88 protein-coding genes, 1 tRNA gene, 3 pseudogenes and 1 riboswitch (1 of these 93 running past the window's edge) are annotated in these 115343 nt (G+C 63.1%); of the genes and pseudogenes, 40 read left to right on the top strand and 52 right to left on the bottom strand.

Going from position 1 to position 115343, the window contains the following annotated elements; genetic code table 11:
• The 8 genes and pseudogenes from HV711_RS03290 to HV711_RS03255 form a co-directional block, all read right to left on the bottom strand.
• Nucleotides 1-361 (bottom strand): annotated as a pseudogene (locus HV711_RS03290) (SDR family oxidoreductase) (its annotated part extends 149 nt beyond the left edge of the window); the annotation flags it as partial.
• A gap of 135 nt (nucleotides 362-496) precedes the next feature.
• The gene (locus HV711_RS03285; RefSeq protein ID WP_013591097.1) at nucleotides 497-652 is read right to left on the bottom strand and encodes a DUF3309 family protein; all 156 of its coding nucleotides are present in this window, start codon (nucleotides 650-652) and stop codon (nucleotides 497-499) included.
• Between the two features lie 135 nt (nucleotides 653-787).
• The gene (locus HV711_RS03280) at nucleotides 788-2017 is read right to left on the bottom strand and encodes a YbfB/YjiJ family MFS transporter (RefSeq protein WP_028361180.1); all 1230 of its coding nucleotides are present in this window, start codon (nucleotides 2015-2017) and stop codon (nucleotides 788-790) included.
• Nucleotides 2018-2103: 86 nt separating this feature from the next.
• On the bottom strand, nucleotides 2104-2718 hold the full coding sequence (locus HV711_RS03275) for a TetR/AcrR family transcriptional regulator (protein WP_035480000.1): 615 nt from the start codon (nucleotides 2716-2718) through the stop codon (nucleotides 2104-2106).
• A 176-nt stretch (nucleotides 2719-2894) separates the two neighbouring features.
• Nucleotides 2895-3101, bottom strand: a complete 207-nt coding sequence (locus HV711_RS03270) for a hypothetical protein (protein ID WP_035479998.1) — start codon at nucleotides 3099-3101, stop codon at nucleotides 2895-2897.
• 391 nt (nucleotides 3102-3492) lie between these two features.
• Nucleotides 3493-3711, bottom strand: coding sequence for a hypothetical protein (locus tag HV711_RS03265; RefSeq protein WP_028361178.1), 219 nt, complete (start codon nucleotides 3709-3711; stop codon nucleotides 3493-3495).
• Nucleotides 3712-3894: 183 nt separating this feature from the next.
• Nucleotides 3895-4179, bottom strand: a complete 285-nt coding sequence (locus tag HV711_RS03260; protein WP_013591092.1) for a hypothetical protein — start codon at nucleotides 4177-4179, stop codon at nucleotides 3895-3897.
• 88 nt (nucleotides 4180-4267) lie between these two features.
• Nucleotides 4268-4540, bottom strand: coding sequence for a hypothetical protein (locus HV711_RS03255; RefSeq protein ID WP_013591091.1), 273 nt, complete (start codon nucleotides 4538-4540; stop codon nucleotides 4268-4270).
• 425 nt (nucleotides 4541-4965) lie between these two features.
• On the opposite strand from HV711_RS03255, the gene HV711_RS03250 reads away from it, so the two are divergent.
• The gene (locus tag HV711_RS03250; RefSeq protein WP_035479996.1) at nucleotides 4966-7161 is read left to right on the top strand and encodes a serine/threonine protein kinase; all 2196 of its coding nucleotides are present in this window, start codon (nucleotides 4966-4968) and stop codon (nucleotides 7159-7161) included.
• Nucleotides 7162-7198: 37 nt separating this feature from the next.
• Here HV711_RS03250 and HV711_RS34070 read toward each other — a convergent pair whose 3' ends face one another.
• Nucleotides 7199-8473 (bottom strand): formylglycine-generating enzyme family protein, encoded by a 1275-nt coding sequence (locus HV711_RS34070; protein ID WP_425195017.1) that lies wholly within the window; start codon nucleotides 8471-8473, stop codon nucleotides 7199-7201.
• Nucleotides 8459-9193 (bottom strand): annotated as a pseudogene (locus HV711_RS34065) (caspase family protein); the annotation flags it as partial. The gene HV711_RS34070 and the pseudogene HV711_RS34065, both read right to left, overlap by 15 nt.
• Before the next feature lie 376 nt (nucleotides 9194-9569).
• Between HV711_RS34065 and HV711_RS03240 the strand changes: the two are divergent.
• The 9 genes from HV711_RS03240 (at nucleotide 9570) to HV711_RS03200 (ending at nucleotide 22289) form a co-directional block, all read left to right on the top strand.
• Nucleotides 9570-10073: a DUF4399 domain-containing protein gene (locus HV711_RS03240; RefSeq protein ID WP_035479993.1), complete on the top strand. Its 504-nt coding sequence runs from the start codon at nucleotides 9570-9572 to the stop codon at nucleotides 10071-10073.
• A 47-nt stretch (nucleotides 10074-10120) separates the two neighbouring features.
• Nucleotides 10121-10555, top strand: a complete 435-nt coding sequence (locus tag HV711_RS03235; protein WP_035479992.1) for a DUF4399 domain-containing protein — start codon at nucleotides 10121-10123, stop codon at nucleotides 10553-10555.
• Nucleotides 10556-10840: 285 nt separating this feature from the next.
• A complete protein-coding gene (locus tag HV711_RS03230) occupies nucleotides 10841-11125 on the top strand; it encodes a hypothetical protein (RefSeq protein ID WP_013591086.1) in 285 nt (94 codons plus the stop codon).
• 220 nt (nucleotides 11126-11345) lie between these two features.
• The gene (locus HV711_RS03225) at nucleotides 11346-12809 is read left to right on the top strand and encodes an efflux transporter outer membrane subunit (RefSeq protein WP_028361173.1); all 1464 of its coding nucleotides are present in this window, start codon (nucleotides 11346-11348) and stop codon (nucleotides 12807-12809) included.
• A gap of 272 nt (nucleotides 12810-13081) precedes the next feature.
• A complete protein-coding gene (locus HV711_RS03220; RefSeq protein WP_175144996.1) occupies nucleotides 13082-15691 on the top strand; it encodes an FHA domain-containing protein in 2610 nt (869 codons plus the stop codon).
• On the top strand, nucleotides 15669-17042 hold the full coding sequence (locus tag HV711_RS03215; RefSeq protein ID WP_035481545.1) for a beta-barrel domain-containing protein: 1374 nt from the start codon (nucleotides 15669-15671) through the stop codon (nucleotides 17040-17042). The genes HV711_RS03220 and HV711_RS03215 overlap by 23 nt, the downstream gene beginning before the upstream one ends.
• A gap of 37 nt (nucleotides 17043-17079) precedes the next feature.
• Nucleotides 17080-17832 carry a peptidylprolyl isomerase gene (locus HV711_RS03210; protein WP_013591082.1) on the top strand — a complete coding sequence of 251 codons (753 nt, stop codon included), beginning with the start codon at nucleotides 17080-17082 and terminating at the stop codon, nucleotides 17830-17832.
• A 42-nt stretch (nucleotides 17833-17874) separates the two neighbouring features.
• Entirely contained in the window at nucleotides 17875-20931 is a 3057-nt protein-coding gene (locus tag HV711_RS03205; protein ID WP_013591081.1) for a peptidase domain-containing ABC transporter, read from the top strand.
• The gene (locus HV711_RS03200; RefSeq protein WP_035481543.1) at nucleotides 20931-22289 is read left to right on the top strand and encodes a sigma-54 interaction domain-containing protein; all 1359 of its coding nucleotides are present in this window, start codon (nucleotides 20931-20933) and stop codon (nucleotides 22287-22289) included. The genes HV711_RS03205 and HV711_RS03200 overlap by 1 nt, the downstream gene beginning before the upstream one ends.
• 65 nt (nucleotides 22290-22354) lie before the next feature.
• Here HV711_RS03200 and HV711_RS03195 read toward each other — a convergent pair whose 3' ends face one another.
• Together HV711_RS03195 and HV711_RS03190 are read right to left on the bottom strand one after the other, a co-directional pair.
• Nucleotides 22355-23125, bottom strand: coding sequence for a PP2C family protein-serine/threonine phosphatase (locus tag HV711_RS03195; RefSeq protein WP_035481541.1), 771 nt, complete (start codon nucleotides 23123-23125; stop codon nucleotides 22355-22357).
• Nucleotides 23126-23130: 5 nt separating this feature from the next.
• Nucleotides 23131-23418, bottom strand: a complete 288-nt coding sequence (locus HV711_RS03190; protein WP_013342362.1) for a hypothetical protein — start codon at nucleotides 23416-23418, stop codon at nucleotides 23131-23133.
• Between the two features lie 463 nt (nucleotides 23419-23881).
• Between HV711_RS03190 and HV711_RS03185 the strand changes: the two genes are divergently transcribed.
• Together HV711_RS03185 and HV711_RS03180 are read left to right on the top strand one after the other, a co-directional pair.
• Nucleotides 23882-24373, top strand: coding sequence for a lecithin retinol acyltransferase family protein (locus HV711_RS03185; protein WP_035481540.1), 492 nt, complete (start codon nucleotides 23882-23884; stop codon nucleotides 24371-24373).
• A 40-nt stretch (nucleotides 24374-24413) separates the two neighbouring features.
• A complete protein-coding gene (locus tag HV711_RS03180) occupies nucleotides 24414-24668 on the top strand; it encodes a hypothetical protein (RefSeq protein ID WP_013591077.1) in 255 nt (84 codons plus the stop codon).
• On the opposite strand, the gene HV711_RS03175 is transcribed toward HV711_RS03180, so the two are convergent.
• A complete protein-coding gene (locus HV711_RS03175) occupies nucleotides 24644-25543 on the bottom strand; it encodes a LysR family transcriptional regulator (RefSeq protein WP_035481539.1) in 900 nt (299 codons plus the stop codon). The two genes, HV711_RS03180 and HV711_RS03175, sit on opposite strands and share 25 nt — an antisense overlap.
• A 109-nt stretch (nucleotides 25544-25652) precedes the next feature.
• Here HV711_RS03175 and bla point away from each other — a divergent pair, with 109 nt between their 5' ends.
• The gene (gene bla / locus HV711_RS03170) at nucleotides 25653-26600 is read left to right on the top strand and encodes a class A beta-lactamase (RefSeq protein ID WP_035481538.1); all 948 of its coding nucleotides are present in this window, start codon (nucleotides 25653-25655) and stop codon (nucleotides 26598-26600) included.
• Nucleotides 26601-26639: 39 nt separating this feature from the next.
• Here bla and HV711_RS03165 read toward each other — a convergent pair whose 3' ends face one another.
• From HV711_RS03165 to HV711_RS03155, 3 genes are all read right to left on the bottom strand, one after another.
• The gene (locus HV711_RS03165; RefSeq protein ID WP_013591074.1) at nucleotides 26640-26990 is read right to left on the bottom strand and encodes a response regulator; all 351 of its coding nucleotides are present in this window, start codon (nucleotides 26988-26990) and stop codon (nucleotides 26640-26642) included.
• 5 nt (nucleotides 26991-26995) lie between these two features.
• Nucleotides 26996-28468, bottom strand: coding sequence for an ATPase domain-containing protein (locus HV711_RS03160; protein ID WP_028361163.1), 1473 nt, complete (start codon nucleotides 28466-28468; stop codon nucleotides 26996-26998).
• Nucleotides 28469-28945: 477 nt separating this feature from the next.
• On the bottom strand, nucleotides 28946-29446 hold the full coding sequence (locus tag HV711_RS03155) for a MarR family winged helix-turn-helix transcriptional regulator (protein WP_013591072.1): 501 nt from the start codon (nucleotides 29444-29446) through the stop codon (nucleotides 28946-28948).
• Nucleotides 29447-29511: 65 nt separating this feature from the next.
• Between HV711_RS03155 and HV711_RS03150 the strand changes: the two genes are divergently transcribed.
• From HV711_RS03150 to HV711_RS03140, 3 genes are all read left to right on the top strand, one after another.
• On the top strand, nucleotides 29512-30558 hold the full coding sequence (locus tag HV711_RS03150) for a phytoene/squalene synthase family protein (protein WP_013591071.1): 1047 nt from the start codon (nucleotides 29512-29514) through the stop codon (nucleotides 30556-30558).
• Between the two features lie 87 nt (nucleotides 30559-30645).
• A complete protein-coding gene (locus HV711_RS03145) occupies nucleotides 30646-31818 on the top strand; it encodes an acyltransferase family protein (protein WP_035481537.1) in 1173 nt (390 codons plus the stop codon).
• A 103-nt stretch (nucleotides 31819-31921) separates the two neighbouring features.
• On the top strand, nucleotides 31922-32170 hold the full coding sequence (locus tag HV711_RS03140) for a hypothetical protein (protein WP_035481536.1): 249 nt from the start codon (nucleotides 31922-31924) through the stop codon (nucleotides 32168-32170).
• A gap of 203 nt (nucleotides 32171-32373) precedes the next feature.
• Here HV711_RS03140 and HV711_RS03135 read toward each other — a convergent pair whose 3' ends face one another.
• The 8 genes from HV711_RS03135 to HV711_RS03100 all read right to left on the bottom strand — a co-directional run bounded on the left by HV711_RS03135 (nucleotide 32374) and on the right by HV711_RS03100 (nucleotide 40302).
• On the bottom strand, nucleotides 32374-32691 hold the full coding sequence (locus tag HV711_RS03135) for a DUF4148 domain-containing protein (RefSeq protein ID WP_013591068.1): 318 nt from the start codon (nucleotides 32689-32691) through the stop codon (nucleotides 32374-32376).
• A gap of 203 nt (nucleotides 32692-32894) precedes the next feature.
• Complete coding sequence (locus HV711_RS03130; protein WP_035481535.1) at nucleotides 32895-34415, bottom strand: alkaline phosphatase family protein; 1521 nt, start codon at nucleotides 34413-34415, stop codon at nucleotides 32895-32897.
• Between the two features lie 181 nt (nucleotides 34416-34596).
• Nucleotides 34597-35289, bottom strand: a complete 693-nt coding sequence (locus HV711_RS03125; RefSeq protein WP_035481533.1) for a hypothetical protein — start codon at nucleotides 35287-35289, stop codon at nucleotides 34597-34599.
• On the bottom strand, nucleotides 35289-35771 hold the full coding sequence (locus HV711_RS03120) for a glycoside hydrolase family 108 protein (protein ID WP_013591065.1): 483 nt from the start codon (nucleotides 35769-35771) through the stop codon (nucleotides 35289-35291). The genes HV711_RS03125 and HV711_RS03120 overlap by 1 nt, the downstream gene beginning before the upstream one ends.
• A 47-nt stretch (nucleotides 35772-35818) precedes the next feature.
• Complete coding sequence (locus tag HV711_RS03115) at nucleotides 35819-37288, bottom strand: tetratricopeptide repeat protein (protein WP_035481531.1); 1470 nt, start codon at nucleotides 37286-37288, stop codon at nucleotides 35819-35821.
• Between the two features lie 281 nt (nucleotides 37289-37569).
• A complete protein-coding gene (locus HV711_RS03110; protein WP_013591063.1) occupies nucleotides 37570-38433 on the bottom strand; it encodes an ABC transporter permease in 864 nt (287 codons plus the stop codon).
• A gap of 16 nt (nucleotides 38434-38449) precedes the next feature.
• Nucleotides 38450-39244 carry an ABC transporter ATP-binding protein gene (locus tag HV711_RS03105; RefSeq protein ID WP_013591062.1) on the bottom strand — a complete coding sequence of 265 codons (795 nt, stop codon included), beginning with the start codon at nucleotides 39242-39244 and terminating at the stop codon, nucleotides 38450-38452.
• A 38-nt stretch (nucleotides 39245-39282) separates the two neighbouring features.
• Nucleotides 39283-40302 (bottom strand): ABC transporter substrate-binding protein, encoded by a 1020-nt coding sequence (locus HV711_RS03100; protein WP_013591061.1) that lies wholly within the window; start codon nucleotides 40300-40302, stop codon nucleotides 39283-39285.
• A gap of 229 nt (nucleotides 40303-40531) precedes the next feature.
• Here HV711_RS03100 and HV711_RS03095 point away from each other — a divergent pair, with 229 nt between their 5' ends.
• Complete coding sequence (locus HV711_RS03095) at nucleotides 40532-41209, top strand: response regulator (RefSeq protein WP_028361151.1); 678 nt, start codon at nucleotides 40532-40534, stop codon at nucleotides 41207-41209.
• Nucleotides 41199-42596 carry a sensor histidine kinase gene (locus HV711_RS03090; protein WP_035481529.1) on the top strand — a complete coding sequence of 466 codons (1398 nt, stop codon included), beginning with the start codon at nucleotides 41199-41201 and terminating at the stop codon, nucleotides 42594-42596. Before HV711_RS03095 ends, HV711_RS03090 begins: the two co-directional genes overlap by 11 nt.
• A gap of 4 nt (nucleotides 42597-42600) precedes the next feature.
• On the opposite strand, the gene HV711_RS03085 is transcribed toward HV711_RS03090, so the two are convergent.
• The 3 genes from HV711_RS03085 to HV711_RS03075 all read right to left on the bottom strand — a co-directional run bounded on the left by HV711_RS03085 (nucleotide 42601) and on the right by HV711_RS03075 (nucleotide 45578).
• Complete coding sequence (locus tag HV711_RS03085; RefSeq protein ID WP_156946590.1) at nucleotides 42601-42888, bottom strand: transposase; 288 nt, start codon at nucleotides 42886-42888, stop codon at nucleotides 42601-42603.
• Nucleotides 42889-43046: 158 nt separating this feature from the next.
• Nucleotides 43047-44315 carry an isoprenylcysteine carboxylmethyltransferase family protein gene (locus HV711_RS03080; protein WP_035481526.1) on the bottom strand — a complete coding sequence of 423 codons (1269 nt, stop codon included), beginning with the start codon at nucleotides 44313-44315 and terminating at the stop codon, nucleotides 43047-43049.
• Nucleotides 44316-44387: 72 nt separating this feature from the next.
• Nucleotides 44388-45578 carry a collagen-like triple helix repeat-containing protein gene (locus HV711_RS03075; protein WP_035481525.1) on the bottom strand — a complete coding sequence of 397 codons (1191 nt, stop codon included), beginning with the start codon at nucleotides 45576-45578 and terminating at the stop codon, nucleotides 44388-44390.
• Between the two features lie 22 nt (nucleotides 45579-45600).
• Here HV711_RS03075 and HV711_RS33905 point away from each other — a divergent pair, with 22 nt between their 5' ends.
• Entirely contained in the window at nucleotides 45601-45960 is a 360-nt protein-coding gene (locus HV711_RS33905) for a hypothetical protein (RefSeq protein ID WP_217468969.1), read from the top strand.
• A 280-nt stretch (nucleotides 45961-46240) separates the two neighbouring features.
• Here HV711_RS33905 and HV711_RS03070 read toward each other — a convergent pair whose 3' ends face one another.
• The gene (locus HV711_RS03070) at nucleotides 46241-47401 is read right to left on the bottom strand and encodes an iron-containing alcohol dehydrogenase (RefSeq protein WP_035481518.1); all 1161 of its coding nucleotides are present in this window, start codon (nucleotides 47399-47401) and stop codon (nucleotides 46241-46243) included.
• Nucleotides 47398-47706 carry a putative quinol monooxygenase gene (locus HV711_RS03065; RefSeq protein WP_014972482.1) on the bottom strand — a complete coding sequence of 103 codons (309 nt, stop codon included), beginning with the start codon at nucleotides 47704-47706 and terminating at the stop codon, nucleotides 47398-47400. The genes HV711_RS03070 and HV711_RS03065 overlap by 4 nt, the downstream gene beginning before the upstream one ends.
• Nucleotides 47707-47999: 293 nt before the next feature.
• On the opposite strand from HV711_RS03065, the gene HV711_RS03060 reads away from it, so the two are divergent.
• A complete protein-coding gene (locus tag HV711_RS03060) occupies nucleotides 48000-49010 on the top strand; it encodes a TauD/TfdA family dioxygenase (RefSeq protein ID WP_035481516.1) in 1011 nt (336 codons plus the stop codon).
• 357 nt (nucleotides 49011-49367) lie between these two features.
• On the top strand, nucleotides 49368-51596 hold the full coding sequence (locus tag HV711_RS03055; RefSeq protein WP_035481512.1) for an NADP-dependent isocitrate dehydrogenase: 2229 nt from the start codon (nucleotides 49368-49370) through the stop codon (nucleotides 51594-51596).
• 176 nt (nucleotides 51597-51772) lie between these two features.
• Here the strand turns inward: HV711_RS03055 and HV711_RS03050 are convergent, their stop codons facing one another.
• The 3 genes from HV711_RS03050 to HV711_RS03040 all read right to left on the bottom strand — a co-directional run bounded on the left by HV711_RS03050 (nucleotide 51773) and on the right by HV711_RS03040 (nucleotide 54233).
• Nucleotides 51773-52000, bottom strand: coding sequence for a hypothetical protein (locus HV711_RS03050; protein WP_013591050.1), 228 nt, complete (start codon nucleotides 51998-52000; stop codon nucleotides 51773-51775).
• Nucleotides 52001-52369: 369 nt separating this feature from the next.
• Entirely contained in the window at nucleotides 52370-53200 is an 831-nt protein-coding gene (locus HV711_RS03045) for an alpha/beta fold hydrolase (protein ID WP_051224275.1), read from the bottom strand.
• A 139-nt stretch (nucleotides 53201-53339) separates the two neighbouring features.
• Nucleotides 53340-54233, bottom strand: a complete 894-nt coding sequence (locus tag HV711_RS03040) for a LysR family transcriptional regulator (RefSeq protein WP_028362760.1) — start codon at nucleotides 54231-54233, stop codon at nucleotides 53340-53342.
• Nucleotides 54234-54332: 99 nt separating this feature from the next.
• Between HV711_RS03040 and HV711_RS03035 the strand changes: the two genes are divergently transcribed.
• The 3 genes from HV711_RS03035 to HV711_RS03025 are packed head-to-tail and all read left to right on the top strand — an operon-like array spanning nucleotide 54333 to nucleotide 57341.
• The gene (locus tag HV711_RS03035; RefSeq protein WP_028362759.1) at nucleotides 54333-55637 is read left to right on the top strand and encodes a CitMHS family transporter; all 1305 of its coding nucleotides are present in this window, start codon (nucleotides 54333-54335) and stop codon (nucleotides 55635-55637) included.
• 26 nt (nucleotides 55638-55663) lie between these two features.
• Nucleotides 55664-57022: an acyclic terpene utilization AtuA family protein gene (locus HV711_RS03030; RefSeq protein WP_035481510.1), complete on the top strand. Its 1359-nt coding sequence runs from the start codon at nucleotides 55664-55666 to the stop codon at nucleotides 57020-57022.
• 1 nt (nucleotide 57023) lies between these two features.
• Complete coding sequence (locus tag HV711_RS03025) at nucleotides 57024-57341, top strand: AtuA-related protein (RefSeq protein WP_014972474.1); 318 nt, start codon at nucleotides 57024-57026, stop codon at nucleotides 57339-57341.
• A gap of 90 nt (nucleotides 57342-57431) precedes the next feature.
• Here HV711_RS03025 and HV711_RS03020 read toward each other — a convergent pair.
• Both HV711_RS03020 and HV711_RS03015 read right to left on the bottom strand, forming a co-directional pair.
• Nucleotides 57432-58280, bottom strand: a pseudogene (locus HV711_RS03020) (PDDEXK nuclease domain-containing protein).
• A 150-nt stretch (nucleotides 58281-58430) separates the two neighbouring features.
• Nucleotides 58431-59141: a FadR/GntR family transcriptional regulator gene (locus HV711_RS03015; RefSeq protein WP_013591043.1), complete on the bottom strand. Its 711-nt coding sequence runs from the start codon at nucleotides 59139-59141 to the stop codon at nucleotides 58431-58433.
• Between the two features lie 389 nt (nucleotides 59142-59530).
• On the opposite strand from HV711_RS03015, the gene HV711_RS03010 reads away from it, so the two are divergent.
• From HV711_RS03010 to kdgD, 3 genes are read left to right on the top strand one after another with little or no spacing between them, the layout of a single operon-like run.
• Nucleotides 59531-60862 carry an MFS transporter gene (locus HV711_RS03010; RefSeq protein WP_013591042.1) on the top strand — a complete coding sequence of 444 codons (1332 nt, stop codon included), beginning with the start codon at nucleotides 59531-59533 and terminating at the stop codon, nucleotides 60860-60862.
• Between the two features lie 46 nt (nucleotides 60863-60908).
• Nucleotides 60909-62258 carry a glucarate dehydratase gene (gene gudD, locus HV711_RS03005; RefSeq protein ID WP_013591041.1) on the top strand — a complete coding sequence of 450 codons (1350 nt, stop codon included), beginning with the start codon at nucleotides 60909-60911 and terminating at the stop codon, nucleotides 62256-62258.
• 54 nt (nucleotides 62259-62312) lie between these two features.
• A complete protein-coding gene (gene kdgD, locus HV711_RS03000) occupies nucleotides 62313-63230 on the top strand; it encodes a 5-dehydro-4-deoxyglucarate dehydratase (protein ID WP_013591040.1) in 918 nt (305 codons plus the stop codon).
• Between the two features lie 58 nt (nucleotides 63231-63288).
• Here the strand turns inward: kdgD and HV711_RS02995 are convergent, their stop codons facing one another.
• Together HV711_RS02995 and HV711_RS02990 are read right to left on the bottom strand one after the other, a co-directional pair.
• The gene (locus HV711_RS02995; RefSeq protein WP_035481506.1) at nucleotides 63289-64797 is read right to left on the bottom strand and encodes an MFS transporter; all 1509 of its coding nucleotides are present in this window, start codon (nucleotides 64795-64797) and stop codon (nucleotides 63289-63291) included.
• Between the two features lie 259 nt (nucleotides 64798-65056).
• Nucleotides 65057-65734: a hypothetical protein gene (locus HV711_RS02990; protein ID WP_035481505.1), complete on the bottom strand. Its 678-nt coding sequence runs from the start codon at nucleotides 65732-65734 to the stop codon at nucleotides 65057-65059.
• Between the two features lie 371 nt (nucleotides 65735-66105).
• Between HV711_RS02990 and HV711_RS02985 the strand changes: the two genes are divergently transcribed.
• Both HV711_RS02985 and HV711_RS02980 read left to right on the top strand, forming a co-directional pair.
• On the top strand, nucleotides 66106-67734 hold the full coding sequence (locus HV711_RS02985; protein WP_035481503.1) for a methyl-accepting chemotaxis protein: 1629 nt from the start codon (nucleotides 66106-66108) through the stop codon (nucleotides 67732-67734).
• An 81-nt stretch (nucleotides 67735-67815) separates the two neighbouring features.
• Nucleotides 67816-69432 carry an alpha/beta hydrolase family protein gene (locus tag HV711_RS02980; protein ID WP_035481502.1) on the top strand — a complete coding sequence of 539 codons (1617 nt, stop codon included), beginning with the start codon at nucleotides 67816-67818 and terminating at the stop codon, nucleotides 69430-69432.
• 9 nt (nucleotides 69433-69441) lie between these two features.
• Here HV711_RS02980 and HV711_RS33900 read toward each other — a convergent pair whose 3' ends face one another.
• Nucleotides 69442-70170, bottom strand: coding sequence for a methylated-DNA--[protein]-cysteine S-methyltransferase (locus HV711_RS33900; protein WP_425195016.1), 729 nt, complete (start codon nucleotides 70168-70170; stop codon nucleotides 69442-69444).
• 209 nt (nucleotides 70171-70379) lie between these two features.
• Between HV711_RS33900 and HV711_RS02970 the strand changes: the two genes are divergently transcribed.
• Both HV711_RS02970 and HV711_RS02965 read left to right on the top strand, forming a co-directional pair.
• Nucleotides 70380-71720 (top strand): leucine-rich repeat-containing protein kinase family protein, encoded by a 1341-nt coding sequence (locus HV711_RS02970; protein WP_035481500.1) that lies wholly within the window; start codon nucleotides 70380-70382, stop codon nucleotides 71718-71720.
• 94 nt (nucleotides 71721-71814) lie between these two features.
• Nucleotides 71815-72777: a substrate-binding domain-containing protein gene (locus tag HV711_RS02965; RefSeq protein ID WP_035481499.1), complete on the top strand. Its 963-nt coding sequence runs from the start codon at nucleotides 71815-71817 to the stop codon at nucleotides 72775-72777.
• A 38-nt stretch (nucleotides 72778-72815) separates the two neighbouring features.
• Here HV711_RS02965 and HV711_RS02960 read toward each other — a convergent pair whose 3' ends face one another.
• The gene (locus tag HV711_RS02960) at nucleotides 72816-74570 is read right to left on the bottom strand and encodes a methyl-accepting chemotaxis protein (protein ID WP_035481497.1); all 1755 of its coding nucleotides are present in this window, start codon (nucleotides 74568-74570) and stop codon (nucleotides 72816-72818) included.
• A gap of 359 nt (nucleotides 74571-74929) precedes the next feature.
• Here HV711_RS02960 and HV711_RS02955 point away from each other — a divergent pair, with 359 nt between their 5' ends.
• The gene (locus HV711_RS02955; RefSeq protein ID WP_014972464.1) at nucleotides 74930-75964 is read left to right on the top strand and encodes a transporter; all 1035 of its coding nucleotides are present in this window, start codon (nucleotides 74930-74932) and stop codon (nucleotides 75962-75964) included.
• Nucleotides 75965-76090: 126 nt separating this feature from the next.
• Nucleotides 76091-77284: a GGDEF domain-containing protein gene (locus HV711_RS02950; protein WP_028362751.1), complete on the top strand. Its 1194-nt coding sequence runs from the start codon at nucleotides 76091-76093 to the stop codon at nucleotides 77282-77284.
• A 75-nt stretch (nucleotides 77285-77359) separates the two neighbouring features.
• On the opposite strand, the gene HV711_RS02945 is transcribed toward HV711_RS02950, so the two are convergent.
• Nucleotides 77360-77620, bottom strand: a complete 261-nt coding sequence (locus HV711_RS02945) for a hypothetical protein (RefSeq protein ID WP_013591030.1) — start codon at nucleotides 77618-77620, stop codon at nucleotides 77360-77362.
• A gap of 355 nt (nucleotides 77621-77975) precedes the next feature.
• On the opposite strand from HV711_RS02945, the gene HV711_RS02940 reads away from it, so the two are divergent.
• From HV711_RS02940 to HV711_RS02930, 3 genes are all read left to right on the top strand, one after another.
• Entirely contained in the window at nucleotides 77976-78539 is a 564-nt protein-coding gene (locus HV711_RS02940) for an Hsp20/alpha crystallin family protein (RefSeq protein WP_035481495.1), read from the top strand.
• Nucleotides 78540-78616: 77 nt separating this feature from the next.
• Nucleotides 78617-78692: transfer RNA gene (locus tag HV711_RS02935), tRNA-Lys, on the top strand.
• 81 nt (nucleotides 78693-78773) lie between these two features.
• The gene (locus HV711_RS02930; RefSeq protein ID WP_035481494.1) at nucleotides 78774-79532 is read left to right on the top strand and encodes an ABC transporter substrate-binding protein; all 759 of its coding nucleotides are present in this window, start codon (nucleotides 78774-78776) and stop codon (nucleotides 79530-79532) included.
• A gap of 34 nt (nucleotides 79533-79566) precedes the next feature.
• Here the strand turns inward: HV711_RS02930 and HV711_RS02925 are convergent, their stop codons facing one another.
• Complete coding sequence (locus HV711_RS02925) at nucleotides 79567-80967, bottom strand: GGDEF domain-containing protein (RefSeq protein WP_035481552.1); 1401 nt, start codon at nucleotides 80965-80967, stop codon at nucleotides 79567-79569.
• A gap of 445 nt (nucleotides 80968-81412) precedes the next feature.
• Between HV711_RS02925 and HV711_RS02920 the strand changes: the two genes are divergently transcribed.
• The gene (locus HV711_RS02920; protein WP_035481492.1) at nucleotides 81413-84865 is read left to right on the top strand and encodes a bifunctional diguanylate cyclase/phosphodiesterase; all 3453 of its coding nucleotides are present in this window, start codon (nucleotides 81413-81415) and stop codon (nucleotides 84863-84865) included.
• A 75-nt stretch (nucleotides 84866-84940) separates the two neighbouring features.
• On the opposite strand, the gene HV711_RS02915 is transcribed toward HV711_RS02920, so the two are convergent.
• The 3 genes from HV711_RS02915 to HV711_RS02905 all read right to left on the bottom strand — a co-directional run bounded on the left by HV711_RS02915 (nucleotide 84941) and on the right by HV711_RS02905 (nucleotide 90345).
• On the bottom strand, nucleotides 84941-87142 hold the full coding sequence (locus HV711_RS02915) for a TonB-dependent siderophore receptor (RefSeq protein ID WP_254604740.1): 2202 nt from the start codon (nucleotides 87140-87142) through the stop codon (nucleotides 84941-84943).
• Nucleotides 87143-87221: 79 nt separating this feature from the next.
• On the bottom strand, nucleotides 87222-89546 hold the full coding sequence (locus tag HV711_RS02910; protein WP_035481489.1) for a sensor histidine kinase: 2325 nt from the start codon (nucleotides 89544-89546) through the stop codon (nucleotides 87222-87224).
• Nucleotides 89536-90345, bottom strand: a complete 810-nt coding sequence (locus HV711_RS02905; RefSeq protein ID WP_035481486.1) for a response regulator transcription factor — start codon at nucleotides 90343-90345, stop codon at nucleotides 89536-89538. Before HV711_RS02905 ends, HV711_RS02910 begins: the two co-directional genes overlap by 11 nt.
• 505 nt (nucleotides 90346-90850) lie before the next feature.
• On the opposite strand from HV711_RS02905, the gene HV711_RS02900 reads away from it, so the two are divergent.
• The 3 genes from HV711_RS02900 to HV711_RS02890 all read left to right on the top strand — a co-directional run bounded on the left by HV711_RS02900 (nucleotide 90851) and on the right by HV711_RS02890 (nucleotide 101041).
• Complete coding sequence (locus tag HV711_RS02900) at nucleotides 90851-92962, top strand: YadA family autotransporter adhesin (RefSeq protein WP_035481485.1); 2112 nt, start codon at nucleotides 90851-90853, stop codon at nucleotides 92960-92962.
• Nucleotides 92963-94032: 1070 nt separating this feature from the next.
• Nucleotides 94033-100245, top strand: a complete 6213-nt coding sequence (locus tag HV711_RS02895; protein ID WP_175144991.1) for an ESPR-type extended signal peptide-containing protein — start codon at nucleotides 94033-94035, stop codon at nucleotides 100243-100245.
• A 67-nt stretch (nucleotides 100246-100312) separates the two neighbouring features.
• Nucleotides 100313-101041: an OmpA family protein gene (locus HV711_RS02890; protein ID WP_035481479.1), complete on the top strand. Its 729-nt coding sequence runs from the start codon at nucleotides 100313-100315 to the stop codon at nucleotides 101039-101041.
• A gap of 66 nt (nucleotides 101042-101107) precedes the next feature.
• On the opposite strand, the gene atzF is transcribed toward HV711_RS02890, so the two are convergent.
• From atzF to HV711_RS02845, 9 genes are all read right to left on the bottom strand, one after another.
• Nucleotides 101108-102910 (bottom strand): allophanate hydrolase, encoded by a 1803-nt coding sequence (atzF, locus tag HV711_RS02885; RefSeq protein WP_035481477.1) that lies wholly within the window; start codon nucleotides 102908-102910, stop codon nucleotides 101108-101110.
• Between the two features lie 61 nt (nucleotides 102911-102971).
• Nucleotides 102972-106595, bottom strand: a complete 3624-nt coding sequence (uca, locus tag HV711_RS02880) for an urea carboxylase (RefSeq protein ID WP_035481549.1) — start codon at nucleotides 106593-106595, stop codon at nucleotides 102972-102974.
• Between the two features lie 196 nt (nucleotides 106596-106791).
• Nucleotides 106792-107436, bottom strand: coding sequence for an urea amidolyase associated protein UAAP2 (locus HV711_RS02875; protein WP_035481475.1), 645 nt, complete (start codon nucleotides 107434-107436; stop codon nucleotides 106792-106794).
• An 11-nt stretch (nucleotides 107437-107447) separates the two neighbouring features.
• Complete coding sequence (locus HV711_RS02870) at nucleotides 107448-108152, bottom strand: urea amidolyase associated protein UAAP1 (protein ID WP_035481473.1); 705 nt, start codon at nucleotides 108150-108152, stop codon at nucleotides 107448-107450.
• A gap of 10 nt (nucleotides 108153-108162) precedes the next feature.
• Complete coding sequence (locus HV711_RS02865) at nucleotides 108163-108954, bottom strand: ABC transporter ATP-binding protein (protein ID WP_013591014.1); 792 nt, start codon at nucleotides 108952-108954, stop codon at nucleotides 108163-108165.
• Nucleotides 108951-109766, bottom strand: coding sequence for an ABC transporter permease (locus tag HV711_RS02860; RefSeq protein WP_035481471.1), 816 nt, complete (start codon nucleotides 109764-109766; stop codon nucleotides 108951-108953). Before HV711_RS02860 ends, HV711_RS02865 begins: the two co-directional genes overlap by 4 nt.
• A 30-nt stretch (nucleotides 109767-109796) precedes the next feature.
• Nucleotides 109797-110864 (bottom strand): putative urea ABC transporter substrate-binding protein, encoded by a 1068-nt coding sequence (locus HV711_RS02855; protein WP_035481469.1) that lies wholly within the window; start codon nucleotides 110862-110864, stop codon nucleotides 109797-109799.
• A gap of 58 nt (nucleotides 110865-110922) precedes the next feature.
• A riboswitch (guanidine-I (ykkC/yxkD leader) is annotated at nucleotides 110923-111035 on the bottom strand.
• 288 nt (nucleotides 111036-111323) lie between these two features.
• Nucleotides 111324-112358, bottom strand: coding sequence for a dicarboxylate transporter/tellurite-resistance protein TehA (gene tehA / locus HV711_RS02850; RefSeq protein WP_035481467.1), 1035 nt, complete (start codon nucleotides 112356-112358; stop codon nucleotides 111324-111326).
• 203 nt (nucleotides 112359-112561) lie between these two features.
• Nucleotides 112562-115210, bottom strand: coding sequence for a PAS domain-containing hybrid sensor histidine kinase/response regulator (locus tag HV711_RS02845; RefSeq protein ID WP_035481465.1), 2649 nt, complete (start codon nucleotides 115208-115210; stop codon nucleotides 112562-112564).
• Nucleotides 115211-115343 lie beyond the last annotated feature (133 nt).

Raw genomic sequence — 115343 nt, 5'->3', positions numbered from 1 at the left:
ATTGCAGTAACTTTTCGCGTGCGGCGCTCGTGTCCCACGCGTCGTGATTGATCTTGGTGCGAATCGCGCCAGGCGCAATCGAGTTGACGCGAATCCGCTCCGGCGCTACTTCCTGCGCGAGCGACTTCATGAACATCTGAATGCCGCCCTTCGACGCGGTGTAGTTGACATGCCCGGCCCACGGAATGACTTCGTGCACCGAGCTCATACAGATAATTTTGCCGAGCGCTTTCGACACGGACGTTGCCCCGCGCCGGCGGAATTCTTTCACTGCGGCTTGTGCCGTGAGGAACTGTCCCGTGAGATTGGTGCCAAGCACGGTCTGCCAATCGTCCATCGACATATCGGCAATTTTTCCATCGCAATTCCTCGGCGCTTATGCGCGCCTCTGTACCTTCAGATGTGACGAGGCCGCCGGAAGGCGAGCAGTTCCCTGCATCGCGATCCGGCGGCCAGGCTCGTGTTGATCGACTGATTTATTGCGTCGCGCGACTCGCTAGATGACGCCCGCGACAAGCAGCACGATCACGATGATCAGCACGAGGCCAAGACCACCCGTAGGCGCATAGCCCCACGAGCGGCTATGCGGCCAGGTCGGCAACGCGCCAATGAGGAGAAGAATCAGCACAACCAGAAGAATAGTTCCCAACATATATGACCTCCGCTTGGTGATGGAGCCGCCTCGCAAGCAACGGTGCACATGGTGCGATGTGCCCCGCGCGTGCATCGGACAGCGTCGTCACCTAGCCGGAGCAAGCATCGTGCCCAAGGCGGGGCGAGTCGGCGCTCACACCGCCGGCGTGCGCGTGGTTGCGGCCCGCGAAGCAATGAGATCCGCAACGAATGCCAGCGCCAGCGCGACTGCGCCGCAGGCAAAGATGAGCGCGTAATCGTTATGCGAATGCGAGAACAGGTATGAATAGCCGTAGCCGGCAAGCGCCTGGAAGAGTGCGAACGCTGTTGTCGCGCGGCTCCACGAGGCGCGCTGTTCGGTGTGATCGTGCGGCACGAGTTCATGAATGCGGCCAAGCGCGAGCGGCACCACGCCCGGCGTGAAGATGCCGAGAATCACCGTCGACACGGCCAGCACCCACGGGTTGCCTGACGCCGCGAGCATGGCGACAGCCGCTGCCTGCAGCAGCAGTGCCACGCGATAAGCCTTGCCGTAACCGATACGATCCGCGATGTTGCCCGCGATCACAGGCCCTGCTATCGCCGCAAGCCCATACAGCACCCAGTAGTTCGCGCCGATTGCCGCGCCTTTGCCGAGACCACGGGCCACGTAATCGACGAGCAGGATCATGGCCGGCACAAGACCGAGCGCGTTGGCCGCGTACTGCGCATACAGCACGCGCAGCGCGAGCGTATTGCTTTGCGGAGCAAGATGACGAGTCGCCGAGGCAATGGGCGCGGGCGGATTGCTCGACGGCCAGCCGAACCAGCTCACCGCTGTCAGTACGAGCGCGACAGCGCCAAGACCGAGCCAGGCCGTGCGCAGACCGAAATGCAGCAGTTCGGGAATCAGCGTGCCGGACGCGGCAATGCCGAGGCCGAGTCCCAGAAAGATCATGCCGCTGACAAAGCCGCGGCGCGGCACCGGAATGTGCGGAAGAATCGATGTAGCCACCAGCACCATGATGGCGCCGCCGGAGATGCCCGACAGCAAACGCCACAAGAAAAACCAGCTTATCGAGAGCGGATACGCGCACGCGAAGAACGCGGCGGTCACCACGGCCATCAACATGCGCAACGCGGTGCGGTTGGATAACGCGGACGCAAGCGGCCGGCCGATCAGCGCGCCGATCAGATAGCCGGCGAAGTTCGCGGCGCCGAGCGTGACGGCTTGCGACGACGTGAACCAGTGCGCCTGAATCAGCGAGGGAATCAGCGGCGTGTACGCAAAGCGTGCGAGCCCGATTGCGACGAGACTGCCGCTCAGTCCGGCGAACGTGGCAAAGAGCGCGCGGGCATCGAGCGATGTCGAGCCCGAAGAGGTCAATGAGGGCGCTGTAGACATGACGACTCCTTTACCGGGGAACGTGCATGACGTCGCGCCGGATGTCGGTGAAAGTGCGAAAGGGGCGCCGCGTGAGGCGCGTGGCTTTAGACGTCGCCGTGCCTTGCCGGCAGCGCCGGCAGCCCGAGCAACGCGAGCGCGCTGGCTACAGCGCTCGTGAGCACGGCACGCTGCGGATCGATGCGCGCCAGCACGCGCATGCCCAGCACGGTGGCGAGCAGATGCGCGGCGGCGTGATCGGCGGAAACGGTTTTGGCTATTGCGCCGCTCTTTTGAGCCGCAACGAGGCAGCGATAAAAGAACGCGCGAATCTCGGCGATCTCAGTCGCGACAAGCTGGCGGAATGCTTCGTCCTCCGATGAAATTTCGAGCGCAGAATTCACGAGCATGCAGCCGCGCTTGTGCGGATCGGCGACCGACCTTTCGATGGTTTCGTCGAAAAAGCCGGTAATGGCTTCGGCGGGCGGCATGCTGGTCTCGAAGCGCCTGATGCGCTCGCGCAACGAGTGGTCCAGGTAGTGCTCCAGCGCGCGCAGATACAGCCCACGTTTGTCTCCGAAGGCGTTGTACAGGCTCGGCTGGGTGAGGCCGGTGCACTTGACCAGGTCGCGCGTGGAGGTGGCTTCATAGCCCTTCTGCCAGAAGGTTGCGCTTGCTGCTTCCAGCACCTCGTTCTCATCGAATCCGCGGGGGCGCGCCATGATGAATGTCCTTTACCACCGGACCCGGTGGGTTCTGTATCAGTCGATATAGAACTGCATTATATATCGATTGATACAGAAAGCAAGGGCGAGGTGGCCGGCGCGCTGGGGGACCGCCGCGTCTCGCGCAGCAGCGCGGCGCGCGGCGGTTTCCAATTGCGGGCATCTCGAGCGTCCTACAGATAGGTGCCTTTGATGCGGCCTTCGAAGATGGCGGTGTTGATGCCGAAGTCGTCGACGTGGCCGGCGCCGCCGCCGTCGACTGTAACGACGACAGAACGGCCGCCGCGGACGAGCTTGCGCTGCTCGGCCGAGAGCGTGACTTCTTCGTCGGCCGCGTCGACGCCGCGGGGTAGGTCCTTGATGATGACGGTGGATTTCATGGCAATACTCCTTGAAGTGGTTGAACGAGCACGACGGAGTGCTCGTTGCGATTTCTGCAAGGCGTATGCCAATTTGCGCGAGATTGAGCGCCGGTCGGCCCAGTGTCCGCGGACGCGAGGCCAGGCAGGCAAGCGCGCCGCGCCTCCGCCCAGAACCGATTGCGATGGAGAAAAATTAGCGGCCAGGTGTGCGGGCGGAACCCACAGAAAGCGCGCGAAGTGTTGGCTCGCGGGGGCGCTCAGGAGCTCACGGCACGAGGGCGTCGCTCAACGTCGCACGGAAAAGACAGAGGCGGCACGTGCTCATGACACGTGCCGCCGCCGAGTTGAATTAAGCGGGAACGTAAGGGCGAATCAAAGCGCGAATCCAGGCGCGAATCCAGGCGTAGATTTAACCGCGCCGCGTGTTGCGCGTCGCGGCCACCTTCACGATGGTCTGATGCGCGGCGGGAAAGCCGGGCGGGTATTCGACGACGCGCGCGGAGGTGGGCACGAGCGGCGCGGCGCTTGTCAGTCGCGCGCCAATGCGTGCGCCGCCGACGATGGCGGCCATGGCCGCACGGTCGAGTTCGACGCTGTCTGCGAGGTCTTTGATGAGAAGCTTGGCCATGATGTGTTCGCCGGGAAAGCCGAGCGATCGACCGTCGCGATGGTCCGGTTGGCGCTCGTAGGTGCCGTGCAATGTGCTGAGGTCTCGTCGCACTATGAGTATAGGAAATCTGTTTTTAACCTGCCTGCCGGATGTGGCAAGACGGCAGTAGGGAAGCCCCCGGTCCTTCGCTACTGCACGCCGTCACACAACAGCGGTGTTGGCTGCCCACAGCGATGGGCTGACATTCAGGTGCAGCGGAACGAAGCCAGCGCCGATCACGCCGACGTTGTTGAGCGCCGCAACATTCACGTACTGCAGCTGGTTCAGGTTCTGGTTCACCGAGACGTTGACGTTGGCGATGCCGCTCAGGCCGCCGACCGTGGGCACGCCCGGCACGCTGCTGCCGGTGCCGCCGGACACTGCGGACATGGCGCGGCGGTCGAGTTCGCGGGTGCGGGAAAGATCGCGAATCATGAGGGATGACATGGTGTTTCTCCAAAGGTGCGAGGAAGAAGGCGGTGCGCAGCGCGAGGCGAAACGGCCCGAACAGGCGGCCGCTTCGCCTCGTCGCGTGTTACACGTGGATGTTGTTGCTCGACGTGACGGACGGGTTGATCGTCGAGCTGAGACCGGCAGCGAACGCGACGTTGTTGCCGTTGGCGTTCTGGATGTTGAGTTCGTTGCTGATCAGTTGCGTCGCGTTGACCTTCTTGCTGTAGTCGGGCGCGTAGACCGGGCTGAAGTTGAAGTACGACGTGGAGGGGCCGAAGCCGCCGCGCACGGCGCTCATCGCCTTGCTGTCGAGTTGTTCGGTGATGGACAGGTCTTTGATCATCAGCGTGTTCATGGTGAGTCTCCTGAAAGGGAAGGTTGCGGTTCTGCGGTTGGGTTCGAGCAACTTGTCTGCTCGAGCGTCACTAATGCACGGCCTGTGCCAGATTTATTCAAGGTTCCTAATAAAGTTCGTGATGCCTTGACCCGCAAGGCTTTCGGCGCAGCGCACCGGTTGTTTATCAGTTCGCTGAAGGCGTGCCGCGGGTTGCGAGTGGTGGCGTGCGCCCGACAACGCACCGCATTCTGTTGGATCGCGCGCGACAAGCGCGATACGCGAGACGCGCGCCGCGCGCGGGGCAATCCTGGTTTGCGAAAGCACAGGGCGGGAGCTAGTATCGAAGCGGCACATGTAACTGGTTACGACAGCTTTCCTATCGGCCGGAGCGCCCCTGTTCGCATGCGATCGGGGCGGACGGCAGCGGCGGCATTTCGCACAACATGGCAAGCCTTGCGCGTGTAATTCACGACTTCCAGAACGGCGAGCTGTCCCGCGAGGAGTTCGTCGCTCAACTCGACAGCACGCTGGTGACCGAAGGCCTCGGCCCCACGCAGCTGCTGGAGATGCTCGGCACCGCGCATCGCAAGGCGCCGCTGCCTGAGGACCTGTATATCGAAGTGAGGCGTCGTATCGAGCTGCTGCGCGTATCGAATGTCGCAGCCGGCGGCGAGGAGACCGGTATCCAGACCACAGTGGAGATTCCCTCGGTGGTTCCGGCTGGCGCGGGACGTACAGGCGCATCGGCAAGTACAGCTAACGGAATCCACGCGGCGGGACACGATCAGATCAAGGGCATCGGCGATACGCTGAATAACCGCTTCGTTCTCGAAGAGTGCCTCGGTGTCGGCGGAATGGGGACGGTGTACAAGGCGCTGGATTTGCGCAAGCTCGAGGCATCGGACAGAAAACCCTATCTTGCGATCAAGGTCCTGAACGTCCAGTTCCGCGGCAATCCGAATTCGCTCGTGGCGTTGCAGCGCGAGGCGCGCAAGGCGCAGGTGCTCGCGCATCGCAACATCATCACGGTGTATGACTTCGATCGCGATGGTCCTATCGTCTATCTGACGATGGAATACCTGTCCGGCAAGCCGCTCAGCCAATTGTTGCGCACGCCGGGCTATCAGGGCATGCCGGTTCGTGCGGCGCTGCCCATCGTGCGCGGCATGTGCAGCGCGCTTGCGTACGCGCACGAACGCGGCTTCGTGCATTGCGACTTCAAACCCGCCAATGTCTTTCTCACGACGAATGCCGAGGTCAAGGTGATCGACTTCGGCATCGCCCGCGTGTTTCAGCGGCCGGAAGAAGAGAGCGATGCCACCGTGTTCGATCCCGGCAGCCTTGGCGCGCTGACGCCCGCCTACGCGAGCCCGGAGATGATCGAGCATCGCGAGCCCGACCCGCGCGACGATATCTATGCGCTTGGCTGCATCACGTATGAATTGCTCACCGGACATCACCCGTTTGATCGCCTGTCGGCTACGCAGGCGCGCAACGCCGAATTCAAGCCGCAGCGTCCGCCCAATCTCGATGCAAGGCAGTGGCGCGCGTTGCGCGCCGCGCTTTCCTTCGACCGGGCCACGCGCATGCCGAGCGTGACACGCTTCATCGCCGAGTTCGACAACGAGGCTCGCGCGGAGAAGTCGGGGACGTTGGCGAAGGCAGGGCTCGCCGGCGCTGCAGTGATTTGCGCGGCGGCTGTCGCGGTGTTTGCGTGGCGCTCGGGGCCGAGCCGTCACAGCGAAGCACAGGTGGCCGCCGGCGCGTCGCAAGGCGCGAGCGGCGAAGCCGCTTCATTGCCGGCGCAGACGAGCGGAACAGTGGCTGCGGCGACGAGCGGGACAGAGGGCCCCGCGAGCGGGGCAGCGGACGCCGCGAGCGCGAATCTGCCTTCGGCAAGCGCTTCGGCGGCCAATGCTTCCGCGGCGTTCGTCGCGCCGCCGCCTCCTGTGCCGAAGCCCGCGCTGACACTCTCCGCGGTCACGCCGGTGCTCGCGCAGGTGCCATGCTCGGCGCTATCGGCCGCGACGCAGGATCACACGTTGAGCGTTCGCGGCTACCTGTCGCAACGCTATAGCGTTGCGCGGCTGAAGGATGGTTTGATGGCGCTGCCTGGCGTGGATGCGCTGAAGCTCGACGTCGCCCCGCTTGCCGACGACAAATGCGACACCGTGAAGGCGCTCGCGCCGTACTGGACGCAGAACTGGCAAGCGGGACACGTTGCGGGCTTGCAGGTGCGTCCGCCGAGCGGTCAACTGAGCGAGGGGGATGCACTGGTTGTCGATGTCAGCACGCCCGGCTACGACTCGTATGTGAACCTCGACTATTACCAGCTCGACGGCAATGTCGTTCATATGGTGCCGAGCCCGCGTGCGAAGGACAACCAGGCACCGCCGCACTACGCGGCGACGGTCGGCAGCGCGGGCGACTGGGTGATTGCCAAACCGTTCGGCTCGGAGATGGTCGTGCTGCTGATCACGCCCGCGCCGCTATTCGACAAGCCGCGTCCCGAAGCGGAACCGCGCGCCGATTATCTGCGTGCACTCGACACGCGGCTCGCGCAAATTGCCGCGAAATACGGCCGCGACCGAATCCTGGCCGATTTTGCGCCGATTACCACAAAGCCTCACGCGCCGTGACGTGCATACGGCGCGTTGTCGAGCTTCGTTCAGCAGATCACTTCAGGTCTTTGACGACGCGGAAACCGTCTTGCGACTGGCGCACGCCCGCGCTGTATTTGAAGCGCGTCGCGCTCAGCATGTAGCCGCCGCCTTCGCGCCACGAGCCGCCGCGAATCACGCGCATGTCGCAACCCGGGCTGTCCCACGCGCGGCCGTCGGCGGGGGCGGACTGGTATGAGTTGTGCCAGCAGTCGGCGGTCCATTCCCAGACGCTGCCGTTCATGTCGTAGAGGCCGTACGGGTTCGGTGCGAAAGAACCCACGGCTTCGGGGCCCTCCTTGTGCCACGGCTCGCCGCAGTCCTTGCAGTTCGCGTTGCCCTTGCGCATCTGGTCGCCCCACCAATAAGCGGTGCTCGTGCCGCCGCGCACCGCGTATTCCCATTCGGCTTCGGTGGGCAGACGGTACGGTTTTCCCGTGGTTTTGGTGAGCCATTTGACGTACTGCTGCGCGTCGTCCCAACTGAGATCACGCGCGGGAGCAGCCTTGTTCGTGTTCGTTTCGGGTGTGAGCTTCGGGCATGCATTCGCAGCGACGCAGGCATTCCACTGCTCGACGGTCACTTCGTACTTGCCGATAGCGAACGGCGCGCCGATCGTCACGTGATGGACGGGCTTCTCCGACGGGTCGTCGCTGTTGCTACCCATCGAAAACGACCCAGCGGGCAGCGCGATCATGACAGGACACGTCGCGCAGTCGCGGCTTTCTCCGGCTGATGGCGCATGGGCGGCCGGTTTTTGCGCCGCTGACGACACCGGCGGCGCGGCAGGCGCAGCCGTGCTCGCGGCGGGCGGCGTCGCGGCGGTGCGCGCGCGCTCTTGCGTGGCGGAGGCTGCGGGCGCGGCAGGCGCAGCGGGTGTCGCGGGCCGCGCGCTCTGCTGCGCAGGCTGAACCGGGGGCGCGGGGTGCTGCGCCGGCGCGGTCGGCGTGGGCGTATTGGATGCCGCCGCCCGCAGCCGATCGATTCGCGCATGCGCGAGCGTGGCGAAGCGCCCATTCGGATAGGCCTTCAAATACGCTTCGTAATCCGCGGGGTAGTTGCTGTCCTTGATCGAATCCCAGAAGGTGATTTCGTATTGCTCGCTGCTGTCCTTCGGCAAAATGCCTCGGCTGTGCGGTGCGACGACCGTGTCGTCATTGGGGAGCGGCCCGGCGGCCGCGCTGCCGGCAGCCTGCGCGGCCGCCTCGTAACCAGGCAACGATGACGCGATCCACGGTCTCTGTTCGCCTCCGGTCGCTTGCTCGACTTCCGCGGCAACGCTGGCCAGCATGGTCGCGAGGGGCTGCGAGGGTGTCTCGTCGAGGGCGCGCAGCAACGCATGGGTGTAGATGCCATGACCCCTGCCGTCCGCTGCGAAGCTGCCCGGCGCGGTTGCGTACGCAACGAGCGTGTTGGGCGGAAGCGCCGACGCGCCCGCGACTTCGCCGGTGAAGGGATTGTCGAGACACGCGTCGATAATTGCGATATTCAGCGCGCCGTTACCCGACGCGTGCATGGTCTGCAAGACGTCGCTCAGATCGACGCCCTCGCGGACCAGCGAGGCGGGCGAGCGGAGGTCGAGACCGGCGGGAATCAGCAGGGTTTGTGCGCCGACGCGCATGCCATGGCCGGCGAAATAGAACAGGCCGACATCGCCGGCACGCAGACGCTTGCCGAATCGGGCAACCGCACGCCGCATTTGCAGCGGTGTTGGATTCACCAGCACGTCGACGTTGTAGCCGCGCGCACGCAAGCGGTCGCCCATGGCCTGTGCGTCACGCGGTGCGTTGCGCTCGATAGCGTCCGCGGAATCTGCACCGTTCGCGGAATGCAGACCATAGGCGCCATTGCCTATGACAAGCGCAATGGGCGACGCGCCGGCGTGCCGCAGGGCAAAGGGTGGGAGCGCTAAAAGCGCCGGCTCCGCCGCTGCCGCATTCGCCGCGCTTGTGCTCTCACGCGGCGCTGAGGCAAAAGCACTGCCGCAATCCAACAGAATGGCCCCGGCCATCCACACCAGCAGGAATATTCGCCACATCTTCGCATCCTGTTTGTTCCGGACAGAACATAGGCATTCGAGCACCGCGTCATCGCCGCTATGGGTTGCATCCACGCGCTTTCCAAGAGCCGCGTTGCAGCGTATCAACAACCATAGCACGCGCGTGGCGGGCCACAACCAACACTTTTACCGAGTGCGCTATACGGTTAACGAGCATGGCGTATCTTTTTGGCAAGTTACGTCCTAAGCTAATTCACAAAGCAACGCGGCACGGTCGTTTTAACTACGCGGCGGCCGCATCGCGCGCGCGCCCGCGACCGCAGCACCAACGCCTTTGCTGCCTTTACGCAGTCGAGGTGGTCACGACCGCTCTTCGGGAGAGTGCGCCATGCGAAGAACCAACGTCCCCGCTGTTCCCAACCCGAGTTCGATAGCCATGATGCGGCTGTGCGTCACACGTGCAGTTTCGCGTGCGGTGCTCGCCGTGGCCATTGCCGGCGCCGCTCTGCCGCTCGCGGCTTTCGCGGAATCGACTGCGTCGCCGCCCGGTGCGGAGGAGTACATCATCTGGCCACCCGACGGCGCCGTGATTCACGGCGGCAAGCTGTGGGTGCGGATGGGTTTGCGCAACATGGGTGTGTGCCCGAAAGGCATCGTGTTTCCCAACACCGGGCACCATCACCTTCTGATCGATACAGATCTGCCCGCGCTCGACCAGGAAATTCCGTCGGACCGCAATCACCTGCATTTCGGCGCAGGCGAAACGGATGCGCGTATCGAGCTGCCGCCAGGCAAGCACACGCTGCAACTGATTCTGGGTGACCACAATCACGTGCCGCATACGCCGCCCGTGTACTCGAAAAAAATCACCATCACCGTGCAGAAAGACTAGCGCGTTCCGCGCGTTCATTGCGGCCTGCTCAGGACGGAGAGACCTTCATGTACAAGCTCATCGCAGTGGCGGCACTGGTCGTGTCGGCCACATGGGGCGCGGCGGATTTCGCCGCGGCGGCCGGAGCGCCTTCCCCTCACGGCGCATATGCCTATATCGGCTATCCGAACGACGGCCAGGTGGTGCCCGCCAACAAGCCGTTTCGCGTGTGGTTCGGACTGCGTTATATGGGCGTCGCGCCGAAGGGCGTCAAGTATCCGAACACGGGGCATCATCATCTGCTGATCGATACCGACTTGCCGCCGCTGGACCAGGAGATACCCTCGGACCGCAATCACCTGCACTGCGGCGCAGGCGAAACCGAAACCACGATCCAGCTGCCGCCGGGCAAGCATACGTTGCAGCTGCTGATGGGCGACGACATGCATGTCCCGCACAGCCCGCCCGTGTATTCGAAGAAGATCACGGTCATCGCGCGTTGACTGCGGCAATCGCGGCGCGCGTTACGATTCAATGCATGTCACCCCGCAGCCAACCGTTTCGCGCCGGTTGTTGGCTGCGATCCATCACATTGAGTACGACGGGGCGCCGTCACATGCGCGGTCAGCGGCGCCCCATTTCTCTCAAAGCCTTGATTCAAGGCCCTTTCGCAGATTTCTTAGGACCGGGAAATAAAACTGGCACAGCCCATGCGTTAGTGATGCTCGAGCAGACAAGTTGCTCGAACCCAACCGAAACGCTGTGACCTTCCCTTCAGGAGATTTGCCATGAACACGCTGATGATCAAAGACCTGTCCATCACCGAACAACTCGACAGCAAGGCGATGAGCGCTGTGCGCGGCGGCACGGGCTTCCTGTATCCGTCGTCGTCGTATCTGAACTTCGCGCCGGTCTATGCGCCGAACAACAGCAAGAAGGTAGATGCGACGCAACTGATCAGCACGACGATGAACATCCAGAACGCGAACGGCAACAACGCCGCCTTCGTTGCCGGTGTCTCGACCACCATCGATCCGCATGTGACGTCGAGCAACAACATCTACGTGTCGTAAGCGGCATGGGCGGACGCAAAGGCCAGCCGGCCCGCGCGTCCGCCAGCCGATCCTCAAAAAGTCCGCAGGTCCAATCGTTCTTTTCACGCGACATCTCTTCACCGCACATCTCCCCGGTCCATGTTCATGCACTGCTTCGATGGTGAAGCGGCGCGGGAGATGCTTTACTGAAAGCGTGCGACTCGTGTCGCGCAGTGAAGTGGCGTCACCGGAGACAATCGTGTCAGCGTTGCCTGATTCACAGATCGTTCAGCGCTTCTTCAAGCACCCCACAACGGCGGCGTTGCGCGGGCTATGCGCTGCAACGCTATGCGCCGCCGCGCTGTGTGCCTGTGTCGATGTGAGCATGCCGGACTACAAGCGGCCCGACACACCGGCGAAAACGTCATGGACCGGCCAGAAGGGCGCCCCTGTCTCGGCGGCGGCCACGATCGAGCCGGAGTGGTGGAAGGGCTTTAACGATCCGACGCTCGACTCGCTGATTGCGAAGGCCATAGGCGGCAACTTCGACATCAAGGTGCTGGCCGCGCGTATCGACGTGGCGCGCACACAGATCGGCGAGGCCAAAGCGGGCGCCCTGCCGACGATGGATCTCGGCGGCGGCGCCGATTTCCAGAAAACCACGGGCCAGACGTTCTCCAAGCAATATAACGTGGCGACCCAGGTGAACTGGGACATCGACATATGGGGCAAAGTCGAAAAAGGCGTGCAGGCGCAGAAGGCGGAATTCCATGCCAGTGAAGCCGACTGGCGTGCCGGTTATCTGGAACTGGTGTCGAACGTATCGAGCACCTATTTTCAGATCCTTCAATTCGACGACCAGATCGACCAGCAGCAAAAAACCCTCGCCGCGAACCGGCAGATTCTATCCATCTACGAAGGGCAGCGCCGCAGCGGCCTGATCCCGCAGACGCAGGTGCTGCGGCAACAGGCGGAAATCAATCGCCTGACGAATCAGTTGCTCGAATTGGGGCGCTCGCGCGATCTGGCCAATAACGCGCTGTGTACTCTGACGGGCGTACCCGCGGGCGAATTCCGCTTGCCTAAAGGTCATTTGCAGCAACGCGTCCAGCTGCCTGGCGTGCCCGACGGCTTGCCCGCCCAACTGCTTGCGCGGCGCCCGGACATCGTGGCCGCGGAGTTCCGTGTACTCGAGGCGTATGACCTCGTCGGTCAGGCGAAGCTCGCGCAATTGCCTTCTATCAGTTTGACCGGGCACGGCGGCACCGCCAGCTTCGCGCTGACCGACTTGCTGAAGTCGTTCACCTTCGGCTTCATGCCGAGCATCAACATTCCACTACTCGACCCCGGTGTGCGTGCGCACGTGAAAGTGACGCAGGCGCAATCGACAGTCGCGGAGCAGCAATACCGCGCCACGGTAATGGGCGCATTCGAGGAAGTGGAAAACGCGCTGGTCAATCTGAATGCGCACAAGGCGCAGAGAGTTGAATTGCAGCAACAGGTGGATCGTCTGCAGATCGTGGCCGATCAGATTCAGTCGCAACTGCGGCTCGGTGTCGTGTCGCAACTCGAGGTATTCGAAACCGAACGCACGCTGCTCGATGCACAGCAGTCGCTGTTGGCCAATCATCAATTGATTTTGTCCGACACGGTGCTGCTATATAAGGCACTCGGCGGCGGCTGGCCGACTGTGGACGTGCAGGCGCAGGTCAAAGAGAAGTAGTGCAGAAGGCGTGCACAAGTAAAGGAACATTGAGCTAATCCGCCATGCTGTGCACACGACGTCGCTTGTGGATTTCGGGCCGCACGCCGGGCGGCTCTCAAACCGGCGACTGGCCGACGACTGGCAATTGACACTCGCGATGCGTGACTTACAATCTTTGAGGGGCCGCGTTTACGACGGCTCCTTAAAACAAGGTCTTTTCGCCGTCGTCCTTCGTGCTGAGTCCGTTGCGCTCCCGCCGCAGCGGGTAAACGATTAGTGATCCGGATAAAATGGCCGACGGCGAAACATCGATTGCTGAGACGCGTGCGACAGTCGAAACCGCTTTCGACGTGCTGCTTGCTCCCGTTGCGTCAGGGCAGCCCCCCGCGCTGGACGCGATCCGCATTGTCGACAGTCTGTTCGCCATTGGCCGCAGCGAAGCGCCGTTCAACGATTACCCCGCCGAGCGCATTGCGCGTCTGTCGCGCCGTCATGCCCGCGTCTTTATCGAGCATGGCGCAGTTTATGTCGCGGACCTCGGCAGCAAGAACGGCACCACCGTCAACGGCATCGCGGTACGGCAGACCCCGGCCCGCGTGCGTGCCGGCGACGAACTGTGCTTTGGCGGCGACCTGTGTTATCGCGTGAGCATCGAGCCGCGCGCACGCATTGTCGCGGGCAGCAGCGCAAGCTGCACGCCGCGCCTGGTGCTCGTGCCGCAGCGAGACGATCTCGGGCTTCAGCCTGTTGAAGTACAGGCCTTTCCATTTCTGGTCAGCAAGGCCGACGAAGTCTTCGCGCGTTACAAGGACCGCTACCCGCATCAGGTCAACTACATTTCGCGCCGGCACGCGCACATCTATCTGAAGGGCGAGCAGCTTTACGTGGAAGACCTTGGCAGCACGAACGGCACATTCGTCGGGGGAAAGCGGCTTGACGAATCCGCGCTGCCGCTTGCAGATGGCGACGTCGTTGCATTTGGCGGAGACCACTTCGTCTACAGGGTGACGCTGCAAACACCGCCTGAGGTCGAACCGACCGTGACGCAACTGCTCCTCGATCCCGCCGCCGACCAGGCCGCCGACGCCGACAAGACGACGTTCGTCGGCGCGGCGAATTCGTTCCTCGACATTTTCTGCGTCGATCCGGCGCGGCAGCGCGAGGACGAAATCAACGAGGCCGCGAACGCCGCGAGCCTACAGGCAAAACGCGGGCCGTCGGGCGGTGCAGCGGCGGCGGGCGCGGCCAAAGTCGCAAATGGCGGCCATGCCGCGACGAGCGCCGCTAACGGCTCGGGCGCTGGCCGCGTCGCCGGTGCAACGAGACGCAAGCCGCAACGCTGGCGGCTCGTGGCGAGCGAACTAGGAAAGGCATTTGCCGGCGACGACCGCGCGAGCCTGCGGCGCATCGCGGCATGGGGCAGCGCCGGGGTCGTGCTCATCGCCGCCGTCGCGTTGACGCTTTACATGCGTGGCTCGTCCGAGCGCGAGCTGAAGAGCCTGCTGGCGAGCGGCGACTATACGAGTGCGGTGCAGTCCGCGAAGAGCTATCTCGCGAGTCATCCCACGGACACGAGAGTCAGCGCGCTCGCGAGCGAAGCGCTGCTCAAGGCGAAGCTGCCCGGCTGGCTCAATGCGCTGCAGAAGGCCCAGTTCCAGGAGGCGGATGCGCTGCTTGCGGACATGAAGTCGTCGACCGCGAACAATGCTGATGCGGCGTCCCTGCTTGGAGAACTGCAGTGGGTGGGCGATCTGGAGCGCTTCGTCACCGGGCGCGGCGGCGTGGAGGCGCCGATTCGCATCTATCACGACGAACCCGCGATCGACGGTTTGCTGCAGCGCTGGGAGGACGACCCGAAAAGCCACCAGCGTGCGCTCGACAGAATCGCGTCATATGTGCCCGTATTTACGGAGCCTTACGCGCAAGCGATGAGTCATCTGCGCAAGCTGGAAAGCGACGATTCGGTTTACCTTGCCGCGATCGAGCGCCTGGATGGCACGATTCGCACCGAGCTCGCGCGTGACAAGCCCGCAGCGCTGCCATCCGTACTCGACGATTACGCGCAGCGCTATCCGCGGCTCGCCGGCCTTGACCGCGTGCGCGACGATCTGCGCCAATACAGTGCTGTGCTGGAGGCGGCGCTCGGCCGTCAGTTGAGCACGTTGCTCGCGCTCATGAAGACTGCGCGTTTCAGCACGCCGCCGTTTCAGGCGCAGTATGCGCAACTGGCGGCGACGCGTCTGCCTTCCGCCGAGGTGGTCCAGCAGCACGACGCCGTAACGGCGGCATGGCAACGCGGTGACACCCAGCAGGCGCTGGCCGGATTGCAGTCGATGCCTGCCGGCCCGTGGTCCGATGTCCTCGCTGCCGAAGCGGCCCACAAGAAAGCGCTTCTCGATCAATACAACGACTTGCAGAAAACGCGCGGCGGCAAGGATTACGACCAGCGTCTGCTGTCCTTTTACGCGAGCCTCGATCCTGCAACGGACGTGTGGTTTGCACAATCCATCCAGAAAGACGTCGCCGCGCTGCACGATAAAGCGCTGGCGCGCGCGCAAGACCTGATGCTGCGCGCGCAAAGCCTGTGGAAGCAGTATCGCGCGAGCGGGCCGATTGGCGGCACGCAGCGTCTGGAGGCGGGCATTTCACCGGGTTTTCGCAATGAGGCGCGGCTCCTGTCCGACGCACAGGCGGCGGCACAGCAGGGTGTGCGCATCTATTCGCAACTGAAAGCGGACCATCCCGCGGATTTCGACCGCCTGCTCGCGGATATCGACGCGGAGACGACGTTGCAGCGCCGCTCGCTGACCGAGCTGCGGATGGTACTGGATCCCTCGCTTCTGAAGGCGAAGCTGGCGTTGATTGGAGGCGAGCAGAGTGAAACGCGACAGTTACCCTAGGCCGCTGGCGGAAGCGCTGGAGGACCACAGCGTGGAAGGCATCGCGATACTCACCGCCGAGCCGGTGCGGATCGCGCGTGCGCTGATCTGGACCATGGTCGCGCTCGTCGTGGCGGGCTTGCTGTGGTCGTTCGTCGGGCGCGCCGATGTGATCGTCACCGCGCAGGGCACGCTGTCGCCCGAATCGGAAGTGCGCCGCATCTACGCGCCTATCGACGGCGAGCTGGCTGATCTCTATATCGCGGAAGGACAGCCCGTGTCGAAAGGCGACATACTCGCGCGATTGAATGCGCGCGGCGCGATAGAGGCCGCGAGCAATGCGTTGCAAGCGCAACTGAAACTCGAGGATGCCGAGCGCGACTGGAAGCAGTTCCCGCAGAAGAAAGCGCTGATGGAGCGAAAAGCCGCTGCATTGAAGGCGCAAATGGAAGTGGAAGCCCGTCTGCACGAAAACCGTGTTTCGGAAGGCACGACCAAGCTTGCCGAAGGGCAGAAGGCCGAACTCGACGAAGCACGCAGTGTGCTCGACAACGCGCGGCGTGTGCGCGAGGCCGCCCATCAGGAACTGGACCGCTATTCGCAGCTATTTGCGCAGCCCGGTGGAGGCGGCATTGCGCAATTGCAGGTGGAGCAGAAACGAACGGCGGCGCTGGAAGCGGACAACGCTTACCGCGTCGCGCAGTCGAAGCTCGCGGAACTGGACTTCCGTTTGAGCCACGAGTATGCGAAAGCGAATGCGGAGCTGGAAACGAGCGGCCAGCAAACCACCGATCTGCAACTGCAATACGACGCCGCGGTGCGCGACATCACCGACGCGGAAGACAAAGTGCGGCTGCAACTGCAAAGCGCACGGCTCGTATCCGAAGCCGCCGCGCGAATCCGTTTCGAGAACATCGACAAGGACAATTTTCTGCTGATTCTCGCACCGGTTTCCGGTGTGATTACCGATGTCACGTCCACCCAGCGAGGCGACAAGATCCAGGCGAATTCACCATTGGGCGGCATTGCGCCTAAAGACGCCAAGCCGATACTGAAGATCGAAATCGCCGAGCATGATCGCGCATTTCTGCACGAGGGACTGCCCGTCAAGCTCAAGTTCAACGCATTTCCGTATCAGCGCTACGGCTTGATCAGCGGCACGCTCGCCTACATTTCTCCGGCCACCAAGCCCTCGCTGCCGGACAAGCAGCCCGTCTACGAGGGCCGCGTCACGCTGGAGAAGAACTACTACGAGATCGCCGGTACTCGCTATCCGTTGCGTTACGGCATGACTGCCAGCGCGGAAATCGTGGTGCGGGAGCGGCGGCTGATCGACCTGGGCCTCGATCCGTTCAGACAGGTGGCAGGTTGACTGTGCGGATTACCCATTAATCAAAGGAGCGGACAACATGACCGCGATAGTGCGAATTGACGATGAAGTCGTGGATGTGGGCGAGTTCATTCGTCTTCTGAAACTGACAGGGCAGTTCGAAAGCCTGATAGAGCAGATCGTGCGCGACAAGCTGACCGTGCATGCGGCGAAAAAGCAGGGCATTGTCGTCACCGCCGACGAAATCCAGGAGCGCGCCGATCAATTTCGCCGCGTGCGCGGACTGCATCGCGCGACCGACATGAACCAGTACCTCGACGTTCTCAACGTAAGCCTCGATGAATTCGAGGCCTTCATTACAGACGGCCTCTATCAGGAGAAGATGCTCGACGAGGTCGGCAACGACGCGGCGGTCAGAGACTACTTCGCGCTGAATTCACCGAAGTTCGATGCCATCGAGGTGAGTCACATCGTGCTGGACAGCGAGGGCAAGGCGAAGGAAATGATCTCGTATCTGCACGACGATCCGGACAGTTTCGCCGACATGGCACGCGAACATTCCATTGCGGATACGCGCGAAGCGGGCGGTGTGATCGGCAAGGTGCTGCGCGGTTCGTTGAAGCCCGACATCGAGGCGAAGATCTTCAATGCCGCCGTGGGCGATCTGCTCGGGCCGTTCCCCTCGGCGGATCGCTCATGTTTCGAGATCTTTGCGGTGACCGCCAAATATCCTGCCACGCTCGACGCGGACGTGGCCGCCGAAGTCCGGCGGCTGCTGCGCGAAAGTTGGTTGATCGCGCGGGCTCAGGAGCACGTGATCGAAGCGCGCTGACCGGGCGCCACCATCAGAAGCAAAACCGAGGCACGCACGCTTATGGATGCACCCCAGACTGCGCCATCCGCCGCCGAATTCCTTGCTTCGGTGGAGATACTGTCCCCCTTCTCGCGCGACGAGATCGAGCGCCTAGCCGAATATGCGCAAGCGCGTTTCTACTCGTTCGGCGAAACGGTGTGTTCCGCGGGCGAGACAGCCGATGGTCTCTACATAGTCCGCTCGGGCTCGGTTCGCATCTTTGTCGAGGAGCATGGCAAGGAGACGAGCATGGGCGTGCGCAAGTCGGGCGAAATTTTCGCCGACATTGCCATGCTCCGCACGTATGTGCATGAAGCGTCGGTGCGGGCATCCGCGAAAACCGAGCTGCTGTTCATTCCGCGTGCCGCGATCGAGCCGGTGATCACGGGCAATCAGGCGGCGCTTGCCTTTGTCGCGAGCTATGTGGCGATCAATTCGGCCGGTGGATTTGTCGCGCAACTGTTCGATTTGCGCGGCAAACTGAACAAGGCGGAACTCGAAGAGTATGTGCGAAGCGTCGGCGTGAAGCGCGTGGCCGCGGGCAAGGAAATTCTCAGGCAGGACGCGCGCGACGACCGACGGCTATACGTGGTGCGCCAGGGCGAGGTGCGGATCGTTCGACATGAGGAAGGGCGCGACTATACGCTCGCCACATTAGGCGAAGGCGAGATATTCGGCGAGAAGGCGTGTTTGATGCGGCAGGAGCAGATGGCTTCCGCGATTGCGTCGACCGATACGCGGCTTCTCGTCATTCCCGAGCGTACGGTGCATTTCATCCTCGAGCGCAACCCGAAACTGCGCGAAGTGCTGGACGAGCGCATTCGTTACGGCGACCGTGAGTTGCAGCGGCAAAAGCGGCTGGAGCAACGCCGCAAGTTGCCGCTCATGCTCGATTTGCAGAGCAAGCCCGAGTTCGGCGAAAAAGTCATCCGGCGCTTCCCGCTCGTCGAGCAGGCGGAAGAAATGGACTGCGGGGCTGCGTGTCTCGCGATGATCTGCCGTCATTACAGCATTCCCATGACGCTCGGCAAACTGCGCGAACTCGCCAATGTGACGACGCAGGGCGCGACGCTCGACAGTCTCGCGCGCGCGGGGGAATCGCTCGGCTTTACCGCGCGCGGCGTGCAGTGCACGTTCGATTCGCTGCGTGGGTTCGATTTGCCGTTTATCGTGCATTGGGAAGGCTATCACTATGTCGTGGTGTACGGCCTATCCAGCGAGTACGTGTGGCTTGCCGATCCGGCACTCGGCTTTCGCAAGTTGACGGTCGAAGACTTTGAGCGCGGCTGGAGCGGCACCTGTCTGCTGTTTACTGGCGGGCCGCATCTGGTGCACATGTCGGCGGCGCGTTCGCCGTGGATACGTTTTGTCGGCTACCTCAAGCCCTACAGAAAGATTCTCGGGCATCTGTTTCTCGCGACATTCGTGATTCAGGTGCTGGGCGTGATTCCACCGCTCATCATCCAGAACATTCTCGACGGCGTGATCGTGCACCAGAACGTGAGCCTCCTGCATCTGCTGATAGGCGGGCTCATTATTGCCAATGTGTTCTCGCAGCTGATGGCGTCAATACGCGCTTATCTGGCGAACTTCATGGTGCGCAACATGGACTTCGCGATGATGTCGCAGTTCTTCAAACACACGTTGTCGCTGCCTTTCTCGTTCTTCGCCAAGCGCAAAACTGGCGACATCTTCGCGCGCTTTCAGGAGAACCAGACCATTCGCGCGTTCCTCACCGAATCCACCGTGACAACGGCATTGAATCTGCTCATGGTGTTCATCTACTTCACGATTATGTTCGTCTACAACGTGAAGATGACACTGGTATTGATCGGATTTGTCATTCCCATCATGGCGCTGACCGCGCTCGCCACGCCCAAGATCAAGAACTACGCGCGCGAGGTATTCACTGCGTCGACGGAATCGAAGTCCTTCCTCATGGAAGCGCTGGCAGGCGTGGAAACCGTCAAGGGCATGGGCATCGAGCGGCCCGTGCGTTTGCGCTGGGAAAAGAAATACGCAAAAGCACTGGAAGTGCAGTACCGCGCACACGCGTTCAATATTCTCGTCGGGCTCGGCAGTCAGTTGCTTAATGCTGCGACCACAATTGCGATTCTGTGGGTCGGCGCCAATCTCGTCCTCGCGCGCGAGATGACGATTGGGCAGTTGATCGCCTTCAATGCATTCATGGGCAGCGTGCTCGGTCCACTCATGGGGCTCGTCGGGTTGTGGAGCATGCTGAACGACGCGGGCGTGGCAATGGAACGTCTCGGCGATGTGCTCGACATCGAGCCTGAACAGAAGCCGGAGGATCTGCCGTCACGTGTGATGCTTCCGGAACTGCAGGGCGAAATCAGCTTAAGCGGTGTCTACTTCCGTTACGGCGACAACGATTCCGCTTATGTGCTGGAAAACATCAGCTTCGACATCAAGCCCGGCGAACTGGTGGCGATTGTCGGGCGCAGCGGCTCGGGCAAGACGACGCTCGCGAAGCTGCTGGTCGGCTTTTATGCACCGAGCGAAGGGAAAATGTCGATCGACGGTTATGACCTCAGCGTGGTCGACAAAGCCTATTACCGCGCGCAAATCGGCTACGTGATGCAAAGCAATCTGCTGTTCTCCGGCACGATTGCCGAGAACATCGCCAGCGGCGACGACGCGCCGGACCGCAGACGTATAGAGGAAGTGGCAAAGATGGCCGACGCCCACGCATTCATCAGCAAAATGCCGCTCGGTTATGAGCAGATTGTCGGCGAGCGCGGAATCGGTTTGTCAGGCGGCCAGATTCAACGGCTCTGCATTGCGCGGGCGCTGTATCACGATCCGCGTCTGCTGGTATTCGACGAAGCGACGTCCGCGCTGGATTCGCAATCGGAAAGCAACATCCTCGGCAATATGCACGACATATTGAAGGGGCGCACGGCGGTGATCATTGCGCACCGGCTGAGCACCATTATGCGGGCGGACAAGATTCTTGTGCTGTATGAAGGCGCGATTGTCGAACAGGGCCGTCACGAAGAACTGCTTCAGCGCGGTGGCATGTACTACCAACTGGTGCAGAAACAACTGAGTGCGTGATGATGAAAATACTCGACCAGATCGAAGACATCAGTCCGGCGATTTCCTATGCGGGTTTGATCGAGCGTATCGAGATTTTGCGCTCGACGCTGCGCTGGTCGTCGCGGCTGGAACGTACCGACATTGACAAACTGCTGAGGCAGGCCACCTCGCTGCGCGACGAAGTCATGCAGCTATCGCACAAGGAGCGCTTCGTGCAAGCCGCGGTGGCGGCGGAGCCGGAACAGCGCGCCGAACAGTCGCGCGGTGCGCGCAGACAGGCGCTGCTTGAGCGCAGCTTCATTTTCGAAGGGACGTTCGGCGACAATCCGCGCCTGCTCGAATCGCTTGAAATTGCGGAGAAGGCGGCGCCGACCGACTTGCCTGTCCTGATCGACGGGGAGAGCGGTACCGGCAAGGAACTCATGGCGAAGGTCATTCATGCGAACGGCTCGCGTTCGGACAAGCCGTTTATTTCCGTGAATTGCGGCGCGATTCCGGATAACCTGCTGGAGTCCGAACTATTCGGTCATCGCAAGGGCGCGTTTACGGGCGCGGCAAACGACCGCAAAGGCAAATTTGAAAGCGCGCATACAGGTACGATTTTTCTCGACGAAATCGGCGAGTTGCCGCTCGCGGGCCAGGTCAAACTGCTGCGCGTGCTGGAAGCGCACGAGATTCAACGCGTGGGTTCCGACGAAACCATTGCGGTGGATACGCGCATTGTCGCGGCTACGAATCGGAACCTGCGCAAGCTCAGCGAGGAGGGCAAGTTCCGCGAGGATCTTTTCTACCGGCTCAGTGTGATTCACGTCACGCTGCCGCCGCTGCGCGAGCGCCGCGACGAAATTCCGCTGCTGATTGCATGGTTCGGCGATGAAGCGGCCGGCACACTGAAGCGCAGGCCGGTGAGATTGACACCGCGTTTACGGGACTTTCTGCTCAACTACGCGTACCCAGGCAACATTCGCGAGCTGCGCAATGTGATGTACCGCATTTCGTGCCTCGCGGGCGATATGGCCGACATCGACCACTTGCCGACCGACATGCGGCCCGCGGCGCCCGGCTCGGCGGCGGCCTTGCAAGGGCTCGCCAACGGCGCAGGCCAGCAGCCGATCAGCGTGGCGAATCTGATGTCGCTCAGCGATGCGAAGCGCGCCGCGAGCGACGATGCGGAGAAAGCCTTTCTCGAACGCGGGCTGCGGGAAGTGAACGGCACGGTGGCAGAGTTGGCGCGGCGCATCGACATGAACCGCTCGCATCTGCAAATGCTGCTGAAAAAACACGGGCTTCATTCGAAGGACTTTCGCAATCGCAACCTCGCCGCACCGAGCAGAAACGGCGCAGCAGAGCATGACGAAGATGACAATGACGCATGACGGCGCCGTTTCCGTTCAAGGAGGGAGCGGTCCCGTGTCTTTCATGGCACGGCATCGAACCCGCGTCATGGCGAGGGATTCAATAGCGTTTTGTCGGCGGCATAAGGATCTTCGGCGCGCACCACGACCGCCGTGATGTTGTCGCGGCCGCCGCGTTCGAGCGCGAGGCTGACCAGCTGGTCGGGCGCGTTGCCGTGCGCGGTGGTGCTCAGCACGGCTAACATGTCGTCTTCGCCGACTTCGTTGCTCAGGCCGTCGCTGCAAAGCAGGAAGATGTCGCCGTCCACGACTTCGATCGCATCGTCGTCGAGTTCGAGCAGGTCCGTCGCGCCGACAGCGCGCGTAATCATGTGTTGCGCCGGATGATGGCGCGCTTCTTCGTCGGTCAGGACACCGAGCGATTTGAGCGCTTCTACCTGACTGTGATCGCGCGTGAGTTGACGCAGTTGTCCGTCGCGAACCAGATAGAGGCGGCTGTCGCCGGCCCACACATAGCCGCAAAAACGGTCGCACGCGAGAAGCACGACGACCGTGCTGCCAATGCGCTGCACCTGGCGGCGCGCCGCCTCTTCTCTCAACTGACGATTGGCTACCTGCAAATGGGCGCGTGCGTCCGCGATAAACGCTTTCATGCTGACAGGCGGGGCGAGCCGCTTGAGGGCGTCGATAACGAGGCGGCTCGCGAGGTCGCCGACCGCGTGGCCGCCCATGCCGTCCGCGACGGCCCAGCGTCCGAGCTCGGCCTCGTCGAGGCACGCATCCTCATTGATTTCGCGCACGCATCCCGCGTCGGAGCGCGACGACGACGTCCATCGAAATTGGCTCGCGCAGACCACAACGGCTACACCATATCGTTTCGGCTGCGTGCGTCAGGGGAGACACTGATGTTCGAGTTTGCGCCGGTGTTGCGCACGTCGACCGACTGGAACTGGTTGATCATCTGGTTAGCATAGAAGTTGTTCGAAACCTCGTACAGGTTCACGACCGGCCCAATGCTTGGCGTTTCCCGCACATAAGGTTGAATCCAGCCATACACCCAGGGCGCACCGCCGCCGCCGCGAATTGCCGCCATGGCTTTGCGGTCGAGCGCGAGGTTGAGCGAAAGGTCGTTCACGGAAATGGAAGCCATGTCGTTCTCCGGTTGACCGCGTGCGCAACGCGCGCGGCTTGAAGGAATCTGGACGGTGATGCTGCAAGTGCTATGCCAATTCGCAAGCGACATCACGCGGTCTGCCGCAATGCATTGCCTGGCGTGGTCATGCGGACTACCTCGACGCTGGGCGCCGGTCTGCGTGCGAGTCAATAGGTCGGGCGCCGGCCAACACGCGCGCACCGCAACCGGTGTGACGCCCAACACTTTTTGGTCGCTAGGAGTCCTCCGGAAAGCGGCCCCGAAACGCCGCTTATCCTCGCGGAGAAAGAGCGCCTCACGCCAACACATGGGCGCGATTTCTGTCGGTTCATGGCCCACACTCGCGTTGCTCAAAGTCGCCGCCGTTCTCCGAAATCCCCATAAACAAAGGCTTTCCGGCACATGGCCCGGATGATGCGGAAGACCTCGCAACAGTGTTGGAAACAAAACGAGGCCAGCCATGAACACGAACTCTCTTCAGACGAGCAGCGAAGCCAGCGGTAAATCGTCATCCACCATCGACTTGCCGATCGGCTCGCACCTCGTCTCCACGCGTTCCGGCTACGAACATCACGGCATCTATGTGGGCAATGGCCGTGTCGTGCATTACGCAGGCTTCGCGGGCTCCGTCCATCGCGGCCCGGTTGAAGAAGTCGAAATCGACCGCTTCGCCGCCGGCCACCCGCTGTCGATCCGCGCGACGCCCTGCGCGCGCTACATCGGCGAAGAAGCGGTGCGCCGCGCGCGTTCACGCCTCGGCGAAAACCGCTACCGCCTGTTGACCAACAACTGCGAACACTTCTGCGCGTGGGTGCTGCTCGGCGAAAGCCGCAGCGAACAGGTGCATTGCAGCCTGCGTCATCCACGCACCGGCATGCACGTGCTGGTGTGCCTCGTGAAGGCATTCATGGAAAACGGCGCGAAGGGCCGCCTTGCTGCACACGCGGCGTGAATCAGTGAACGAAATCAGTGAGGGAATGAAGGAGAACATCATGGCTGCCGCTGAAAAGACCTTGCACTGGGCCGTCGACAAATGGCTTGCACCCACGCCGTCGATGCCCGCACGCGTGGTCGAGTTTTGCCACCGCGCGTCACTGCATCAGCGCTTCGTGCGCGTCGAGGCGCCGCGTCCGGGCGGCCTGCTGTCCATCTTCTTCTTCCGTCACGACGACGGCTCCTGGAACGTGTTTCCCCCGCAAGCGGACCGCCCTGCAATGAACGGCTATCGTCGCACCGGTCTGTGCTGATCCGGCAGGTCAAGAGCCGCTTCCTTGATGAGCCACTGACTGAACAGCAGCATCGCGGGCGACATGGGCTTGCCTTTCAGCCATGTCAGCCAGTAGCTGCCCGCATGCACTTCGATATCGAATGGACGCACGAGACGGCCGGTATTGATCTCGTGATCGAACATCAACGCGGGCGCGAGCGCAATGCCCGCACCCTGCATCGCCGCTTCCACCATCAGTCGCGACGAATCGAACACGGGCCCCCGGATAGGTCGCGGCGCAATGCCGGCCGCGGCGAACCAGCTGCTCCAGTCATCCGCGCGATATGAACGCAACAGCGTTTCGTCGGCGAGATCCGCCGGCTTCGACAATCGCTCTGCAATTTCAGGCGTGCAAAGCAACGCAAGCGGCGCATCGAGCAGGCGCGTGGCGAGCGAACCGGGCCACGTGCCGTCGCCGAAACGGATGGCGAAGTCGAGGCCTTCGGTCGCGAGGTCCACGAGGTTGTTGTTCGTCAGCAGCCGCAGCTCGACAAAGGGATGCGCCTCGCGAAACGATTTGAGCCGGGGCATGAGCCAGCCGACCGCGAACGTGCCTACCACGCCGACCGTCAGCACTTCGTGAAAGTGGCCGCCCTCGAATTGTTTGAGCACCGCTTCGATGCGGTCGAACGCGTCGGTCAGCACAGGGCGCAATGCAAGGCCTTCGTCGGTCATGGCGAGGCCGCGCGGCAGGCGCTTGAAGAGCGCGGTGCCGAGGCGCTCCTCGAACGATCGGACCTGCTGGCTGACGGCGGCCTGCGTGACGTTCAACTCGAGCGCGGCGCGGGTGAAACTGAGATGCCGAGCCGACGACTCGAAAGCGCGCAACGCATTAAGCGGAAGATAAGGTCTCATGGGATCTCATGGCCGAGGCATAAGTTTTTCTTGTGAGCGCATTAACTTATCATCGTTTGTCAGTCAGAGCCGAAAAACCGATAGTTGCGGCTTCACACAAGGAGCAGCAATGATCACGAGAAGAAAATTCGCGGGTGCGATGCTGGGTGTTTCGATAGCGGGTGTTGCGCTCGGTAACAGCGGTGCTTGGGCAAAGAATGCTAAGCCGGCCGCAGGGACAGACGCGGCAAGGCAGCGGCAAGCGTTCGCCGGCGCGGACGCAATTCGCGCGCGGCTCGAGGACATCCAGGCGCAAAGCGGCGGGCGGCTCGGCGTGTCGATCGTCGATACGACTTCGGGTCTGCATGCCGGCTTGCATGCGGACGAGCGCTTTCCGATGTGCAGTACGTTCAAGCTGCTCGCCGCGGGCGCGATTCTCGCGCGTGTCGATCGCGGCGAAGAAGACTTGCAGCGGCGCATCGTCTACTCAAAAAGCGAACTGGTGCCGTATTCGCCCGCGACGTCGAAGCATACGCGCGAGCTCACCGGCAACGCGGGCATGAGCGTCGCGCAGTTGTGCAAGGCGGCGATCACGCTCAGCGACAACACGGCTGCGAACCTCTTGCTGCAGACTTTCGGCGGTCCCGCTGGGTTGACTGCATTTGTGCGCAGTCTCGGCGACGGCATCACGCGTCTGGACCGCAACGAGCCCACGCTGAACGAGGCGACCCCGGGCGATCCGCGCGACACCACCACGCCGAATGCCATGCTCGGCAATCTACGCGAACTCGTGCTCGGCGAGCGTTTGAGTTCCGCGTCGCGAGCGCAATTGCTTGCGTGGCTCGCGGCCAATGAAACCGGCGGCGCGCGAATTCGCGCAAAGCTGCCGAAAAACTGGGGCGTGGGCGACAAGACCGGTACGGGCGATCATGGCACCGCGAACGACGTCGCCATTCTCTGGCCACCGGGGCGCGGACCGATACTCGTGGCGGTTTATCTGACTGAGACGGCAGGCGACGCCGCGCGCGGCAATGCGGCGGTTGCAAACGTCGGCGCGCTGGTGGTCGAGTCTGTTTGACGTCGGCGAGACGGTGCTGAAGCGGTTTCGTACGGGCCGCTAAACCGACATTCGTTGAAGCAAGGCGAGCAGCGCGTCGAATGCAATTGGCTTGCGTGCATATTCGATAGACGGATTGGGCTGCACAGGAATGTCGGCGGCCGCGCTGCACAAAATGATCGGAATGTCGCGCAGTTCAGCGTCGGCATAAAGCGCCGCGCACAATTGAAGGCCCGACATGACCGGCATCATGCAGTCCGACACGATAATGTCGGGCCGCGTCCTGCGTATCTGTTCGAGTGCAACGGCGCCGTTGGACGCCGTCAGCACCGTATAGCCGTGACGTTCCAGCAGCAGCCGCCACACCGTGAGGATGTCGAACTCGTCATCCACAACCAGAATGGTTTTCATGAGCGCTACGCCGGTCGCCGCGGCTGCAAGGTCGCGGACAGGCCTGACGCCGAGGAAACCGTGGTGCTGAGCGGGCTTTCGACAATTTCGAGGCCTTGCGACGAAATCACGAGCTCGTGCGTGGACGGGTCATGCGCGCCTTCGCGCTGTTTGACGACGGAAATGGCGCGACGCAGACCCGCGTCCGTTTCCGTATAACGCAACAGCACGAGATTTTCCGTGAGGGCCGACACGCGCGTGCTTCGCGACTGGCCGTAGTCCGGGTAGAGCGGGACTTCCTCAGTGACGAGCGTCGTCATGCCGGCCTCGCGCAACTGATGCAGCAAGGCGTTCAGAAACAGCCCGAAGCGCTCGACGCGCAGCGCCGAATCGCGAAAGCCCTCGACGCCGTCGATCACCATGCGCGTTGCGCCCAGCTGCCTGGCGGTGGCGAGTGCGCTCGCGGCGATTTCGTCGACGGGGAGTTCGACGGCGGGCTGCCATTGAATCGCAAGCCGGCCATCCCGATGCGCTTCGTCAAGCCGGATAGAGACCGCCTCCGCTTTGCCGATCAGCCTTTGCGGTCCCTCGTAAAAGCCGAGATACAGGCAACGTTCGCCGCGCTGCACGCCGGCTGCCAGAAACTGCAGGCAAAGCATGGTCTTGCCGACACCCGAAGGTCCGATCAAGGTCGTGGTCGAGCCTTGCGACAGGCCGCCGCCGAACATGGTGTCGAGATGCGGCAAACCGAAACTGACCCGCGTTTTCAGATCGACCGGCCCGCTCGGCGCGGCGTGCTGCGCTTCGAGGCGCGGGAACATCAGCAGCCCGCTTTCGGCGATGCGAAAGTAGTGCTTGCCCATCAGGTGGTTGCGTGCGCGCATCTTGTGCACTTCGATTTCGCGCGCGCGGCGCATACCGTCGCTGTAGCGGTTCAGCTCGATGAGCCCGTCGACGAGCGTGTGTTCCGGATGAGGCTCGTTGCCGGAGAGCGGTGCGAGCAGCAGCGTCGTGCAGTCCATTGCGGCGACGAGGGCGTTCAGTTCATGAATGAACTTGGACAGCGACAGCTCCGTCTCGCTGAATTCGCGTGCGCTGCGAAAGCCGTCGATAATCATCAGGCTCGGCCGGTAATCGTAGATGCTCGACGCAATCAGTTTCAGAAAGCCGTCCAGGCCGTCCTGCATCAGCTCGTGATAGCCCGACACAAAAAGCATCTGCTGGGCCACGGCGTTTTCGTCGAAGAAAGTGAGGCGCTTCAGGTGTGCAAGCAGCTTGTCATGCGATTCGGCGATGAGGGTCATGTACAAGACCTTCTCGCCGCGACTGACGCGATGAAAGCCGATCTGACTCGACAGAATCGTTTTGCCGGCGCCGGCCATGCCCTCGAGAAGATACACGCCGCCGCGCACAAGACCGCCGCCGAGAATCTCGTCGAGGCCGGGCACGCCCGTTTCAACGTTAGCGCGAAGAGAGGTCGGCGATTCGTGATTGGTCATTATGATGTGCGGTTGAACTGCGACTAGCGGCCGGTTGCACGCATCGAAGCGTGGCCTAGCCCAACTCAGCGAGCAAAGTGCGTTCCCGACTGTCGACGCGATGAGTCGCAGAGCGTCGCCCACTGAGCATTGAATTCCCGCGATTCTACTTGTCCTGCGAGCTCTGCGCCACGGGCATTCACACGGCGGTCAATGCGGGATCACAACGCAAGATGAAAGCGCCGCGTTGCATCCCGGACGCTGCGCCAACGCGCAGCCGGCGCGGAATTGAAAAGTTGTATTCACAAGCGCCCGAAAATACAAAACAGGTACGCGCGACGCTGGTTAACGACGCACCGCGGTGAGGTGCTTGTCAGGAAATGCCTACCCGACCGAGATCGAGGCATACGCTTCAAGGTCACCTCAAGCGTGCAGGCCGGGTAAGCGCCGGCGAGGGTAGATAGCGATCCTGATTAAAATGCCGGCGGTGCGTTGGCCTTATCCGCGCAGGTTACGCACGAACGTTTCCAGATGGCGCTGCACCGTGCCGGCTGATTCCAGTTCGATGCCGTCGAGCATCTGCTTTTCGATTGCTTTCACTGCCTGTTCGCATTGGCGCAACACGGCGCGGCCCTCGTCAGTCAACTGGAGAAGAACGATGCGGCCATGCGTGGGATCCGGCTCGCGGCTGACCCAATTGCGGCTCGCCATTGCGTTCATCACTTCATTGGCTGATTGCGGCGTAATGAACGAGCGCTCGGCAAGCTGCGCATTGGACGCCTGCCCCTTGGCCTCGAGCACGGATAACGCAGTGAACTGGGCGAGCGTCAAGCCGAGCGGCGCGAGCGCCTCGCTCATCCGGCGCCGCAAGATGCGGTCGAGGCTGCCGATGACATAAGTGAGCCGCAGACTGGGCCGGCGAGCGCGCGTGGCAGTGGCTTCGAGAGTCGAGTTCTGGTTTTTGGTCATGGTGGGCATGAGATTCAGGCTATCCCGCATCTTAGCGCGGCTTGCCGTATACAATTCGGCACCGCCTGAATTTTGCCAATACTGACATCGCAACCATGCCGACTCCGACCCGGGCCTTTCTTCTCGGCCCGCTCCTGAAAGGCGTATCACGCTCGTTCTACCTCACGCTGCGCGTGTTGCCGGCAGGCATGCGCGATCCCATCGGCCTTGCGTATCTGCTGGCGCGGGCCGCGGATACCATCGCGGATACCTCGCTGATTGCGCCCGGGCAGCGCCTCCAGTTGCTGCTCTCGTTACGCGATCAGGTCAACGGCGTCGCGAGCGACGGCGCGCTGTTCCAGCGCATGGCCGCGGAAGTGGCGGGCCAGCAGAGCCAGTCGGACGAGAAGGTATTGCTCGAATCGCTCGGCCCGGCGCTCCAAGTGCTCGCGCAATTGAGCGAGTCCGACCGCAAGGCCGTGCGCGAGATCGTCTCGACGTTGACCGAAGGCATGGAATTCGACTTGCGCACATTTCCCGACGAACGCTCAGGGCGAATTGCCGCGCTGCGCGAGTATGGCGAGCTGGACCGTTATACGTATCTGGTGGCCGGTTGCGTCGGCGAATTCTGGACTGCGATGACTTACGCGCATATGCCCGGCACGCTGAAGGAGCGCCCTGACATCATGGCAACGCGCGGCGTGCGCTTCGGCAAGGCGCTGCAAATGACCAATGTGTTGCGCGATTGCGGAAGGGATCTGCGAATTGGCCGCTGTTATCTCCCGCAAAGCATGCTGGAGCAGCACGGCCTCAGTCCGCAGGACCTCTTGCTGCCGGCCAATTCCTTGCGCGCGCGTCCGCTGATGATCGAGCTGTTGCGCAACACGCTCGATCATTTCCGCGAAGCGCTCGATTACACGCTCGCGATTCCGGCATTGTCCGTGCGGCTGCGGCTGGCGTGCTTGTGGCCCATCCTGATCGGCCTCGAAACGCTGCTGCTGCTCGTGGACAACGCTGCGTGGCTCGATCCGCAGCGGGTTTCGAAAGTGTCGCGCAACAAGGTGTATCGGATCATTGCGTCGTCGCTGCTCGTCGTGCCGTCGAATGCGCGGGTGCGCCAGGCGATAGAGCAGCGTATCCGCGACATCGAAGCGAGGTTCTGACCGCCGACGTATGTGGGGGAACGTACGGATTAAAAGCATGCTGGACCGTAATTTGATCGACACACTTCCTGTTCGATCCAGGTTCAGATGGCATCCCCCGGTAAACCACATTGCGACACGCTGGACCTGATCCGGGCGCTGGCGGCGGGCGCCGTTTGCGTGAGCCATCTGCGCAATCTCATGTTCGTCGATTACCGGTCGAGCGTGAGCATCGGTCTTGCGGGCAAGGCGTTTTATTTCGTCAGCAATTACGGGCATACGGCCGTCATCGTATTCTTCTTGCTGAGCGGCTATTTTGTGGGCGGCTCGGTATTGCGCCAGCTCGACGCCGGCACATGGAGCTGGCAGCGCTATCTGACCGAGCGCTTGTCGCGCCTATGGATCGTCCTCGTGCCGGCCTTGCTGCTCACGCTCTTCTGGGACCGTCTGGGTCTCGAACTGGCAGGCGGGCCTTTTTACCTCGGTACTGAAGGTACATTCGATCAACAGATCAACGTCGCATCGCATCTCGGTGCGGCGACATTTGCCTGCAACCTGGTCTTCCTTCAGAAGTTATCGTGCGGCACCTACGGATCGAACGGCCCGTTATGGAGTCTCGCCAACGAGTTCTGGTATTACCTGTGGTTTCCTGCATGTGCGGTGCTGGTGCGTCGACGTCGCGGGCTCGGCGCCTTTGCGATGGCCGCGTTTGCACTCGGCACGATGATCGCCTTTCCTTCGCTGCTGAGCGGCTTCGGATTGTGGCTCCTCGGCGTAGTGCTCGCCGTGCTTGAAAAGCGCGTGCCCGCGCCCAGCGCGCGCTCAGGCCTTCCGTGGATGACGCTCGCAAGCGGCGCGGCCTTTTTAGCGGCACTCGTCTGCACGCGCTTCTTTCTGCTCGACAACGACTGGATTGTCGGCGTGCCGTGCTTTGTCTTTCTGCACTGCGTGCTGCGTGAAAACGTTCGTTTGCGTCCTGCGGCTTTGTCGCGAGTCGCGATTCTGTTTTCGGGATTTTCCTATTCGCTGTATCTCACGCATTTTTCATTCATTCTCTTTGTCGCTGCCGTGGGTTTCGGGCGGCGAATCCACTTCGATGCGGATGGCGTCCTGGTGCTCGCGGGCATGCTGGTCGCCTGCTATGCGTACGCTTTCGCGGTTTATCTGCTGTTCGAACGGAACACGCGGCGCGTACAGCAGGCGATCCGGCGGCTGCAATCCGGGTGTACCGGCGCCGACGCACCCGCGGCGCGCGCCGGCCAGGGCGGCACCACGAGCTGATTCGCGCGATTCGAATGGCATCGCCATGCACGTCTGAATCGGGAAACCCCTAAGACCGCGCGCGCGGGCTTCGCGTTAGTCTCTTCGAAGGAGGAGACGACCCATGAGACAGGCGTTCAATATTGCAGTGGTGCTGCTGCTCGGCTATCTGATGGCGGATCGCGCGCTCATGCGCGCGCAGGCCGGTGAAGTAGGCACGATCACGTGCCAGCGGGGCGCAGAACTCGTCAAGGCGAGCGCGCTCAAGAAGGGCTTTGGCGAGGCCGGTGCGCGCAGCCAGGGGGAAAATTTCCTGTCGAGTTGCCTCGTCACGGGCCGCGGGCAGGTGGGCGATCTGATCGCGCGCGACTGATTCGCCGCTCAACTGGTTGCACGCGCAACGGGATACGTCGGCGCGGCAAAAAAGTGCCTGGATCTGAGGGATCCAGGCGAAGTCATCGGTAGCCGATGACGGAGGTAACAGATAGGAACTGGCCCGCGACCGGAACAATCGGTCGCGGGCCAGTTTATTTGCAACGGATCAAACGGATTGCGCCCGGCGGTGAATGCCGGATCTTAGTTGCCGAAGTAAATCGACTTTGCACCATTCGCCGACGCAGCGCGGCCCGATTGCGAGGAGCCGTTTGCCACACCGCCATAGCTGGGTACCGCCGGCTGCGCGGTGCCGTTCTGCGCATCAACGCGACCTTGCGCGGCTTGCAGATCGGCCGGGTAGTAGGGGTCCGAGCGGCTCGGCTGGTAGCCGGCTTTTTCGAGTTGAATCAGTTCGGCGCGCACCTGAGCGCGGGTCACCGGCTGGTTGGACTGCGCAAACGAAGCGACAGGAGCGGCCAGTACAGTGGCGATAACAACGGCTTGAATAAGCGATTTCATGATGAACTACCTCCAGTTCGGTGTTTATTGCGCTACGAACCTTGTTGTTCGCAGCCAGTGATTGCATTGTAGGTTTGCAAACTGGAGAGAGTAATCGCCCGTTCTGGTAAACATCGTTGCTGGAATTGAGATAAAAGACGGCATTATGGGCGGCGGCGTTCCGGCCGGTTCTGCGCCCTGAAGTGCGCGCTTTTATCCGTTTCTCATGGGCGGCGCGTGTCCGCCGTGCCGTCAGCCTGTTGCGAAAGCCGCGTGAATGCGTGACTCGTGCGCGCTTCCCGCTCGTCCCTTGCCTGATAGAAGTCTTTGCTGAGCCACTGCCCGAAGCCGATCATCGCCGAACCCAGCGCGCTTTTCAGCCGTGCCCAACGGCTTTCTGCGCGTGCCATGTTTGCAGCCGAGATGACCGCGCCCGTGGCCAACCGGTCGAGTTCAGCGTGAAGAAAATCCGCGAAGTGGTGGAGCCCGAGTTGATTGCTGTTTGACGACTTCTTTTCCAGTTCCACGTGATCCGGAATCAGCGATTGATTGCTCACGCGAATGAATTGCGGCGTATCGGCGCGCGCAGTGCCGGTGGTCCGGATCGCCAGTCCGACGCTGGCCGCCGCCTGTGCGCGCTTGCCGAGCGGCGCCAGATTCCACTTGTCGCAGAGATATTTGAGCACGCTGCAATGATCGAACTGCGCGTGACAGACGCCGCGGTCGCACCACGGCGAAACCAGAATGGCGGGCACGCGCACGCCCAGCTGCCTGAAGTCGAAGGCGCTCGTATGTTCGTCGGGCGCGACTGCATCGGGCGGCGGCGGAACGTGGTCGTAAAATCCGCCATGCTCATCGTAGAGGACGACTAACAAAGTGCTCTGCCACAATGGCTCGTTCGAGCGCAGCGCATTATAGGTATCCGCGATCAACTTCTCCGCTTTCATCACGTTATGCGGCGGGTGGTCGTCGTTCTGCGCCTCGCCGAAGTACTTCGGCTCGATCAGCACGAACTCGGGAAATGCATCGGCGGGGCCCGCGGCATCGCGAAAGAAAGTGTCGAAGTAGCGGTAATTTGCCAGATTCTCCGCTTTGCGCTGGTTCCTCAACAGCAATGACGCGGGAAAGTCGTAGAAGTAGACGCGCCACGTTTTTTCCGCGCTATTCAGGCGGTCGAAAATCGTATCCTGATCCTGCTCCGTGTACCACTTCGGGTTGAGCCCATCGAGACCGGATGGCATGCCCACCTGCCCTTTGGAGGTGCCGGTAAGCGCGAAATAGCGATTAGGCCATGTCGGGCCGGGTAACGGTGAAAACCACCGGTCGCAAACGGTGAAGTGCTCCCCGAGCGTATGAAGCGCCGGCAAGAAGCCACGCGGGTAGTAGCCCATGATGTCTTGCCGCGCGGCAAGACTGCTCTTCGGATAGTCCTTCACGAAAGAGCGCACGAAGCCGCTGTTGTTTCCGTCAATCTGGCTCAATACCGCCGAGTGCCCATGATCCGGATCCAGCTTCATTTGCCGCGAGCGGGTGGGACGTGGGTAGAAGGTGTGGCCGTGGCCGTCGTCGTTCGTTTTCGAGGCCGCATTGCGTATGCCGTCCAGCCCTTCGTGCACCTCGTCGAGGCAGCCGAGCATCTGATCGAAGGAATGGTTTTCCATGAGCAGAACCACCACGTGGCGGATGGGGTCGTTCTGCGCATGTGCTTGCTGTTGTGCCGCCTTGCCGAATTGGACGTCGCCCATGTGCATCGCTCCTGCAGAGTGTGTGCAAGACTGAACCTGTGAGGCGTCAGCGTTGCAAACGTATCGCAAAACGGGCTATGGCGAAAGGCCTTGATGGCAGCGGCCGGTTCGTGGGCGAGTTATCAGTCTCGCCGCGCGTGCCAGCCGCCCTGCAACAAGTGAAACCCTCTTCAAAAAGGACTCACGACGCACCCGAGAAGATCGGACCTTGTGCGCCGGGTGCGAACGGTTGGAACACGTCTGCGTGGGGCGTCGGAGCCGCTTGCGTGGACGGAGCCGGGGGCGTTGCCGGCTCTCGCAGCGTCACGGCGCTGTCGGGCGTGATGGGAACGCTCGGCTTGGCAAGCAACTCGGTCTTTCTCATCGATCCAACCGAAGTGCCGAAGTAGTAGCCGATGATGCTGATCCACGCCGTGCCCAACGCGCCGACGATGACATTGACGAGGTCCTTGTTGACGCCCGGCAAAGGCTGGAAAGCCATCAGCAGCAGGATGCCGAAGAAGCCCGCGGTGACCGCCATCGCGAGTACTTTGGGAACCCAATCGCCAGTGGCGAGTGCCATCGCACGCGCGCCGGCGCGGTCGCCGGTTTCGATGCGGGCCATGTCGCTCTCGTGGGCGAGCCGGGCCTGCGCGGCGGTGACCATCAATTGCTGCAATTGAAGGGCGTTGGCGCTTTCCGCCTGCCGGATTTTCTCGAGAGCGCCAGGATCGTTCAATGCCGGCTCGACGTAAGCGGGGTCACTGGGCGTGCCGAGTGCATGAGAAATGATTGCTGCCGCGGCGGATACGCCGATGCCCACGGGGCCGCCAACGAGTCCGGCAAGAAGCGGGGCGGTGCTGCCAATGTTCGTTGCTACTTTCGACCAGTCCATCATGCTGCTCCCAGAAGAAGATTACAGGCCATGCGTTCGGTCCAGCCCCGGCTGAAGCTTGGCCACGCGTGAAGGTTTCTCAGGTACCGCAGCCGATACGCCGCGAACCGCATGACGAATTTCATCGGGTCCGTATTTTTCACTGCTTCCAATGTCTGCGGGCCGAACTTGCCGTCCTCGTTCGCGCCGGACGCTTTCTGCATCCACAGCACGACTAGTCCGCCGTTGTAGTTGGCGTCGAAAATCTGGAAGGCCACGCGCGGATCGAGTTCGTCGAGATGCAGCGGATCCCAGTACTTCTGTTTCGCAATCTGCCTTGCCGTGTCGAGTGGCAGGTCTTTCATGGCGCCGTTGTATCCCTGACTGCGCGCGACACGGGCTGTCACGCCCCACATCGTCTCGCCGCCCGGGTCGGCTGGATTGAAGGAGTAACCGCCTTCGCTTCCGATCAACGCCTTGAATGCATCCTCGAAGTTTTCCATCGATCATCTCCTTCCATGAGTGTCGTGACGAACAGAACGTAGTGGGGTCAAGCCAGTCTGATTGCGTTCGGCTGGAGGTTAGGGCCCGCCGGTTGTGAGGCTTCCAGGCGGGTATCCGCGGGCGGGCTCGAAACGGGCTGGACGTGGGTGTCGCGCCTGGCGGTGCCCGCGTCGTCGGGACCCTGCAGGGCCGCGCCGAATCGCGCGATGCGACTTTCTCCCGCCGACAATGTGCCCGGATCCAGTCGCAACGCCTCGGCGAATTTGCTCGCCGCGCCGCGCATATCCCCTTTCTTCTCGAGCGCTCGGCCCCATTCTGCGTACGACGGCGCGAGGTCGGGGCGCAGCGAGACCGCGTGCGAAAGCTTGTTGATGGCTTCGTCGTACTGGCCCATTGCGACGAGTGCCTCGCCCCAATCGTGAAGGTTGTCGACAGAGTCGGGCTTCATTCGATCCGCCTGCCTGAATGCGTCGAGCGCTTCGAGGTAACGGTCGGCATGCAACAGCACGTCGCCGAGCAGGCGCAGGTTCTCCGCTGTCGTCGATCGACTGTTCGCTCCGGCGCGCAGTGCTTCGAGCGCGTCGTCTATGCGATGCTGCTGCTCCAGCGCAATGCCGAGGCTTGCGTGCAGAATTGCGGAGTTCTGGTAGACAGTCAGCGCTTCGCGCGTCTGCTGCTCGGCTTCTTTCGCGCGCCCCTGGCTTGCGAGGAGCCATGATTTACCGGCGAGCGCCCATTCGCTTTGTTCGGAAGCCGGCATGGCAAGTACTTCGTTGTAGATCGAGAGAATATCGTCGTAGTTGCAGCGCGCGAGCGAGCATTTCGTTTTTTGCACCTCGGAAAAGAGATGGCTCGCGAGGATGTTCGGCTCGGCGAGGCGCATCGCCTTGACCGCGATCTCATGCACGAAGGCCTCAAGGTCGTTTCCATTGAACGATACGGTGCTCTCCCTTGAGTCGAAGGGCCCTCCTTCGATCTGTACATGTGCGACGTAGGAGTCGGCTCGCTCGTCGAGCTTCGTAATGCCGACGCGAACCACGACGTCGGTGCGCCTCACGATGCCTTTGACGAATCTGACCGTCGACGCATACGACATCTCCTGGCCGGGAAGCTGGATGTCGGGCTGCGCATCGTTATCCGCCAACGTGTCGTGCGGAATCGATTCGGCATCCTGACCGATCAGCCTCATTGAAGACATGATCCGTTCGGCGAGGAAATTGGGCGTGTAACCGCGCGCCGCCAGCGATTGCGGTGCTTCGACCGGCGGCACCAGTAGTTGTCGCGTCATCACACCCCGCACGACAAGGCAAAAGAAGGCAATGGTGACGAGCGCGAATACCCACGGCAGGACATATGGCCATAACTCTTTCGGACCGCGGCCAATGATTCCAGCAGTCCGCCAACCGAGCAATATGGGAGCGGCGAAGGGGTGGCCCCTATCGCGGGCTGTAACACCTCGACGCAATGGACGGTTGCGTAGATGCGGGACTCGGCGTTGACTTTGCACACTCGACATGGAGCACCTCGGCCCGATCGATGTTGGGAAGTACGCGACTTCCGGTGGCCGCTATGACGCATTGAGCGTGCCATGCGTGAAAACGCTTGGACAGAGCGTCATCTGCGGGATTGCGTGACGAGTGGGAGACAGAAAGTGTCGCGCGGTGGCCAACTTAAAAGCGAGCAATAGTCGGCTGACGCGCGACAGACGTGCCTGAAAATGAAAAATGCCGTTCGGTCGGCGACCGAACGGCATCGATTGTGTTCTCCCCGCGCTTTAATTGGCGAGGCGGGGCAGACTTACATCGCGGCGGGGCGCCATTTCAGCAGGCGCTGCTCGACAGCGGTCAACAGGTAGTCCGCGGCGAGTGCGACGACCGCCAGCACGATCATCGCCGCGAACACGCCGCTTGCGTTGAATGCGCCTTGCGCGGTGGAAATCAGCAGGCCGATGCCCTGTTTGGAGCCGAGGAATTCGCCCACCACTGCGCCGACGAGCGCAAAGCCGAAGCTCACGTGCAGGCTTGCGAGAATCCAGCTCAAAGCCGACGGAATCACCACCGAGGTGGTCACCTGGCGGCGCGACGCACCGAGAATCTGCGCGTTCGCAATCATGTAGCGGTCGGCCTCGCGCACGCCCTGGAAGGCGTTGGCGAACACGACGAAGAACACCATCACGACGGCGAGCGCCACTTTCGACGCCATGCCGAGGCCCAGTGCGATCACGAACACCGAACCGAGCACCACCCGCGGAATCGAGTTCGCGATCTTGATGTACAGGCTAAATACATCCGACAGCAGCTTGTTGCGGCCGAGCACGATGCCGCAGAACACGCCTGCAACCGAACCGATAATGAAGCCGAGGCCCGTTTCTTCCAACGTGACCCACACCTGAGTGAGAAGCGGACCTTGCGATGTGCCGTTCACGAACCATTCGACGATCTGATCGAAAATCGCGCTTGGCATCGAGAAAAAGAACGGATCGATCCATTTGAGCCGCGCGGCCAGTTCCCAACCGCCGAGCACGACCACGAGCACCGCGATACGCAGCGAAATAACCAGCAGTTGTCTTTGACGGATACGTTTTTGCGCGGCTCGTTCCACCTGTTCCAGCGAAGCCGGGTCGAGGCCTGCGGGCATTGTCTGTTGAGGGGTTGTAGACATGGTTGTCTTTCCTTGATTAACCGATCTGCACTTCTTCGCGCAGGTCGTGCCAGATGTCGCGCGAGATTTCGATGAAACGCGGGTCATACCGAACTTCCGACGTGATGCGCGGACGCGGCAGATCGATTTCGTAGACCTTCTTCAGTGTGGCGGGGCGCGCGGTCAGCACGAACACGCGGTCGGCGAGTGCAATCGCTTCCTCGAGATCGTGCGTGACGAACACCACCGAGCCGGCGCCGCCCCACAATTGCAGCAGTTCGTCCTGCATCAGCGTGCGTGTTTGCATGTCGAGCGCGGAGAACGGCTCGTCCATCAACAGGATTTCCGGACGGTTGATGAAGGTCTGCGCGAGCGCCACGCGCTTGCGCATGCCGCCGGAGAGTTGATGCGGATAGTGCTTGCCGAACTTGTCGAGGCCGACGCGGCGCAGCCACTCGTTGGCCTCGTCGTAGGCGGCGGATTTCGAGCGGCCGCGATACAGCGGACCGGCGGCAACGTTGTCGATGACCGAGCGCCACGGGAACACGGCATCGGCCTGAAACACGAAGCCGATGCGCGGATCGATGCCATCCACAGGCGCGCCCATGACGCGGACTTCGCCGGTCGTGGGCTTCAGCAAGCCCGTAATCATGCTGAGCGTGGTGGACTTGCCGCAACCCGTGGGGCCGACGATAGCGACGAACTCGCCGCGTGCCACCGACATGCTGAAGTCGCGCAACGCAATGGTTGCCTTGCCGTCCGGAGAAATGAAACGGCAGGACACGTTGCGCATTTCGATCGCAGGCGTCTCGCGTGACATTGGTTGGTTCATCGGCTTAAGCCTCGTAGTTCTCGTGGTGTGGGTTGACGTTACTGCGCCGCGGTCTTGACCGGTGCGGCCACGAAGTCGTTCGTGTAGGTCTTTGCGAGGTCGATGTGCTTGCCCTTCACCGAAGGATTGAATGCGGAGAGCACGCGCAGGACCGTTTCCGGGCCGTCGGCAGGCATCTTGCCGTCTTTCGTGAACATCGGCAGCGAGGCCTTCAATGCGCCGACGTACAGGTCCTTGTTGCTGCCGTAGTAGTCCTTCGGCATCTTCGCGGCGATTTCTTCGGCGCTATGCGTGGCGATGAAATTCAGCGTCTTCGCGAAAGCATGCGAGAGTTTCGCGGCGTCGCTCTTGTGCGATTCGACCCACGCGCGCTGCACGTAGAAGCTGGAAGCGGGATACGTGCCGCCGAGCGCCGCGCGCGTGCCTTCCAGCGTGCGCATGTCGATCAGCACCTTGGCGTCGCCGGTTTTCAGCAGTTGCGAGACCGTCGGCTCCGTCGTCATGCCGGCGTCGATCCGGTTCTGCTTGATTGCCGCGATGAAACTGTTGTCCGCGCCCACGGGCAGCAGCGTGTATTGCGTGGACGGCACGCCCGCGCGCTGCGCGAGATATTGCGTGAGGAAGCTCGTGGACGAGCCGAGGCCCGTCACGCCGAGCGTCTTGCCTTTTGCGTCCGCCATGCTTTTGAAGGTGTCGGCAGCTTTGGTGGAGACCATTTCCACTTCGCCCGGCACCTGGCCGAAGATCACCAGCGCCTCGACTTCCTTGCCTTTGCTCTGCAGGTCGATGGTGTGATCGTAGAAGCCCACCACGCCTTGCACGGCGCCCGCGAGCAGTTCGTTTTCCGCGTCCACGCCGGCCGGCTGCGAAAGAATTTCGACGTCGAGACCTTCGTCCTTGAAATAGCCGAGTTGTTCGGTGAGCTTGGCCGGCAGATAGATGATCTTGGCGGCGCCGCCGACCATGATCGTGAGTTTCTCCGCGTGAGCGGCAGCCGAGGCGGCGGCAAGGGCAAACGCAACACCGGATACGGCGGCAATCTGGCGCAAGGTACGCATGAGGCAGTCTCCTGGGTTTAGTCGCCGCCCGACGCTGCAGGCGGCGCTTTTTGGATGAATGACGGCGATTATAGAAATTGGAAACCTTCTGGCAGCTTTCGGCGATGTAGGCAGATCATGGGTGTTAACCCCGAAGTGCCGAAAGCGTGCGTCGCGCCGGGAGTCATACAGAGGCGCGGAGCCGCTTTTTACGGCACAATCGACGCCCTGGACTTTCGCCGTTTCCGCCATGAAGCTGCTGCTCATCGAAGACAATCCCACGCTTTCGCACTGGCTCGCGAAGATGCTGGAGCAGGAGGCATTCGCGCTCGACGCCGTGCAGGACGGCGATTCCGCGGACCGTCTGCTGCAGACGAATCACTACGACGTGATCCTGCTCGACCTGAATCTGCCGAAGCTGTCTGGCAAGAATGTGCTGCGCCGGCTGCGTCAGCGAGGTGACGCAACGCCCGTTCTCATTCTCACGGCGAGCGGCTCGATCGACGAGAAAGTGGAACTGCTCGGCGCCGGCGCAGACGACTATCTGGTGAAGCCGTTCGAAGTGCGCGAGCTGATTGCGCGCATCAAGGTGGCGATCCGGCGGCAGTCGCCCTCCAAGGCGAGCGAAGTCGTGTGCGGCGACCTCGCATTCGACATCGACACGCGCCAGTTCACGCTCAAAGGCATGCCGCTCAATGTCACGCCGCGCGAGCGCACGGTGCTCGAAACGCTGATCTTGAGGCTCGGCAAAACGGTGACCAAGCCGGCGCTCGTCGACGCGATTTTCACGCTCGCCGACGAGCCGAGCGAAGACGCGGTCGAGATCTACATTTCCCGCTTGCGCAAGAAGCTCGACGGCAGTTCGGCGGCTATCGTCACACTGCGCGGACTCGGTTATCTGTTGCGCAAGAAAGAAGATGACCAATAGTTTGCGCGTCCGTCTGCTGTGGTGGTTGCTGGTGCCGCTCGCACTGTACGTGTTCGTGACCGGCAAGACGCAATACGACAATGCACGGCAGACCGCAGACCTCGTGCAGGACAATCAGCTGATTTCCTCGGCGCGAATGATTGCGGGTGAGGTGGAATGGGTGGACGGTTTTCTGCGCGTGGACGTCCCGCCCGCGGCGCTTGAAATTTTTGCGTCGCCCTATCGCGATCAGGTGTTCTATAGCGTGAATGTCGACGGCCGGCAATTGCTCGCGGGCACGCCCGACTTTCCGCCGCGTCCCTCGCAGGCGGCCGACACGCCCGATCGCTACGACACCACGCTCTACGGCCAGGATGTGCGCGCTGTCGGACTCGTGCGGCTCATGTACGACAACGGCGCGACTCGCCGCGTGCGCGTGACGGTCGGCAAGACCGTGCGTTCGCGCGACGCCATGGCCGAGCAGCTCTGGCAGCCGCAACTTGTTCGGCAGATCGAAATGATCGTGCTCGCCGTTGCGCTCGTGTGTATCGGGCTCACGTTCGAACTGCGTCCGCTGATGAAAGTGAAAGAGGAAGTGGCGGACCGCGATCCGATGCAGCTTGAACCAATTCGCGTCGACCGCTTGCACACGGAGTTGCGGCCCATCGTCGAAGCGATCAATCAGTGCATTGCGCGCCTCGGCGTACAGGTTGCCGCGCAGCGTCGTTTTATCGCCGACGCGGCGCATCAATTGCGCACGCCGCTCACGCTGCTCGGCACGCAATTGCAATTCGCGCGACAGCAAAGCGGCCTGGATCCGGCACTCCACGAAGCGCTCGCCGCCATGCATCGCAGTAACCGGTCGATGGTCGGGCTCACCAACAAACTATTGCTGCTCGCGCAAGCGGAGGCGGCGGACAACCGGCAGGTTGTCGTCGAAGCCGTCGACCTCGTGCCGCTTGCCATGGAAGTCGTGGAAGACCTCGCGCTGCTTGCGCAAGGGCGCGGCATCGACCTCGGCGCAGAACTGTGCGACAGCGCGCCGGTGGCGGGACACCGCGGCTTGCTGCAGGCGCTCACTGCCAACCTCGTGGAAAACGCGATCCGCTACACGGGTCGCGGCGGACATGTTACGGTCGCTGTGAAAGCCGATGCGGATAGCGTCGCCGTCAGCGTGCTCGACGACGGGCCAGGTATTCCCGCCGAGTCTCGCAGCCGCATCTTCGAGCCGTTCTTTCGCGCGTCGACGGATACCGAAGGCACGGGCCTCGGGCTCGCAATCGTGCGCGAAATCGCCGACGCGCATCACGGCAACATCACGCTCGAAGCTGGCGAAAACGGCAAAGGCGTGCACATCAGCGTGGCTTTTCCGCGTGCCGTGGCGGCGCACACGCACGCAGCCGCGTAGCAAGCTAGCTGCCGTCACCCGCCGCGTGTTTGAGATTGCACTGGGGCAGACGCTCGTTTACCTGATCGAGCACGCCTGACTTCTTCCACGCCATGTATCGCAGATAGCACGTCTGCTGCGGCGGAAACGTGCCGGGCAGTCTGTGCCACTTTTCATTCGTTTGCTGCAGCCAGAGTATCGCGTTGAGGATCTCGCGATCGCTGCGGCGGGGGCGTCCGCGAGTGGATACCTGCTCCGGAAAGAGGCTTTGGACTCGTGCCCAGTCGGCATCGGAGAGGGGGATCTGTAGCATTGGCCGGCTTGCTTGACTGTACGGATAGGGCAGTCGCTGAGTTGCGTGGCTGACGATGCTATTGAAAGTTGTTTGTCCGGTCAAATTGCCTCCTGCGAATCGATTCGGGGCACTGAGTCAGCGAGCCGAAAGAGGCTCGCGCATTCGGGTTGTTGCTCCTAGCGGAGCGCGCGGGCCATCCTGGCAAAGAGCCCATTTCTGTCGATCCATTCGGCGTATGCGCGGTAATCCGGATCGCTCATCAGGTGTCTTTCTTCGGTTCTCGCGCGCACGAAATAGATCAGGTTGACGGCGACGAGCGCTGCGCAATGCGAGAGCGCGGCTCGCCAACCCAGGGGTTCGACAAACGGCACGGACACCATCCAGTACGACAGGTTCTTGGCGATATAGGCAGGATGTTTCGTCAGACGATAGGGGCCGGAAGTGATGATGCCGCGGTTGGTCAGATTGGAAAACCGCAATCCGAAAGAGATCGTCGCGCACGCATAGCACAGCAACAGCGCGACGATCGCGGCGCCCCACATGATGCGAAGCACCGGCATGGACATGAGCCAGTTGTCCCAGAACACGGAACCTTCATAACGGATGTACTGGCTGGAAATCAGCGACCAGAACGGCTGATAACAGATCAGCGCAACGAGCCAGCCGAGCGCGGTCGGCTCGGCGCTGCGCACGTGGCTGTCCAGGATGCGAAGCGTGCACAGATAGCCGACTGTGCCGAACATCAGATCCATTGCAAACGACAGGTCGTACATGAAGCGAAACGTTGCCAGAGAGAACGGCGCGTTCAGTGCGGCGGAAAGGGACGTGTCGAGTTGAGCGGCATTGGTGGAGAGATAGACCGTCATCAGCGGCAGGAAGAACGCTTTGACCATCCAGCCGGCCAGCATTTCGCGCAGGGGCCGCCAGTTCGAGGGACGCTCGCCGCGTAACAGCAGGCGCGCGAGGAGCAGATACGCATCGTCTATTTCGCGTTGATGCGTGTCCATCCACGCGAAGTAGAGCGGCGCGGCTACTGCCTCATAAGGGGCGAGTGTCGCGATCAGCGACCAGAACGGCTTGTAGAACGCGCCATGATATTCGGGCAAGAGCCAGTAGATCGTGCCTATACCTGCATAGACGCAGGCGAGCGCCGTGAGGCGCATCGCGACGCGCGCGATGCTGAGCGTGCGGATGCCCCGACGCGCGAGCCCCGCGCTCGGGCGCAAATAGACGCGCGCGACGAACAACTCATAAGCGGCCACCGTTGCGATGATCGCGAGACAGGCCACGGTGCTGCGCGCGGCGCCGTCCAGCGCGGTGCTGTCGCGTACCAGCCAGAGCGTCAGCAGGCAGGCCGCCATGCCGGCGAGGCCCACCGTAAAGGGCGTTGCCGAATGCGGAGCCGGGTCGTCGACATGCGCGAGTGTATCGATGCTGGAGGTCATGTCATCCTCGTCGTCATGACATAAGCGGTCGGGCGTTATATTGTTGTGGGCCCGACCGTTTCGGGCTACTACTTATTTTGTGGGGGACACGCCGCCGAGCAATCCGCCGACGAGGCTGGTCACCGGCGCAAGCGGGTTAGTGCTTGACGTTGTGCCGCCCCCTGATCCGCCGCCCGATCCGCCCGTCAAGCCGGTAACGAGCCCCGTGACCGGATTGGCCGCCGTGCCGCTGTGCGATCCGCCGAGTGCGCCGGCCGCCGATGTCAGCGATCCGACGAGTGTGGCGACGGGTGCAAGCGGGCCGCCTGCTGTTGCGGCGCCGCCAGTTGCGCCCGTGCCGCCCGTGCCACTCGAGCCGCCGGTTCCGCTGTTGCCGGCCAATGAGCCCGCGTTGCCGAGCAGTGCAGTAACCGGCGCGAGCAGGCTCGCGACGCCGCCAGGCGTGCTGGCACCCGTGCTGCCGCCCAACGAGCCCAGGTTGCCGATCAGGCCCGTCAAAGGCGGAATGGGCGCGCCGCCGCTTGCGCTCGTGCCGCCGATGGGCCCGAGCACGCCGGTGAGCGGCGCGAGCGGGCTGGTCGTCGCTCCCGTGAACAGTCCGCCGGTGCTCGTGACGGTCTTTCCGAGCTGACTGACAACTCCGCCGACGTCTTTGCCGACCTGATCGCCCGTGGCCGCGCTGACGCTGACGCCGGCCGCGTCGAGTCCGTTGCCGACCGTGCTGAGCAAGGTATTCAGCGGCGAGCCGAGTCCGGTTGCGTTGCCGATGGTCTGCGTCGTGTTCGAGACGGCGAGGGTGATCGGATTGATGGCTGAGCTGAGTTGCGCCTCGACCTGTTGGACCGGCGTGCCGGCTACCGTGGTGTTCAGTCTCGAGCCGGTGGCGCCGAGCCCGCCGCCCACTCCGCCGACGGCGGTGCCAAGCGTCGACGTGAGCGGCGCCAGCGGCGCGAGCTGTCCGCTGCCGAGGCCCGTGACCGCGCCGCCGAGCGAGGTCACCGCGGCAGCCGTATTCGACAGAACGCCGGACGTGGAACCGACCGTCGGGTTGAGCGGATTCGCCGAGCTACCGACTGCACCGAGGCCGGCGGCCGTGCCGTCGCCGAGCGACTTCACCGCGTTGCCGAGATCGGTGATGGTGTTGCCGAGGCCCGCGGTGGTCGTGCTGCCGACGCCCGGCACCGATGTGCCGGCGACTTTGCTGCCGGTATCGGCGACGGTTGTGCCGACAGCGGTAATGAGGTTGCTGGCGTTGATGACCACGTGACCGATTGGCGTGGAGGAGGTGCCGGAAGTACCGGAAGTGCCCGAAGTACCGGAAGTACCGGAAGTACCGGAAGTACCGGAAGTACCGGAAGTACCGGAAGTACCGGAAGTACCGGAAGTACCGGAAGTACCGGAAGTACCGGAAGTACCGGAAGTGCCGGAAGTGCCGGAAGTCCCCGAAGTCCCCGAAGTCCCCGAAGTCCCCGAAGTTCCCGAAGTTCCCGAAGTCCCCGAAGTCCCCGAAGTCCCCGAAGTCCCCGAAGTCCCCGATCCGCCCGAACTTCCCGATGTGCCGCCCAACCCTCCGCCACCGAGCCCGCTCGTGTTTGGCGTGAGTGCGCTCGTGCCTGGTGTATTGAGAGTCGACCCGCAGCCATAAAGCGCGAGCAATGTCGACGTCGCGACAGCGATAGCCGTGCGGCCAGCCAATTTGATCATGATGTCCCCGTTGAACGACAATTAACGGAGACGTCTCTGCAAGGTCCGCGCCATCGGTGTTTAACAACGCAGATGGCGGGAAACGGGAAATTAAATCTCGCCGCGTTGCAGAGTAGCAGAATTAAATACGGAAATTTGCCTGGCGCCCGAGCGGTCGCGCGCCGATGTTCCGCCCCACGCTACGTAACGCGCACGCTTCGACGTAACGGCGCGCGGACAGATCAAAACGCCGCGGTATAGATCGCGAGCGCGTCGTCCTCGCTGACAGGCCGCGGGTTGTTCACGAGCAGTCGCGTCTGCAACATGGCGTCGCTGGCCATCTGTTCGAGCCCTTCGCGCGCGATGCCCACGTCGCGCAATTGCGCCGGAATGCCCGTTGCCGCGATCATCTGTTCAAGTCTCTCGATCAGCGCATTCGTCTTGCGAGGAGCGCTGCCCGACACGCCGGGCACCACGACGTCCGCGAGTTCGGCATAAAGATGCGCCGCGGACTCGGCGTTAAATCGCAAGACATGCGGCAGCACGAGCGCGTTCGACAGTCCATGCGGCACGTGATAAATGCCGCCGATCGGATAAGCGAGCGCATGCACGGCCGCGACCGGCGAGTTCGCAAACGCCTGTCCCGCGAAAGTCGCGCCGAGCAGCATGGCCTCCCGCGCCGCGCGATTCGAGCCGTCCTCGCACGCGGGCAGCAGGTTGCGCGACAGCAGGTCCAGCGCCTTGATCGCGAGCATGTCCGAGACGGGATTTTTCAAATGCGCTGACGTGTACGCCTCGATTGCGTGAACCATGGCGTCGATGCCCGTCGCCGCCGTCGCCGCGACGGGCAAGCCCAGCGTGAGTTCGGCGTCGAGAATGGCGAGATCGGCGATCAGCTGCGGCGCCACGACGCCCATTTTCTTCGCCTCGCCGACCGTGACAATCGACACTGCCGTGACTTCCGAGCCGGTCCCTGCGGTGGTCGGCATCTGCACGAGCGGCAGGCGCGGCACCGCGACCTTGTTCACGCCGTACATGTCGCCAAGCGGCTGTTGTCGCTGCGGAGCCAGCACTGCGATGAGCTTGGCGACGTCCATCGACGAGCCGCCGCCCAGTCCGAGCACGATTTCGGCGCGGGCGTTGCGCGCCCGGGCTGTCGCTTCGAGCACGACAGGCTCGGGCGGATCGGCGATGACGTCGTCGATCACGGTCGCATTCCAGCCATGTGCCGCCAGGTCGGCAAGCGCCGGGTTCAGGAGGCCGCTCCGGTGCAGAAAGCCGTCCGTCACCACGCACAAGCGCTCGAGCGCCGGAAATTGCGCCCGCAACAACGCGCCCAGCCGGCGCGCCGCGCCGAACTCGACGACGAGCGTCGGCACCGTCTGAAAGCGGAATGCGTTCATGTCGCGTCTCCCGACACCATATGGCTCGACACCTCGCGCCGCTCGAGCATGGGAATGATCGTGCCGAAACCCAGCCGCTGGAAATGCTCGGTGTCGCGATGCTCGGCGAGCCCATTGGCGTCGCTGTACTGCTCGAGAATCACGAAGTGATCCGGCGCGAGCGGCGAACGGAAAAACTCGTAGTAGAGATTCTTCGGCTCCGCGCGGGTAGCCGCGGCGAGTTCGCTCAGAGGCTCGACGATCGCGTCGCCCTGACCGGGCTTGGCGAAAAAGTGGGCGATTACCTGCAGGTAGGCATGAGCCATCGGTTGCTCCAGCTAGAACAGGGGTAGTCGGAAACTCGTCGTGTCATGTGCACCGCACCGTCCACGGCGCTTATTTGCCCATGCGGCGAGGGGCGGCACAACTATCGGTTGTACCAGATTCCAGGCGGCCGCTCAGCGGCAAAGTCGGAACCCTTCTGGGAATGCTCAACGGCAATGCTGTCACAGCCTGTGGGCCAATTTGCAGATCGTTATTGAGAATGATTCGCGTTTGCGATAGATTGTCACCGTCTCTTTTCCGACGCCGACGCGCCGCTACTGCAAGAGGATGCCCTATGACCATGCTTTCGATGCCGCGACTCACGCTGGCCGATCTCTCCGTTCAGCCGGGCCTGCCGACTGTCGTCTCGCCGCGCGCGGGCGCGAACCTGTCGTTGAGCGAGGCGGCGCCGCTGCTGCGCGCAATTGTCGATGAAAGGCTGGAGCGTGCCGGCGGCGTGCTCTTCACGGGTTTTCGCGTGGAGTCGATCGACGTGTTTCAAGGTTTCGCGGCTTCGTTCGGGCATCCGCTGATCGGCTATGAATTCGCGTCCACGCCGCGCAGCCAGGTGGAAGGCGCGGTGTACACGTCGACGGAATATCCGTCGCATCGCTCCATTCCTTTGCATAACGAACAGTCCTACACGCGCGAATGGCCGCTGCGCATCTGGTTTCACTGCGCGCTCGCCGCGCGTTCCGGCGGCGCGACGCCGATTGCGAACAGCCGCGCCGTGTATCGCGCGCTCGATCCGGCGCTGGTCGCGCGCTTTGCGAGCCGCGAACTGCTTTACGTGCGCAACTTCGGGCAAGGGCTCGACTTGCCGTGGGAACAGGCCTTCGGCTCGGACGATCCGGCCGTGGTGGAGCGCATCTGTCGCGCGCGCGGCATCGAATGCGAATGGCGCGACAGTGAAGACGGCGAACTGCTGCTGCGCACGCGCGAGCGCTGCCAGGCGGTGGCGCGGCACCCGCGCACGGGCGAGCCGGTCTGGTTCAACCAGGCGAATCTGTTCCACCTTTCTTCACTCGACGAAGACATGCAGGACGCGCTGATCGACTCCGTCGGGCTGGAAAACGTGCCGCGCAATGTGTATTACGGCGACGGCGCGCCGCTCGAAGCCGACGCGCTCGCGCAGATTCGGGGCGTGCTGGATGCACAACGCATTGCGTTTCCGTGGCAGACCGGCGACGTGCTGATGCTCGACAACATGTTGACGGCGCACGCCCGCGACCCATTCGAAGGACCGCGCAAGGTGGTGGTCGCGATGGCGCAGAGCTATCGGGAGGGCGATGGGGTCGGCGGCTGACCGCCGGCTTTCCGCCCGCATGTTAAGCGATTGATTAACTGTTCCGCTCCGCTTCGCCACGGTTGAGAGCGATTCTCATCTGAGTTGAGTTTTTTTGGCGTCAGGTCATCTATAAGACATATGTCTTTGGACCTAGGGCAAATCGCTGAAACCCTTGTCTGTCGGGCCTCCGGCTAGATTCGCCCAGATCTTCGGCCTGTTTGTTTAGCAGCGGAGCGAGGAAAACACGCATATACTCACGGTCGGGCCGTAAAAAGTAGTGCCGCGGGTCGCGCTCCGTTTTGCTGGTCTGTCGCAATTCGCTGGCTTGGCGCTTCCCACGCTCTGTCTCTCACTTCACCTAGCAAAGCATCAAACATGTCCACACCGCCGAAGATCATCTACACCCTCACCGACGAAGCGCCGGCTCTGGCGACTTACTCGCTGCTGCCGATCGTCAAGGCGTTCACGCGCTCGTCTGGCGTTAACGTCGAAACGCGCGACATCTCGCTTGCCGGCCGGATCATCGCTGCATTTCCGGACTACCTGAGCCCGGAACAGAAGGGTTCCGACGATCTGGCGGAACTGGGTGGACTCACCACGCGTCCCGAAGCGAACATCATCAAGCTGCCGAACATCAGCGCTTCGGTGCCGCAACTGAAGGCCGCGATCACTGAATTGCGCGATCAGGGCTACAAGCTGCCGCCGTATCCGGATGTCGCCACGACCGACACGGAAAAAGACGTCAAGGCCCGCTACGACAAGATCAAGGGCAGCGCGGTGAACCCGGTGCTGCGCGAAGGCAACTCGGACCGTCGCGCGCCGCTGTCGGTCAAGAACTACGCGCGCAAGCATCCGCATAAGATGGGTCCGTGGACCGCGGATTCGAAATCGCATGTGGCGCATATGAGCGGCGGCGACTTCTACGGCAGCGAAAAGTCGGCGCTGATCGCCGCGGCAGGTGCGGTGAAGATCGAACTGACGGCCGCTGACGGCACGAAGACGGTCCTGAAGGAAAAGACGCCGGTCCAGGCGGGCGAGATCATTGACGCCTCGGTCCTGAGCAAGAACGCGCTGCGCAGCTTCATCGAAAAAGAGATCAGCGACGCCAAAGCGAACAGCGTGTTGTTCTCGGTCCACCTGAAGGCCACCATGATGAAGGTGTCCGATCCGATCATCTTCGGGCACGTGGTCTCGGTGTTCTACAAGGACGTGCTGACCAAGCACGCGGACGCGCTCGCGCAGGCCGGCTTCAACCCGAACAACGGTATCGGCGACCTGTACGCGCGCCTGAAGGACCTGCCGGCTGAAACGGCTGCGCAGATCGAAGCCGACATCAAGGCTCAGTACGAGCAGCGTCCGCAACTGGCCATGGTCAACTCGGACAAGGGCATTACCAGCCTGCACGTGCCGAGCGACGTGATCGTCGACGCGTCCATGCCGGCCATGATTCGCGAGTCCGGCAAGATGTGGGGCGCCGACGGCGCACTGCACGACGCGAAGGCCGTGATTCCGGACCGCTGCTACGCAGGCGTGTACCAGGCCGTGATCGAAGACTGCAAGAAGAACGGCGCATTCGACCCCGTCACCATGGGCACGGTGCCGAACGTCGGCCTGATGGCGCAAGCGGCCGAAGAATACGGCTCGCACGACAAGACGTTCCAGATTCCGGCCAACGGCGTGGTTCGCGTGACCGACGCGAGCGGCGCGGTGCTGATCGAACAGCCGGTGGAAGCCGGCGACATCTGGCGCATGTGCCAGACGAAAGACGCGCCGGTGCAGGACTGGGTGAAGCTCGCCGTGAACCGCGCGCGCGCCACCAACACGCCGGCCGTGTTCTGGCTGGACGCTGCACGTGCGCATGACGCGCAGATCATCAAGAAGGTCGAGCAGTATCTGAAGGACCACGACACGAACGGTCTCGACATTCGCATCATGACGCCGGTCGAGGCAACGAAGTTTTCGCTGGAACGTATCCGCGCCGGCAAGGACACGATCTCGGTCACCGGCAACGTGCTGCGCGACTATCTGACCGACCTGTTCCCGATCATGGAACTGGGCACCAGCGCGAAGATGCTGTCCATCGTCCCGCTGATGGCAGGCGGCGGCATGTTCGAAACGGGCGCGGGCGGCTCGGCGCCGAAGCATGTCCAGCAACTGGTCGAAGAAGGTTTCCTGCGTTGGGACTCACTGGGCGAGTTCCTCGCGCTGGCAGCGTCGCTCGAACATCTGAGCAGCGCGTATCACAACCCGAAGGCGCAGGTTCTCGCGAAGACGCTCGACCAGGCCACCGGCAAGTTCCTCGACAACGACAAGTCGCCGGCGCGCAAGGTCGGCGGGCTGGATAACCGCGGCAGCCACTTCTACCTCGCGATGTACTGGGCGGAAGCACTGGCCGAGCAGACCGAAGACGCCGCGTTGCAGGCTCAGTTCGCCGGTGTGGCGAAGGCAATGGCCGCGAATGAAGCCAAGATTCTCGAGGAACTGCGTGCAGCACAAGGCAAGCCGGTGGACATTGGCGGTTATTACCGTCCGAACGTCGAACTGACGAGCAAGGCCATGCGCCCGAGCGCCACGCTGAATCAGATCGTGGATTCGATCGCGTAAGGTGGTCGGCCGTGGGCTGACGGGCGAGCGGTGCGAGGCGCGTTTGAATGCGCGGGAGCACGCAAATGTGCACGCACTGAGGCATGCCCAGAAGTAAGCAGTCAACACGACGATGGCGCTTTCGAGCGCCATCGTCGTTTCCGGCTGTGTCACGTGGACGCGCGTCATGCGGTCCCTTAAACGTGAACGATTTCCCAGTCGCTCAGTTTCTCGGGAATTTCGAGCGTCGACGTGTCGACCTCCGACAGATGCGGGCAGGTCAAGCCGCGCGCGAGATCGTCAGCCGCCTGCTGGGGGCTCGAAAACTCGCCCAGTTTGTCGTTGCCGTAGGTTGCTTCCCAACCGTCCTGGCCAGGCAGAATGTAGAACGCGCCCTCAGCCGATCCAAAGCGAAAGCCTTTCATTTTTAGTCTCCCAATTGCCAATAGAAAATCGCGGTCTTCCGGCGACTTCGCGCGGGAGCATCCGGAACGTCTCACAGCGTGTTGTTCCACTCACTCGACTGCACCGCATGAATCGCCTCCTCTTGTAAAAGAGTCTACGTCAGGCCGCAGCCGCACAAGCGGGTGTTAGGCAGTTCGCTCGAATCGAAAAAATTGCGCAATATCAAGCGCTTACGCGTTTCATTTTGCGATGTGCAACGTCGGCGGACATTGCGAAATGAGGGATTTGTGCCACGCACCATGATTTTTTACGAAGCAAGGGCGCGTGTCACATCGTGAAATTTTGGGCGTTTCAGCCCTACAGGCATGTATGCGGTGTCGAAACCGCCTTCACGCCAGCACGCGCGCAGTGAAGGCGAGCATCGTCCGATTGAACAAAGCCGGCCTTTGCAGAGGCGCGAAATGGCTGACGCCGGGCAACATCCGCAGTTGCGCGCCGGGAATGCTGCGGGCCAGATATTCGGCGTGCTCGAGCTTGATGAACTCGTCGTGTTCGCTTTGCACAATAAGCACCGGCACGCGGATGCGGGCGAGATCGCGCGCGGCGTAATTGGGCTCGGTCCTCATCATTTCGCTGACGGCTACGACAAAGGGGTCGAAGTCGTCCGGCGTCGCGGACAGTCGCACATAGTCCCGGCGGTGGCGGTTGAAGCAGCGCTCGATCACCGGCGTCGCGACCAATTCTTTCGTGCCGCCCGGATCCATATTGCAGCCGAAGAAAAACACGCCCGCGACGCGCTCGGGCGCCACCATGCCGAGCACCATCGCCACGCATGCGCCGTCGCTCCAGCCGACCATGGCGGCGCGTGCGAGCGATAGCCTGTCCATGACGGCGAGCAGGTCGGAGGCCATCAGTTCGTATTGGTAAGGCCGCGCATCGCGCGTGCTGCGGCCATGGCCGCGGCTGTCGATCACTACCGCGCGGTGGCCTGCGTCGAGCAGCGCGGGCACCTGATAACCCCAGTTACCGCTATGGCCGAGGCCGCCGTGCAGCAGAATCACCGGCGCGCCCGTGCCATAAGACGCATACCAGATCCGCGCGCCTTGGTGCTCGACCCAGCCTGACTCGTTTGAAGCAGGTAGCGGCGGCGCGCCGTGGGCCTCGAAATGTTCGAGCGTGTCGTCGATGGTGTTGTCGTCGGATGGCGGGGAAGAAGGCATCGCGGTTGTCTCACTACTGTTCGCGCGGGCAAGAGCCGGCATTGCTGCGGCTCACACAGCGTGCCAGCATTGCAGCGCCCAAATCAACCAACCTACGGAATTCAGCCTGTTCGCGCGAGGACAGCGCAGCGATCCCCGCTCATTCGGCCTCCAGCTTCGCAATCAGCATGGCAACGAACGTCTCGGTGACAGGCGGCAACGTCCGCCCGCGCTTCTTGATGAGCGCGATAGGCCGCGTGAATGCCGGATCGTCGACGGGACGCGCCACCAGTTCCGGCTCGGCCCGCACCTCGCGCGCCGACGCCGGCAGGATCGTCACGCCGAGCCCCGCGCGAACCATTGCGACCGCGCTCATCATGTAGGTCGGCTCGCAGGAAATCTCCGGCACGCAGCGCGCCTGCGCAAACGCGCTGTCCACAACCGCCCGCACACTGGTGCCTTGTGCGGTCAGCACGAGCGGCGTCGCGGCGAGATCCGCCAACGCGATGCGCCGCCGTTTCGCGAGCGGATGCCGCTTCGGGCAAATAGCCACCAGCCTGTCGATGCCCGCATGCAGCACTTCGAGGTTCGTGTCGTCGAGCTCGCCGCCCGTTACTCCGATGTCGGCCTCCTCATTGCGCACGAGCGTATTGACCATGCTCGCGACGACATCGCGCACCTGAAAACCGACGCGCGGCACCGCTTTCTTCAGCTCGCGCACCAGCTCGGGCAGCGAACTCGCCGCGAAGGTCGGCAGGCACGCGATCCGCACGGTGCCGCTCGCGCCGTCGCCCAGCGCGCGGGCGTCGACCAGCACCTGCTCCATGTCGTGCAGCGACCTTTGCAGGAGCGGCAGCAGGTCGCGGCCTGTGGGCGTGAGCGCGACGTTGCGGCTATTGCGGTCGAAAAGCCGCAGGCCCAGCGTTTCTTCGAGACGGCGGATCTGCACGGTCAACGCCGGCTGCGAAAGATGCAGCCGCGCGGCCGCCTGCGTGAAGCTGCCCGTTTGCGCGACGGCGATGAAAGCCCGAATGTCCCGAAGATTCAGATCCATGATGGTTTGTAATTGCTCCAATCAATTCATTTCAATTGATTTATCGCTGCCCGGAAATTACGCTGGATCGCAGTAAAAAACAACATCGGAGACAAGCACATGCTGCCATTGCTGGGGCTCGCCACCATCGTCGTGCTGCTCGGCGCCATTCTGTCGAAACGTATGTCGCCGCTGGTGGCGCTCATCATCGTGCCGATCGCCGCGTCGCTGATCGGCGGATTCGGCTTTCAAACGAGCAAGTTCGTGATCGACGGGCTGAAGGGCCTCGCGCCCGTCGTCGGCATGTTCGTGTTCGCGATTCTTTACTTCGGCACCATTACCGACGCGGGCACGCTCGACCCGATCATCGACCGCATTCTGCGCGCGGTCGGCACGCGGCCCACGCGCATTGTGATGGGCACGACGCTGCTCGCGCTCTTGATTCACCTCGACGGCTCGGGCGCGGTGTGTTTCCTCGTCACCATTCCGGCGATGCTGCCGCTCTACGACCGTCTGAAAATGGATCGGCGCGTGCTGGCCGCGGCGGTGTCGATGGCGGCGGGCATCAACTTTCTGCCATGGACGGGCCCGATGATTCGCGCGTCCGCTTCGCTGCATCTGCCGGTTTCGTCGTTGTTCAATCCGCTCATTCCGGTGCAGGCAATCGGCCTTGTCTTCGTGTTCGGCGTCGCGTTCTGGCTCGGGCGCCGCGAGGAAAAGCGGCTTGGCCTCAGCGCAGCAAGCGGCTCCGTGCCGATGCCCAAACGAGAACTGACGCCCGACGAGCAGGCCCTGCGCCGCCCGCAGAACTTCTGGTTCAACATCGTGCTCACGCTCGTCGTGCTCGGCACGATGGTCGTGATGGGCGAAAAGATTCCGCCCGCCATCATGTTCATGGTGGGATTGTGCGTCGCGTTGATGGTCAACTACCCGAACGTCGACATGCAGCGCAAACGTATCGACGCCCACGCGCGCGCGGCGTTGATGATGGCCGGCATCCTGCTCGCGGCCGGCGTGTTCACCGGCGTAATGCAGGGTAGCGGAATGTTGAAGGCAATGGCGCAAGCCGCGGTGGGCTTCGTTCCGCCGGCCATGGCGAGCCATATTCCGTTCGCGCTCGGCATCCTGTCCATGCCGCTTAGCATGCTGTTCGATCCCGACTCGTTTTACTTCGGTGTCCTGCCGGTTATCGCGGAGGTGGCGGGTCAACTGGGCGTGCCCGCGGTCCACGTCGGCCAGGCCGCATTGCTCGGCCAGATGACGACGGGATTTCCGGTCAGCCCGTTGACGCCCGCCACTTTCCTCGTGGTCGGCTTGTGCGGCATCGATCTCGCCGATCATCAGCGATTCACGTTTCCCTTGTTGTTCGGCGCCACTATCGTGATGACGATTGCGTGCGTCGCCTTAGGGGTATTTTCACTTTGAGCTTGACGCAAACAGGTGTGAGCAGCATGACAGCCACTCAGCATCAACGCGTTGTGCGAATCGGCGCGGGCGCGGGCTATTCGGGCGACCGCATCGAGCCCGCGGTCGAACTCGCGGAGCACGGCGCATTGGATTACCTCGTGTTCGAGTGCCTCGCCGAACGCACCATTGCCATTGCGCAGCAGGCGCGCAGCAAAGAGCCCGAACTCGGCTACGACCCGTTGCTCGAAACGCGCATGAAGGCGGTACTGCCCGCGGCGCTGCGCAACGGCGTGCGCATTGTCTCGAACATGGGCGCGGCGAATCCGCTGGCGGCGGCGCGGAAGACGGCGGAAATCGCGCGCTCTCTCGGGCTTGGCGACATCAAGATTGCTGCCGTGACGGGCGACGATGTGCTCGACGCGGTCCGCGCCGGCGACTATCGCTTCGAGGAATCCGGCGAGCGCGTCGCGGACTACGACACCCGGCTTGTCTCCGCGAATGCTTACCTCGGCGCCGGTGCGATTGTCGAGGCGCTCGCGGCCGGCGCCCAGATCGTCCTGACTGGACGCGTGGCCGATCCGTCGTTGTTCGTCGCGCCCCTGATCCACGAGTTCAGCTGGCGCATGGACGACTGGCGGACGCTCGGCCAGGCGACGGTGATCGGCCATCTGCTCGAATGCGCGGGGCAAATCACCGGCGGCTATTTCGCGGATCCTGGCTTCAAGGACGTGCCCTCGCTCGCGAGACTCGGCTTTCCGATCGGGGAAGTCGGGCCGGACGGCGCCGTGGTCATCACCAAGCTTGCGAAAGCAGGCGGACGCGTGACGGAAGCCACCTGCAAGGAGCAACTGCTCTACGAGATTCATGATCCGCAGCGTTATCTGCAGCCCGACGTGGTGGCCGATTTTTCGCAGGTGCGCATCGAGCAGGAAGGCGCGGACCGCGTGCGTGTAAGCGGCGGGAACGGCACGCCGCGGACCGGCACGCTGAAAGTGTCGGTCGCCTACTTCGACGGTCATATCGGCGAGGGGCAGATTTCGTATGCGGGTCCGGGCGCGGTTGCGCGGGCTCGCCTCGCGCTCGAGATCGTGCGCGAGCGGCTCGCGCTGACGGGCGTTAAGACGCAAGAATTGCGCTTCGATCTGATCGGCGTGAATGCTTTGCACGGTGAGACGCTCGCCGCTGACTTTGCCGAGCCGTACGAAGTGCGGGCACGCGTGAGCGGGCGCACGGCGTCGCTGGAACAAGCCGTGCGGATCGGCAATGAAGTCGAGACGCTGTATACAAACGGCCCAGCCGGGGGCGGCGGCGGCGTCAAATCGACGCGCGAAGTCGTTGCTGTGCAGTCCGTATTGTTGCCGCGCGAGCATGTGAAGCCGGCGTTCACAATGGTGGAGGCGTGAAATGAAACTGCGCGAGCTTGCTCATTCCCGAACCGGCGACAAGGGCAATACGCTGAATATTTCGGTGATCTGCTATGAGGCTCGGCACTACGAGCATTTGCGCGCCGTGCTGACACCGGAGCGCGTGAAGGCGCATCTCGCCGATGTCGTGCGCGGCAGCGTGGTGCGCTACGAATTGCCCGCCATCGCGGCGTTCAACTTCGTGCTCGGCGATGCGCTCGGCGGCGGTGTCACGCGTTCGCTGGCGCTCGACGCGCACGGTAAGTCGCTGAGTTCCGCGCTGATGGGGCTGGAGATCGAGGCGCCGGCGGCGGGGTGAGGGGTGGGGGCGTGCCTGGCATCGCGCTGATGGACGGCGCAATTTCCTCGCATGAGCATCGACGTGACGTGGGGCTACTGTTCGCCTTTGCTAGCCTGCATCCGTGCCGAGTTCGGCTTCTATCTGTTCGATAGACGGTAGGTCTGACACAAGAGGTGCGGGGACTTCTCGTAGTAGTTGGTACTTTGCTACCCCGATGGCGTAGCAGCGGAGCTTCAGGTGATAGAACAGCAAGTCGATGAAGAACTCGTCGCCGCCCACGTCCAGCCGGTATTGGCGGCCCACGAATGCAAAACCGGCGCCGAGCTCTATCAGGAAGCGGGTGATGTGCTGGGTCAGCGCCTATTCGAGGTCGCGTTCCTTCGCGTCGTCGGTCAGGCCGAGGAAATCGAAGATACAGGGATCCTTGAGCGTTTCGCGCGCCAGATCCGATTGCGGCGACGAGAGACGGTCGCTAAAGTTGGTGACGGCATTACCCTGCCTTTCATGCAGCCGCGTTTCGATTTGCATGGCGAGCACGTTGCGCGACCAACCGTGTTCGATGGCTTTCGCGGCATACCATTCGCGTTCGGTATTGAGCTTCAGTTTGTCGAGTAGCGTGCACAGGTGAAACCACGGCAATTGTGCAGCAGCCTGCTGCACAAACGTATCGCCTGGCTACGCCTCGGCAAAAGCTCTCATGTATTTGAGGTTCCGTGGCGAGAAACTCCGCATGTCGGGAAATGCGGCTTTCAGGTCCGAGGCGAGCCGGTCGATTACCTTTGCGCCCCAACCTTGACGCTCCTGGCGCTCCAGGATGTCGTGGCCAATTTGCCAATAAAGCCCAATCAATTCGCGATTGACTGAGAGCGCTGCCCGTTGCCGCGCCTGTTCGACGCGCAGTTTGAGGCTGGTTAGCCACAACGCGTAATCGGGAGAGTTGGGAAGCAGGTCGGTCATTCCAGTCGGGCCGGGTGCTCCGGCAAAGACCGCAGATATTCAATTATCGGCGGTGAGGCGACCGTCGGGCAATGGGACTGGCACGCGCCTTCGCCAACGCGAGTCCCCCTGTTTCCGGGACACAGACGATGTCTCACGTCGAAAGAGCGCCTACTCCCCCCGCTCACTCGCCTCATGCGCGCGGCGCAGCCGCTCGCGGCTGTTGCTCAGGTGCATGCGCATCGCCGCGCGGGCGTCGTCGGGATCCTGGCGTTCTATCGCGCGATAGATCAGCTGATGTTCGTTGAGCACGTTGCGCAAGGTTTCGATCTGGTCGAGCTTCGCGATCTCCGCCGAACCGAGGCGCGTGCGCGGGCTGACGCCGCTTCCCAACTGGCTCAGCACGTCGAAAAAATAACGATTGCCGCTTGCGCGCGCAATCTGCAAATGAAACTCGACGTCGTGGGCCAGCGTGTCGGTGCTGCCGCGCTCGAGTTCGGACTCGAAGCGCGCGAGCGCCGCGCGCATCTGCTTGAGGCTCTGCTCGGTGCGCCGCGCGGCGGCGAGTGCGGCCGACGCCGCTTCCACATCAATACGAAATTCGATGATCGCCATCACGTCGAGCATGCTCGACAGATCGGCGGCGGGCAGTTCCATCGGCTTGTCGGCGGCAGGGGCGAGCACGAAGGTGCCGATCCCATGGCGCGTTTCCACGACTTTCGCCGCCTGCAGACGGGAAATCGCTTCGCGTACGACGGAGCGGCTCACCGACAGCTGTTTCATCATCGCGACTTCGGTGGGGATGCGGTCGCCCGGTCTCAGGACGCCGCGGCGGATGTCATCGGAAAGGGTGGCCACCACTTTCTCAGTCAGGCTGCTCATTTCTCGGGATGGTCGGCTGGTAATCGGCTGAAACGCGCGCCGTGCAGGCGCGGGCGACGTCACTCGACGTCTGGACATCAGCCATCATAGCGTCTGTTGTAAAAATACATGGCTTGTTGGCCGGGGCGAGCCGCATCACGACCCAAGACATCGGACGTCTTATTTTGAGCGAAATGAATGCGGCTGGGCTTCGCAAGCAGCCGAGTCGACCGCTCAGAAGAGGAGAAAAGGCGCAATGACAGGGTAAACACCACATTGGAAAGCCACGGGAAACGGTTGTAGACTGTCGTCAGACAACGTATCTCGTGCCGGGTAACCGTCGCCATTTCGGCGGGCTACCCGGCAGACGTCAGACCACGGCTCCCCGACGGCCGACACAGGAGACTTTCTTGAACTCTGCTCTTACCACGGCAATCGACCCATTGGCGTCGGCCGTTTCAAAGGTCAAGCGGCATGTGTTGCCGCTTTTCCTGATCATGTTCATCGCGAACTACATCGACCGCGTGAACATCGGCTTCGTCAACGCTCACATGAAGACAGACCTCGGCATCGGCGCCGCCGCCTATGGCCTCGGAAGCGGCTTGTTCTTCATCGGCTACGCACTCTTCGAAGTGCCGTCGAACGTGCTGATGCAGAAATACGGCGCGCGCGCGTGGCTCACGCGGATCATGGGCACGTGGGGCGTCGTGGCCGCGGCCATGGCGTTCGTGTCGAATGAAACGTCGTTTTACGTGTTGCGGTTTTTGCTCGGCGTCGCCGAGGCCGGTTTCTTTCCGGGCGTGGTGTTCTATTTCACGCAGTGGCTGCCGCAAAAAGAGCGCGGCAAGGCCGTGGCGATTTTCCTCTCGGGCTCGGCCATCGCATCGGTCGTGTCGGGTCCGATCACCGGCAGTCTGCTGTCGATTCGCGGACTGGGCCTGCACGGCTGGCAATGGATGTTCCTGATCGAAGGTGGCTTCTCGATTGTGCTGTGCGCGGTGAGCTGGATCTTCCTCAAGTCGCGCGTTCGCGACGCGTCGTGGCTCACCGCTGACGAACAGCGCGTGCTCGAAGACGCGATCGCCGCCGAGCAGGCCGAGCGCGTCGCGCACGGCGGCGCGCATCTGCCGGCCATCAAGCTGCTGAAGGATCCGCAGATCGCACTGTTCTGCGGCCTCTATTTCGCGATCCAGTTGACGATTTACGCGGCCACTTTCTGGCTGCCGACCATCATCCGCAAGATCGGCGGCCTTTCCGATTTCGAAGTCGGCATGCTGAACGCGATTCCCTGGCTCATCGCCATGGTCGCGATGTACTGCTTCGCGCTGCTTTCCGCGAAGTGGCGTTTCCAGCAGGCGTGGCTCGCCGTTGCGCTGGTGATCGCCGCGTGCGGTCTGTTCGCGTCGACATCGGGCAATCCGGTTCTGTCGTTCGTCGCGATCTGCTTCTCGGCGATCGGCTTCAAGGCGGCGTCTTCGCTGTTCTGGCCGATTCCGCAAGGTTATCTGGATGCGCGCGTCGCCGCGGCGGTGATCGCGCTCATCAACTCCATCGGCAATCTGGGCGGCTTCTTCGCGCCCGCCACTTTCGGCTATCTGCAGCAGCACACGGGTTCCATTACCGGCGGTCTGTATGGGCTCGGCGTCGCCTCGCTGATCGCAGCGGCGGCGGCATTCCTCGCCCGCAATCGCCGCGGCGACGGCAACGGGCTGCGCGATCCGCTGCAAGGCAGCGCCCACTGATTGCTCGTCATCGTCACGCCTAACTCACTTAACTGGTCAAGTTCATATGTCCACGAAACCTTCCCATCCCAACGATACGCCCACCGTCACCGAACTGCGCGTCGTGCCCGTGGCGGGCCGCGACAGCATGCTGATGAACCTGAGCGGCGCGCATGGTCCGTTCTTCACGCGCAACGTCGTGATTCTGCGCGACAGCGCAGGCCATGTGGGCGTCGGCGAAGTGCCGGGCGGCGAGAATATCCGCAAGACGATCGACGACGCGCGTCCGTTCGTCGTCGGCCAGTCGATCGGTAATTTGCAAGCTGTCCTGAACAAAGTGCGCACGCAGTTCGCCGATCGCGATGCGGGCGGCCGCGGCCTGCAGACCTTCGATCTGCGCACCACCATTCACGCGGTGACCGCGCTCGAAGCGGCGTTGCTTGACCTGCTCGGCCAGCATCTCGGCGTGCCGGTTGCGGCGCTGCTCGGCGAAGGCCAGCAACGCGACGAAGTGGAAATGCTCGGCTACCTGTTCTATATCGGCGACCGCAAGAAGACGGACCTGCCCTACGCGAGCGGCGCTGACGGGCGCGACGACTGGGAGCGCCTACGCACGGAAGAAGCCATGACACCCGAAGCGGTGGTGCGCCTCGCCGAGGCCGCGCAGGCCCGTTATGGCTTCAACGACTTCAAGCTGAAGGGCGGCGTCCTGTCCGGCGATGCGGAGATCGAAGCCGTGACGGCACTCGCCGAACGCTTCCCGAACGCGCGCGTCACGCTGGACCCGAACGGCGCATGGTCGCTCGCTGAAGCCGTGCGCCTGTGCCGCGACAAGCATGACGTGCTCGCCTATGCGGAAGACCCGTGCGGCGCGGAAAACGGCTATTCGGGCCGCGAAGTCATGGCGGAATTCCGTCGCGCGACAGGCTTGCCGACGGCGACCAACATGATCGCCACCGACTGGCGTCAGATGGGCCACGCGATCCAGCTGCAGTCCGTGGACATTCCGCTTGCCGATCCGCACTTCTGGACCATGCAAGGCTCGGTGCGGGTCGCGCAGATGTGCAACGACTGGGGCCTCACGTGGGGCTCGCATTCGAACAACCACTTCGACATCTCGCTCGCCATGTTCACGCAGGTCGCGGCCGCCGCGCCCGGCAAGATCACGGCGATCGACACACACTGGATCTGGCAGGACGGCCAGCATCTGACGCGCGAGCCGTTGCAGATTGCCGGCGGCAAGGTGAAGGTGCCGCAGAAGCCGGGTCTTGGCGTCGAAGTGGATATGGACGCGCTCGAAAAGGCTCATGCGCTGTATCAGCAGCACGGGCTCGGCGCACGCGACGACGGCGTCGCGATGCAGTACCTGATTCCCAACTGGAAGTTCGACAACAAGCGCCCGTGCCTCGTGCGCTGATGCTCTGAGGCGCCGCGCGCTCATTCACTATTGACGATATTCACGCCATCCATCATGACTTCACCGCAAGAACTCAAAGCGATCGTATCCGAGGGCCTGTTGTCCTTTCCCGTCACCGACTTCGACGCGCAAGGCGAGTTTCGCGCCGACACCTACGCGAAGCGGCTCGAATGGCTCGCGCCGTACGGCGCCACTGCGCTGTTCGCGGCGGGCGGCACGGGCGAATTCTTTTCGTTGACGAGGAGCGACTACACCAACGTGATCCGCACGGCGACGGAGACCTGCAAAGGCAAAGTGCCGATTCTCGCGGGCGCGGGCGGTCCGACCCGCGTGGCAATCGACTATGCGAAGGAGGCCGAACGACTTGGCGCAAGCGGCGTGCTGTTGATGCCGCACTATCTGACCGAGGCGTCGCAAGAGGGCATTGCGGCGCACGTCGAGCAGGTCTGCAACGCGGTGAAGAACATCGGCGTCATCGTGTATAACCGCGCGAATTCAAAGCTGAATGCGGACATGCTCGAACAGCTCGCGGACCGTTGCCCGAACCTGATCGGCTTCAAGGACGGCGTGGGCGAGATCGAAGCGATGGTGACGATTCGCCGCCGGCTGGGCGACCGGTTCTCGTATCTTGGCGGTCTGCCCACGGCAGAAGTGTATGCGGCGGCGTATAAGGCGCTGGGCGTGCCGGTGTATTCGTCGGCCGTGTTCAACTTCATTCCGAAGACGGCAATGGCGTTCTACCGCGCGATTGCCGCCGACGACCACGCCACCACCTCACGCCTCATCGACGAATTCTTCCTGCCGTATCTGGCCATTCGCAACCGTCGCGCGGGTTATGCCGTGAGTATCGTCAAGGCGGGCGCGAAGCTGGTTGGGCATGATGCCGGTCCGGTGCGCGCGCCGCTGACCGATCTGACCGAAGACGAACTCGCGCAGCTCGACGCGCTGATCAGGAAGCTCGGCCCGCAGTAATGCAGGGCAATGCGTTTCGCCAGCGGCCGCCTGTCTTGAGCGGCCCAGCCCGTGGACGCTAGCCGTGGCGAAACACCACGTGCGAAATCCGCTGCACGAGCAAGGCAGCGGCGAGTGCCGCGACGGCCGTCAGCCACACGCCGATGTGAATGGACTGCACGAGCGCATCGCGCGCGGTGTCGATCAAGGCGAGCGTGTCGAGCCCCGTCGGTTTCATGTCGGCGATCAACTTCAGGCGCGACGCTTCGTCGATCAGAATCCGCAGGTCGACGAAGCGCGGCCGCCACTGCGAGGCCGCCGGCTCACCGAGCACGCTGATGGTGCGCGTGACGACGTCGCGATAGTGATGCTGTACGACCGTCGCCACGATGCTCGTGCCCAGCATGCCCCCCACCATCCGCGTGGACTGCAGCAGCGCGGTCGTGATACCGAAGCGCTCGCGGCCTGCAATCTCCTGGCCGAACACATTCAGATTGTTGAGGATGAAGCCGAGGCCGATGCCGACCGCGGCCATCGGTAACTCGATCCACAGATGCGGCGTGCCGGCGTTGGCGAATGCAATGCCGATAGACGCAAACAACAGCAGCCCGAAGCCGATGGAGAGAATCCGCGTGGGCTTCTTCATGTGAATCACGATGCGCGTGTTGAGCACGCTGCCGATCGCGATACATGCCGCGATAGGCGTGGCGAGCAGACCGGCCTGTTGCGGGGAAAGACCAAACCCGCCTTGCAACAGCAGCGGCGCGAAGAAGATCAGCGAGAACATCACGAAGCCGGACAGCATGCCGAGCGTAAACAGCGTGACGAGCTGCGAGTCCTTGAAGAGGTCGAGCGGGATGATGGGATGCGTGGCGCGCTTCTCGCATACGTATAAAGCGATTGCGCCGACGGCCACGCACACGGCGAGCGTGATGTTGCCGGCCGTCAGGCCGTCTTTCGGCACCGCTTCGATAAACGCCTGCAGGCCGCCGAGCACCGCGGCCACCAGCCCGGCGCCGAGCCAGTCGATCTTGACCTCGCCTTCATGCGGACGCTGGAAGTTCGGCAGATGCACCCAGATGAAATACAGCGCGGCCCCGCCGACCGGCAGGTTGATCAGAAACGTGGAGCGCCAGCCGAGGTGCTCGCTCATCCATCCGCCGAGCGACGGCCCCGCCGCCGTGCCGATGCCGTATGCCGCCGCCATCACCACCTGCCAGCGCACGCGGGCGCGCGGATCGGGAAAGAGGTCCGGTATCGACGCGAACGCGGTGCCCACCATCATGCCGCCGCCCACGCCCTGCAAGCCCCGCGCGATCACGAGGAACAACATGTCGTTTGCGACGCCGCACAGCACGGAGGCCACGGTGAACGTGATGACCGCGGCGATCACAAAGCGCTTGCGGCCGAAGTAGTCACCGAGCCGGCCGAACACCGGCACCGTCACGACCGACGCCAGCAGATAAGCGCTTGCGATCCACGCGTAGTACTCGAAGCCGTGCAACTCGGCCACGATGGACGGCAGCGCGGTGCTGACCACCGTCTGATCGAGGGCGACCAGCATGTTGACGAGACCGATGCCGAGCATCGCGAAGAGGGCGTTCCGGAAGGGCAGCGCGGGAGCAGCGGCAGTGGAAGTCACGGATCTGGGCAGGAAAGCGATGAAAGGTGGATCGCCGGACGGCGCAAGGGAGAGACGGGCTGGACATTCCAGTTGTCTGACCACTTGGGCCATTATACGGGTTTGCCCTTAGTTGAAAATGTGCATGGCGTCTCGCGCAATGGAAAAGCGTGCGCGTGCAACGGAATCGCCGGGCGCTCGCACGCGGTCCATCAGGGCTATGCAGTTAGTGGTTGGCCCACCACTCGGTCACTTTTTGCTTGTCCCACGCCGGCAGGATGTCTCGCTCGATCGAGGCATTGCTCAGGGCGGGGAAGTCCTTTTTGAATTCCGTCACGTCGTGATCGAACTGGTCGCTGACGCTAATGTCCCATGTGCCGCCACTGAAACCCGTTGCCGCCTGGTCGATCAGCGGAATAACGGGGCCCGCGCGCAATTCGCCGTCTTTACGTTCGACCACGGTGGCGTCGATGTGGCCCAGATAAACAATCGAATTCGGTTTGATTTCCCCGGTTTCATGAGGCGGCGTAAAGAACATGCCATGGAAAGGGAATATGCCGCTTTGTCCGGTGATACCGCGCATGACGTATTTGCCGGGCGCAAGCGGAAGCCGGACAAAATAGTGATTGCCGGCGTCGCTCGTCGTGGCCGCCTGATCGTCGAATTTGAAATTGAGGCGGTCGGAACGGCTATCCGCAGCGCCGCGCTCCATGTGGACGACGATCGGACTCGGTTGATAGCTCGTGTGATAGGCGTTGCGCAACGTGACGGTCATGAGCGCGTAGGAGTTTTTGGTCGTATCGACGGAGCTCATGGCCGTGGTCGGCGACATCGGTGCAACAGTTGCACAGCCCGTGGTCAGCAAGGTGCCGGCAATGGCGAAAGTGGCGAAGAGTTTTTTCATCTGGAGTGGGGTTTCGGCTTGCTAGCGTTTTTGTCCGTCGGTGAAATTACCGGATGGTTGAACTATTGGTATTGCATTTATGCGGCGCGAATGAATTCATCTCCGCCGCCTGCCATGTAAACCGACAGCGCTCAACAGAACTTAAGGGGGCGCTTCATACGAAACCACAAGCGCGTCCCCACCTTCGCCATCACAGATTCGCCGGTTCAAACGGGAGAATGAGGAGAGGGTTTGTCTCTACACATGCCGCCCGCTGCGCTGCCGATAAACAGGTCAAGTGGTCGTGTGACACGGCGCGCGTGCTGAACCGTCGGCGGTTCGCGCAGCCGATTACCGGCTTCCGTTGACCGGACGAAACAGGGGGCGCGCGCATGCACCGATTGACTTTCAAGCAGAAGCTCTGGTTGCCGCTCGTGGTGAGCCTGCTGGCGCTCCTCGCCGTGTCGGTGTCGGCGGCGTGGTTGTCGCGCGAGACGCGCATCGAAGAGCGCAAGCACGACCTCGTGAATGTGGGCCACGTCGGGCTTAGCATCGTCAAGGAATATGCGGCGCTCGCGCAAAGCGGCGCGCTCAGCGAAGCCGACGCGCGCAAGCAGGCGCTCGCGCGTCTGCGCGACGTGCGCTACGGCGAGGACGGTTATTTCCTCGTGCTCGATTCGAAGCCGCGCATGATCATGCATGCGATGAAACCGGCGACCGACGGCAAGGATCTCGCGGGCGTCGAGGATGCCGACGGCCGCCATCATTACGTGACCTTCGCGACGGTGGCGCAAGCGCCGCAGGGCGGTTTCGTCGACTACGTGTTCCCGCATCCGGGCAACCCGCCGTCCGCGGCGGTCGGCAAAATCGGTTACGTCGTGCGTTATGCGCCGTGGGACTGGATCATCGCGACCGGCGCCTATGTCGACGATATCGACGCCGCGTTCAAGCAGTCGCTCTACGTGCTGGGCGCGGTGGTCGGCGCGGTTGCGCTGCTGCTATCGGCGCTCGTCGCGTTCACGAATCGCAGCATTCAACGGACCATTGGCGGCGATCCCGCCTACGCCGCGCAGGTGGCCGGCGAAATTTCGAAGGGCAATCTGGTCATTCCGATCGAGATCCGTTCGGACGACGATTCGAGCCTGCTGCACACCATGCGGCAGATGCGCGACGCGCTCGCGAACACCATCGTGCAGATCAGCGGCGCCGCCGACAAAGTGGCGACGGGCGCGCGCGAGATCGCTGCCGGCAACACGGATCTGTCCTCGCGCACCGAGAGCCAGGCGGCTTCTCTGGAAGAAACCGCGGCCAGCATGGAGCAGATGACGGCCATGGTCCGCCAGACCTCGGAGAACGCGCAGACGGCGAGCCAGCTGACGGCGAGCGCCGAGCAGATCGTCACGCAAGGCGGGCAGATGGCGGCTGAGGCCGTGTCGACGATGCAGGAGATATCGACCGAATCGCACAAGATGGTGGAGATCATTTCGGTGATCGAAGGAATTGCGTTCCAGACCAATATCCTCGCACTGAACGCGGCTGTCGAAGCCGCTCGCGCGGGCGACGAAGGACGCGGCTTCGCGGTGGTGGCCGGCGAGGTGCGCACGCTGGCGCAGCGCAGCGCGTCGGCCGCGAAGGAAATCCGCACGCTGATCAGCCGCGCGGTGGGCCGGGTGGAGAACGGCGTCGAACTGGTCGACAAGACCGGCACCACGATTCAGGCGGCGAGCGAGGCTATTGCGAAGCTGTCGGGTGTGATGCGCGACATCGCCGCGGCTGCCGCCGAGCAGAGCGCGGGCATCGATCAGGTCGGCGACGCGGTCTCGCAGATGGACAGCGTCACGCAACAGAACGCGGCGCTGGTGGAGCAGGCTGCTGCGGTGGCGCAGACGCTGACCGAACAGGCGAGGCTGCTCGAGGCGTCGATTCATACTTTTCAGGTGCAGGGCGATGGGCACGGGGATGCGGTGGCCGTTGGCCGGGTCGCGCACAAGCGGCCGCACCCGCTGGCGGTCGCGGCCTGATCACGAATTGAGAGGCTCGCCAGGATTTGCCGTCCTGGCGGTGTTCAGGCGCTATCCTAGCGATTTCGCCCGGAGCCTCGCATGCCACAGCCTATCCGCGCCACGGCCCTCGTCCTTCTGTCATGCGTCGCGTTGACCATCGGCACGAGGGCTCAGGCCGGCTCGAATTGCGATCACGCGTGCCGCGCGCGCGGTCAGCTGCTCGACCATCGCGTCACGTTGCGGCTGAGCGCCGCGGCGCTGTCGGACGTGCTGGCATCCAGCCCCTCCGGGCAGCAACTCATGCAGATGGCGGGCGCGCCTGTCTGCGGCGTGCAGGTCGTGTATTTCCGCTACCGGACCATCGGCGGCGCCGGCGAAGCGGCCACCGCGAGCGCGGCACTGATGATCCCGCAAGGTGAGTCCCGAACCTGCAGCGGGCCGCGTCCGCTGATGTTGTATGCCCACGGCACCACCGCGTACAGCCAATACAATCTCGCCGACATTACGCGGACCGACCCGAACAACGAGGGCGCCGGGGAGGGCCTGAGCGTGGCCGCGATGTATGCGGCTCACGGCTACATCGTCGCGGCGAGCAACTATGCGGGCTATGCCGGCTCGGATCTTCCGTACCATCCGTACCTGAACGCCGAGCAGCAATCCGCCGATATGATCGACGCGCTGCACGCGGCGCGCATCGTCATGAAAGACAGCGGCGCGACCGCCGCCGCACGCGAGAACGGCAAGCTGTTCATCACCGGTTATTCGCAGGGCGGCTTTGTCGCGCTCGCGACGCATCGCGCGCTGCAGGCAGCGGGCGTCAGCGTGACGGCTTCCGCTCCGGGTTCCGGGCCCTACGCGCTCGCTGCGACAGCCGACGCGATCACCGCGGGGCAGGTCGCGCTTGGCTCGACGCTCTTCACGACCTTGGCCGTCACAGGTTATCAGCGGGCCTACAAGAACCTGTATCGCCAGCCGGCCGAGTTTTTTGAAGCTGCCTATGCACCTCATATAGAACACCTGCTGCCGAGCGCGCAATCGCTCGATACGCTCTTTTCGCAAGGCAGCTTGCCGCCGTCGCATCTTTTCAGCAGCACGCCGCCGGGTCCGCAGTTTGCGTCTCTGACGCCGCCCGCAGCGCCGTCTCTGACGCCACCGGCATTCGCGCCGCTGTTCGCAGCAGGTTTCGGTGACGCAAACCTCGTGCGCAACAGCTATCGCCGCGCGCTGCTCGAAGATGCCGCCGCGCATCCCGACGGCGCCTTCCCCGATGCAACGCCGGCTCTTGCGCCGGCTGCGAATTCCATGCAGCCGCTGCGGCAGGCGTTCAGGCGCAACGATTTGCGCAACTGGGTGCCGAAAGCGCCGGTCCTGCTGTGCGGCGGCGCGGCCGATCCCATGGTGTTTTTCTTCAATACACGCATGGAAGAGGCGTATTGGTTGAAGGCGAAGGTGCCTGCGGGGCTGACTTCGGTACTGGATGTCGACTCGGCCGCCGGCGGACCGGACGATCCATTTGCGGCGATCAAGCAGGGCTTTGCCGGCGCCAAGGCCGCGGTTGCGAGGGAGGCCGTTGCCGCCGGCGCGAAAGACGGCGGCGCGTCGGCGGTATTGCGTGCCTATCACGGCGAGCTGGTGGCCGGCTTCTGCATGATCGCAGCGCGTGCTTTCTTCGACGGCTTCGAGGCAAGCCTGCTTTCGGTTTCGGCCATGCGGTGACGCGTGCCCTCAATCGTCGAATAATGAGGTTTGCAATTCGCGAGCGGGCGCAGGTGCGGGCGCGGGCCGTGGGCGTTTGTTAGCTTTGTCAGCTTTGTCAGCGGGCTTGACCGTCTCTTTGATCGGCTCTTTGATCGGCTCTTTGATCGGCTCTCTGACCGGACCTCTGATCGGACCTCTGATCGGACCTCTGATCGGACCTTTGATCGGACCTTTAACGGCCGGCGTTCGCCGCTCTGCGCCCGCTTCCAGCGAAGTTTGTCCCGCTTCCAGAGACAGCAACAGCATCTTGTTCGCCAGGCCGCCCGCAAAACCGGTGAGTTCGCCGGACGCGCCGATCACGCGGTGGCAGGGTGCCACGATTGAAATCGGGTTCCGCCCGTTCGCCGCGCCGACTGCGCGCACCGCGTTGATATTGCCGATCTGCGCGGCTATGTGCGCGTAAGTGCGCGTCTGGCCAAAGGGGATCGTCAGCAAGGCGGCCCATACTTTCTTTTGAAACTCGGTGCCCTGAAAGTCGAGCGCAAGGTCGAACGCCTGCCGCTTGCCCGCGAAATACTCGTTCAACTGGCGCTCGGCTTCACGCAGGATCGGCCGGTCCTCGTCATGCATCGCTTCACCCAGCCGCACGCGATTGGGCTTGTCGTTCTCCCACAGAATGGCGGCGAGGCATTCGCCGCGCGCAACCAGTTTCAATTGGCCGACCGGTGAGTCCATCAGCTTGTATGCGTAAGTCACTTGTCTGCTCCTGCAAAGGGAAGTGTGCGTCGCGACGATTTCAGTGTGCACGTTGCGTCGCGCAGAAACACTTCGAATCTTGCTGTCTCTGTGGTCGTCAAGTATGAAGGATTTGGACAGGCGGCGGTGAAGCAGCGCGCTGCCGCGCGACTCAGTAAAATCGACCCTTCGCGCACGATGCAAGGCCGCCACCGGATCTTTCTACCACTGTGACAACGACACTTGAACAACTGCAAGCGGGACAGCTGGCGGGCACACGCCACTTGAAACTCGCGTGCGGGCTGACCGAATTTCCGCGCGAAATTCTGGATCTCGCCGACACGCTCGAAGTTCTCGATCTGTCGGGCAATGCGCTGACCACACTGCCGGACGACTTTGCGCGGCTACGCAAATTGCGCATTCTGTTTGCGTCGAATAATCCGTTCACGGAATTGCCGCCGGTGCTGGGGCAGTGTCCGCAACTGAGCATGGTCGGCTTCAAGGCGAATCGTATTCGCACAGTGGCGGGGCATGCGTTGCCGCCGCGCCTGCGCTGGTTGATTCTCACGGACAACGAAATCGACGCGCTGCCGCCCGAAATCGGCCGTTGCAGTGATCTGCAGAAGTTGATGCTAGCGGGCAATCGTCTGCGTTGTCTTCCCGAACAACTGGCCGCCTGTTCGCGGCTCGAGTTGCTGCGGCTTGCCGCGAATCGGCTCGATGAACTGCCGGCGTGGCTGTTTCGCATGCCGCGCCTCGCATGGCTCGCTTATGCGGGCAATCCATTTGGCGAGGCACTGGAGGCGGCCGCGTTGGACGATACGCCGATAGCCGGAATCGGTTGGAACGATCTGCGTCTGCACGAGCCGCTCGGCGAGGGTGCGTCAGGCGTGATATACCGCGCCGAACTTCGCACGTCGGCGAGTGGGGCGCGGCCTGTCGCAGTGAAGCTGTTCAAGGGCGCGGTCACGAGCGACGGCTTGCCGGACTGTGAAATGGCGGCCTGCATTCAGTCCGGCGATCACCCGAACCTGATTGCCGTCGCCGGAAAAGTGAAGGACCATCCGGCCAATGCGCACGGGCTCGTGATGGAACTGATCGCGCCGCAGTACCGCAATCTGGCCGGGCCGCCGAACTTCGAATCGTGCACGCGCGACATTTACGACGCGGCCGCGCGCTTCAAACCCGCCGACGTGGTCGAGATGGCGTACGGTATTGCCTCCGCTGCCCGCCATTTGCACCGGCAAGGCGTCGTGCATGGCGACCTGTACGCGCACAACATTCTGCACGATGGGCAGGCACGTGTATTGTTAGGAGACTTCGGCGCCGCATCTTTCTATGCGAGGGAGAATCGCGAAGCGGGCGCGGCGCTGGAGCGTCTCGAAGTCAGGGCGTATGGCTGTCTGCTCGAGGAGTTGACCGCGCGCTGCGATTGGAGCGATTCGCTTGCGTCAGCCAAGGTCGCTGCAAAACTGGCCGGCTTGAGGGATAGTTGCCTTAGCGAAAATGTCGCGAGCCGGCCGTTATTCGAACAGATCGCAGCCGAACTGTTCGCGCTGAAGGCTCATTGATGCCCACGAGACGAGCCGCTGGCGGGCCCGCCGGTCCGCGTTCATCCGCTGGCGTTCATGCGGTCGACGAGCGCTGCCACGAAGGAGAGCAACCATGACGCAGAGCATGCGCCGCCGCGTGCTGATCGCCGGTGCACTGGCTGCGGCCGGTCTCGCGCGCGCGGCCGGCGCAGCGGCCGTGGAAAGCGGCACGCCGAAGATCGCGCTCGTGCTGAAGTCGCTGAGCGACCCGTTCACGGTGGCCATGGCGAACGCGGCGAAAAATTATCAGCAGCACTACGCGTCGCAATTCGTGCTGACCGTGAGCGGAACCGCGACGGAGCCCGATACGGCCGGCCAGATCCGCATTGTCGAGCAGATGATCGGCGCGAAGATGAACGCGATCGTGCTTGCGCCGTCGGGCTCGAAAGGGTTGACGTCGGTGGTCGCGCGCGCGATCAAGGCGGGCATCATCGTCATCACGATCGACAATCCGCTCGACGAGGCCTTGCAGGACGCCGCGAAAATCTCCGTGCCGTTCGTCGGCCCTGACAACCGCAAGGGCGCGATGCTGGTGGCGAACTATCTCGCCGAGGGGCTGAAGGCCGGCGATCAGGTGGGGATCATCGAGGGCATTGCGGCCGATCGCAATGCACAGCAGCGCACGGCAGGCTATAGGGAAGCGATGAGCGCTGCCGGCATGCAGGTTGTTGCGACCGAGGCCGGCGACTGGGAGTATGGCAAGGGCCGCGACATCGCCTCGAAAATGCTGGGCCAGCATCCGCAAATCCGCGGTTTGCTATGCGCAAACGACAACATGGCAATGGGCGCGGCCGATGCGGTGCGCGACGCGGGCCGCACCGGCAGCGTGTACATCACCGGCTACAACGCGATCGATGCGATCAAACCGTTGATTGCGGACGGCCACGTGCTCGCCACCGTCAATCAGTTCGCCGACCGTCAGGCCGTGTTCGGCATGGACGTCGCGCTGAAGGCCGTGACCGAGCAGCGAAAACAGAGCGAATTGTCGCCGGTCATCGAGACGCCGCTACAGCTTGTCACGGCGCCGAAGCGCTAATTCGCCCGGTACGTGCGGCGGGCTGTTCGAATTGACGATCAGAAAGTATCCCAGCCCTCACCGTGACCCGTTGCCCCTGCGGAAGCCGTCGCCACAGCGGCCGGCCGCAAGCTCGCCCCTGCCGCGCGTTTGTCCACCACGGGAGTCTTGCGCACAGAAGCAACCCGCGCACGCGGCTGCGCGGGCTGCACAGCGCCGGACGCATGCCGTGTCGCGGCGTCTGCACCGTCGAGACGGAAGAACGACACCGACTGATTCAACTGCTTACCCTGATCTTCAAGCGACTTCGAAGCGGCCGCCGCTTCTTCCACCAGGGCGGCGTTCTGTTGCGTGACTTCGTCCATCTGCGTGATGGCCAGGTTCACCTGTTCGATGCCGCGACTCTGTTCCGCCGACGCCGCCGCGATTTCACCCATGATGTCCGTCACGCGCGCCACGGCCTGGGTGACTTCTGCCATTGTCATGCCCGCTTTGTCGGCCAGTGACGAACCGTCCCGGATCTTTTCCACCGACGTGCTGATCAGGTCCTTGATCTCCTTTGCGGCGCTCGACGAGCGTTGCGCGAGGTTGCGCACTTCGCTCGCCACCACGGCGAAGCCGCGGCCCTGTTCGCCGGCACGCGCCGCTTCCACTGCCGCATTGAGCGCGAGGATGTTGGTCTGGAACGCGATGCCTTCAATCAGGCCTGTAATTTCCGCAATGCGCGTGGAGTTCGCGCTGATCTCGCCCATCGTGCCGACCATTTCACCGACTACGCCATTGCCCTTCATCGCCACTTCAGACGCATTGGCCGACAAGGTGCTGGCCTGCTGCGCGTTCTCCGCGTTCTGCTTCACGGTGGCCGTCAATTCTTCCATGCTGGAGGCGGTTTCCTGAAGAGACGACGCTTGCTGCTCCGTGCGCGACGACAGATCGACATTGCCCGACGCGATCTGGCTCGAACCGGTCGCGATGCTGTCGGCGGCGCTGCGGACATTGCCGATCAGGCGCACGAGGCTCGACTGCATCTCGCCCATCGAAGCCAGCACGCTGCCGGCCGGCGCCTCGCTCGCGCCGGGTACGCTGCGCAGATCGCCCTCGGCCACCCGCCGCGTGACTTCGGCGAGTGCCACAGGTTCGGCGCCGAGCGCGCGCATCAGGCCGCGTGTGATGACAATGCCGGCGCCGATTGCGAGGGCAATCGCGCCGATACAGAACGTGATCAACAGATTGCGCTGTTGCACGAAGCGCTCCTCTGACTCCTGCGCCATCATCTTGGCGCGTTCATGGGTCACGTCGAGGTATGCATTGGTCGCCTTCGTCAACGCAGTCAGCAACGGACGGCATTTCGAGGCGATGTCGGCAATGGCCGCATCGCGCTGACCGCTCAATGCCAGGCTATTGATCTGGAGTGCGACGGGGCGATAGAGCTGTTCGATGCGCGATATTTCACCGGCGAGCGAACGGGCGGTCTCGCTGATGTCCTTGGCTTCGGCCACCATCGCAGTGAATTGTTGGAGCCTCGCTTCCACCTGCTTCTCGGCATCGACCACCGCGGCCTTTTCAATGTCGACGTCCGCAGGCGACGAAACGAGCACGAGGTTGCGCACCGCCATTGCACGGGCGTCGACCGCGTTGCGCAACGACTCCGCCATCTGCGCACGCGCATTGATGCCGCTGACAAAGCCGGCGAAGCGCTCGTTCGCGTCGTTGAGCGCAATCAGCGAGCTCGCGGAGACGATCAACACGACGACCGCAAGCGAACCAAACGCGGCAGTCAGCTTTGCCTTTTCCGACAGATGATGAAAGTTCATGATTCTGGACTCCAGTCGCCACTTGCTGGCCGAAAACTATGTGAAGGCTTCAGACGCCGGGCAATGCCGGGTCGCCAGCACACGATCGGAAATCGTTTTTCGCCGGTGCCAAACTCAATAACGGCGCGCTCGCAGCATGTCTTAGGGCGGGTTGCCCCTGATGAAGTGCGCGCAAAGGTTTGCGGACGATTGAAATTTGCTATGAAGCATTCGCTCAATGGCAAATCGTTATGGCGGCCCGCCGGTTAAGGCAATATGACGGTCGCATGAAGTCGGGATGGCGGCCATCGGCGGTTCATCTTCGGCTGGTAAATTGCGCGTGTGACGAACGGGATGCGGAAAACAAGCCTGAAAGACTTATGAAATCAGAACTCCTGCTGCAAACCTACGGCTCGGACTCGTCCGGCATTGTGTGCGGCTTTGTCTTTTCGCCCACGCAGGCGGGCCGGCCCATTTCCGCCGACGACGCGCTCGACTGGCTGCGCGCGCACCAGGATGGGGCCGCCGCGCATGGGGACGACTTCCTATGGTTGCATTTCAACCTCGCGCACAGCGCGAGCGAGCGTTGGATGCGCGCGCAACTGAATTTGCCCGAGACTTTTTTCGATGCCTTGCGCGAAGGCTCGCACTCCACGCGCATCGAACAGGCGGACGGCGCACTGCGCGCGGTGGTGAACGACGTGATGTTCAATCTCGAGTTCATCCCGTCGGAGATCGCCACACTATGGATTTACGCGCATCAGCGGATCATCGTGACGGCGCGATTGAAGCCGCTGCGCTCAGTGGACCGCTTGCGCGCGTCTGTAAAAGAAGGGGAAATATTTCGCTCGCCGGTCGAACTGCTGGTTCATCTGATGCGTGATCAGGCCGATCTGCTCGTGCAGATCGTTCGACGCACGAGCGCCGACGTCGATCGTATCGAAGACCGTTTTCTCTCGCAGCGTCCCACGCAAAACCGGCTCGATCTGGGCGCGATGCGACGCATGCTGACGCGCTTGCAGCGCATGCTGGCACCGGAACCTGGCGCGATTTTCCGCTTGCTCGCGAGACCGCCGCGCTGGCTTCAGCATGAGGACGTGCAGGACTTGCGCGAGTCGACGGAAGAGTTCTCCGTGGTACTTTCCGACATGGCGGGTTTGATCGAACGCGTGAGGCTGCTGCAGGAAGAGATCATTTCCCGGCTGGAAGAGCAGAATAACCGCACGCTGTTCACACTGACTCTCGTGACGGTTCTCGCGATGCCGATCAATATCGTGGCCGGTTTCTTCGGCATGAATGTGGGCGGTATTCCGTTTGCCGAGAACCATCACGGTTTCTGGGTGATGGTGGCGCTGGTCGCGTGCTTCACGGGATTGACGGCATGGTGGGCATTCCGTCGAAGGAAGGAACGTTAGCGCGATGAGCGATTAAAACGAAGTTTGTCCGTACGAGGGCTGCCGGAGTGGACGGCAGGAGCGGACACCATGTAAAGATGAAAGGCCGCACGCCGCAGAGGCGGCCAAAAAATAACGCCGAAGACCATGTCCAGTTCCGCCGCACTACTCGCCACCGTATTCGTTTCGTGCCTTTCCAGCGCAGCCGTGCTGGGCTATCTCGCACGCTACGAGGTGGCCGGACTGCGTCGCTGGCTTGCGGCGCATTGCCTGTTCGCGGCGGCATCGGGCGTGCTGTTCGTCACGCAGGCTCGTCCGTCCTCGGGTGTCTTGCTCGCTTCGTGTCTGTTCGTGCTCGCGGGCGCGTCGCTCATGCTGCAAGGCTGCCGCGCCTTCGTCGGCAAGCGCGCGGCGCCGGCCGCTGAGCACCTCGCATGGGGCGCAGCGGCGTTCACCCTGGTGTACTGGACGTGGATCTCACCCGATATTAATTCCCGCGCCGCGGTCATGTCGTTTGTGCTCGCGTATTCGCGCATCGCCGTGGGCTGGATCATCTGGAGTTCGCGCGTGGGCGGGCGGCCGCAGTACGGTCATTGGCTCGTGCTTTGCGCCGCGCTGATAGGCGGTGTCGTGTATTTCGCGCGCGGCATGCTGAATGCCTTTTTCGCCGATCCGTCGATGCAATGGCCCACGCACGTCGCGCCCGATTTCGGCTTTCTCGGCATCAGCATTCTTTCGCTGCCGGTTCTCTCTATCGGGCTCGTGATGCTGGCCAACGACCGGCTCATGCAGCAAGTCGAGAACCTCGCTACGTTCGACGACCTGACGGGCGCCCTCGTGCGCCGCGCATTCATCGCTCGCGGCGAGGCGCTTTCGCGCGTGGCCCGTAACGCGGGTGGAGAGCTGAGCGTCGCGATTATCGACATCGACGATTTCAAGGCGATCAACGACCGCCACGGGCACGCCGCGGGCGACCGCGTTCTCGCCGAGTTCGGCGGGGAAGTGCAGCGGCATATGCGCCCGGGCGACGTGTTCGGGCGGCTCGGCGGCGAAGAGTTCGCGATCCTTTTTCCGCAGACGTCGATGGCCGAAGCGGCCCAACGCATCGCCAACGTGCTCGCTGCGGTCAGATGCCCGGTGCCTGGGGCGACCGGCAAGCTGGCGTTTGCGTTTAGCGCGGGCATCAACGACTGCGCGCGAGCGGAGAGCCTCGGCGAAGCGCTGGCCGGCGCCGACGAAATGCTTTATCGCGCGAAACGAGCCGGCAAATGCCGCATCGAACTGGCGCAACGGGAACGCGCCGGCAACAGCTCGGCAGACATGGCGCAATCCGCGCTGTGACGCATCGCCGGGAGCGGCGCGCGCCGTCGCCGCGCCGCACAAAGAGCGCTGGCGTTCAAGCCGCAGCGCCGCCCGTCAGTGCGGTTGCTCGATCATCAGATAGCGGATGACCAGCGCAGGATCGGCGATATCGAGAATCAGGCGCCGCAATATGCGCTTGCGCATGTGGTTTTCGTCCAGCATCCATGGACCGCCTGCATCGCTCAGATAACGGCACAGCGCTGCGCGCGTGTCGGCGTCCGAGGGCAGGTTCAGGCGAACGGCAAGCAGGCCGGCCACCACGTCGTCGAGTTCCAGCGTCAAGGGACGCGAGTCGATAGTGAGCGTCAGTTCCATAGCTATTCGAGGTGTTCGAATGTCATGCAACGCGGCCGCGGCACATGCAAAAAGCGGCTCCGCCGGCCGCGAACGCAATGACGCAGCCGTTGCCGGCACGCCGGCGGAAAACGAAATAAGGCCTCTGCCCGGCGACTTCAAGAGCCGATTGCGCAGTGCGCATGTAACAAAGCTTTTCTATGGATAGAGACGCGTTGGCGGTCTGCATCGCCTGCAAAAAGCGTACTTGAAATTCGTTCGGCGCCGACCTATTTTATTTTCGGCTCCGCAGTCGCGTTGCGACGCGCTGCGTGTTTCGCGAGGCGCGCGTCTGCACCGGTGTGCGGGTTTCGTATCGCACGCGAAGGAGGATACGATGAACACCGATCCGAGAAAGTGGAACCCTTTCAAGTTTCTTCGCGGCTCCGGCCGCAAGCTCGAGGCGGAGAGTGGGCACGACACCTCGGCGAACGAGCAGTGGCGGGCCGCGTGGCCTGACATTTCGCGGCTTTTTCCACGCGATCCGTGGCGCGCAGTGGAGGAGTTCTTTCACGATCCGTTTGCGGGCCGCGGCGCGCTCGAACGATGGTTCGGCGATTTCAGTTCGTCGCGCTTCCAGCCGCGTATCGACGTGGTCGATGAAGGCAAGGTGCTGCGCGTCACAGTCGAGTTGCCGGGCATGGCGCGCGAGGATCTGACCGTCAGTGTGGAAGACAGCGCGCTGGTATTGCGGGGCGAAAAAAAGCAGGACGTGCACAGCGAGGAGGACGGCTGTTACCGGCTCGAACGCGCATACGGAACGTTCGTGCGCACAATCCCGATGCCCGAGGAGGCGGACCCCGAGCGTGCACTGGCCAAATTCGACAAAGGCGTGCTAACTTTAACGGTACCCAAGCGGGAGCCGCTGCGGCCTGCTAGCCGGACGATCGAGATCGGCTAGCAGCGGCGGCATTCGCTTCGCCGTGGGCCTGTGGTCCCGTGGTCAATAGACGCTCCCGGTGACGGGCGCGCAGAGGCGGGTCGTTAGCTCAGCTGGTAGAGCAGCGGACTTTTAATCCGTTGGTCGGCGGTTCGAATCCGCCACGGCCTACCATCGAATTGCTTTGAGGAAGTCAGGCGGCGGCACGGTCGGCGGCCGGCTCATCCCACCACGAGCGGCCGCAACAAGCACATCATGAATATCGATCCAAGTGTCGTCTCCGCTTTCGCGCCCACGGGCAAGCTGCGTGCGTCGCTCAATCTCGGCAATCCGATCCTCGCGAACAAAGACCCGCAAACCGGCGAGCCCTTCGGCGTTTCCGTGGATCTCGCGCGTGCTTTGGCGAAGCAGCTCGGCGTGGAACTGGCGCTCGTGGTGTTCGACACGGCAGGCAAATCGGTGCAGGCGGTGAGCGAGGAGCGCGCCGACTGCGGCTTCTTCGCCGTCGATCCGTTGCGCGGCGAGACCATTGCCTTCACCGCGCCGTATGTGCTGATCGAAGGCTTTTACATGGTGCGCGACGAATCGCCGGTCCGCACGAACGAAGACGTCGATCAGCCGCACAACCGCGTCGCGGTCGGTAAAGGCAGTGCTTACGATCTCTTTCTCACCCGCGAGTTGAAAGCCGCGCAGATCGTGCGTGCACCCTCCTCGCCGACCGTCGTGCGAACCTTCCTCGAACAGGGCCTCGAAGTGGCAGCGGGCGTTAAGCAGCAACTCGAAGCCGATGCGCGAAGCACGCCGGGGCTGCGTCTGCTTGACGAGCGCTTCATGGTGATTCAACAGGCGATGGGCACGCCGAAAAGCCGCGGCGCAGCGGCAGCCGCCGTGCTGTGCATGTTCGTCGAGGAAATGAAGGCCTCGGGCTTCGTTGCCGATTCTCTCGAGCGGCATGGCATTGCGGGCGCGTCCGTGGCGCCCGCGGCCGGATTTCCAACGCGCTCAGCGGCCTGACGCCCGCGGGCGTCTCCTGTCATGCGTCTTGCTGTCACTCTGCATGGGCGGCCTGTTCGACGCGGCCGCGCCCCGCGGCTTTCGCGAGATAGAGCGCGTGATCGGCGGCACGCGTGAGCACCGTGGTCTCGGCGCCGGCATCGATAACACGGCTCGCGACGCCGACACTGATGGTGATCTTGCGAAAGGACGGTGAGCCTTCGTTAGGAATGCAGAGTGCCGCCACGGCGTCGCACATCCGCCGCGCGACGTGCGCCGCCGACGCGGCATTTGTGTCCGGCAACAGCACCACGAACTCTTCGCCGCCATAGCGCGCCACCAGATCGCTGCCGCGCCGCACGGCTCGAGCGAGACATTCGGCGACGAGCACGAGGCAGCGGTCGCCTTCCACATGACCATAGCGGTCGTTGAAGAGCTTGAAGAAGTCGATGTCGATCATCAGCAACGACAGTGTGGACCCGTCGTGCAACGCCCGTTGCCAGTGCGCCGTCAATGCGGCTTCGAATGCGCGGCGGTTGGCGACGCCCGTCAGCGGGTCCGTCGTGGCGAGCCGCTTCAGTTCGTCGAGTGCCGCCGCAAGGCGCGAATGAAGAAAGGTGTTCTCGACTAGCAGCAACAGCAGAACAAAGCTCGTCGCGCACATGCCGTAGATTCGCCCGACATAGAAGCCGAGGTCATAACGGCCCTCGTTGAACACGGCACTGAGCGCGACGTCGCAGATCCACGCGCATAGCACGACCATGAGCCATAGGTCGATGGTCGAGCGCGACTTTTGCCGATACAGCACCACCAGCGCGAGAAGACAGAGGCCCCACGTCGATCCCGCGACCCACTGCATTGCCGGCGCGTAGTGGTGGTTCTGCATGATGTGGGGCAGCAGCGATTCGCCCGCCGTCGCCAGCGCGACCATGGCCGCCGCCAGACCGAGCACGGCGCCCACTGTCAGCGCCAGCGTGCTTGCCGCGACGGACTTGCCTGTCATGCGCGCCTCTTTGCTGTCCTTCAGCAACGCATAGGCGATCACGAAGATCGGAAAGCCGGCGTGCCAGAACATGTAGATCCAGGCCGTGCTTTGCGGTCCCGCGTTCAGAAGCCCCGTCGGCGAAAACAGGCCGGGAAAGCTCAGCATATGAAGAAGCGCCATCGCCGACGTGTACAGATAGCCGCTCGCCAACGCGGCGAGCGCCCGCGAACGGGCGATGACCGACTGGCCGAACAGCAGCACGGCGGTAATCAGATCGTTGAGGACGAGCGCGGACTCATACACCGGGATAAAGGCCGGCACCTGGGCGAGCGGTATCTTCGCGAACGGCACGGCGGCCAGAAAGACCACTACCGACATCAGCGCAACCGCGCCGGGAAGCACACGCGCGCGTCGGCTCGAAGCCTGCGCGTGCGGCGAATCCGTTCGCGCATCGATGAGTTCAGTCGCCAAGCTTTGTTCCGCCGCCATTGTCAACAGTCCGGTCGTGTCATGAGGGATCGGCGCACAGTCGGGCCGCCCGAAAACGCGCAAGACGCAGACTATGAGAGATGTCGTGAACGGACGCAAGCCCGGCACGGTAAGCGCGATCAGAATCGGGTAAGGAAAGCCTGAACGCATGTTCGGCCACGCGCCGCTGCTCGGGCGTGTGGGCAAAGGGCGGCACGATTCCTCACGGCAAATTCAGGAAAACCTGACGGCATTTGTTGTCGACGGAATGTAAGACTTTGGCGCAACCGTGCCGTTAACACAGGTTGAATGGCTGGATTGCCGCGTGCCGGCGCGCCCCGAGGAAATGCGCTACCTCGCGGGCGGGCAGAACAAGGAAATGAACCATGAGTACGAATAGGGGAAAGCGCATGACCGGGAGCCCGTCCGCAACCATCGACATGTCATCATGAAGCTTCGCACGGTATTTCAGGCATGGAGGCGCAGGCGCGATGATGCGTCGCGCGCCTTGGCGCGCGAGCCGGCGGCGGACGGGTCGGGTCTTGAAGACATCAGGCGGCTTGAGACCGAGCTGGAACTCGAGGCGCAGCTCCATCAGGCCGTCGAGGCGTTGAACCGTTCGGAGCGCATTTTCCGCGCGGCTTTCGAGCATGCGCCGCTCGGGCTCGCGATCCACGACGGTACGCCCGGCGCGCGTCTGCTCGGCGTCAACGAGGCGTATTGCCGGATCGTCGGCGCGGCCCGCGATGAACTCATCGGCACCGAGGCCGGGCATCTGACGGCCGGCGACGATCCGCACGGCGGTTTCGAGCAGATCCGGCTGACGGCCCGCGAGCTGGGCGGGCGTCTCAGTCTCGTGAGGCGCCATCTGCGAAGCGACGGCAAGCCGCTCGACCTGCGCGTCCATGTATCGCTGCTCGAGGGCGCGCCAGATGCCGCGGACGTGTCGGCGGTGTCGGTCGTCCAGGACGTGACGGAGCTGCTGGAAACCCGCGACGCGCTCGCCGTGTCCGAAACGCGCGCGACGCTCGCCATCGAGAACGCCCAGATCGGCCTGTGGGACTGGGATATCGAATTGGACAGCGTGTTCTATTCGGACCGCATGCTCGAAATTCTCGGCGCCTCGCACGCCAATTTCACGCAGGCCGCGGACTGGCTCGCCCGTCTGCATCCCGATGACGTCGAGGCCTATCAGCGCGCGCAGACAGCTCACTTCGAGCGCCGCTCCGAACACTACGATTGCGAGCTGCGCGTGCGGCACGCCGACGGGCATTACAAATGGGTCAGCGACCGCGGCAAGGTGGTCCGTTGGAACGACGCCGGAAAGCCGCTGCGCATCATCGGCACGCTGATGGATATCGACACGCGCAAGCGCGCCGATCAGGCGCTGCGCGAGAGCGAGGCGAGATTCCGCGGCATCTTCGAGACGACGCGGCGCTTCATTGCCGTGCTCGACCCCGACGGCAGGCATGTCGCCGTCAATCCGGTGGCCCACGCATTCACGGGCCTGAGCGCCGGAGAAACACGCTCGCTGTACCTGTGGGAAGGTCATTGGTGGCTCGACGACAGCGACCGCGCGCGCGTCAGGGACGGCGTGCGTCGCGCGGCCTGCGGCGAGTATGTTCAGTTCGAGATCGGCCAGCGTGCCGCCGATGGACGCATCATGAGCACCGACATGTCGATGTGGCCGCTACGCGGCGAGAGCGGCGAGGTGGTGCGCATCTTCGCGGAGGCGCACGACATCACGTCGCTCAAGGACACGCAAGCCGCACTCGAAGATTCGCAGCGCTTCTTCCGCGCATCGTTCGAGAACACGCCGGTCGGATTCGCGATCGTGGTGGGCGAGGGCGTGATCGTCGACGCTAACAATGCAATGTGCGAGCTGCTGCGCTATGAGAAGGCCGACCTGATCGGCAGGTCGTTCCGGCAGATCACGGTGCACGACGACCCGACCCGGCCTTTATCGGCGATGCCCGATCGCGTCAAGTCGGGTAACGGGCGCGCGGTGATCGAGAAGCGCTACACGCGCGGCGACGGCGTCGTGATTCAGGTGCGCAGCCATCTCGTCGTCACGGCCTACGACGCCGAAGATCAGCCATCCGAAGCATTTTTAATGGTCGAGGACATCACCGAGCGCGTGCAGCGCGACGCCGCGCTGTACGAAGCGCAGGAACTCGCGCAGGTGACGCTGACCTCGCTCGCGGAAGGCGTGATCCGCACCGATCTGAACGGCGCGGTGACGCTGTGTAATGTGGCGGCCGCGAAGCTCATGGGCATGGAGATCGCGGACATCGTGGATAAGCCGATCGCATCGGTTCTGCGGCTGCTTGAAATCGGCACCGCCAGGGCGCTGCCGTGCCCGGCGGTATCGGTGCTCGCGTCGGGCGAACCGGTGCGCATCGACGATTTTGTCGGCCTGCAGGCCCGCGGTCGGCAAAGACGCGTCGTGACCATCTCCTGTTCTCCGCTTCATGCGATGGACGGCAAGATTCTCGGCACCGTCACCGTGCTGCAGGACGCCGAAAAGGTGCATGCGTTGACTGAAGCGCTGGCCACCCAAGCCATGCAGGAGGAACTCACGGGACTGCTCAATCGACGCGGCTTCATGCGGCGGCTCGAACAGGCCGTCGGCGGCGCGGGCCGGCACGACGAGACACTTTGTCTGCTATATGTCGATCTCGACCGGTTCAAGGTTGTCAACGACGCATGCGGCCATGACGCGGGCGACCGGCTGCTCGCCGAAGTTGCCCATTTGCTGCGCCAGCATGCGCGCTTGGCGGATACGGTGAGCCGGCTCGGCGGCGACGAGTTCGTGCTGCTGTTGCATGACGTCGACGAAGAGCAGGCGCTCGCCGTCGCGAACCGCATCGTCACTGCGTTGAACGCCTATCGGTTTGTCCACGACGGGCGGCTCTTTGTGCCCGGAGCGAGTGTCGGCCTGGCGAGTGTGCTTGCAGGAACCGCGAGCGCCGCAGCGTGTCTGGCATGGGCCGACGCCGCCTGCCGCGCCGCGAAACGCGAGGGCCGCGATCGCGTCTGCGTTTATCGGCCCGACGCGGCATCCATTGTCGACGCGCGCCTGACGACCGGATGGTCGTACCGCATCCAGGAGGGCCTCGAGAACGGCTATTTCAAGCTGTTTTTGCAGAAGATCGTATCGGCGGACGGCGAGATATTCGGTTATGAGGCATTGGCGCGGTTCGTGGATTCGTCCGGCGAACCCGTCGGTCCTCATATGTTTTTGTCGGCCGCCAAGCGTTTCGATCTGATGACGAGGATCGACCAGATGATCTTCAATCAGGCGCTGCCATTGCTGTATGGCCTGCGCGTCAAGCATCGGGGCACGCCATGCCCGTATCTGTCGGTCAATCTCGGCGCGCGGTCGATTGCGGATCCGCTGTTTCGCAACTGGCTAATCGAGCGGCTGTCCGATAATCTCGACGTGGCGGCGATGCTGTGGATCGAGATTACCGAACTCGAGGAAATCAACTGGACGGAAGAGGAGCTGGCCTTCGTTGCCATGGTCAGATCATACGGTGTGCGAATTTATCTCGACGATTTCGGCACCGGCTACAACTCGTTCGATGTGCTCAAGCGGATCGCGGTGGACGGCATCAAGATCGATCGCTCGGTGACGTCCGACATCGTCTCCGGTCCGATCAGCCAGGCACTGGTGAAGGCGGCAGTCTCCATTTCCGCCGACATGGCGATCGACCTCGTGGCCGAGGGTATCGAAAATCACGCGACGTTGCAGTTTCTGCGCCGGCTCGGCGTGTCCAAGTTCCAGGGGTATTTCTTTCATCGCCCGGAACCCGCGGCGCATGCGATCCGCGGCGGCAGGCAAGGCGCGGCGCGAACCCCGAGTGTCGAGGCGAGCCCGGCCAGCGTTGCGCGGATGTGACGCGGCCGCTGCGTCAGGTGTTGCAGCACATCCGCCAAAAGAGTGCCGGGACTGCCGGCAGCTCGCATGGCGTCCTCACCAGTTGTATCTGGCGCTGGCCAGCACAGTGCGCTCGTTGCCGAACACACAGACAGCGTACGATTGGCAGCCGCTCACATAGCGACGGTCGAACAGGTTCGCCGCGTTCAGTGCGAGACGCCAGTTGCGGGTGTCGTAGTGCAGCGCGGCGTCGTACACCGTGTAGCTCGCGATTCTCAGCGAGTTGTCGGGCGCGCCGGCCAGCGCGCTCTGATAGCGGATGCCCGCGCCCATGCCGAAGCCCGCTAACGCGCCCGTATGCCATGTCCAGTCGGTCCACAGCGACGCCATCTGACGCGGACGCGGAACGTCGACCGGCCAATGGTTTAGCGACGCGTCGTTGGCCTTGATGTTCTTCACGTCCTGATAGACGTACGACGCGATGATGGACAGATCGCGCGTTATATTGCCCACAGCGTTCAGCTCGACGCCGCGCGAACGCACCTCGCCCGTCTGCACGAACGAGGTGCCGGTCGGATCCAGATTCGCCGGGGCCGGCGTGACGACGTTCGTCTGATGGATCTCGTAGACGGCGGCGCTCAGCAGCACATTCCTGGCAGCAGGCTGCCAGCGCACACCGGCCTCGATCTGGCGGCCGCGCGTCGGTTTGGGCAGACCGCCCCCGTTCATGTTGACGCCGATGACCGGATTGAACGAAGTCGAATAGCTGACGTAGGGCGATAGCCCATAGTCGCCCTGATAGGTGAGCCCGACCCGGCCCGAGAACGCGCTGTTGGTCTGTTTGATCCGCGTGCCGGTCTGACGGTTGTCCTCGTGCATGTCGACCCAATCCTCGCGGCCGCCGAGCGTCATGGTCCATCGCCCCGCCTTGATCTGATCCTGCGCGTAGGTGGCGAATGTGTTCATCGCCGTATAGGTGTCGGTGTGGCCGAACGACGTGCGGCCCGAAAAGATTGCGGTGCTAACCGGCGTATAGACCGGGTTGTAAAGATCGAGGTACGGCGCCTGGGCGAGCCACACGCTTTCGGTCGTCGTCTGCCTGTTGTACTGAAAGCCGAGCAGCAGCGTGTGCTCCAGTGGCCCTGTGCCGAAGCGCGCTTGCGCGTGGTTGTCCACGTCGAAACGGCTGTAGTTCATCTGGAACAAGCCTGCATAGCGCGTCATGTCGGTCATGCTGTGCGGTGCAAACCCAGCGCCGAAGACCGACCCGTCGTCGCCGGAAAGATGCATCCAGCGCAGGTTCTGATGCAGCGTCCAGATCGAATCCAGGTCATGAGAAAACTGGTAGCCGACCGACTGCTGCTTCTTCTGATAGTGATTGAACGCCGGATCGCCCATATAGACGTCCGGTGACAATGGGCCGTTCGGATTCGGCAAGACGGTGCCCTGCGCCGGCAAGAAGTTATATGAAATGTCGCCGCGGTCTTGCAGGTACGTCGCGGTGAGTGTCAGCGAGGTGCTTGCGTTCGGCCGCCAGCGAAACGACGGCGCGAGCGCCACACGCTGGTCCATGTTCGGCCCGGTCAGTGCGTTGCCGTCGCGCGCCACGCCGAGAAAGCGATAGGCGTATTTGCCGTCGGCGTCGAGCGTGTCGCCGAGATCGATCATCGTTTGCTTGCGCGCGTAGTTGCCGAGTTGCACGCCGATTTCGCGCACGCGCGTGCCGTCGGCTTGCGCCGTCTGCACGTCGACCATCGCGCCCGGGTCGCCGGCGCCGTACAGTACCGAGGTCGGCCCGCGCAGCACGGTGGCACTGTCGATCATATAAGGGTCGACGCGCCAGGCGGCGAGGGCCGCGGTATTCGGCGTCTGCAATCCGTCGACGAACAACGTCGGCGTGAAGCCGCGCAGTGCCGCATACCAGTCCGTGCGCGCATCCGACCCGAAGGACGAGAAGCCAGGTATGTAGCGCAGCGCCTGGTTGATGTCGGTCGCGCCCGTCATCTCGATCTGCTCCGCGGTGACGACGTTGATCGTTTGAGGAATCTCAGCGATCGGCGTGTCTGTTTTGGTGCCGGTTCGGCTACGTTTGCCGACGAGTCCGACCGACGACTCATTGCGCGGGTCTTTCACCGTGATCGCAGGCAGCGAGATGCCGGGCGTCGCGTCAATTTGCGCGGTCGCGTCTTGTGCCGATTGCGTCGCCTGTGCGTGCGCATGGCCGGCGGCCGCGGCGAGCACCATGCCCTTCATCGCGGTCATGATGGCATGGCGGCCCGCGCGCCTTGCCCGGAACATTCCACCTGTCATCAATTGCCCAGGGTTCTGCGGGCGCGGGTGTTCATTGTTTAAACGCAATAAGGCCATGTGCTCGCTTTCATGAGACGTTGGTGGTGTCGTGCGGTGTGAGGGCGAGCGCTTCGACACCTGCGAAGTCCAGCGCTTCCACGCAATGACGAACTGCAGTGAGAAACGCCGCGCATGACGGGTGAAGCACGAGCATGTTCCCGATCCATTGTTCGATGTCAGTAAGGCGCCCGTCTTTTGCGAGCACGGCCAATTGCCGGCGATCGCTATCAGGAGGAACGGCGTCGGCACGCCGCCGCCCGATGTGAAGCCGCGGCGATGCAGCTCCGCTCGATGAATACGGTACGACGTTCAGCGGCGAAGCCTCCCAATCGTCGGCAATGGCAACGACGAGTTCAAACGAGAATGACGTTCCATCACGCGGTGCGCTCGCCACGCGCAACTCGCCGCCCATGGTGTTGACAATGCGCTGTGCGATATAAAGGCCAAGCCCTGTGCTGCCGTTCACGCTCTGTATCTGGCGAAAGGCGGTGAACAGTTTGGACTGCTCTTCGAGTTCGATACCGATGCCGGTATCCGCGACCTCGAAGCCCATGTGCCAGTGCCGGCCACGTCGGCGCGCTCTGACTGTCATCATGACGGTGCCGTCGCGCGTGAACTTCGAGGCATTGGATAAGAGATTCAGCAGTACCTGTTGCAAGCGGCGGCCGTCGATCGTCAACTGGCGGGGCAACGAGGTCAATGCCTGATAGTGGAACTGGTTGTTCAATTGCGCGCACAGCGCTACCGCGTACTCGGCGATGTCATCCAGCAGCGAAGGCAGGTCGGTTTCGGTCGGCGCGATGTCCAGCGGTTGCAATTCGGCCTTCGCATAGCCGATCAGCTCGTCGATCAGACCGAGCTGGTAATTCACACTGCGCTCGATTGCGTGGATCAACGTACTTTGCTTCGAATCCGCCGCATTAAGCAGCAGCCGTGCATAGCTGGAAATAGTGGCGAGCGGCGCGCGAAGGTCGTGACTGACATAGCCAAGCGTTTCGATCTTTTGCTGGTTTCTCTCTTCCGCGTAAAGCAGCGCTTCATTGAGTTCCAGTGTGCGCCGCTCGACTTGCTCGCGGAGCCGGTCGTGCTCGGTTCTCTGCCAATCGGCAAGTTCGGCTCTGGCCGCGAGGCGCTGTTTGCCGACGTGGTTGATCCATGCCGCCAGCACGATCAGGTGAGTGGCGAGCCCAATTACCGAGACGACCGGGTTCGGATGAATATCGGACTTCAACCAGGTGAGACCCGGCGGCAATGAGCCGAGTGTTTCGAGCATGCGCAATGCGAAATTGAATAGCGCGAAGATCACTGCCAGCAGCATGATGCGCGCAGTCGGCGTCGAGCGCCGGGCGAGCGTTGCAGCCACACCGATCTGGACGATGCCGAAAACGGCGTTGCCGTACATGCCGAGTTGAACGAAGACGAACAGATTGCCGAATGCCGCTCCCGCGGCTGCGATGCACTCGAACAACGCGAAGCTCAACAGAATGTAGCGCGCCGGCAGATTCGCTTTTTCATTGCTTGCCATGCGCAGGATGAACACGATGAACAGGAAAACGGCGGTGCAGCCGAACACCGTCACACTTCTGGCGTTCCAGTCGGTTGCATGCGGCCAGAAGTATATTTTTGTGTACCCGCGATCTGCCGCGTCGAACAGCGCGGTCATGAAGCACATGGCCGCCAGCACGAGAAACGAGCCGCTGCGCGAAAAGTAGGCGATCAGTAACGCACACCACGCCAATGCCAAAGTCCCGCCGATCAATCCGCCATCCCACAGCGCGGCGCGTTTTTCGAGTGCGTCGAACGCCGCCGTCGAATAAAGCATGGGTTCCAGCGCGAGCGCGGTATCGCTCGTTACGCGGATGAGAACAGGCAACTGTTCACCCGGCGCAAGCGTGAACTCCATTTGCGGATAGCGCGATAAAACTTGCGAGGAGGCTGCATCGTCCGGACTTGAATTGGAAGGGGTCCAATTACCGCTGCGCTTCACGTAAAAGTCCACGTGTTCGAGGCGCGCGTCGAGAAGCGCGAGAACGAGCGGCACGGCTGTCAGGCCGCGGTTGCTAGCGTCCACGCGCAGCCACCAGACAGAGCGAGTGAAGCCCGGTTTTAAGCGCTTGTCGTCCAGAGTAACGAAGCCGTGCGGGTTGTGTTCAGAGAGGGCGGCAATGTCCTGCAATGGCAGCTTGCCGCTGACATCTTCGAATGCCTGTATTGGGCCCAACGCGAGCGCGTGTTGTTGGTCGCCGCTTGTCGGGCTGAGGCCGGCGCCGAACGCATGCGTGCTCCACCACATGAAGCACATGAACAGGACGCGCTGCCACAGGGCTGCACGCATGGTGAAGTCAGTCTGCATCGGCGGCTGGCTGGTTCGGGTCTGCGGCGCCTTGAATGCGATGTTCGTCGCGATACGCCGACGGCGTTACCTCGAATCGCTCGCGAAATGCCGTGGCGAAATTCGCGGCGCTGGAAAAGCCAATCTCTTCAGCGATGCTCGCAATGCTCAAAGGCGTCGTGCTCAAGAGCGTTTGCGCGACCCGCAGGCGCTCTTCCCGAAGGTACTCGAACACCGTTTGGCCGAGGTTCTCGCGAAAGGCGCGCGACAGGCGCTTTTCATTCGTTCCCAGCAAACGCGCGAGATGCTCGACCGTCGGCGGATCGTTCAGTCTTTGCGACAGATGCTGGATGGCGGCGCGAACAAGTACGCCGTTGCCGGTGGTGTCGACGGCGAACCCGTAGTCCTGAACTTCCCGCTGGCCGCCTGCACGCGTAAGGTGCACGCGAATGCGCGCGAGCACCTCGGCGGCATCGAATGGCTTTAACACATAGTCGACTGCGCCGATCTCCAGTCCGTTCAGACGCTCGTCCAGATCGCCGGCCACCGTGAGGAAAATGACGGGAATCGCGGACGTGCGAGGGTCCGCGGCCAGAAGCCGGCAAGCCGCGAAGCCATCCATGCGCGGCATGCGCACGTCCATCAGAATCAGATCGGGCGAAATGGCGAGCGCCCGTTCATACGCCTGCGATCCGTCGAATCCCACGCTGATCCGGCATCCGGCATGTCGTAGAACGTCAATTAACAATCGAAGCTGGTCCGGCTGATCGTCCACAACAAGAAGATGGGCACCTGCGAGGGCGGTATTCAGAGGCGGCATCGTTAAAGGGGACACACCTTGCGGGTGACGTTCTCGGGGTTGATTGACGACCACATAGTGGGTTGAGCGTCGGCGGATATCGGCTCAGAGACCCAACAGCGGCGGGAAGAATAACAGATACATATTTCGTGCTGAGTTTTGCGGCCTGGCGAGGTTCGTTGCGAACGACGCCGATTCGCTTCGCATGAGAACTCGCGAGGGATGGCGTTAGACGACCAGGTTCATGGCGGATGAAGAAAGAATTTTCTCTCCAGCAAAGCAATTTGCCGCTCGCGCAAACGAGTAGGCGAATTGCGCTACCCATAATTCCGCTGACGCTTACACGGCATTTCCAGAAGTTTCATGGGATGTCGCTGATAAGGAATGGTTCCGATCTGCGGCGCTTCAGGCGGCGGACGCGGGCCATCGGAGGCGCGGGCATACGAGGTTGTTGCCATAGACGCCGCCGCGGAGAGAGCGAAAGGAAATCCTTTTGTCCACTAGAGAAGTCAGAACGGAAAACGCAATGAACATGAGCCGACACAGGGTGGTTTCGAATCGAGGGTTTGGCGCGTTGGAAACCGCGGCAGACATGCACTGCGGAGTGCAAGGCGGCGCGGTGCAAATGGGAGGTCGACGGGCCGGCACTCCGGCGAAGTCGAAAGCTGCGCTGGCAGTTCTCACAGCGTTGATGCTGTCGGCGGGATATGCACACGCGGATAACCTTGCGGTCGGTGGCGAAAACGCCGGTCAGACTGCAACCGTCGGGGGCGCAACGGCGCCTACCGCGAGCACGGGCGGAGTGTTCCCTGCGGTCGCCGGTGCGGACGGATCAAGCCAGAATACGGCTGTCGGCATCAATGTGTCCGCGCAAGGCGGTGCCGCGACGGCGGTGGGCGATACGGTCACGGCGAATGGCGCGAATGCTACGGCGGTCGGCGCAAATTCGGTCGCAAATGGCGCGAGAGCAGTCGCGTTCGGCGGTGGGGCAACCACGACGACCGGCGACGCGACTGCAATCGGTGCTCTTGCACACACGACTTCTGAATTCTCGACGGCGGTCGGTACCAATAGTTCAGCCGCCGGCGGAACGGCGGTGGGTTTCCAGGCGAGTGCGAACGCATCTGACGCTACGGCAGTCGGCGTCGATTCCGTTGCATCGGGTATCGGCAGTGTGTCGATTTCGCGCGCACAGGCAACTGCGCAGAACGCCATCGCGATTGGTGAGAATGCCGCGGCAACTGCTGCTAACTCTGTAGCCTTAGGGGCTGCTGCAGTCGCCAACGGCACGAACAATATCGCAATTGGTAACGGCAGTTCTGCTTCCGGTTTCGGCGCGATCGCACAAGGCGCCGGGGCTGTCGCCAATGGCGGAGCGGGCAGCGTCGCCATTGCAATTGGACAGAACGCGATTGCAACGTCGTCGGGCGCACCTGCCTCGCCGGTTGCCATCGGCGTAGCGGCGCAGGCGGTCAACGGTGAAGCCGTCGCCATCGGAAATAGCGCCTTTGCACAAGGCAACGGTTCCATTTCCATGGGCGTCAGCGCCAACGCTGCCGTGGCGGGTACGGTCGCACTTGGCGGTCTCTCGCAGGCGACCGGCGCGAACTCTATAGCGATCGGCAACGCGGCTGTGGCTTCGACTGCGGAATCGACCGCGCTCGGTTCCGGCGCGGTCACGCGCGCCGCATCGAACGTAAATAGCGTCACGCTGAATGGAGTGACGTTCGGTGGCTTCGCCGGCTCGACGCCGCTCGGCGTGGTGAGTATCGGCGCCGTCGGTCAGGAGCACCAGTTGCAAAACGTCGCCGCGGGTCAGATCAGCGCGACCAGCACGGACGCCGTGAACGGCTCGCAGCTTTTCTCGGTGGCCTCGCAGGTTGCGGCGCTCTCCAATAACCTCACGTCGCTCACCACCACCGTCAACACGCTTTCGACCACCGGCTCGACCGGCACCACGGCTGATCCCACCGGCACTGCAGTGGGCACGAACTCGGTCGTGTCCGTGCAGAACGGCACCGCCATCGGCACCGGTTCGAATGTTTCGGGCAACGATGGAACGGCGATCGGCACGAACTCGACTGTCACGGCTGCGCGTACAACGGCCATTGGCACAGGTTCCAAAGTCACGGCGACGAATGGAACCGCAATCGGCGACGGCGCCAGTGTCACTGGCGCGAACGGAACGGCAGTGGGCACGAACTCTCAGGTCACCGCGAACAATTCGGTTGCCCTGGGTGCAAATTCAGTCGCAGACCGGGACAACACGGTTTCGGTCGGTGCACCGGGTGCTGAGCGTCAGATCACCAACGTTGCGGACGGTACGGCTCCGACCGACGCTGTGAACGTGCGTCAATTGAATAGCGCAGTGAACAGCGTTCGCGACGACATGCAGAAGTATCGCCGCGACGCGAACGCCGGCTCGGCGAGCGCCATTGCAATGGCCAACCTGCCGCAGGCCGTGTTGCCCGGTGAGAAGGTCGTCGCCATGGGTGCCGGAACCTACGGCGGACAGAGCGCGATGGCCGTCGGGCTTTCTATCGCGACCGCTAAATGGATGGTCAAAGGCTCGGTGACGACGGGCGTGTCCGGCCACGGCTCCGTGGGCGCGGGCGCCGGCGTGGGCTATCGCTGGTAAGTCAGAACCAGCTTTGAGCATGGCATGACGCCACCGCGATGTCTCGCGTTATGCGGGCATCGCGGTGTACTCCTTTACGCATCATGGCCATTTCCGTCAATTCAACGCGCCACCTATCCGCGCAAGCATGCTGTAAAAAATACTGATTGTTCGTCGCTCGAAATAGCGACAAAAAAGTATTAATCCACCTCTGCCATTTAGCGGGGAAATGCATTAAAAAATGCATACGGACCGAATGGCACCTTGTAAGGTGACCGTTGGCGCGTTAGCAATCCCGTACTCGCGCGTCGCACTCTCCCGGCTCACCGTGAGGGTTCTCTCCCAATTCCACCCCGCCATGCATAACTGCGAGACAGTTTCGTGAATGAGCCCCAATTGCGACCGCTTCTTTAATTGTCAAATCTTGCAATACCCCGAAATAGTCGCAGGCTTTCCGTGGACAAATAAAAAGTCTTATGAGAAAGTGGCCATGAGCACGCATCTTTCCCTTTCTTACGCAACACCTCGGGAGAGGCACCACATCTAACCCGGGCAGGTTGAAGCTCGTCTCACATAGTGCTCATTCATTTGATTAAAACAGCGCTTGCGCGTGGCAAAAGACATCAAGCCATTAAGCGCCGGCGAAACGAAATGATGCGACATCAGGGGCAGGCAACCATGAGTATCCGAGGCGAAAAGAGTCCGGGCACATGCTCGGTAAAAAAACAATATCAAGGCCGACAGTTGGCGCTTCTCCGCCCAATCGCAGCCGCTATGCCGTGTCCGTTCGGGCCTTCCTAACGCGGCAGATTATTCATCGTCTCAGCGGTCAGCTCGTCAGAAAGCCGGCTCTCCGACTGAAGTCTGCATTTCCTTTCTGCACACGAACCGGATGTGTGCGCAGCGTTCTTCGCTCGCATTCGCGGCTCGTCGTTCACCAAGGTCATAAGCGACTTCGGGAACCCCGGCGCTAAGGCAACGCGCCACTGCAGACGTTTTAAGCACAGTAAATAGGCATCCTAAGCAACAGGAGGCGGGCGCACGCCTGTGCTTACGAGCATCGCGTTTCAATTATTCAGAGAGACAACGACATGAACAGGGCATATCGGACCATCTGGAACAAGGCGCTGGGTGCATTCGTCGCGGCGTCGGAGTTGGATACGTCGCGCGGCAAGGGAAAATCAGGGGCGGCTGCCTCGGTCCGCGATGGACGCCACGGTGAACGAGGCGAGTGCGAGCCGCGCGGGGCGAATCCTCGCGTGCTCACCATGTTGCTCGCCATGGGCGTAGGCGGATGGAGCACGCAGGCGCTGGCGCAGGCGAGTTGCTCGACGGCGCCCTACAACTTTTATAGCGGCAGCACCACGTGCGTGGGCTACATGTCCGCGGCGACTGGGGGCGGCGCCACTGCCGTGGGCTATGGCGCGAGCAGTACGGGGCTTAACGCAATATCGTTCGGCTTCCAGGCCATTGCATCGACGACCAACGCCATTTACATGGGCGCGCGCACTGCTCCTGGCACGGGCGCGACCGCGGAGTCCGCCATCGGCATTGGTACGGATGTGACGGCCAGCGGAAACGGGGCTATCGGTATCGGCGTTGATGCGGTTTCCAGCGGCAACCTGTCGACCGCGGTCGGGCCGACGGCGAAGGCCACGGGAGACAACGGTGTCGCGATGGGCGCCAGTTCGAGCGCCGCCGCCTCGGGCGCGGTGGCAGTGGGCGGCGGCGCGGTCGGCTCGCAAACAAACGGTGTCGCGGTGGGTTCGGGAGCGAGTGCCACAGGTGTGAATGCGCTGTATCTCGGCGCGCGCACTGCCGCCGGCACGGGATCGAGCGGACAGTCGTCCATTGCCATCGGCACGGACGTGACGTCGACCGGCGACTATGCTGCCGCGTTTGGTTATCAGGCGGTGGGCAGCGGAGCCGCCGCCGTTGCGCTTGGCTATATCGCCAACGGCTCGGGGACGCATTCCATCGCCGTCGGCTTTCAGTCCATCGCCAGCGGGCTCAATGCCGTGTATCTGGGCGCGCGCACCGTCGCGGGCACTGGCGCAACGGCGGCGGGAGCCGTCGGCATCGGCACGGACGTGCGCGCGTCCGGTGCGTCGTCGCTGGCGGCCGGCACGGTGGCCTCGGCCACTGCGCAGAACGCAGTGGCGCTGGGAGCGGGAGCAACTGCCTCGGGACTCAATTCGCTCGGCATGATGAACGGCTCGAGCGCGAGCGGTGCCAATGCAATCGCTCTCGGCGGGGCCGATTCAGTCGCGGAAGGCGGCGCGTCCGCGCCCGCAGCCGTCGGCGGCGCCGCGGCTTCGGGTATTCGCGCGGTGGCGATCGGCTCCGGCGCGAGCTCGGGCGGCGCGTCGTCGATTGCGATTGGCGATTCAGCCGCCACGGGCGCGAATGCGAACGCCATCGCGATGGGGACGAATGCAACGGCGTCGGCAAGCAGCGCGGTTGCGTTGGGCAACCAGGCAGCCGCGAGCAGCGGCAATGCGACGGCGATCGGCTTTACGTCGCAGGCGCTCGCTGCGTCGACGGTGGCTATCGGCGACAGCAACAAGGTCGCGGGGACCGCCGGTGCCGGTTCGATTGCCGGTGGTCACAGTTCTCAGGTGTTGAGCGGGACCGGCGCGGTCGCGCTCGGTCAGGCGCAGACAGTGAGCGGCAACGGCGCGGTCGCCATCGGCGATCCGAATAGCGCGACGGGCAACGGCGCAATCGCGGTGGGCGCGGACAACACGGCAACCGGCAACGGCGCGGTCGCGCAAGGCAACGGCAACACGGCGAGCGGCCAGGGCGCGGTTGCGCTCGGCAACGCGAGCAACGCAACGGGCGCGAGCGCCCTCGCGCTCGGCGATTCGGCCGTGGCGAACCTGGGCGGCGCGATTGCGTTGGGCGCGGGCGCATCGGCGACCAATGCAAACGCCGTGGCGCTCGGCGCCGGCAGCACGACCGCAGCGCCCGTCGATACGGCGAGCGTGACCGTGGGCGGCGTCACGCGCGCCGTGCAAGGCACGACGCCCGGCAGCACCGTGAGCATCGGCTCGGTGGGCAATGAGCGCACGCTCACGAATCTCGCCGCGGGACGCGTGAGCGCGACGAGCACGGACGCAGTGAACGGCAGCGAACTGTACGCGACCAACCAGGCGGTCGACAGCCTGACGAGCGGCAGCGTCGGCCCCTTCGTGTCCAACAACTCGGTCACGTCGACGCAGCCGGTTTCCTCCGGTGCCAATGCGGCAGCGGGCGGCTTCGGCGCTTCGGCGAGCGGCGCGGCTTCGCTCGTCGTCGGCAATCAGTCCACGGATAACGGCGTGGCGAATTCCACCGTGCTTGGCCAGGGCGCGAGCATCGCAAGCGGCGTCAGCGGTTCGAATGTGGCGCTGGGTCAGGGGTCGACGGTCACGTCCGCCGCGGTGCCGACCGGTAGCGGCACCATCAACGGCACGAGTGTCATTTACGCAGGCGGTGCGCCCGCGGGCGTGGTCAGCGTCGGCACCGCGGCGGCGCCCCGTCAGCTGACCAATGTGGCGGCTGGACGCGTGAGCGCGTCGAGCACGGACGCCGTGAACGGCTCGCAGCTTTTCGCCGCGGATACCGCCATCAACACGATCGGCGGCCAGGTGACGAACCTCGGCAACAGCGTGGCGTCGAGCCTCGGCGGTGGCACCACGTACAACAGCACGACCGGCGCGCTGACCACGAGCCTCAGCTATGGCGGCAACACCTATAGCTCGGTGCAGAATCTCATCACGGCTATCACCGGCGGCGGCAGCGCGCCCGGCATCAAGTATTTCCACGCGAACTCGACGGCGCCCGACAGCCAGGCGCTCGGAACCGACAGCGTCGCGATAGGCCCGAACGCGGTCGCCAACAACACGGGCGATGTCGCACTCGGCTCGGGCTCGCAGACAGGCGCCGCCGCGCCGACCGGCAGCGCCACGATCAACGGCACGGTGTACAGCTTCGCAGGCGCGAATCCAACGAGCGTCGTCAGCGTGGGCGCGGCGGGCGCCGAGCGGCAAATCCAGAACGTCGCGGCGGGCAGCTTGAGCGGGAGCAGCACGGACGCCGTGAACGGCTCGCAGCTCTACCAGACGAACCAGGCGGTAGACAGCCTCGCGACCACGGTCGCCGCCGACAAGACGCACTACTACAGCGTCAACGACGGTGGCACTCAAGGCGGCAACTACAACAACGACGGCGCGACAGGGCTCAACGCCCTCGCGGCGGGCGTGGCGGCCACGGCGAGTGGCGCAAGCAGCTTTGCCGGCGGCAATGGCGCGGCGGCGCTTGCGAACAACGCGGTGGCGCTGGGCGCGTCGTCGAGCGCATCGATAGCGGGCGGCGTCGCGATTGGCTCGGGTTCCGTGTCGGACCGCGCAGTGCTGTCGGGTGTGGGCTCGATTGCCAACGGCACGCACTCGATTCCGTTCAACACCGCGGACCAGACGCTGCTCGGCGCGGTGTCGTTCGGCAGCGCAAGCGGCAACACGTATCGTCAGTTGACGAATGTCGCCGACGGTACGCAGGCACACGATGCGGTCACCATCCGTCAATTGCAGGGCGCGTTGTCGTCCTTTGCAGTGACCGGGCAGCTGTACTTCCACGCGAACTCGACGGCGGCGGATTCACTGGCGGTCGGCGCGGAGTCCATTGCGGTTGGCCCAACCACCGTCGTCAACGGCGACAACGGCGTGGGCATGGGCAACGGCGCCATTGTCGACTCCACTGCGCCGGGCGGCGTTGCCATTGGCCAGGCGGCGAGCTCGGCGCAGGCCGACGCGATTGCGCTCGGCAGCGGCTCGGTGGCGAGCGGCGCGCAGTCGATTGCTCAGGGCGCGAATGCGAGCGCGGCGAATGCGGGTTCCGTCGCCATTGGCTCGGCCTCGCACAGCAGTGCAATCGACGCGCTCGCGCTGGGCGCCGGCGCGAGCGCCACCTTCGCGAACAGTGTGGCGCTCGGCGCCGGATCGCTAACCGGCGCGCCCACGCCGACCGCCAGCACGACGATCAATGGCACGGTCTACGGCTTTGCGGGCACCAATCCGACCAGCGTGGTGAGCGTGGGCACGGCGGGCGCCGAGCGGCAGCTCCAGAACGTGGCCGCCGGCAGCCTGAGCGCGACCAGTACGGACGCCGTGAACGGCTCGCAGCTGTACCAGAGCAACCAGGCTATCGACGCGCTGGCCACCACCGTCGCCGCGGACAGGACACACTACTACAGCGTCAACGACGGGGGCACGCAAGGCGGCAACTACAACAACGACGGTGCAACCGGCACGAACGCACTGGCCGCAGGCGTCGGCGCGACGGCCACGGGCGCCGGCAGCACGGCGCTCGGCCAGGGCGCGTCCGCGAACAATGCGAACGACGTGGCGCTCGGCAGCGGCTCGACGAGCGCCGCCGCCGTGGCGACTACGGGTGACACCATCAACGGCACGGCTTACTCCTATGCCGGCACGTCGCCGACGAGCACGGTCAGTGTCGGCAGCGTCGGTCACGAGCGCACGGTGACCAACGTGGCTGCGGGCCGCGTGAGCGGGAGCAGCACGGACGCCGTGAACGGCTCGCAGCTCTACGCGACCGACCAGGCAGTCGACAACCTCGCCAGCGTGGTGACGGCAAACGCCAAGCACTACTACAGCGTCAACGACGGCGGCACTCAAGGCGGCAACTACAACAACGACGGCGCGACAGGGCTCAACGCCCTGGCGGCGGGCGTGGCGGCCACGGCGAGCGGCGCAAGCAGCTTTGCCGGCGGCAATGGCGCGGCGGCGCTTGCGAACAACGCGGTGGCGCTGGGCGCGTCGTCGAGCGCATCGGTGGCGGGCGGCGTCGCGATTGGCTCGGGTTCCGTGTCGGACCGCGCAGTGCTGTCGGGTGTGGGCTCGATTGCCAACGGCACGCACTCGATTCCGTTCAACACCGCGGACCAGACGCTGCTCGGCGCGGTGTCGTTCGGCAGCGCAAGCGGCAACACGTATCGTCAGTTGACGAATGTCGCCGACGGTACGCAGGCACACGATGCGGTCACCATCCGTCAATTGCAGGGCGCGTTGTCGTCCTTTGCAGTGACCGGGCAGCTGTACTTCCACGCGAACTCGACGGCGGCGGATTCACTGGCGGTCGGCGCGGAGTCCATTGCGGTTGGCCCAACCACCGTCGTCAACGGCGACAACGGCGTGGGCATGGGCAACGGCGCCATTGTCGACTCCACTGCGCCGGGCGGCGTTGCCATTGGCCAGGCGGCGAGCTCGGCGCAGGCCGACGCGATTGCGCTCGGCAGCGGCTCGGTGGCGAGCGGCGCGCAGTCGATTGCTCAGGGCGCGAATGCGAGCGCGGCGAATGCGGGTTCCGTCGCCATTGGCTCGGCCTCGCACAGCAGTGCAATCGACGCGCTCGCGCTGGGCGCCGGCGCGAGCGCCACCTTCGCGAACAGTGTGGCGCTCGGCGCCGGATCCGTGACGACGGTCGGCGCGTTGAGCAATTACATCGCGTATGGGCTGAGCAGTCCGCAGTCGTCGGCGGGCGAGGTGAACATCGGCAACCGGCAGATCACGGGCCTTGCTGCGGGCAAAGCGGGCACGGACGCCGTGAACGTATCGCAGCTCGATGCAGTGGCAAGCCGCCTGACCACGCTCATCAACCAGCAGACGGTCAACAACGGCGGCAGCTTCTCGTCGTCGCCCGGCACGCCGACGCCGCCGACGCCCTCGGGGTCGAACTCGTCGGCGGGTGGCCAGGGCGCCGTGGCGTCCGGTACGAACAGCTCGGCGGTCGGTAATGGGTCGACCGCGTCGGGCGCCGGCTCGACCGCGGTGGGCGCAGGCGCAACGTCGACGGGCGCCGGGTCCACCGCGCTCGGCACGGACAGTAACGACGGCGGCCGCGCGAATGTCGTGGCAGTCGGCTCCGCGGGGACGAACCGGCAGGTCATCAACGTTGCGGCCGGCACCGCGCCGACGGATGCCGTCAACGTCCAGCAGCTGAACGCCGCGCTTTCCCAGGCCAACGCTTACACGGACGCACGCATGAACGAGTTGCAGAACGGCATCAACTCGACGGCGCGCAACGCGTACTCGGGCATCGCGGCAGCAACCGCGCTCACGATGATTCCGGAAGTCGACAAGGACAAGACGCTGTCGCTCGGTATCGGCACGGCGGGTTTCCGCGGCTATCAGGCGGTGGCGATTGGCGGCACGGCTCGCCTCACCGAGAACCTGAAGATGAAGGCCGGCGTCGGCATGAGTCCCGGCGGCACCACGGTCGGCGTCGGCGCGGCCATGCAATGGTAAGTCGTGAAGGCGGGGCCGCTGCGGCGCGCCCTGCGTTCTTCGCTACACATAGTCTATGGAGTACCTGATGAAACGACTCTTTTTAGCAAGCCTGTTGTCTGCCGCCGTGCTGGTCGTGACCGGATGCACGGCAGGGAGCGGTCCAACCTACAACGCGTATTCGGTCGACTGGCGCAACGGCGCGAGAATATACCGCGCCGAGTGCCACGGACTGTTCGAGGGCGCATCGACCTGCATGGACGTCGCGCGGCGCATCTGCGGCGACAAGCCGGTTCAGGTGATCGACAGGATCGATGTGGTTCGTACTGCCGACGACCAACGGAGCGACCCGCGCGTTCTGCACTTCAAATGCGGCGAGGCGCCGAGCAACAAAGCGCCCGCCGAGACCGGTGCCGTTGCGCCTCAGACCGCCACGCTGGAGAACTTCTCGCTGGAAAGCGATGCGCTGTTTCCGTTCGGCAAGTCGTCGCCGGAGTCCATGTTGCCGGCCGCCAAAGCCAGACTCGACGAGATCGCTGCGCGCATCCGCCAGCACGAGCACGTGAGTGCCGTCACGGTGGTAGGCCATACCGACAGGCTCGGTCCCGAATCGATCAACGGGCCGTTGTCGCTCGCGCGCGCCAACACCGTGCGCGACTATCTCGTGGCGCACGGGTTGGACGGCAGCATCATTCACGCGAAGGGTGTCGGTTCGAGCGAGCCGCGAACGCATTGCGCGGAGGGCGACGCGCGCGCACTGATTGCGTGTCTGCAACAGGATCGCTATGTGTCGATCACCGTGGAGGGGCGCAAGTGATGTGAGCGCGAGCCGGCAAAGCGGCTGCATCGTGAGGATGCGGGCGGTGCCCGCTCCTTTCCCAGCTCAGGCTGCCGACTCCGCTAACCACGCACGCCAGCCGCCGGCATGCGTGATATCCACTGCATCGTGCAGACCGTTCTGCTCGCAGACGAACCCGGTCTCCCATGTCCCATCTGCGAGTTCCACTTTTCCGAGGCCCAATGGCGCGGGGATTGCGCCGATAAACGAGCCGAGTTCCATACTCGGCAACTCCCATACTTCGACGGCAATCGCCGCGCCTCCCTCACGCACGCGCGCCATGGCTGGCCGCCGAATCCCTCCGCCGGGCAGTGCATAGAGCCGGTAATCCAGCGAACTGGTCGTTCTTTTGACGAGGCGTGCGCCGCGTCTTGTCAGCTGCCCATTCAACGGCAGCCCTTCCAGATGCGCGCCGCAGACCACGATACGCACGCGATCGTTACGCGCTCTCGCGGCAGGCAACGGGTAGTTGCACGAATTGCCGCCGACTGTCGGCAGGCCCAGCGCTTGCTGAAGGCTCGCCGCCACGCCGAGCAGATACTGATCGGTGAATGCGCGCCCGAATAGCGTCGCGCCCCATGGCAGTCCATTCTTCATGAACCCGCCAGGCACGGCGACGGCCGCATAGTCGAGCAGGTTCATGAAATTGGTGTAGTAGCCGAGCAGCGAATTCGCACCAACGGGGTCCTCTTCGAGTTCCGCAAGCGTGACCGGGCGAGGGAAGGCGGGAGTGAGCACGCAGTCGAGTCCATCAAGAACGGCATCGCACTGCTTCTTGAGTTCTTGCAGCCGATACTGCGCGCGAAAAAGCTCCACGGCGCTGGCACCCGGCGCTTTTGCGAGTACATCGCGAATGACGGGCAGCGCGGCATCGGGTTGGGCTTCCATCAGGGGACCGACCACGCTGTAGCGCTCGGCCACCCACGGTCCTTCATAAAGAAGCCTCGCCGCTTCAAGAAACGGCTCGAAGTCGATTTCGATTGCTTCTCCGCCGATCGCTTCGAGCGTCGATCGCACGCGAGCAAGGAGTGCCGGGCTTTCGTTGCAGCCGGAAAATTCCAGTTGCTGTGGCACGCCGAAGCGGAAATTCGCCGGCTTGCCGAATGCGCTCGCATCGTTCCATTGCGGATTCGCGCGGCTATAGGCGTCGGCGGGATCGGCTGATGCGGTTAGTGCAAAGAGTTCGCTCGCTTCTTGTGCCGTCGCGGTGAAATAGGTTACGCAGTCCAAGGTTCGGCATGCCGGTACGACGCCCGCAGTGGAAAGCAGACCTTTGGTCGCTTTCAGTCCGACGAGGTTGTTGAGCGCGGCGGGCACGCGTCCGGAACCGGCGGTGTCGGTGCCGAGTGCAAAACTCGCCACCCCGAGCGCGACGGCCAGCGACGAACCGGAACTCGAACCGCCCGACGGATAGTCAGGCAGCACGCTGTTGCGGCATTTGCCATACGGCGACCGCGTGCCGTTCAAACCGGTTGCGAACTGATCGAGATTCGTTTTGCCGATGGGCACGGCGCCGAGCGCAACCAATTGGGCTACGAGCGTGGCCGATTCGGCCGGCACATAGGCGAATGCGGGACACGCCGCAGTGGTCGGAATGCCGGCAAGATCGATATTGTCCTTGATGGCGAATGGAACGCCGAAAAGCGGTAAGGAGTCCGCGTTAAATTCGTCGAGGCGCGCCAGATACGGTTCGAGTTCCGCTTCGGAGAGTAGCCGTATGAACAGACGGTATTCGTCATTCAACGATGCGGCGCGCGCAAGTACTTGCGCGACCAACGCGCGTGGCGTCGTCTCGCCGCTGCGATAGTGATCGCGCAAGGTCGAAAGACGCAGGTCGAAAGAAGTCATGCGAGATTCCCGAGAATGTTCTGCTGCAAAGTACGCGAGCTGAAAAGGATGCGGCGCGCAATCACGCACGGCTCATGACGACCACACGCTGTCCCGCCTTCACCGGCGAGCCGGGCGCGACGTGCACTTCGTCGATAATGCCTGCGCATTGCGCGGTCACGGCGATTTCCATCTTCATCGATTCGATGATGAGCAGCACGTCGCCTGCTGCCACGGGCTGGCCCGGCTTCACGTGTACCTGCCAGAGATTGCCCGCGATCTCGCTGTCGACGGCGATCTGGTCGTCGGCAAGAGGCGCACTCGCCGCGTCAGAAGCAATGGGTGTATCCATTGCTGCGTCGACATGCTCGGTGCCTTGCCAGCGTTGTCGCTCCGCCTGGAATGCCGCGCGCTGCCGCGAACGGAATTGAGCGATGCCGTCCGCTTCGCGCTCGAGAAAGCTCATGTAGTCGGTCAGTGACAGTTCTGTCGTTTCTATCCGCAGCGGGTAACGGCCAAGCGGAAAGTCCTCGCGAATCCGCAGCAGTTCGTCAGCGGGTACTTCGTAGAAGCGGATCTGATCGAAAAAGCGCAACAGATACGGCTCGCCGGCAAAGTCCGCTGTTCGACGAAAGCGGTTCCACATTTGCAGCGTGCGTCCCACGAACTGATAGCCGCCGGGCCCTTCCATACCGTAGACGCAAAGATAGGCACCGCCAATTCCGACCGAGTTCTCCGCCGTCCACGTCCGCGCCGGGTTGTACTTTGTCGTGACCAGCCGATGACGCGGATCGAGCGGAGTCGCGACCGGCGCGCCGAGGTAGACGTCGCCGAGACCCATCACCAGATAGCTTGCTTCGAAGACGATCTGTTTGAGCGCGTCGATCGATTCGAGATCATTGATGCGGCGAATAAACTCCAGGTTGCTGGGACACCACGGCGCGTCTTTTCTGACCGTGGTCATGTACTTGTCGATTGCGAGCTGACAAGCGGGGTCGTCCCACGAGAGCGGCAGATAAACAATGCGCGACGGTACTCGCAAATCTTCTACGAGCAGTACTTTTTTCCAGGTATTCGCAACCGTCTCCAGCAGTGCATTCAGCGGGAGAACATCGGGCCGATAGTGAACCTGCAACGAGCGGATACCCGGCGTGAGGTCGATTACGCCGTCAAGCCGCAGTGATTCGAGCGACTGCATCAATGCATGCGCGCGGAATCGCAGCTCGAGATCCAGCTCCGCGGGACCCACTTCCAGCAGAAGATGCGTGTCGCCCGACAGCCGCCCAAGCAGTCGCTCGCGGCCGGCGCCCATGTCGAGCACGATCGGTGAACTCAGCGTGTACGCTGGTGGCAATTGTGTTGCGTCGACACCTGCTTCTATGAATTCAGCACCGAGTAATGTGGTCTCGAGATGGAGGCGCTGCGCGGCTGCGCGGGCCGTGTCTATGCTCACCGGCACGAAGCGCACCTTGTCGCCGGCTTTGAGCTGACCGATTTGCCACAGGTCCGCCTCGATGATCGTGACCGGGCACACAAAGCCGCCGAGACTCGGCCCATCGGGGCCGAGAATAACGGGCATGTCGCCGGTGAAATCCACCGCTCCCACAGCATACGGATTGTCGTGAATGTTCGACGGATGCAGGCCCGCCTCACCGCCGTCCTCACGCGCCCACTCGGGCTTGGGTCCAATCAGACGCACGCCGGTGCGGCTCGAATTGAAATGGATTTCCCATTCGGTGTTGAAAAAGCGCGTCACATAATCGGGCGAGAAGTACTCCGGCGCCCCGTGCGGACCGTAAATGACGCGCAACACCCGCACCTCCGGCAGCGCCGCCGTCAGTGCCGTCGGCAAACGTGTGCCGCTCGTGCGGTCGGTCAGCGGATAAAGATGCAGCACGTCGCCTGCCCGCAGCGCGCGGCCGCCGTGGCCGCCGAACTGTCCCAGCGTGAAGGTGCTGCGGCTGCCCAAATACGTCGCCACGTCGAATCCGCCGCGCACCGACAGGTAGGCCCGCGCGCCCGCGCCTCGAATGTTGCCGAGCGTGAGCGTCGCGCCTGCGGGCACGAGCACCGCGGTGTTCATCGGAATCGGCTGGTCGTCGAGTGTGACCGGCAACACCGCACCGGTGACCGCGACGACGGCGTCCGTGTTGAAACGAAGCGTCGGTCCGCTCATGGTGATTTCCAGCGCGGCCGCGCCGGCTTCATTGCCGAGCAAGGTATTCGCGAGCCGTAACGCGCGGCTGTCCATGGGTCCCGAAGGAGGAATGCCGACTGCCCAATAGCCGAGCCGGCCCGGATAGTCCTGTACGGTGGTCTGTGTGCCGCCGCTCAGCACCTCCAGAGTCGCCGCGCGATAGCGCAGCGTTTCCAGACAGCGGGTCCACGGCTCGCCGCTGGCAAACGGCGTGTCGTCGATAATCTGCCGGAGATAGTCGCGGTTCGTCTCCACACCATACAGCCGCGTGCTCGCGAGTGCGTCGGCGAGTGTGCGACGCGCTTCATCGCGGCTCGGCGACCACGCAATCAGCTTCGCAAGCATGGGATCAAAATAGGGCGGCACATCGCAACCCGCTTCAATCCACGTATCGATGCGCAGGTTCTTTCCGTCCGCTGCGGGAAAGGCCACATCGGTCACAAGTCCGGGGCTCGGTTTGAAGTCGCGGCCCGGATCTTCCGCATACAGGCGTGCCTGGATTGCATGGCCTTCCGGCTGAAGGCCGCTCGCGAGAACGGAAAGCGGCGCGAGTGTGCCGGCCGCGAGTTCGATCATCCAGCGCACGAGGTCGACTTTCCAGACCTGTTCAGTCACCCCGTGCTCGACTTGCAGCCGCGTGTTGACCTCAAGGAAATAGAACTTTTGCGCGAGCGCGTCGTAGACGAATTCGACAGTTCCCGCCGAGCGGTAATGAACGGCCCTGGCGAGTTTGAGTGCCGCCTCGCAGAGCGCAGCGGCCATTCCGTCAGGCAGGTTAGGCGCGGGCGTTTCTTCGAGTACTTTCTGGTTGCGCCGCTGGACCGAGCAATCGCGCACGCCCAGTGCAATGGCATCACCCTGGCCGTCGCCGAAAACCTGAACTTCGAGATGGCGCGCGCGCTCGATGTACTTTTCGAGGAACACGCCCGCGTCGCTGAAATTGTTCTGGCCAAGGCGTTTTACCGCGTCGAAGTGCGCGCTCAGTTGTTCCGGACTGCTACAGACACGCATGCCGATGCCGCCGCCGCCCGCCGTGCTTTTCAGCATGACCGGGTAGCCGATTCGCGCTGCTGCATGGAGTGCGGCGGCGAGATCGTCGAGCAGGCCCGTGCCTTCCAGCATCGGCACGCCTTGTGACGCGGCAATCGCGCGTGCGGTGTGCTTGAGTCCGAACTCGCGCAATTGTTTCGGCGTCGGTCCGATAAATGCAATGCCGGCGGCTTCACAGGCTTCGGCGAACGCCGCGTTCTCCGACAGGAAGCCGTAACCCGGGTGTATGGCCTGTACGCCTTCAGCGCGCGCGAGCGACAGTATCTTCGCGATGTCGAGATAGGTCGTTGCCGCAGCGCCCTCGCCAAGACTGTGGGCGCTCGCGGCCTGGGTCACGTGCAGACTGGCGCGATCGGCTTCGCTATAGACGGCAACGCCCGTCACATCGAGTTCGCGCAGCGTGCGCAGAATGCGGCAGGCAATGGCGCCGCGATTGGCTATGAGAACTTTGTCGAACATGGAATGGCACAGAAACATGGGCGGGCCGTCCCGCCGTGAGCGTGCATGCCGTGGCCGTCCACGGCAGATCGGCAGACAATGCAGCCGGTTGTTTAGTGTTTGACCGGTTGGTGCGATACCGCGGTTGAAGAAGTTGCCGCCCAATAACGCTCCGCGCGCACTCGCATGACTTCATATAGCCAGCGGCGCAATGTGCTCAGTTCCATATCAATAGCTCCGCGGGTGTGGGGTTGTAGGCGTTGCAGGGATTGTTGAGCTGCGGACAGTTGGAGATAAGTACGATCACGTCCATTTCCGCACGCATTTCGACGTATTTGCCGGGCGCGGAGATGCCGTCTTCGAAAGTCAGTCCGCCGCTTGCCGTGACGGGAACGTTCATGAAGAAATTGACGTTCGCGCCGATATCGCGCTTCGACAAACGGCCGTCGTGCGCGCAGGCGCTCAGGTAATTGTCGCGGCAGCTATGCATGTAGCGCTTTTCCAGCGCATAACGCACGGTATTGCTTTCCTGCGCGCAGGCGCCGCCCAGCGTATCGTGACGGCCACATGTGTCGGCGACGATCGTCAGCAGCGGGTTGCCGAGATTCGAATACAAGACCGTTCCGGTCGTCAGGTAGAGGCTGCGCTGGCGCCGCAGCGTGCGTTGTGCGTCGTATCGTTCGCGCGGATCGGTGGCGCTGTAGAACAGCGTGTCGACGGCCTGATTGCCTTCCAGATCGAGAATGCGCAGGGTCTGCCCCGCCTTCACTTCTTTTAGCCAGGGTTCTCCGGCGGCCAGCGTTTCGCGGAAAATGGCGTGAGCCGGATCGAGCGTGCTTTCGGTGAGCGTCTTTATCGTCATAGGTGTTCCGGTCAGAGAAAGAAACGTTCGGTATTGATGAACCCGCGGACGTTTTCATCGCATGAAGTGCGGCACAGTTCAGCAACGCTCGCGTCTGCGGCACTGAGCGTGAGCTTCACGGGCTTCGGCGCGTATTCGGGGTGCGGGTCCAGAGGATGCTGGATCGCGGTGAGGATCACGAGTGTGTTCATCGGCGCATACAACTCGACGTAATCGCCGGCGGTTGAGTTGTCGGCAACAAAGCTCAGTGTTCCTTCGTCCGTGACGTCAACCCGGCTGAACAGGTTCAGGGTCATCAGGAGATCGGGCAGGCCAAGGCCCCACTTGCCCATTTCCACGAGCAGGTTGTCCGTGCCGTTGCGATAGAACGCATTGCGCAATTCCTGATAGCGCCCCACGCCGTACTTCTGCTGCACTTCCTCCGCGTTGGACACGCCGCACAGTGTGTCGTGCCAGCCGCACGTATCCGCCACGACGGCTGCGAGCACGCGTCCCATGTCGGAATAGAGGCAGTGGCCGGCGGTAACTTTCGCCGTGTGCTGGCATTTGAGCGTATCGGGCAAATTCAGGCGCTCGCTCTTTTCCTGGGCATTGAGCAGCATGACGCTGACATTGGCGCCGCCGCGCAAATCGGTGATGCGCAGCGACTGTCCGCGTTTGACGATGAGCGACGTGTGAGCGCCGCCCGCGACGTTTTCTTCGAGTAAGGTGTCCATAGGTCTCATCTCAAGCCGCTACGGCGGCAGCACGCGACGCACCTTCGACAGCGGCTTGCGCCATGCGAAGAGCAGGCGGGCAATCGCGGCTGTGGTCGAGCGGAATGTTGTAGGTAATGCGCGCGCCATAGGCATTCGGCGCTTGCGGGTCGACGCGCACCTTGTCGAACACGAGGACGCGGCTGCCGAGCGCGAAGCCCTCTTTCAGATCGTGCGTGACCATGAAGATCGTCAAGCCGGATTCGCGCCATAAATTCAGCAGTAACTCGTGCATATCTTTGCGAATGCCGGGGTCGAGCGCGCCGAAGGGTTCGTCCAGCAGCAACACACGCGGTTTCATGATCAACGCCTGCGCAATGGCGAGCCGCTGTTGCATGCCGCCCGACAATTGATGCGGGTACTTGTCGAGCGAGCTGCCGAGTCCGACCTTCTCGAGCATCGCAACCGCCTCATCCTCTGCTGAGCGGCGGCGCTGTCCGAACAGGCGGCCAGTCCATCGGGCCTGCGGCAACTCAAGCCCGAGCAGCACGTTGCGCATCACGGTCAGATGGTCGAATACGGAATAGCGCTGGAACACCACGCCGCGCTCCGCATCGGGCTCTCCGGGCAGCGCTTTTCCATCGAGCAGAATCTCGCCGCGCGTGACGCGCTCCTGGCCGAGAAGAAGCCGCAGGAATGTCGACTTGCCGCAACCCGATGCACCGACCATCGAGCAGAACTCGCCTTTTTCAACTTTCAGATCGAGCCGTTCGAGCACGACCTGTTCGCCATATTCTTTCCAGACGTTGCGGACTTCGATCATCGCGAGCCTCCGCCGTACCACGGGAAGGCGTATTTCGTGAGGCGCCGCAATGCTTCGTCCATCAGCCATGCGAGCAGCGTGATCCAAAGGACGTAGGGCAGAATCACGTCCATGGCCAGATAGCGGCGCACGAGAAAGATGCGGTAACCGAGGCCGTCGGTGGACGCGATGGCTTCCGCGGCAATTAGAAACAACCAGGCCGAGCAAAGCGATAAGCGCAACGCGACGAGAAGACGCGGCAATAGCTGCGGAACAATCATGCGAAGTATCAGCGTCCAGCTCGTCGCGCCGAGTGTCTGCGCCTTGACCCACAGCTCGTTCGGTATGTCGCGGGCGCGCTGCTGAAGATCGCGAATCATCATCGGCGTAATACCGATGATGATCAGCACGACCTTCGACAATTCGTCCAGACCGAATACGATGAACAGAATGGGCAGCAGCGCGAGCGGCGGAATCATGGACATCACGGTGATGAACGGCGACAGTGTTGCCGTGACGGCCGGAATGCTGCCGGTCGCGATGCTGACGGCCAATGCGATCGCCGCGCTTGCCGCGAGTCCGATTGCGAGGCGCCGCACGCTGGAACGCGTGTCGGTCCACAGCAGATGTTCTCCGGTGCGCTTGTCTTCGGTGAACGCGTACTGCTTGACCGCGTCGGCCATTTGCGCGGCACTGGGCAGCAGTTTGTCTTCCGGGTTCGCGGCGAGTCGCGTCGACGAGCTCGTGAAATAAACCACCACGAGCACGACGAATGGCATGAGCAGCAGCATCAGGGCGCTGCTTCTCCCCGGATATCGATTGATCAGTCGCATGACGGGAACCTTGTGGTTCAGGTATCTGACTTAGAGCTTGCCGTCCGCGGCCATCCGGACATAGGAAGGATCGAAGCGCAGCTTGATGTTGTTTCTGTTGCCGACGACCACGCCATTGCCGAACTCCATGCCGACCGCGTTGGCGTCGGCCGCGCCTTGACCGAGCAGACCGTGGTCGAAGGAAAACTTGGCGACGCGCGTCATGGTTGTCGGCAGATTCGCGCTGGTCGCGAAAGCGAGCGCGGCCTTCGGCGTATAGAAGAGTTCAGTGGTGGAAAGCTGGCTCTTGAAGCCGGCGAGGTCGGTGCCCGACGCCTTGGCCATCGAATTCAATGCCGCAGCGCTGGCTGTGCTGTTCGCTTGCATCAGCGCAAGCATTTCGAACCAGGCGCCGGTCAGCGCTTTGCCGAGAGCCGGATTGTCATGAAGCGTCTTCGTGTTGACGACCATCATGTCCATGATTTCGCCGGGAATCTTGCTGGAGTCGAAGACCTCCGTGACATTCGGCTTGGCTTTCAGGTCGGCAAGCATCGGGTTCCACGTCACGGCCTGGTTGACGGCGGGAGTCGCAAACGCAGCGGAAATATCGGCATCCGAAGTATTGACGACCTTGAGATCGCGTTCGCTCAGTCCCGCGGTTTCCAATGCGCGCGCGAGCAGGTAATGCGAAACCGAGAACTCGACGAGATTGATGGACTGGCCCTTCAGATCCGCGACTTTCTTGCCGGAACCTTTGATCAGTACCCCGTCATTGCCATTCGAGAAGTCGGTGACGAGCAGCGCGGTCGAATCCACGCCGCCGGTGGCGGGAATGGTCAACGCATCCATGTTCGTCATCGTGCAGCCGTCGAATTTGCCGGCGGTGTACTGGTTGATCGACTCGACGTAGTCGTTCAGTTGCACGACATCGACATGAATGCCGTATTTCTTGGCCCATTTGGACACGATGCCTTGTGTCTTCGCTTCGCCCCACGGCATCCAGCCGGCGTAAATGGTCCAGCAGACCTTGAAGTCGGTCCGGCCGGCAGCGAACGAGGGGGAGGAGGCGAGAACCGCGAAAGCAGCGACAACGCTGGCGAAAAAACGAAGTTTGCGCATATGGATGACCCCAGTGTGGCGGATTGATAGCGGTAGGAGCGGCGCGACGTGTCGCGTTCTCTCCCGGGCTTTTATCCCGCCGTGTAACCTCGCCTGAGGTCGACAACTCTCGGACCAGCGTTTGTGTGCGGCGATGCCGCGGCGCAAACCGGAACCCTAGTCGTCCATTGCAAATTGTGACTGCCAAACCGGATGTAGCGCCGGCTCCTGAACGAAGTACAGCGAGAAGCGTGCCATGCGCAAAAGGCCCTGAATGCAGGGGCTTTTGCGTCGGCGGGGCGCCGGTCGGCCAGGCGGGGATGCAACGTTGCAGTGCGCGGTGCCCGCTCGTGGTGCAATTCCGCTGCGGCGTGAAGCGGGGACGACGCCTGGCTGCGGCAACAAAACTATCCGGCAGGTCTTAATTCGTTAGCCCGCGGGCCTATGGTCGGCCACGGGCTGCCAGTAGATAGCAGCTAGCTAGACCCCTGCGGTCTGCCGAGCCCGCACCATTCCCGAATCAGCCGACGCGCTCGCCGCCTGCGGTCCACTGGAGGACGCCGAAGCCGGCGGCACAAGCTTGCCTCGCACGAGCAACTCTAGCGTCTTCACCGCCAGCATCGCGACGATGACATTCGCGACCACGAACAGAACCGGCGCGGCCCACTCCACTGCACCCGTGGCGCCTCGCTCCACCATGCGCAGCGCCATGGTCGGCAAGGCGGCCACGCCGAAGCTGAAAGCCCAGTAACCCGGCACGAAATGCTGCTGGCGAATCCACGGCAGCAGGCGCAACAGCAGCAAGGCCTGATAGAGGCCGTAGCCGAGCAGCATCAGCGAAAACAGGTCGGGCGCGCCGCTCATCAACGCGAGGTAGGTGACGCCACCTACGACGGGCGGCGCAAGCTGGATGCCGAGCGTCGGACGCAATGCTTCGGGCAGCGGTTCATGCACGGCGGCACGGTGCAGGATCAGCGATTCGATTGCAAGCCAGAACAGCACGCCCGCGCCGAAGAAGAGCCCGCCCAACTGATGAAAGCCGAAAGCCGCCGCTGTGGTGCCGGCCACGAAGCTCGGCGCCACGGTGGGCAGATAAATGGCGGGCGTAATGAGCTCCGGCTTGCGGCCGCCTTGCCAGAGCCGTCCATGCAGATACGCGCCGAGTGCCAGTTGCGCGAGCGCCGCCACGCTGAACAACACAAGTGCAGGTTTGTACGCATGCGGCTGCAGAAGCTGCGCGGCCAGCATGCTCGACACCGGGCCGAGCGCCACAAAAGACGACTGCACCGGATGCTGCAGTTCCGCGCGGGCGTCGGTCGCGTGCGTGCGCCACTTTTGCGCGTAGGCGACGAGAATGACGAGCCATACGACCAGCGCCGCGACCGTCGTGATCGTTCCGATGGCGGCGGGCCAATGCCACAACCTGATTGCTACGCGCCACAAGTTGGCGAGCGCCAGTGCGCCCACTGCTATCCCGAAGAACGAGGCCGGAATCGCGCCACGATTGCTGTTCATCACCGATCCTCCAAAGGTTGTGTCGCGCGTGACTATCCGGCTGCGCGATCGATGACGTACTGTAGAACCGCCGCCGCAAACGCTGAACGCGGGGCAGGCTCAACAAATCGCGCGATCGTCTCAAGATGCACGTGGGGAACGGAACGAGAGGCTTTCGTGATTCAGCGCTTCGGGATCGGGATCGGGTAGGAAAGGCGCGGGCCTCAGTCCGCGTGCGGCGAGGCCGCCGCCGGCGACAGTTCCGCGAGCAGCGACATCAGGTAGTCGATATTCACCGGCTTGACGAGATGATGGTCGAACCCCGCGGCCTGCACGCGCAGATGATCGTCGGCCTGGCCGTAACCCGTCACTGCAATCAGCACGGGCCGCGTCCCGCCCTTCTGGCGAATCAGCCCGGCGAGCTCGTAGCCGTCGATGTCCGGCAGGCCGATGTCGAGCAACGCGGCATCCACGGGCTCGGCCTCGGCTTTCGCGAGCGCATCGTGCGCCCCGTACGCGACGCTGACGTGATAGCCCTCGCTCTCGCACAGCAAGGCCAGCGAATCCGCCGCGTCCTTGTTGTCGTCGACGATCAGCACATTGAGCGCAGCGCGCTCGCCATGCGAGGTGCCGCTCGCGGACGGTTCGTCGTGCAACGGCGCGGGCACGTCGGGCGCGTGCGAAAGCGGCAGCCGGATCGACACCGTCGCGCCGCGGCCCGGGCCGGGACTCGCAATGTCGATCGTGCCGCCATGCAGCTCGACCAGCTTCTTCACGAGCGACAAGCCGATGCCAAGCCCGCCGTGCGCGCGGTCGAGCGTGCGCTCGCCTTGTGCGAAGAGGTCGAAGATGTGCGGCAGCAGATCCGGCGAAATGCCGCTGCCGTTGTCTTCAATGGTGACCGCCGCGAAGCGTTCGTCGGCGAGCGCGGTCACACACACGCTGCCGCCGGGATCCGTATACTTGCACGCGTTGTTCAATACGTTGACGAAGATCTGCGAGAGGCGCAGCGGGTCCGCATGCAGCCAGACGGGCGCGGGCGGCAGCTTGACCGTGAGATGCTGGCCGCGCGAGGCCGCCATCGACGACACGGTTTCCAGCGCGCCGTAAATGGCGGTGCCGAGCAGCACTGGCTCGCGCCGAAGCACGATGCGCCCATGCGTGATGCGCGACACTTCAAGTAGATCGTCGACGAGTTGCGCCATATGATCGACCTGCCGGCTCAGCATGCCGACCAGTTCGCACGAATTCACGCCGGATTCTCTCTCGCGGCGCAGCAGCGCGATCGCATTGCGCATCGGCGCGAGCGGGTTGCGCAGTTCGTGCGCGAGCATCGCGAGGAATTCGTCCTTGCGGCGATCCGTTTCGCGCAATGCAAGTTCCAGCGTCTTGCGCTGCGTGATGTCCACCGCGCTGGCAATGACGCGCCACGGTTTGCCGTCAGCATCGCGTTGCAAGACCGCCTGGCTCTGCAGCCAGCTTTCCTCGCCGTGCATCATGATGCGGAATTCGAGCGGCTTGTCGAATTCGCCGCTCAGGGCGACGCGCCGCATTGCCGCGTCCACGGCGGCGCGGTCCTCGGCATGCACGCGATGCAGCGCCGCGTCGTACGGCAGCGCAATCGTCCCGGCCGGCACGCCCGGCAGCGCGTCGACGCTGTCCCAGCAGACTGTCCATGAATCGAGCGACAGATACCCGATGGTCATGCGCGCGGCACGCATGGCCACCTGAAGACGCAGATTGCGCTCCTCCAGCGCGGCTGCGGCGGCGCGCTCGTCGGTCACGTCCGTCGCCATGCAGAACCATTCGCGCAGCGTGCCGTCGTCGTCGCGCAAAGGCGCGGCGCGCGCGGACATGGTGCGCCAGCTGCCGTCGCGTCGCCGCAGCCGGAAGGTCATCGAGCCCGGCAGTTGCGCCTTGACGATATTCGACCACGTCGTGCGCGCGCAGGCTTCGTCGTCGGGGTGGACGAGATCGAGCCATTCGCAGCCCGCGGTGAGGCCGTCCTGCGGCGTGAACGAGTGCCAGTTGCCGAGCTGATTCGTATGGCCCGCTGCGTCCGCGATCCACGTGAGTTCCGAGCTCGCTTCGACGAGCGCGCGGTAGCGCTGCTCGCTGCGCTCGCGCTCGATCTGCGCGTCGTGCTGCTCGGTGATGTCGTACGTCACGCCGAATACGCGCTCGATTGTCGTGCCGCTTCCGCAGTCCGTTTCGCCGCGCGTGCGCAGCCACGAACGGCGCCCGTCCTCGAGTTCGATTGGAAAGTCCAGTTCGAAGGGCACGCACTCGTGCAAGCGGGCCGTCAACTCGCGCGCGAACCACGCGCGATGACTCTCGGGAATGCGATCGAAGAGCCATTGCAACGGCACTTCTGCTTCCTGCCGTTCGAGCCCGTAAATTTGCGCGAGCTGGGCGCTGATGCGCGCGGTGCGGCTGCCCATGTCCCATTCCCACGCGCCGGCGCGCGCCGCGTCGAGTGCAAAGCGCAGACGCCGTTCGCCGACTTCATAGGCCTCGCCGGCCTTGACGAAGTCGTGGATGTCCATGGCGATCCCGCACGCGCCGCTGACGACGCGCGCGTCGTCGAAAATCGGCTGAATGCGCAGTTTGTGCCAGCGGTATTGGCCGTCGAAACGTTCGAGGCGCGCGTTCACCTTGGCGCTTTCGCCCGCTGTGAGCGCGCTGCGCCATGCATCGAGCACCTTCTTGACGTCGTCTTCCAGAACGAACTGGTCCCAGTGAATCGCGGTGTTCGGCGCGAAGGGATGGCCGAGGTATTTGCGGCAAGCGATGTTGGCATAGGTGACGACACCGCCTGCATCGGCGGTCCATACGAGAGCCGGAACCTGATCGGCAATATCGTTGTTGCTCATTGCGTTATCAATCGCACTGTTTGGCAATGTCCCACAGACAGTTGAAGGTTGGGACGGCGGGTGCGGCATAGATTATGCGACCTTGCGATCATGGTCAATGTTGGATTTCGAGGGCGAACGCTTCAGGGCGGCG

This window comes from Paraburkholderia phenoliruptrix, assembly GCF_902859825.1.
Lineage (GTDB): Bacteria > Pseudomonadota > Gammaproteobacteria > Burkholderiales > Burkholderiaceae > Paraburkholderia > Paraburkholderia phenoliruptrix.
Note: the sequence above shows the minus strand (reverse complement) of the source record. Positions and strands in the feature narration are given on the sequence as shown.

Excerpts from the sequence above, each read along its gene's own strand:
- HV711_RS03285 (WP_013591097.1), bottom strand. The coding sequence starts at position 652 with ATGTTGGGAACTATTCTTCTGGTTGTGCTGATTCTTCTCCTCATTGGC.
- HV711_RS03280 (WP_028361180.1), bottom strand. The coding sequence starts at position 2,017 with ATGTCTACAGCGCCCTCATTGACCTCTTCGGGCTCGACATCGCTCGAT.
- HV711_RS03275 (WP_035480000.1), bottom strand. The coding sequence starts at position 2,718 with ATGGCGCGCCCCCGCGGATTCGATGAGAACGAGGTGCTGGAAGCAGCA.
- HV711_RS03270 (WP_035479998.1), bottom strand. The coding sequence starts at position 3,101 with ATGAAATCCACCGTCATCATCAAGGACCTACCCCGCGGCGTCGACGCG.
- HV711_RS03265 (WP_028361178.1), bottom strand. The coding sequence starts at position 3,711 with ATGGCCAAGCTTCTCATCAAAGACCTCGCAGACAGCGTCGAACTCGAC.
- HV711_RS03260 (WP_013591092.1), bottom strand. The coding sequence starts at position 4,179 with ATGTCATCCCTCATGATTCGCGATCTTTCCCGCACCCGCGAACTCGAC.
- HV711_RS03255 (WP_013591091.1), bottom strand. The coding sequence starts at position 4,540 with ATGAACACGCTGATGATCAAAGACCTGTCCATCACCGAACAACTCGAC.
- HV711_RS03250 (WP_035479996.1), top strand. The coding sequence starts at position 4,966 with ATGGCAAGCCTTGCGCGTGTAATTCACGACTTCCAGAACGGCGAGCTG.
- HV711_RS34070 (WP_425195017.1), bottom strand. The coding sequence starts at position 8,473 with ATGCTGGCCAGCGTTGCCGCGGAAGTCGAGCAAGCGACCGGAGGCGAA.
- HV711_RS03240 (WP_035479993.1), top strand. The coding sequence starts at position 9,570 with ATGCGAAGAACCAACGTCCCCGCTGTTCCCAACCCGAGTTCGATAGCC.
- HV711_RS03235 (WP_035479992.1), top strand. The coding sequence starts at position 10,121 with ATGTACAAGCTCATCGCAGTGGCGGCACTGGTCGTGTCGGCCACATGG.
- HV711_RS03230 (WP_013591086.1), top strand. The coding sequence starts at position 10,841 with ATGAACACGCTGATGATCAAAGACCTGTCCATCACCGAACAACTCGAC.
- HV711_RS03220 (WP_175144996.1), top strand. The coding sequence starts at position 13,082 with ATGGCCGACGGCGAAACATCGATTGCTGAGACGCGTGCGACAGTCGAA.
- HV711_RS03210 (WP_013591082.1), top strand. The coding sequence starts at position 17,080 with ATGACCGCGATAGTGCGAATTGACGATGAAGTCGTGGATGTGGGCGAG.
- HV711_RS03205 (WP_013591081.1), top strand. The coding sequence starts at position 17,875 with ATGGATGCACCCCAGACTGCGCCATCCGCCGCCGAATTCCTTGCTTCG.
- HV711_RS03200 (WP_035481543.1), top strand. The coding sequence starts at position 20,931 with ATGATGAAAATACTCGACCAGATCGAAGACATCAGTCCGGCGATTTCC.
- HV711_RS03190 (WP_013342362.1), bottom strand. The coding sequence starts at position 23,418 with ATGGCTTCCATTTCCGTGAACGACCTTTCGCTCAACCTCGCGCTCGAC.
- HV711_RS03185 (WP_035481540.1), top strand. The coding sequence starts at position 23,882 with ATGAACACGAACTCTCTTCAGACGAGCAGCGAAGCCAGCGGTAAATCG.
- HV711_RS03180 (WP_013591077.1), top strand. The coding sequence starts at position 24,414 with ATGGCTGCCGCTGAAAAGACCTTGCACTGGGCCGTCGACAAATGGCTT.
- HV711_RS03175 (WP_035481539.1), bottom strand. The coding sequence starts at position 25,543 with ATGAGACCTTATCTTCCGCTTAATGCGTTGCGCGCTTTCGAGTCGTCG.
- bla (WP_035481538.1), top strand. The coding sequence starts at position 25,653 with ATGATCACGAGAAGAAAATTCGCGGGTGCGATGCTGGGTGTTTCGATA.
- HV711_RS03165 (WP_013591074.1), bottom strand. The coding sequence starts at position 26,990 with ATGAAAACCATTCTGGTTGTGGATGACGAGTTCGACATCCTCACGGTG.
- HV711_RS03160 (WP_028361163.1), bottom strand. The coding sequence starts at position 28,468 with ATGACCAATCACGAATCGCCGACCTCTCTTCGCGCTAACGTTGAAACG.
- HV711_RS03155 (WP_013591072.1), bottom strand. The coding sequence starts at position 29,446 with ATGCGGGATAGCCTGAATCTCATGCCCACCATGACCAAAAACCAGAAC.
- HV711_RS03150 (WP_013591071.1), top strand. The coding sequence starts at position 29,512 with ATGCCGACTCCGACCCGGGCCTTTCTTCTCGGCCCGCTCCTGAAAGGC.
- HV711_RS03145 (WP_035481537.1), top strand. The coding sequence starts at position 30,646 with ATGGCATCCCCCGGTAAACCACATTGCGACACGCTGGACCTGATCCGG.
- HV711_RS03140 (WP_035481536.1), top strand. The coding sequence starts at position 31,922 with ATGAGACAGGCGTTCAATATTGCAGTGGTGCTGCTGCTCGGCTATCTG.
- HV711_RS03135 (WP_013591068.1), bottom strand. The coding sequence starts at position 32,691 with ATGAAATCGCTTATTCAAGCCGTTGTTATCGCCACTGTACTGGCCGCT.
- HV711_RS03130 (WP_035481535.1), bottom strand. The coding sequence starts at position 34,415 with ATGGGCGACGTCCAATTCGGCAAGGCGGCACAACAGCAAGCACATGCG.
- HV711_RS03125 (WP_035481533.1), bottom strand. The coding sequence starts at position 35,289 with ATGGACTGGTCGAAAGTAGCAACGAACATTGGCAGCACCGCCCCGCTT.
- HV711_RS03120 (WP_013591065.1), bottom strand. The coding sequence starts at position 35,771 with ATGGAAAACTTCGAGGATGCATTCAAGGCGTTGATCGGAAGCGAAGGC.
- HV711_RS03115 (WP_035481531.1), bottom strand. The coding sequence starts at position 37,288 with ATGTCGAGTGTGCAAAGTCAACGCCGAGTCCCGCATCTACGCAACCGT.
- HV711_RS03110 (WP_013591063.1), bottom strand. The coding sequence starts at position 38,433 with ATGTCTACAACCCCTCAACAGACAATGCCCGCAGGCCTCGACCCGGCT.
- HV711_RS03105 (WP_013591062.1), bottom strand. The coding sequence starts at position 39,244 with ATGAACCAACCAATGTCACGCGAGACGCCTGCGATCGAAATGCGCAAC.
- HV711_RS03100 (WP_013591061.1), bottom strand. The coding sequence starts at position 40,302 with ATGCGTACCTTGCGCCAGATTGCCGCCGTATCCGGTGTTGCGTTTGCC.
- HV711_RS03095 (WP_028361151.1), top strand. The coding sequence starts at position 40,532 with ATGAAGCTGCTGCTCATCGAAGACAATCCCACGCTTTCGCACTGGCTC.
- HV711_RS03090 (WP_035481529.1), top strand. The coding sequence starts at position 41,199 with ATGACCAATAGTTTGCGCGTCCGTCTGCTGTGGTGGTTGCTGGTGCCG.
- HV711_RS03085 (WP_156946590.1), bottom strand. The coding sequence starts at position 42,888 with ATGCTACAGATCCCCCTCTCCGATGCCGACTGGGCACGAGTCCAAAGC.
- HV711_RS03080 (WP_035481526.1), bottom strand. The coding sequence starts at position 44,315 with ATGACCTCCAGCATCGATACACTCGCGCATGTCGACGACCCGGCTCCG.
- HV711_RS03070 (WP_035481518.1), bottom strand. The coding sequence starts at position 47,401 with ATGAACGCATTCCGCTTTCAGACGGTGCCGACGCTCGTCGTCGAGTTC.
- HV711_RS03065 (WP_014972482.1), bottom strand. The coding sequence starts at position 47,706 with ATGGCTCATGCCTACCTGCAGGTAATCGCCCACTTTTTCGCCAAGCCC.
- HV711_RS03060 (WP_035481516.1), top strand. The coding sequence starts at position 48,000 with ATGACCATGCTTTCGATGCCGCGACTCACGCTGGCCGATCTCTCCGTT.
- HV711_RS03055 (WP_035481512.1), top strand. The coding sequence starts at position 49,368 with ATGTCCACACCGCCGAAGATCATCTACACCCTCACCGACGAAGCGCCG.
- HV711_RS03050 (WP_013591050.1), bottom strand. The coding sequence starts at position 52,000 with ATGAAAGGCTTTCGCTTTGGATCGGCTGAGGGCGCGTTCTACATTCTG.
- HV711_RS03045 (WP_051224275.1), bottom strand. The coding sequence starts at position 53,200 with ATGCCTTCTTCCCCGCCATCCGACGACAACACCATCGACGACACGCTC.
- HV711_RS03040 (WP_028362760.1), bottom strand. The coding sequence starts at position 54,233 with ATGGATCTGAATCTTCGGGACATTCGGGCTTTCATCGCCGTCGCGCAA.
- HV711_RS03035 (WP_028362759.1), top strand. The coding sequence starts at position 54,333 with ATGCTGCCATTGCTGGGGCTCGCCACCATCGTCGTGCTGCTCGGCGCC.
- HV711_RS03030 (WP_035481510.1), top strand. The coding sequence starts at position 55,664 with ATGACAGCCACTCAGCATCAACGCGTTGTGCGAATCGGCGCGGGCGCG.
- HV711_RS03025 (WP_014972474.1), top strand. The coding sequence starts at position 57,024 with ATGAAACTGCGCGAGCTTGCTCATTCCCGAACCGGCGACAAGGGCAAT.
- HV711_RS03015 (WP_013591043.1), bottom strand. The coding sequence starts at position 59,141 with ATGAGCAGCCTGACTGAGAAAGTGGTGGCCACCCTTTCCGATGACATC.
- gudD (WP_013591041.1), top strand. The coding sequence starts at position 60,909 with ATGTCCACGAAACCTTCCCATCCCAACGATACGCCCACCGTCACCGAA.
- kdgD (WP_013591040.1), top strand. The coding sequence starts at position 62,313 with ATGACTTCACCGCAAGAACTCAAAGCGATCGTATCCGAGGGCCTGTTG.
- HV711_RS02995 (WP_035481506.1), bottom strand. The coding sequence starts at position 64,797 with ATGCTCGGCATCGGTCTCGTCAACATGCTGGTCGCCCTCGATCAGACG.
- HV711_RS02990 (WP_035481505.1), bottom strand. The coding sequence starts at position 65,734 with ATGAAAAAACTCTTCGCCACTTTCGCCATTGCCGGCACCTTGCTGACC.
- HV711_RS02985 (WP_035481503.1), top strand. The coding sequence starts at position 66,106 with ATGCACCGATTGACTTTCAAGCAGAAGCTCTGGTTGCCGCTCGTGGTG.
- HV711_RS02980 (WP_035481502.1), top strand. The coding sequence starts at position 67,816 with ATGCCACAGCCTATCCGCGCCACGGCCCTCGTCCTTCTGTCATGCGTC.
- HV711_RS02965 (WP_035481499.1), top strand. The coding sequence starts at position 71,815 with ATGACGCAGAGCATGCGCCGCCGCGTGCTGATCGCCGGTGCACTGGCT.
- HV711_RS02960 (WP_035481497.1), bottom strand. The coding sequence starts at position 74,570 with ATGAACTTTCATCATCTGTCGGAAAAGGCAAAGCTGACTGCCGCGTTT.
- HV711_RS02955 (WP_014972464.1), top strand. The coding sequence starts at position 74,930 with ATGAAATCAGAACTCCTGCTGCAAACCTACGGCTCGGACTCGTCCGGC.
- HV711_RS02950 (WP_028362751.1), top strand. The coding sequence starts at position 76,091 with ATGTCCAGTTCCGCCGCACTACTCGCCACCGTATTCGTTTCGTGCCTT.
- HV711_RS02945 (WP_013591030.1), bottom strand. The coding sequence starts at position 77,620 with ATGGAACTGACGCTCACTATCGACTCGCGTCCCTTGACGCTGGAACTC.
- HV711_RS02940 (WP_035481495.1), top strand. The coding sequence starts at position 77,976 with ATGAACACCGATCCGAGAAAGTGGAACCCTTTCAAGTTTCTTCGCGGC.
- HV711_RS02930 (WP_035481494.1), top strand. The coding sequence starts at position 78,774 with ATGAATATCGATCCAAGTGTCGTCTCCGCTTTCGCGCCCACGGGCAAG.
- HV711_RS02920 (WP_035481492.1), top strand. The coding sequence starts at position 81,413 with ATGAAGCTTCGCACGGTATTTCAGGCATGGAGGCGCAGGCGCGATGAT.
- HV711_RS02915 (WP_254604740.1), bottom strand. The coding sequence starts at position 87,142 with ATGTTCCGGGCAAGGCGCGCGGGCCGCCATGCCATCATGACCGCGATG.
- HV711_RS02910 (WP_035481489.1), bottom strand. The coding sequence starts at position 89,546 with ATGCAGACTGACTTCACCATGCGTGCAGCCCTGTGGCAGCGCGTCCTG.
- HV711_RS02905 (WP_035481486.1), bottom strand. The coding sequence starts at position 90,345 with ATGCCGCCTCTGAATACCGCCCTCGCAGGTGCCCATCTTCTTGTTGTG.
- HV711_RS02900 (WP_035481485.1), top strand. The coding sequence starts at position 90,851 with ATGAACATGAGCCGACACAGGGTGGTTTCGAATCGAGGGTTTGGCGCG.
- HV711_RS02895 (WP_175144991.1), top strand. The coding sequence starts at position 94,033 with ATGAACAGGGCATATCGGACCATCTGGAACAAGGCGCTGGGTGCATTC.
- HV711_RS02890 (WP_035481479.1), top strand. The coding sequence starts at position 100,313 with ATGAAACGACTCTTTTTAGCAAGCCTGTTGTCTGCCGCCGTGCTGGTC.
- atzF (WP_035481477.1), bottom strand. The coding sequence starts at position 102,910 with ATGACTTCTTTCGACCTGCGTCTTTCGACCTTGCGCGATCACTATCGC.
- uca (WP_035481549.1), bottom strand. The coding sequence starts at position 106,595 with ATGTTCGACAAAGTTCTCATAGCCAATCGCGGCGCCATTGCCTGCCGC.
- HV711_RS02875 (WP_035481475.1), bottom strand. The coding sequence starts at position 107,436 with ATGACGATAAAGACGCTCACCGAAAGCACGCTCGATCCGGCTCACGCC.
- HV711_RS02870 (WP_035481473.1), bottom strand. The coding sequence starts at position 108,152 with ATGGACACCTTACTCGAAGAAAACGTCGCGGGCGGCGCTCACACGTCG.
- HV711_RS02865 (WP_013591014.1), bottom strand. The coding sequence starts at position 108,954 with ATGATCGAAGTCCGCAACGTCTGGAAAGAATATGGCGAACAGGTCGTG.
- HV711_RS02860 (WP_035481471.1), bottom strand. The coding sequence starts at position 109,766 with ATGCGACTGATCAATCGATATCCGGGGAGAAGCAGCGCCCTGATGCTG.
- HV711_RS02855 (WP_035481469.1), bottom strand. The coding sequence starts at position 110,864 with ATGCGCAAACTTCGTTTTTTCGCCAGCGTTGTCGCTGCTTTCGCGGTT.
- tehA (WP_035481467.1), bottom strand. The coding sequence starts at position 112,358 with ATGAACAGCAATCGTGGCGCGATTCCGGCCTCGTTCTTCGGGATAGCA.
- HV711_RS02845 (WP_035481465.1), bottom strand. The coding sequence starts at position 115,210 with ATGAGCAACAACGATATTGCCGATCAGGTTCCGGCTCTCGTATGGACC.